Annotated in this window: 102 protein-coding genes, 3 pseudogenes, 1 riboswitch and 1 other annotated feature (1 of these 107 running past the window's edge); of the genes and pseudogenes, 73 read left to right on the top strand and 32 right to left on the bottom strand. The window is 48.6% G+C overall.

The annotated features are described in order from the left end of the window. Positions 1–906, bottom strand: the 5' end (the start) of a protein-coding gene (locus K331_RS0115520; protein WP_028591007.1) for a Na+/H+ antiporter subunit A. Its footprint begins 1,962 nt before the window's first position; 906 of the gene's 2,868 nt are visible here — the first part of the coding sequence; it begins with the start codon at positions 904–906; its stop codon lies beyond the left edge, outside the window. Positions 907–1,250: 344 nt separating this feature from the next. Between K331_RS0115520 and K331_RS0115515 the strand changes: the two genes are divergently transcribed. Then, positions 1,251–1,493 carry a hypothetical protein gene (locus K331_RS0115515; RefSeq protein ID WP_028591006.1) on the top strand — a complete coding sequence of 81 codons (243 nt, stop codon included), beginning with the start codon at positions 1,251–1,253 and terminating at the stop codon, positions 1,491–1,493. 196 nt (positions 1,494–1,689) lie between these two features. On the opposite strand, the gene K331_RS0115510 is transcribed toward K331_RS0115515, so the two are convergent. After that, positions 1,690–2,745 carry a M23 family metallopeptidase gene (locus K331_RS0115510; protein WP_028591005.1) on the bottom strand — a complete coding sequence of 352 codons (1,056 nt, stop codon included), beginning with the start codon at positions 2,743–2,745 and terminating at the stop codon, positions 1,690–1,692. Positions 2,746–2,954: 209 nt separating this feature from the next. Between K331_RS0115510 and lipA the strand changes: the two genes are divergently transcribed. Together lipA and K331_RS29695 are read left to right on the top strand one after the other, a co-directional pair. Further along, complete coding sequence (gene lipA, locus K331_RS0115505) at positions 2,955–3,854, top strand: lipoyl synthase (RefSeq protein WP_028591004.1); 900 nt, start codon at positions 2,955–2,957, stop codon at positions 3,852–3,854. Positions 3,855–3,887: 33 nt separating this feature from the next. Then, positions 3,888–4,802 carry a YutD-like domain-containing protein gene (locus K331_RS29695; protein ID WP_226383614.1) on the top strand — a complete coding sequence of 305 codons (915 nt, stop codon included), beginning with the start codon at positions 3,888–3,890 and terminating at the stop codon, positions 4,800–4,802. A gap of 62 nt (positions 4,803–4,864) precedes the next feature. Here the strand turns inward: K331_RS29695 and K331_RS0115495 are convergent, their stop codons facing one another. Continuing rightward, positions 4,865–5,668 (bottom strand): NAD kinase, encoded by an 804-nt coding sequence (locus K331_RS0115495; RefSeq protein ID WP_018885650.1) that lies wholly within the window; start codon positions 5,666–5,668, stop codon positions 4,865–4,867. Between the two features lie 116 nt (positions 5,669–5,784). After that, a complete protein-coding gene (locus tag K331_RS0115490) occupies positions 5,785–7,077 on the bottom strand; it encodes a nucleoside recognition domain-containing protein (RefSeq protein WP_028591003.1) in 1,293 nt (430 codons plus the stop codon). Positions 7,078–7,515: 438 nt separating this feature from the next. Here K331_RS0115490 and K331_RS0115480 point away from each other — a divergent pair, with 438 nt between their 5' ends. Both K331_RS0115480 and K331_RS0115475 read left to right on the top strand, forming a co-directional pair. Continuing rightward, the gene (locus K331_RS0115480) at positions 7,516–7,893 is read left to right on the top strand and encodes a globin domain-containing protein (protein ID WP_025680219.1); all 378 of its coding nucleotides are present in this window, start codon (positions 7,516–7,518) and stop codon (positions 7,891–7,893) included. Positions 7,894–7,929: 36 nt separating this feature from the next. After that, positions 7,930–8,631, top strand: coding sequence for a DUF2225 domain-containing protein (locus tag K331_RS0115475; RefSeq protein WP_028591001.1), 702 nt, complete (start codon positions 7,930–7,932; stop codon positions 8,629–8,631). A gap of 148 nt (positions 8,632–8,779) precedes the next feature. Here the strand turns inward: K331_RS0115475 and K331_RS0115470 are convergent, their stop codons facing one another. After that, a complete protein-coding gene (locus tag K331_RS0115470) occupies positions 8,780–9,010 on the bottom strand; it encodes a hypothetical protein (RefSeq protein WP_028591000.1) in 231 nt (76 codons plus the stop codon). After that, entirely contained in the window at positions 9,007–9,174 is a 168-nt protein-coding gene (locus K331_RS31540; protein WP_084165486.1) for a YycC family protein, read from the bottom strand. The genes K331_RS0115470 and K331_RS31540 overlap by 4 nt, the downstream gene beginning before the upstream one ends. A gap of 380 nt (positions 9,175–9,554) precedes the next feature. Between K331_RS31540 and K331_RS0115460 the strand changes: the two genes are divergently transcribed. From K331_RS0115460 to K331_RS0115415, 11 genes and pseudogenes are all read left to right on the top strand, one after another. Beyond that, entirely contained in the window at positions 9,555–10,322 is a 768-nt protein-coding gene (locus K331_RS0115460; RefSeq protein ID WP_028590999.1) for an RHS repeat domain-containing protein, read from the top strand. Positions 10,323–10,338: 16 nt separating this feature from the next. Continuing rightward, a complete protein-coding gene (locus K331_RS31935) occupies positions 10,339–19,446 on the top strand; it encodes a polymorphic toxin-type HINT domain-containing protein (protein ID WP_051289857.1) in 9,108 nt (3,035 codons plus the stop codon). 14 nt (positions 19,447–19,460) lie between these two features. Then, positions 19,461–19,724, top strand: coding sequence for a hypothetical protein (locus K331_RS29685; protein ID WP_036635033.1), 264 nt, complete (start codon positions 19,461–19,463; stop codon positions 19,722–19,724). 115 nt (positions 19,725–19,839) lie between these two features. After that, positions 19,840–20,268, top strand: a pseudogene (locus K331_RS33125) (polymorphic toxin-type HINT domain-containing protein); the annotation flags it as partial. Positions 20,269–20,584: 316 nt separating this feature from the next. Further along, positions 20,585–20,827 carry a hypothetical protein gene (locus K331_RS0115440; RefSeq protein WP_028590997.1) on the top strand — a complete coding sequence of 81 codons (243 nt, stop codon included), beginning with the start codon at positions 20,585–20,587 and terminating at the stop codon, positions 20,825–20,827. Between the two features lie 170 nt (positions 20,828–20,997). Next, positions 20,998–21,222: pseudogene (locus K331_RS32700) on the top strand (RHS repeat-associated core domain-containing protein); the annotation flags it as partial. Positions 21,223–21,255: 33 nt separating this feature from the next. Beyond that, positions 21,256–21,939, top strand: a complete 684-nt coding sequence (locus K331_RS0115435; RefSeq protein WP_226383613.1) for a pre-toxin TG domain-containing protein — start codon at positions 21,256–21,258, stop codon at positions 21,937–21,939. Next, the gene (locus tag K331_RS0115430; RefSeq protein ID WP_028590995.1) at positions 21,936–22,385 is read left to right on the top strand and encodes a hypothetical protein; all 450 of its coding nucleotides are present in this window, start codon (positions 21,936–21,938) and stop codon (positions 22,383–22,385) included. Before K331_RS0115435 ends, K331_RS0115430 begins: the two co-directional genes overlap by 4 nt. Before the next feature lie 176 nt (positions 22,386–22,561). Next, positions 22,562–23,455 carry a polymorphic toxin-type HINT domain-containing protein gene (locus K331_RS33040; protein WP_318842591.1) on the top strand — a complete coding sequence of 298 codons (894 nt, stop codon included), beginning with the start codon at positions 22,562–22,564 and terminating at the stop codon, positions 23,453–23,455. A gap of 28 nt (positions 23,456–23,483) precedes the next feature. After that, the gene (locus tag K331_RS0115420) at positions 23,484–24,278 is read left to right on the top strand and encodes a hypothetical protein (protein ID WP_036635028.1); all 795 of its coding nucleotides are present in this window, start codon (positions 23,484–23,486) and stop codon (positions 24,276–24,278) included. 486 nt (positions 24,279–24,764) lie between these two features. After that, complete coding sequence (locus tag K331_RS0115415) at positions 24,765–25,097, top strand: hypothetical protein (RefSeq protein WP_036635026.1); 333 nt, start codon at positions 24,765–24,767, stop codon at positions 25,095–25,097. A 277-nt stretch (positions 25,098–25,374) separates the two neighbouring features. Here the strand turns inward: K331_RS0115415 and K331_RS31920 are convergent, their stop codons facing one another. Then, a complete protein-coding gene (locus K331_RS31920) occupies positions 25,375–25,677 on the bottom strand; it encodes a hypothetical protein (protein ID WP_028590991.1) in 303 nt (100 codons plus the stop codon). Between the two features lie 205 nt (positions 25,678–25,882). Here K331_RS31920 and K331_RS0115405 point away from each other — a divergent pair, with 205 nt between their 5' ends. From K331_RS0115405 to K331_RS0115390, 4 genes are all read left to right on the top strand, one after another. Further along, positions 25,883–26,293, top strand: a complete 411-nt coding sequence (locus tag K331_RS0115405; RefSeq protein WP_028590990.1) for a hypothetical protein — start codon at positions 25,883–25,885, stop codon at positions 26,291–26,293. A 45-nt stretch (positions 26,294–26,338) separates the two neighbouring features. Then, the gene (locus K331_RS0115400) at positions 26,339–26,626 is read left to right on the top strand and encodes a hypothetical protein (RefSeq protein ID WP_028590989.1); all 288 of its coding nucleotides are present in this window, start codon (positions 26,339–26,341) and stop codon (positions 26,624–26,626) included. Between the two features lie 115 nt (positions 26,627–26,741). Next, the gene (locus K331_RS0115395) at positions 26,742–28,547 is read left to right on the top strand and encodes a M3 family oligoendopeptidase (protein ID WP_028590988.1); all 1,806 of its coding nucleotides are present in this window, start codon (positions 26,742–26,744) and stop codon (positions 28,545–28,547) included. 411 nt (positions 28,548–28,958) lie between these two features. Next, a complete protein-coding gene (locus K331_RS0115390) occupies positions 28,959–29,363 on the top strand; it encodes a hypothetical protein (protein WP_018885634.1) in 405 nt (134 codons plus the stop codon). A gap of 114 nt (positions 29,364–29,477) precedes the next feature. Here K331_RS0115390 and K331_RS0115385 read toward each other — a convergent pair whose 3' ends face one another. Next, complete coding sequence (locus tag K331_RS0115385; RefSeq protein WP_018885633.1) at positions 29,478–29,717, bottom strand: alpha/beta-type small acid-soluble spore protein; 240 nt, start codon at positions 29,715–29,717, stop codon at positions 29,478–29,480. An 88-nt stretch (positions 29,718–29,805) separates the two neighbouring features. After that, positions 29,806–30,771 carry an aldose 1-epimerase gene (locus K331_RS0115380; RefSeq protein ID WP_028590987.1) on the bottom strand — a complete coding sequence of 322 codons (966 nt, stop codon included), beginning with the start codon at positions 30,769–30,771 and terminating at the stop codon, positions 29,806–29,808. 144 nt (positions 30,772–30,915) lie between these two features. Continuing rightward, positions 30,916–31,196, top strand: a binding site (T-box leader). 79 nt (positions 31,197–31,275) lie between these two features. Between K331_RS0115380 and trpS the strand changes: the two genes are divergently transcribed. Then, on the top strand, positions 31,276–32,259 hold the full coding sequence (gene trpS / locus K331_RS0115370; RefSeq protein ID WP_028590986.1) for a tryptophan--tRNA ligase: 984 nt from the start codon (positions 31,276–31,278) through the stop codon (positions 32,257–32,259). Between the two features lie 243 nt (positions 32,260–32,502). Here the strand turns inward: trpS and K331_RS32230 are convergent, their stop codons facing one another. Beyond that, the gene (locus K331_RS32230; RefSeq protein ID WP_018885629.1) at positions 32,503–32,670 is read right to left on the bottom strand and encodes a hypothetical protein; all 168 of its coding nucleotides are present in this window, start codon (positions 32,668–32,670) and stop codon (positions 32,503–32,505) included. A 118-nt stretch (positions 32,671–32,788) separates the two neighbouring features. Here K331_RS32230 and K331_RS0115360 point away from each other — a divergent pair, with 118 nt between their 5' ends. Then, entirely contained in the window at positions 32,789–33,022 is a 234-nt protein-coding gene (locus tag K331_RS0115360; protein WP_025680214.1) for an alpha/beta-type small acid-soluble spore protein, read from the top strand. 351 nt (positions 33,023–33,373) lie between these two features. Here K331_RS0115360 and K331_RS0115355 read toward each other — a convergent pair whose 3' ends face one another. Next, the gene (locus tag K331_RS0115355; protein WP_025680213.1) at positions 33,374–34,357 is read right to left on the bottom strand and encodes a metal-dependent hydrolase; all 984 of its coding nucleotides are present in this window, start codon (positions 34,355–34,357) and stop codon (positions 33,374–33,376) included. Between the two features lie 146 nt (positions 34,358–34,503). Here K331_RS0115355 and cyoE point away from each other — a divergent pair, with 146 nt between their 5' ends. Then, a complete protein-coding gene (gene cyoE, locus K331_RS0115350) occupies positions 34,504–35,442 on the top strand; it encodes a heme o synthase (protein ID WP_028590985.1) in 939 nt (312 codons plus the stop codon). A 99-nt stretch (positions 35,443–35,541) separates the two neighbouring features. Here cyoE and K331_RS0115345 read toward each other — a convergent pair whose 3' ends face one another. Both K331_RS0115345 and K331_RS0115340 read right to left on the bottom strand, forming a co-directional pair. Continuing rightward, positions 35,542–35,886: a toprim domain-containing protein gene (locus tag K331_RS0115345; protein WP_025680211.1), complete on the bottom strand. Its 345-nt coding sequence runs from the start codon at positions 35,884–35,886 to the stop codon at positions 35,542–35,544. A gap of 567 nt (positions 35,887–36,453) precedes the next feature. Further along, a complete protein-coding gene (locus tag K331_RS0115340) occupies positions 36,454–37,587 on the bottom strand; it encodes an MFS transporter (RefSeq protein WP_028590984.1) in 1,134 nt (377 codons plus the stop codon). 262 nt (positions 37,588–37,849) lie between these two features. Between K331_RS0115340 and K331_RS0115335 the strand changes: the two genes are divergently transcribed. From K331_RS0115335 to K331_RS0115300, 9 genes and pseudogenes are all read left to right on the top strand, one after another. After that, on the top strand, positions 37,850–38,290 hold the full coding sequence (locus K331_RS0115335) for a hypothetical protein (RefSeq protein ID WP_025680209.1): 441 nt from the start codon (positions 37,850–37,852) through the stop codon (positions 38,288–38,290). 55 nt (positions 38,291–38,345) lie between these two features. Then, on the top strand, positions 38,346–39,524 hold the full coding sequence (locus K331_RS0115330; RefSeq protein WP_028590983.1) for a transglutaminase domain-containing protein: 1,179 nt from the start codon (positions 38,346–38,348) through the stop codon (positions 39,522–39,524). Between the two features lie 48 nt (positions 39,525–39,572). Continuing rightward, on the top strand, positions 39,573–41,666 hold the full coding sequence (locus tag K331_RS0115325; protein WP_025680207.1) for a peptidoglycan D,D-transpeptidase FtsI family protein: 2,094 nt from the start codon (positions 39,573–39,575) through the stop codon (positions 41,664–41,666). A gap of 237 nt (positions 41,667–41,903) precedes the next feature. Next, entirely contained in the window at positions 41,904–42,722 is an 819-nt protein-coding gene (locus K331_RS0115320; protein WP_018885620.1) for a DUF2935 domain-containing protein, read from the top strand. A gap of 58 nt (positions 42,723–42,780) precedes the next feature. Next, positions 42,781–43,032, top strand: a pseudogene (locus K331_RS31490) (YmaF family protein); the annotation flags it as partial. 305 nt (positions 43,033–43,337) lie between these two features. Next, the gene (locus tag K331_RS0115315) at positions 43,338–45,389 is read left to right on the top strand and encodes a peptidoglycan D,D-transpeptidase FtsI family protein (protein ID WP_051289855.1); all 2,052 of its coding nucleotides are present in this window, start codon (positions 43,338–43,340) and stop codon (positions 45,387–45,389) included. 271 nt (positions 45,390–45,660) lie between these two features. Then, on the top strand, positions 45,661–46,404 hold the full coding sequence (locus tag K331_RS0115310; RefSeq protein WP_018885617.1) for an HAD family hydrolase: 744 nt from the start codon (positions 45,661–45,663) through the stop codon (positions 46,402–46,404). A 79-nt stretch (positions 46,405–46,483) separates the two neighbouring features. Then, positions 46,484–46,963 (top strand): DUF456 domain-containing protein, encoded by a 480-nt coding sequence (locus K331_RS0115305; protein ID WP_018885616.1) that lies wholly within the window; start codon positions 46,484–46,486, stop codon positions 46,961–46,963. Between the two features lie 20 nt (positions 46,964–46,983). Continuing rightward, positions 46,984–48,621 (top strand): putative polysaccharide biosynthesis protein, encoded by a 1,638-nt coding sequence (locus K331_RS0115300; RefSeq protein WP_028590981.1) that lies wholly within the window; start codon positions 46,984–46,986, stop codon positions 48,619–48,621. 1 nt (position 48,622) lies between these two features. Here K331_RS0115300 and K331_RS0115295 read toward each other — a convergent pair whose 3' ends face one another. Beyond that, positions 48,623–49,918, bottom strand: a complete 1,296-nt coding sequence (locus K331_RS0115295) for a DUF2515 family protein (RefSeq protein ID WP_028590980.1) — start codon at positions 49,916–49,918, stop codon at positions 48,623–48,625. Between the two features lie 325 nt (positions 49,919–50,243). Between K331_RS0115295 and K331_RS0115290 the strand changes: the two genes are divergently transcribed. The 8 genes from K331_RS0115290 to K331_RS0115255 all read left to right on the top strand — a co-directional run bounded on the left by K331_RS0115290 (position 50,244) and on the right by K331_RS0115255 (position 58,389). Next, positions 50,244–50,588, top strand: coding sequence for a thioredoxin family protein (locus K331_RS0115290; protein WP_018885613.1), 345 nt, complete (start codon positions 50,244–50,246; stop codon positions 50,586–50,588). Positions 50,589–50,942: 354 nt separating this feature from the next. Further along, positions 50,943–51,806, top strand: a complete 864-nt coding sequence (locus tag K331_RS0115285; RefSeq protein ID WP_404821495.1) for a COX15/CtaA family protein — start codon at positions 50,943–50,945, stop codon at positions 51,804–51,806. A gap of 401 nt (positions 51,807–52,207) precedes the next feature. Beyond that, complete coding sequence (locus K331_RS0115280; RefSeq protein ID WP_018885611.1) at positions 52,208–52,933, top strand: Cthe_2314 family HEPN domain-containing protein; 726 nt, start codon at positions 52,208–52,210, stop codon at positions 52,931–52,933. 274 nt (positions 52,934–53,207) lie between these two features. After that, on the top strand, positions 53,208–54,314 hold the full coding sequence (locus K331_RS0115275) for a rhamnogalacturonan acetylesterase (RefSeq protein WP_051289861.1): 1,107 nt from the start codon (positions 53,208–53,210) through the stop codon (positions 54,312–54,314). Positions 54,315–54,565: 251 nt separating this feature from the next. Next, positions 54,566–54,704, top strand: a riboswitch (SAM riboswitch). 117 nt (positions 54,705–54,821) lie between these two features. Then, positions 54,822–55,838, top strand: a complete 1,017-nt coding sequence (locus K331_RS0115270) for a methionine ABC transporter ATP-binding protein (RefSeq protein ID WP_018885609.1) — start codon at positions 54,822–54,824, stop codon at positions 55,836–55,838. Further along, positions 55,838–56,506 carry a methionine ABC transporter permease gene (locus K331_RS0115265; protein ID WP_025680200.1) on the top strand — a complete coding sequence of 223 codons (669 nt, stop codon included), beginning with the start codon at positions 55,838–55,840 and terminating at the stop codon, positions 56,504–56,506. Before K331_RS0115270 ends, K331_RS0115265 begins: the two co-directional genes overlap by 1 nt. A gap of 61 nt (positions 56,507–56,567) precedes the next feature. Continuing rightward, positions 56,568–57,413 (top strand): MetQ/NlpA family ABC transporter substrate-binding protein, encoded by an 846-nt coding sequence (locus K331_RS0115260; RefSeq protein WP_018885607.1) that lies wholly within the window; start codon positions 56,568–56,570, stop codon positions 57,411–57,413. 169 nt (positions 57,414–57,582) lie between these two features. Then, entirely contained in the window at positions 57,583–58,389 is an 807-nt protein-coding gene (locus K331_RS0115255; protein ID WP_018885606.1) for an SDR family oxidoreductase, read from the top strand. 152 nt (positions 58,390–58,541) lie between these two features. Here the strand turns inward: K331_RS0115255 and K331_RS0115250 are convergent, their stop codons facing one another. Continuing rightward, positions 58,542–58,790, bottom strand: coding sequence for a NifU family protein (locus K331_RS0115250; protein WP_018885605.1), 249 nt, complete (start codon positions 58,788–58,790; stop codon positions 58,542–58,544). Between the two features lie 88 nt (positions 58,791–58,878). Between K331_RS0115250 and K331_RS0115245 the strand changes: the two genes are divergently transcribed. Beyond that, complete coding sequence (locus tag K331_RS0115245) at positions 58,879–59,133, top strand: YuzB family protein (RefSeq protein WP_028590977.1); 255 nt, start codon at positions 58,879–58,881, stop codon at positions 59,131–59,133. A 92-nt stretch (positions 59,134–59,225) separates the two neighbouring features. Here the strand turns inward: K331_RS0115245 and K331_RS0115240 are convergent, their stop codons facing one another. Together K331_RS0115240 and mqnE are read right to left on the bottom strand one after the other, a co-directional pair. After that, positions 59,226–60,293 (bottom strand): NAD(P)/FAD-dependent oxidoreductase, encoded by a 1,068-nt coding sequence (locus tag K331_RS0115240; RefSeq protein ID WP_018885603.1) that lies wholly within the window; start codon positions 60,291–60,293, stop codon positions 59,226–59,228. 204 nt (positions 60,294–60,497) lie between these two features. Beyond that, a complete protein-coding gene (gene mqnE / locus K331_RS0115235; RefSeq protein ID WP_025680197.1) occupies positions 60,498–61,604 on the bottom strand; it encodes an aminofutalosine synthase MqnE in 1,107 nt (368 codons plus the stop codon). A 347-nt stretch (positions 61,605–61,951) separates the two neighbouring features. Between mqnE and K331_RS0115230 the strand changes: the two genes are divergently transcribed. From K331_RS0115230 to K331_RS0115205, 6 genes are all read left to right on the top strand, one after another. Next, the gene (locus tag K331_RS0115230; RefSeq protein ID WP_028590976.1) at positions 61,952–62,308 is read left to right on the top strand and encodes a HesB/IscA family protein; all 357 of its coding nucleotides are present in this window, start codon (positions 61,952–61,954) and stop codon (positions 62,306–62,308) included. Between the two features lie 387 nt (positions 62,309–62,695). Then, positions 62,696–64,336, top strand: coding sequence for a GGDEF domain-containing response regulator (locus tag K331_RS0115225; RefSeq protein WP_028590975.1), 1,641 nt, complete (start codon positions 62,696–62,698; stop codon positions 64,334–64,336). A 25-nt stretch (positions 64,337–64,361) separates the two neighbouring features. Then, a complete protein-coding gene (locus tag K331_RS0115220) occupies positions 64,362–64,724 on the top strand; it encodes a response regulator transcription factor (RefSeq protein WP_028590974.1) in 363 nt (120 codons plus the stop codon). Further along, positions 64,721–67,600, top strand: coding sequence for an ATP-binding protein (locus K331_RS0115215; protein WP_028590973.1), 2,880 nt, complete (start codon positions 64,721–64,723; stop codon positions 67,598–67,600). The genes K331_RS0115220 and K331_RS0115215 overlap by 4 nt, the downstream gene beginning before the upstream one ends. Positions 67,601–67,696: 96 nt before the next feature. Continuing rightward, positions 67,697–67,978, top strand: a complete 282-nt coding sequence (locus tag K331_RS0115210) for a hypothetical protein (protein WP_226383612.1) — start codon at positions 67,697–67,699, stop codon at positions 67,976–67,978. A gap of 261 nt (positions 67,979–68,239) precedes the next feature. Further along, positions 68,240–68,551 (top strand): hypothetical protein, encoded by a 312-nt coding sequence (locus K331_RS0115205; protein WP_018885595.1) that lies wholly within the window; start codon positions 68,240–68,242, stop codon positions 68,549–68,551. A gap of 185 nt (positions 68,552–68,736) precedes the next feature. On the opposite strand, the gene K331_RS0115200 is transcribed toward K331_RS0115205, so the two are convergent. The 4 genes from K331_RS0115200 to K331_RS0115185 all read right to left on the bottom strand — a co-directional run bounded on the left by K331_RS0115200 (position 68,737) and on the right by K331_RS0115185 (position 71,697). Continuing rightward, on the bottom strand, positions 68,737–69,663 hold the full coding sequence (locus K331_RS0115200; protein WP_028590971.1) for a copper amine oxidase N-terminal domain-containing protein: 927 nt from the start codon (positions 69,661–69,663) through the stop codon (positions 68,737–68,739). 107 nt (positions 69,664–69,770) lie between these two features. Next, a complete protein-coding gene (locus tag K331_RS0115195) occupies positions 69,771–70,607 on the bottom strand; it encodes a 1,4-dihydroxy-6-naphthoate synthase (protein ID WP_028590970.1) in 837 nt (278 codons plus the stop codon). Beyond that, positions 70,607–71,284, bottom strand: a complete 678-nt coding sequence (locus tag K331_RS0115190; RefSeq protein WP_036635023.1) for a futalosine hydrolase — start codon at positions 71,282–71,284, stop codon at positions 70,607–70,609. Before K331_RS0115190 ends, K331_RS0115195 begins: the two co-directional genes overlap by 1 nt. Before the next feature lie 182 nt (positions 71,285–71,466). Then, positions 71,467–71,697 carry a hypothetical protein gene (locus tag K331_RS0115185; protein WP_028590968.1) on the bottom strand — a complete coding sequence of 77 codons (231 nt, stop codon included), beginning with the start codon at positions 71,695–71,697 and terminating at the stop codon, positions 71,467–71,469. 364 nt (positions 71,698–72,061) lie between these two features. On the opposite strand from K331_RS0115185, the gene ppk1 reads away from it, so the two are divergent. Beyond that, the gene (ppk1, locus tag K331_RS0115180; RefSeq protein ID WP_028590967.1) at positions 72,062–74,200 is read left to right on the top strand and encodes a polyphosphate kinase 1; all 2,139 of its coding nucleotides are present in this window, start codon (positions 72,062–72,064) and stop codon (positions 74,198–74,200) included. Here the strand turns inward: ppk1 and K331_RS0115175 are convergent. Then, positions 74,166–75,698: a Ppx/GppA family phosphatase gene (locus K331_RS0115175; protein ID WP_028590966.1), complete on the bottom strand. Its 1,533-nt coding sequence runs from the start codon at positions 75,696–75,698 to the stop codon at positions 74,166–74,168. The genes ppk1 and K331_RS0115175 overlap by 35 nt on opposite strands. 196 nt (positions 75,699–75,894) lie before the next feature. Here K331_RS0115175 and K331_RS0115170 point away from each other — a divergent pair, with 196 nt between their 5' ends. Together K331_RS0115170 and sda are read left to right on the top strand one after the other, a co-directional pair. Next, positions 75,895–76,554, top strand: a complete 660-nt coding sequence (locus K331_RS0115170) for a YheC/YheD family protein (protein ID WP_028590965.1) — start codon at positions 75,895–75,897, stop codon at positions 76,552–76,554. Between the two features lie 253 nt (positions 76,555–76,807). After that, positions 76,808–76,951, top strand: coding sequence for a sporulation histidine kinase inhibitor Sda (gene sda / locus K331_RS0115165; RefSeq protein ID WP_018885587.1), 144 nt, complete (start codon positions 76,808–76,810; stop codon positions 76,949–76,951). A gap of 184 nt (positions 76,952–77,135) precedes the next feature. On the opposite strand, the gene K331_RS0115160 is transcribed toward sda, so the two are convergent. Then, positions 77,136–78,140 carry an NAD(P)/FAD-dependent oxidoreductase gene (locus K331_RS0115160; protein WP_018885586.1) on the bottom strand — a complete coding sequence of 335 codons (1,005 nt, stop codon included), beginning with the start codon at positions 78,138–78,140 and terminating at the stop codon, positions 77,136–77,138. A gap of 207 nt (positions 78,141–78,347) precedes the next feature. Between K331_RS0115160 and K331_RS0115155 the strand changes: the two genes are divergently transcribed. Next, a complete protein-coding gene (locus K331_RS0115155; protein ID WP_018885585.1) occupies positions 78,348–79,541 on the top strand; it encodes an NAD(P)/FAD-dependent oxidoreductase in 1,194 nt (397 codons plus the stop codon). Positions 79,542–79,640: 99 nt separating this feature from the next. Here K331_RS0115155 and hemQ read toward each other — a convergent pair whose 3' ends face one another. Next, positions 79,641–80,408 (bottom strand): hydrogen peroxide-dependent heme synthase, encoded by a 768-nt coding sequence (gene hemQ, locus K331_RS0115150; RefSeq protein ID WP_025680185.1) that lies wholly within the window; start codon positions 80,406–80,408, stop codon positions 79,641–79,643. A 422-nt stretch (positions 80,409–80,830) separates the two neighbouring features. On the opposite strand from hemQ, the gene K331_RS0115145 reads away from it, so the two are divergent. The 4 genes from K331_RS0115145 (at position 80,831) to uvrC (ending at position 86,312) form a co-directional block, all read left to right on the top strand. After that, positions 80,831–82,345, top strand: coding sequence for a replication initiation and membrane attachment family protein (locus K331_RS0115145; protein ID WP_028590964.1), 1,515 nt, complete (start codon positions 80,831–80,833; stop codon positions 82,343–82,345). A gap of 81 nt (positions 82,346–82,426) precedes the next feature. Further along, positions 82,427–83,377: a primosomal protein DnaI gene (gene dnaI, locus K331_RS0115140; protein ID WP_028590963.1), complete on the top strand. Its 951-nt coding sequence runs from the start codon at positions 82,427–82,429 to the stop codon at positions 83,375–83,377. A gap of 110 nt (positions 83,378–83,487) precedes the next feature. Next, positions 83,488–83,802 (top strand): thioredoxin, encoded by a 315-nt coding sequence (gene trxA / locus K331_RS0115135; RefSeq protein ID WP_018885581.1) that lies wholly within the window; start codon positions 83,488–83,490, stop codon positions 83,800–83,802. 356 nt (positions 83,803–84,158) lie between these two features. Then, positions 84,159–86,312: an excinuclease ABC subunit UvrC gene (gene uvrC, locus K331_RS0115125; RefSeq protein WP_028590961.1), complete on the top strand. Its 2,154-nt coding sequence runs from the start codon at positions 84,159–84,161 to the stop codon at positions 86,310–86,312. Here uvrC and K331_RS0115120 read toward each other — a convergent pair. Further along, a complete protein-coding gene (locus tag K331_RS0115120; RefSeq protein ID WP_028590960.1) occupies positions 86,284–87,972 on the bottom strand; it encodes a CPBP family intramembrane glutamic endopeptidase in 1,689 nt (562 codons plus the stop codon). The genes uvrC and K331_RS0115120 overlap by 29 nt on opposite strands. A 669-nt stretch (positions 87,973–88,641) precedes the next feature. On the opposite strand from K331_RS0115120, the gene K331_RS0115115 reads away from it, so the two are divergent. After that, the gene (locus tag K331_RS0115115; protein WP_028590959.1) at positions 88,642–89,982 is read left to right on the top strand and encodes a TrkH family potassium uptake protein; all 1,341 of its coding nucleotides are present in this window, start codon (positions 88,642–88,644) and stop codon (positions 89,980–89,982) included. A 60-nt stretch (positions 89,983–90,042) separates the two neighbouring features. Next, complete coding sequence (locus K331_RS0115110) at positions 90,043–90,708, top strand: potassium channel family protein (protein WP_025680180.1); 666 nt, start codon at positions 90,043–90,045, stop codon at positions 90,706–90,708. 370 nt (positions 90,709–91,078) lie between these two features. Here K331_RS0115110 and K331_RS0115105 read toward each other — a convergent pair whose 3' ends face one another. Continuing rightward, complete coding sequence (locus tag K331_RS0115105; RefSeq protein ID WP_028590958.1) at positions 91,079–91,984, bottom strand: LysR family transcriptional regulator; 906 nt, start codon at positions 91,982–91,984, stop codon at positions 91,079–91,081. Between the two features lie 250 nt (positions 91,985–92,234). Here K331_RS0115105 and K331_RS0115100 point away from each other — a divergent pair, with 250 nt between their 5' ends. From K331_RS0115100 to K331_RS29680, 7 genes are all read left to right on the top strand, one after another. Then, positions 92,235–92,903 carry a succinate dehydrogenase cytochrome b558 subunit gene (locus K331_RS0115100; protein ID WP_028590957.1) on the top strand — a complete coding sequence of 223 codons (669 nt, stop codon included), beginning with the start codon at positions 92,235–92,237 and terminating at the stop codon, positions 92,901–92,903. A gap of 85 nt (positions 92,904–92,988) precedes the next feature. Continuing rightward, positions 92,989–94,734, top strand: a complete 1,746-nt coding sequence (sdhA, locus tag K331_RS0115095; RefSeq protein WP_028590956.1) for a succinate dehydrogenase flavoprotein subunit — start codon at positions 92,989–92,991, stop codon at positions 94,732–94,734. 83 nt (positions 94,735–94,817) lie between these two features. Next, entirely contained in the window at positions 94,818–95,573 is a 756-nt protein-coding gene (gene sdhB / locus K331_RS0115090; protein WP_025680173.1) for a succinate dehydrogenase iron-sulfur subunit, read from the top strand. Positions 95,574–95,825: 252 nt separating this feature from the next. Continuing rightward, on the top strand, positions 95,826–96,641 hold the full coding sequence (locus K331_RS0115085) for an aminoglycoside N(3)-acetyltransferase (RefSeq protein ID WP_028590955.1): 816 nt from the start codon (positions 95,826–95,828) through the stop codon (positions 96,639–96,641). A 19-nt stretch (positions 96,642–96,660) separates the two neighbouring features. Then, positions 96,661–97,623, top strand: coding sequence for a metallophosphoesterase (locus K331_RS0115080; RefSeq protein ID WP_028590954.1), 963 nt, complete (start codon positions 96,661–96,663; stop codon positions 97,621–97,623). A 61-nt stretch (positions 97,624–97,684) separates the two neighbouring features. Continuing rightward, complete coding sequence (locus K331_RS0115075; RefSeq protein ID WP_028590953.1) at positions 97,685–98,419, top strand: metallophosphoesterase family protein; 735 nt, start codon at positions 97,685–97,687, stop codon at positions 98,417–98,419. A 65-nt stretch (positions 98,420–98,484) separates the two neighbouring features. Then, positions 98,485–99,081: a GNAT family N-acetyltransferase gene (locus tag K331_RS29680; RefSeq protein WP_051289854.1), complete on the top strand. Its 597-nt coding sequence runs from the start codon at positions 98,485–98,487 to the stop codon at positions 99,079–99,081. 158 nt (positions 99,082–99,239) lie between these two features. On the opposite strand, the gene K331_RS31025 is transcribed toward K331_RS29680, so the two are convergent. The 4 genes from K331_RS31025 to K331_RS0115050 form a co-directional block, all read right to left on the bottom strand. Further along, positions 99,240–100,313: a DUF4179 domain-containing protein gene (locus K331_RS31025; protein WP_084165484.1), complete on the bottom strand. Its 1,074-nt coding sequence runs from the start codon at positions 100,311–100,313 to the stop codon at positions 99,240–99,242. Next, on the bottom strand, positions 100,282–100,830 hold the full coding sequence (locus K331_RS0115060; protein ID WP_036635018.1) for a sigma-70 family RNA polymerase sigma factor: 549 nt from the start codon (positions 100,828–100,830) through the stop codon (positions 100,282–100,284). Before K331_RS0115060 ends, K331_RS31025 begins: the two co-directional genes overlap by 32 nt. A gap of 363 nt (positions 100,831–101,193) precedes the next feature. Next, entirely contained in the window at positions 101,194–102,003 is an 810-nt protein-coding gene (locus K331_RS0115055) for a histidinol-phosphatase (protein WP_028590951.1), read from the bottom strand. Between the two features lie 18 nt (positions 102,004–102,021). Beyond that, complete coding sequence (locus tag K331_RS0115050) at positions 102,022–102,924, bottom strand: LysR family transcriptional regulator (RefSeq protein WP_018885561.1); 903 nt, start codon at positions 102,922–102,924, stop codon at positions 102,022–102,024. Positions 102,925–103,516: 592 nt separating this feature from the next. On the opposite strand from K331_RS0115050, the gene K331_RS0115045 reads away from it, so the two are divergent. The 6 genes from K331_RS0115045 to K331_RS0115020 all read left to right on the top strand — a co-directional run bounded on the left by K331_RS0115045 (position 103,517) and on the right by K331_RS0115020 (position 109,577). Beyond that, complete coding sequence (locus tag K331_RS0115045; protein WP_018885560.1) at positions 103,517–103,972, top strand: chemotaxis protein CheX; 456 nt, start codon at positions 103,517–103,519, stop codon at positions 103,970–103,972. A gap of 78 nt (positions 103,973–104,050) precedes the next feature. Then, positions 104,051–104,830, top strand: coding sequence for an SDR family NAD(P)-dependent oxidoreductase (locus K331_RS0115040; RefSeq protein WP_028590950.1), 780 nt, complete (start codon positions 104,051–104,053; stop codon positions 104,828–104,830). A 230-nt stretch (positions 104,831–105,060) separates the two neighbouring features. Beyond that, on the top strand, positions 105,061–106,581 hold the full coding sequence (locus K331_RS0115035) for a DEAD/DEAH box helicase (RefSeq protein ID WP_028590949.1): 1,521 nt from the start codon (positions 105,061–105,063) through the stop codon (positions 106,579–106,581). A gap of 71 nt (positions 106,582–106,652) precedes the next feature. Beyond that, positions 106,653–107,405, top strand: a complete 753-nt coding sequence (locus tag K331_RS0115030) for an ABC transporter ATP-binding protein (RefSeq protein WP_028590948.1) — start codon at positions 106,653–106,655, stop codon at positions 107,403–107,405. Positions 107,406–107,408: 3 nt separating this feature from the next. Further along, entirely contained in the window at positions 107,409–108,623 is a 1,215-nt protein-coding gene (locus K331_RS0115025) for an ABC transporter permease (RefSeq protein ID WP_028590947.1), read from the top strand. A 174-nt stretch (positions 108,624–108,797) separates the two neighbouring features. After that, positions 108,798–109,577, top strand: coding sequence for a hypothetical protein (locus tag K331_RS0115020; RefSeq protein ID WP_028590946.1), 780 nt, complete (start codon positions 108,798–108,800; stop codon positions 109,575–109,577). Between the two features lie 399 nt (positions 109,578–109,976). Here the strand turns inward: K331_RS0115020 and K331_RS0115015 are convergent, their stop codons facing one another. After that, positions 109,977–111,269, bottom strand: coding sequence for an aminotransferase class I/II-fold pyridoxal phosphate-dependent enzyme (locus tag K331_RS0115015; protein ID WP_028590945.1), 1,293 nt, complete (start codon positions 111,267–111,269; stop codon positions 109,977–109,979). A gap of 146 nt (positions 111,270–111,415) precedes the next feature. Further along, on the bottom strand, positions 111,416–112,033 hold the full coding sequence (locus K331_RS0115010) for a pyridoxamine 5'-phosphate oxidase family protein (protein ID WP_028590944.1): 618 nt from the start codon (positions 112,031–112,033) through the stop codon (positions 111,416–111,418). A gap of 135 nt (positions 112,034–112,168) precedes the next feature. Between K331_RS0115010 and pdxR the strand changes: the two genes are divergently transcribed. The 3 genes from pdxR to K331_RS0114990 all read left to right on the top strand — a co-directional run. After that, positions 112,169–113,755, top strand: coding sequence for a MocR-like pyridoxine biosynthesis transcription factor PdxR (gene pdxR, locus K331_RS0115005; protein WP_036635014.1), 1,587 nt, complete (start codon positions 112,169–112,171; stop codon positions 113,753–113,755). Positions 113,756–113,761: 6 nt separating this feature from the next. Continuing rightward, positions 113,762–114,547 (top strand): AraC family transcriptional regulator, encoded by a 786-nt coding sequence (locus tag K331_RS0115000; RefSeq protein WP_028590942.1) that lies wholly within the window; start codon positions 113,762–113,764, stop codon positions 114,545–114,547. Positions 114,548–115,140: 593 nt separating this feature from the next. Continuing rightward, on the top strand, positions 115,141–115,343 hold a 203-nt coding region (locus K331_RS0114990; RefSeq protein WP_028591041.1), incomplete at its 3' end, for an HTH domain-containing protein.

Here is a 115,343-nt window from a genome sequence, read left to right as displayed (position 1 = left end):
CAGTAAAGCTTTGAGATCCGTCTGCTTGATCGCCCGAAATGAGGCATAGATGAGAGTGATCAAGCCAAAGCCTGTGACAAGCCAAAACCACTCGCTCATGCCTGCAAATATGGGGCTGAACCGCGCTACCAGGTAAATGCCAGCTTTCACCATCGTAGCCGAGTGCAGATAGCTGCTGACTGGTGTTGGTGCCTCCATCGCGTCGGGAAGCCAGATATGAAACGGAAACTGTGCAGATTTGGTAAAGGCACCGAGCAGAAGCAGCAGCATGGCTGGAAGCATTAAGGTATGCCCGGACATCAGCTCCACCTGTGCCACCATGTCCCGGATGCTAAAGGTACCCGTAACGACATAGAGCAAAATAAAGCCGACGAACATACATAAGCCGCCGAAGACGGTAATGAGCATGGATTTAAGAGCACCATACAAGGAACGCTCACGCTTATGCCAGAAAGCAATCAGCAGGAAGGAGGATACACTCGTAAGCTCCCAGAATCCATAGAGCACCATGACATTGTCCGAGAGCACCACGCCCAGCATAGCTCCCATGAACATCAGGAGAAATACATAGAAACGCTGGACGGCTTCTTTGGCCTTATCCATGTAATAGATGGAATAGAGTACCACTAAGGCACCAATTCCACTAATCAACAGTGCGAACAGCAGTCCCAGACCGTCAGCATAGACGTTGAAATTGATGCCCAGTGAAGGGACCCAGACTAATTCTGATGAGAGTGGCTGTCCACTTCGGATGTCTGATATAAGCGTAAGGAAATAAATAAACAATGCGGACGGGAGAGGTAGTACCAGCCACCCCGCATGAATTCGCTGCGTCCAAGGCTTGATGATTGGAATGAGCACAGCGAGCAGAAAAGGTAATACGATGGCAAGATGCAGCAAAGACAAAGGTTCTCCTCCTTAATCGTCAATAGACTGAAGATGTAAGACCTGTAATACATCAAGATAAAGGCGATTCGCACATGGAATCAACCTAACCTGACGTTGGAAATATAAGAAGTATGTCCTAAAAAACGCAAAAAGAGCCCGTCTGTGACAGGCTCCTCCAGAAAAATGTCTCTCGCAATGATGGCTGCGAGCAAACACACTAATATTCAATTAAGTCATTATAAATATTACCTAGTGGACATCGTACTTAATATAACCTGATTAAGGACAGTTGTCAAAAGATATTACCAGCGGCATGAAATCGGTATGCATAGGGAATGACTCTCTACTGAAGGGAGGGAACGATGACAGAATATTATTACAAATGTACACTATGTCTCTCTATTTTTGTTCTTTTGCTGTTCCTCGGCATGAGGCTGGATTCCTATGCTCGTCTTGAGATGAGCCAGGCTCAGGTGTCTGTTGAACCAGGGCAACGAGCAGGTCCGCATGCCAAAAGGTTGGGTGAGTCTTCCTTGAAGGGCGATACTTCAGCGCGGAGCGAGGTCATCTTTATGTCGCGTGAATATGTCAAAGTGCTGAAGTAGGTTAGATGCTTTAAATGAACTTAGTACGGTAACGGTTACCACGAAATACACAAGCAGCGAGGCTCCACTTGTGGAGCCTCGCTGCTTGTGCGGACGGACATACTTGTCTGTAGTATTTTCCAAGATCGTTCACTGGACGAATCTTCATGTAACGACGGTTTGAAATTTCTGTTTCTTAAGAGAAGATAATGGTAGGCTACCGCTTTTTGAGCTGCTTGCGCTCCATTTGCTCCCAGTGCTTGAGCAGCGGGTAGGGATCGAAGGACCATTCACTCAATCCGCTATCACGGTATATTCCATAATGCAGATGTGGCGGGAATTTGCCTTGTGTTCCTGGCTTGCCGTAACCTGAGCTACCTACCCAACCGATAGTCTGCCCTGGGGTAACAAGATCCCCTGTGGATAGCTTCTTGTCAAAGCCGGATAGATGTGCGTAGTAGTGGTACCGGTTATCGATATCCCGAATGCCTATGCGCCAACCACCAAATGGGTTCCAGCCCTTCACCTCCACGACACCATGACAGGTGCTTCGGACAGGGACGCCATATCGGGCGAACAGATCTGTCCCTTCATGGATTCGATTGCCTCCCCAGCTTCGTCCGCTTCCCCAGGTGCTTCGATAAGAATAGTCGCTACTTAGCGGCAAAGGGAACGCATGCTGATTAAGCTTAAGAGTGCCATATGTCTGATACAGCCTGGTAAATTGCCGAATGCGCTGGACTGAACGGGAATTATGGTAATACTCCCACAGAGCAATATGGAATTTATCCTCGGCTTGACCGTAATTCGTCAGATAGGCTGCTACACTGAACAGCAGATCCATATCATCATCCGGGTTGGCTTGTCCATCGCCTGATCCGTCTCGACCAAATCCCTCAAAAAAAGCGATAGAGGCTGGATTCTGGTCCTCCTGATCCGGATTGAACTGACCAGACCAGACATGAGAGCTGACGAATATACCACTTACTCGTTCGGCATGCTGTCGATCCTTCGGATGCACCCTAGTTAACGTTCGCTCATACTGATCTATAGCAGCAAGGCGGTACCAGGGCACGCCTGTTTTTTTGCTGATCTGCTGATACAGCATGGCCCTAGAGCGAAAAATGTCGTCTTCGGTCTGTTGCTGCAGACCTTTCGCTTGTTCTGTGGGAGCAGCCGCGACGTGAGAACTGCAGGCGTGCTGAACTATAGCCATGACCAGAAGCAGCAGGCACCACCGGGCGGTACAGCGCAGCCTTATGCGAAGCAGCAAGGTGTAACCCCCTTCCGAAAATTATATATTCCGCTTCAATGGCAGATGGATTTGTTACCTCTCACCACGGAATAAAAGTTGTGATTATCATGAACAATAGCCTGTCATTTTATCCCGCCTGCAGAAAACAAAGAATGGAGGTATTCCCACCGCTTTCATGTTATAATATGTGGCATGATATAACCTGACTAGAAAGAAGGTTCATGACATTGTCTAAAAAAGTGAAAGAACCTAAGCCTGACTGGATACGCATTAAGCTGACAACAGGTGAGAACTACCAGGAAATCAAAAACATGATGCGTTCCAAAACACTTCATACCGTATGTGAGGAAGCACGTTGTCCAAATATCTATGAATGTTGGGCCAACCGTACAGCTACCTTCATGATTTTGGGGGATATTTGTACACGAGCTTGTCGTTTCTGCGCAGTTAATACCGGTATGCCTACAGAACTGGATCTACAAGAGCCTGAGCGTGTAGCAGAATCGGCAGCGCAGATGAATCTGAAGCATTGTGTAGTAACGAGTGTAGCCCGTGACGATCTGAAGGATGGTGGCGCTACGATTTTTGCCGAGACCATCCATGCGATTCGCCGCAAACTGCCACTGTGCACAGTCGAGGTGCTGATCCCAGACTTTATGGGAGATGAGGAATCGCTACGTATCGTAATGGATGCGAAGCCAGACATCTTGAATCACAATATTGAGACCGTAGAGCGAATGTCAGATACGGTGAGAGCGAAGGCCAAATATCGGCGCTCGCTGGAGCTGCTAAGAAGGGCCAAAGCAATGCAGCCTACTATTCCGACGAAGTCAAGTATAATGCTTGGTGTAGGCGAAGAATGGGATGAGCTTCTGCAGACCATGGATGATTTGCGTGAGGTGGATTGCAACATCATGACGATCGGCCAATATTTACAGCCATCTGATAAGCATTTGTATGTCAAGAAATACTATCCTCCAGAGGATTTTCTTAAATTAAAAGAAGAGGGCTTAAAGCGGGGCTTCAGCCATGTCGAGTCTGGCCCGATGGTCCGTAGCTCCTATCATGCGCATGAGCAGGTTCAATCCGCCACGCAGCATCAGCAGCACAAGGCCGTGAAAGCTTAACCCTAGGAAGGGCGGGAAGAAGCTTTGTTTCAAGTGGGCGGAAAGGTATACGAAGTTGTGAAAGACTACAGAAACGGCTGGAACCTGGAAATGTTCCGGGAGAGATACAGCGAGGTTCTGGACCGCTATGACTATATTATCGGTGATTGGGGCTATAATCAGCTTCGCCTGAAGGGATTGTTCCGTGATGGTCATCCCAAAGCACATAGGGATAGTACAATTGCGGTGGTCACAGATTATATTAACGAATATTGTAACTTCGGCTGTGCTTATTTTGTGTTGCGTCGTATCCATCAACCTCAGGGTCAGATTGACATTCCTGTGGAGCCAGAGGACACAGCTACCGAGCTGGGCAAGGAAGATCACTCTCCCAAGGATGATCGGACTGTAAGAGAGCAGCGCAATGAGAGTCAGGACTCGCGTAGTGAATCACGTAGCAGTAACGAATCACGTAACGAGTTCCGAAATGAGTCTCGCGCAGAGTCGCGGAAGGAAGCGCGAAGTGAATCGCGCAATGATGTCCGCAATGATTCACGGGAATCTCGCTCTGAAGGAAAGGAACGCAGAGAGTCGCGTGAAGCCCGTGAGCCTAGAGAGCCGCGAGATCGCAAAGAGATGCGGGAGCCTAAAGAGCCTCGTGAATCCAAGGATTCTCGTGAGCCAAGGGAGGCGCGAGAGCCTCGTGAGGTACGAGAAGGTCGTGAGTCCAGAGAGTCGAAGGAACCACGTCGTAACCGTGAGGGACGTGACGGCCGTCGCAATCGTTCAGAGCGAGACAGGTCGGAGCAGCGTTCATCCAAGGCGGAGGCCAAGCAGGGAAGAGGAGACGTGCGCTCAGGGCAGAAGGAACGTGCCCAGAGCAATAAAGAACGCCCTCAGCATAAGGAACGCAGAGATCAGGAGCAGACTCCTGTAGCAAGTGGAAATGAAGCCAAAAGCAGCTCCTGATATTCAGGAACTGCTTTTTTTAATGGCACCTAATGTATGAAGCTTTTTCACACAGATTCAGTTTAATTCAAGAAGGCATTGCGTACCCGGCTCCAGAATGGAAATGGGCGGTATCTGGCAAAGCTGATTTTTTGATGAGCTACCTGACAGCGAACGGAGATCAGATCATCAAGCGGAATATTAATATGGTCAACAGTAAGCAGCAGGCGCTGCTCCTTACGTGAAAAAATATCACAATGATGATGCTTGGGAAGAATCAGAGGTGAGCCCAGAGTACGATATACCCGGTTATTAATGGAAGCAATCTCACTTAATTGAAGCGCTTCAATCGTCGGATGGATCATAGCTCCGCCCAGTGCTTTGTTGTATGCGGTACTTCCCGAGGGCGTGGATACACAAATACCGTCACCGCGGAACATTTCAAATGTGAGATCATTAATGTCTACTTGGGCAACCACGGTCCCGTCTACACCCTTCAAGGTGAATTCATTAAGCGCGATATAGGAGGCACTTCCAGATTTCTTGTGAATTTGCAACTCAATGAGGGGGTATTTCACAATGCGTGGTCGCATGGCTTCCTCATTCTGAGCCTGACTCATCAATTCTACGAGCTGTTCCAACTCGTCCGCACGCCAGTCAGCGTAAAAGCCCAAATGCCCAGTGTGCACACCAACGAAGGCTATATCAGGAATACGGTCGATAAAGGTATGAAAAGCGTGCAGCATCGTACCGTCACCGCCAATAGATACGACGATCTCAGGGGATTCGGCATCAAGCTTGAAGCCCTTGGCTTTGGCAAGAAGGTGAAACTGCTGACTCAGATCAATGGAATGGCGATCCCCGCGATCCAGAACATAGTATCTCAAGATGAAAAGCTCCTTTGTCATTGGGTATACTACGATCATAATCAATTATCAGCAAGAACACAACGAATCCGCAGGAAACAACACGAAAAATGGACAGGGATAGAATGCAGCCTTTATCAAAGCGATGGTCTTTCACGTAGGAAGCTGCGTATGAAGGCAACCAGCAGAGCCAGCAACAGGACAACCGTGAGCAAGGATAGGAATAACAGAAACTGTAATATAGAGAATGCACTTATGGTGATGTACCAATCGGTGGTGTGCAGCATACTTAGCTTATAGAGTACCGTTGGCACTACTTGTGTAGAATCCTTCAGAGAGAGCCATACGGGAGTCAGAGTCTGAAGTGGCTGTACAACGTTCCATAGTAGCAGTACAAGTAAGCTGGCAATGATAGCATGTACACAACGTGCGATGAGGAAGGGCCAATACCGAATATTCGTATGATTCAAGATACTTGCAATCTGGGCATGAACAGATAATCCTCCCCAAGAAAGCACGAATGCTGCTGCTGCTGCCTTGAATACAAGCGGAGTTCCCTCCGTCTGGCCAGCCGCGCGGGCACCAAGGGTGACTTCGAAGATTCCTCCAGTGATCGCATCGGTCAATAATACCGGGAAGCCTGTAGTTCTGAGCAGAGTTGCCACGAAGCTATTCAATTGTGCCATCAGACCCGAGAGCATAAGACTCTGCAAAAAAACAGAGAAGAATACAACGAGCCCTCCTACGACCATAATAAGCTTAAGGGAAGAGATGATTGCCTGCCGCAGTATGGTACCAACTGAACGTCCATCCTCCATTCGTGCTTGCTGCATGGCAAGCAGCGCCTGCTTCAGCAGGCTTGTCTTGTGAGCTTCAGTCGATGCTGGCTGAGAGGGATGCGAGACGGTATGAGATGCTCCGTGATAACGCATAAGTAGAGCTATGCACAATGCTCCACCATAGTGACCAAGCATGAGAATGAGAGCCAGAGAAGGATTATGGAAGAAGCCGACACATACAGCTCCGATGAGAAAAATCGGGTCTGAAGAGGTCGTAAAGGCAACAAGGCGTTCACCTTCCTCGCGCGATACTTTGCCTTGCTCCCATAGCTGGGCCGTTAATTTGGCTCCTACAGGATAGCCAGAAGCGCAGCTAATCGCTGCGACGAAGCCCCCGCTTCCAGGGATACGAAATAGAGGTTTCATGATGGGATCGAGCAAAGCTCCCGCGCAGTGAACGATACCCAGCCCAAGCATAAGCTCGGACAGGACAAAAAAAGGAAATAAGGAGGGAAAGAGTACATCCCACCAGATGGACAGGCCGCGTATTCCCGCTTCCAGCGCAGGCCCGGGATGAGCAGCCAATATCATCATCACCGCAAGCAGGGATAAGGAGAGGGGAATGAAGCCCCATGTTCTCAGGAATGACATGATTGCCTCCTCATGAACGTATTGCTGGAAAGAATTATGAGCTTGGTTATCCTTATGATGACAAGTGGACAAAGAGTACCAAAAAAACGGGAAAACCTTTTCATACAAGGGTGTACATTTGTAACCGGTATGTTAAAATAATAAGACCAACGATAAAACTCTTAAGGATGGAGTGATAATCATGAGTGTCGTTGCTGGTATTCTGGTCTGTGTCTTCGTGTATGTCATCCGTGCTTCTCTCGTCCATCCCGGTGAAGAGGACTGGCGAAGCTACTAGCATGTCTCCTTGAATAACATGTGTTAGTGAGCTGATTAAAGTTTTTACAATCGTTGCAGGAAATTTAATGAAGTGTAACGGCGCTCACAGCGCCTTTTTTTATTATTAATGGTATAATGATTAGGTCTATCATTTCTGAATTATAGAAAGTGGGCGGGCATGTGAATCCTAACTTATCAATTTACGACAATCTTGGAGGAGCGCATGGAGTGCGTTCGTTAGTGGAGGCTTTTTATCCCAAAGTCCAGAAGAATCCCTTACTGGCTCCTTTGTTTCCGGAAGATATTACACCAGTCCTTGAGAAGCAGTATATGTTTTTGAGCCAGTTTTTCGGAGGGCCATCGCTGTATTCGGAAGCCGTCGGGCATCCGATGATGCGAGCACGTCACTTGCCGTTTGCTGTGACGGAAGAGCGAGCAGAGGCATGGCTGTCCTGTATGGCAGAGGCGCTTACAGAGGTTGGGGTTGAAGGTGAGCTTCACTCCTTTATCATCAAGCGGCTATCCGGACCAGCCTATCACTTCGTGAACACCCCTTAGCCCTGTGATGCTTTCCCAGAAAGGGTTGGAGCTATTTTGGAAATTGAACCGTTATTTAAGATCAAGGTAACCTGTCCCAATTGCGAGCATGAGTTTCAGACCTCTCGCGTACGTCCGAGCCTGAAGAAGGCGATCCGTACAGATTCTGATTTCTGCGGATATTACAAGAATGAGAATCCTGATTTCTATGTTATCCGGATCTGTCCGGAATGTGGGTTCGCTACAACGGAGAATTCAGAGACGAACCTTCGTGATCATCAGAAGAAGGCATTCATGGACAAGATCGGTACCCGCTGGACGAAGCGGGATTATGGTGGAGCCCGTACCTGGGAGGTTGCTCTTGAGACGTACAAGCTGGGTCTCCTGTGTGCTCAGACCGTAAAGGAAAAGGAACGTGTCGTGTCCAGCTTGCTTCATCACATAGCATGGCTCTACAGGTATAAAGGATTGCAGGAGGAAGAGATTCGCTTCCTGGGATTCTGTCTTGAATCCTACATCCGGGTCTATGAGCTGGAGGGTGTCGGGGCTAACAATGCCAAGCTGCTGTATCTGATTGGTGAATTGAATCGGCGAGTAGGTAACTTCCGTGAGGCCGTTCGCTGGTTCTCGCGGGTCATTAATGACAAGAGCATTACGGATGCGGCCATGATTCGGGCATCTCGTGAACAGTGGAGCGTATTGCGCGAGCAGATGCTGGCAAGCAATGAACAGCTACCTTCCGAGATGGAGCAGGCCTAAATAGAGGTATACATCAAGAGCTAGCCTGAGTACTGGAGTACTTATCAGGCTAGCTCTTGATGTATTTATGGGCTTAATCGGACATGAATTACTTCCGTGTACTAATCATAGGCAGCTTATTACGACAGTTACTACCCTGTGTCGATTGCTAACGAAGTGCTACGTCAGCCAGCAGATAATCATCATCACAATCCAGTAATGTAATCCGGTTGTGGCAGCAGGGGAAGACCAGCAGCTTCTTCTGACCGTCATGAATGGCGGACAGTTGCTTAGGCTTAAGTGGGAGGAGCACATGCTCCTGACTGCAGAAGGGGCATTGCTCTACATAAATATCACCCATAACGATCTCATAAGGCCAGGTATGGCTAAAAGGAATCATGACTCCGAAGCCTCACCATCATGTTTTTGGGACTCTTCTTTGGCCAGCTCGGCCAGCTTTTGCATTAAAATATGCTGTGGCATATGCATCAGCTGTTCCAATGGAACGCCCAGCTTCTCTGATAGCTTGATGGCCGTGTCTGGCGAAATTTGTAAAGGTCTCATCGAAGGATGCTCCTCTCCTGCAATATATTCTCACCCGCGATGGGTGTCTTCGTTATTCAAGTGTCCTCAAGCTTGTACCCACAATTTCAGTTATGCCCTCCATTGATAGCGGCTTGTCGTAATCCAATATAGCATGTTGTCGGGTTTCTGCCAAATTAGGGCTCTCAGTAATTACTCTCTAGTTCTTAATTCCCTCCTTTTTACAAAAACTTGGCTAAAACTATTGACCTAGAAAATGTTTCTAATCTAGTATAGGTAGAATAGGCTCATTTTCCCAAATGAAATCTATTTTTGAAAAATAGGAGAATGGAAAATAATTTGGGTTAATATGAGAATTAATACATATTGCTGAATGGGCGGCGAGAGGAGATCACTAACGAATGAGAAGAAAAGCCATAGCTGGATGGATTCGTGTTGTTGTTGTCATGGTTGTGTTACTTGGAGGATCGGCGCCAGAGCTATCTGCGCAACAATATGAGTATGATGATCTGAACCGACTGATTAGCGTAGAGCAGGAAAAGAAGACGACCCAATATACATATGATGCGGGAGGGAACCTGCTCACTGTCAAGGCAACGCCTCGGGATACAGGAACTGCCGCCGTGAAGGGGCAGGTGGCTCAAGACTGGAAGTCTTATGCGACTCGCGGAGTGGAGGCCAGCTTCAGCACCGTCACTGAAGACGCATATATGGAATCTTCAAGCGGCACGGGCACCGTAACTGGTGATGTATACACGGTAACAGACGATGTGTACCAGCAGTCTGTGCCAGAAGGTCAGGAGCGTGTCATTCAGTATATTGACGTCAGCTCTCCACAGATCGGAGGGGCGAATCTGTATCGTGATCTGGCAGTAACAGCAGGAGAGAGCTATACCGTCAAAGGACAAGCAAAGGTCCTTCAATTGGACAAGGCGGTCGTGAAGGTGGTAGTGAACTATTACGATACTGCAGGAAAGCTTCTCAGTTATCAGCATGTAGCGATTTACCAGCAGACCGACGCAGACTGGGAGACCTTTCAGGCGGGACTATCGGTACCAGCAGGTGCAGTGAAGGCTAGAGTTCATTTGCAGATTACTGTGCTGCAGCCGCAAGGCTCAGGTCAAGCGGGCTTTGTAGGGCTGTCCTTTGCGCCGGACGCTAGACTGTAGGGCTGGGGGAGCATAAATGATGAGGCAAAGATGGACACGGATACTACTGACGGTTGTACTTGCAGTTATTTTGGCTGGCGGTATGCGAGTATTCACTGCGAATGCCCTTGAAGCGACGGAATTTACATTGCCACCAGGGGCGAATGTGCAGATTACTACTGCATTTGATTCCGGGCAGGTCACTGTATATCACAAAGGCACAGCACCTTCCTTCGATTACGTTAAATTAAACAAGAATGGAACCCTGTCTACAAGTGCGCAATATGATCGCAATTTTAATGCGGTCATACTAGCAGGTCAGCAGATTAATCTCACAAATACATCTAATTATAATCTGGAACTGACGACAAGCAGCAAGACGAAAAAGCTGAAGTTCGTAACTACAAGTATACCGGCGTTCGAGAAGCGTATGCTGCCGCCTGGAACAAGTGTAGCGGTAACCAATTTGACGAGCGCGGCAGAATCATTTCTGATTAGTGGTCTCAATGATAATGTCAAATTTAACGGTAGTGGGGTACTAACGACCTTCCAGCGTGATGACAAGGGGGGGAGAACCCAACTGGCTTCTGGTAACCGTATGGTTGTGACGAATCGGGATACGCAGACGATTGAAGTCAGTGGTGCCAATGGCGTATTCTCCTTCTACAATTCGGGACCTGCATCGTTCCGGGAGCGTATTGGGGTAGGACAGACACTCGAAGCAATCAATACGGAGAATAAAACCTTCTATGTCTATTACGAGAGCGCAGGGACACGTTCCTATGAATATGTCGTCTACAATGAGGACGGCTCTGTAAGCTCGTCTGGTACAGACAAGAAGGTTTCTGATGCGATCGCCAAAGGCAAGAGACTGGTCGTAACGAATCGTGGAACAGGTTGGCTAGAGGTAATCGGAGCTTATGATGCTTTTACCGTTACTAACGAAAATGATCCATCCATGTTCCGGCAAATTCTGAATAATGGAGAGAGCTATAAATTCACCAATACACAGGCCAGAAGTCTCAACCTCAATATTCGAGGGAAATACGACATGGTTAAATATGAGGCTAATGGAAAGGAGGTTCACATTGCTGCAGATGCAGTAAGTGATAGCAGTATTGGCTATACGGTGTACTCTGGTCAGTATGTAGTCGTAACGAACCGTAATTCTAGCCCTGTAATCGTAAGTGGGGCAAGGGATGCCTATCAGGTGGATAGGAGTGCATATCCTGCGCTAATCCGGCGTGTAGTGCCTGTCGGGGGCAGCTTTGTAGCCTTGAATCAGACACAGTATGTCGGTTCGATTTTAATAAATGGTACCTTTGACTATGCGCGATATGATGAAAATGGGATCAAATCCTACACGCCATCGAATTATGTGAGTCGAATGGAGATTCTGGGCGGCGAACGTGTAGCCTTCACGAATACAGACACGGAGAGCAAGACGATTGCAGCTCCATACGAGATGTTCCGTTATCTGGATCGCTACAATCCGGTTACGCTGAATCGGACGCTGCAACCAGGAGATACGCTGAAGCTGGACAATATCTCGGCTCGTTCCTTCTCCGTCGATGTGAGTGGACAGCATCATTATGTGACGTATACGGAGGGGAACAGAGTCAGCCACTATGGCAACCCGATTGAGCGGGAGACTCACTCTGTGACAGCCAGTGAATGGCATATCGTAACGAATAGTGGCTTGTCTGCGATGACGGTCAAGGCTCCGTTTGATGCCTTCAGTGTCAATGCACGCCTGACACCTGCGCTATTTAAAGGCTATGTGAATTATGGAGAGAGCCTGAAGTTCAAGAGTGGCAGCAGTGCGTTATTCAATGTCGATCTGAACGGTACTTACGATCAGGCAAGCTACCGTCAAGACAATGGCCTGCGATCCATGGACCGCAAGACAACGAGCAGACTGCCACTATACCCTAATGAGCGGGCAACTGTGACGAACTCGGGTAACACGCAATTAGTCCTTCTGGCTCCGTATGATGTCATTAACGCGGAGGTAAGTCAGACACCTGCTTTGGTTATTCGCCATTTGCTGGCAGACAAAAGTGTAGAGTTCGTGAACAGAACGGCACAGTCCGAAATGATACGGATGACCGGGATTCATGATCTGATGGATTATACGGCGGATGGAAGTCCATTCTCTTATAACCGTGGACGCGTCACCGGGTACAATACCGTATCTGCGGGACAGCGTGTAGCAATCATGAACCGAGATATTCAACCGATTGATGTATATGGTGCTTATGAGATTTTTGAATTAAAGGATCGTGCGAACCCGGTTACGTTCAGTCGAACGCTTCAAACCGGACAGAGTGCAGATTTCCGCAACCATACGGGACGGCCTTTCAGCATCTATCCGGCAGGTACGTATGATTTTGCCAAATACGGCGCGGATCGAGATGTTGAGGATGTAGGGCTGCAGGAGACCCTGGCTTCGAGATTGATCAGCAGTCAGTCTCGAATAGCTCTTACAAATACAGCAGGAAGCTCCATGCTTGTAGAAGGTCCATATGATGCATTCGCTATAAGCGGCAGGCAGCACCCAGCCGTGTTCAAGTGGAGTTTGGGGCCACGGAAAAGTATGGAGGCCACCTATACCGGACCAGGAAAAGGTAAGGTATATGCGACAGGCACATTTGATCATGCCATGTTCGTAGACGGAGCATTGGATCTCTACTCCAGAAACGATACGCTTCCGAAGCTTGTACACAAGGGCGAAAGAATCGCCATGATGAATACTGCCGAGCAGCAGTCAATGACTGTATATGGCGGTTATGACGTATTTGAGACGAATTCGCGTGCCAATCCGGTAACGTTCCGTCATACGCTCGGAGCAGGAGAGCATGTGGATATTTTGAATAAGCATGCTAGCAAAGTTTTCTACACATATTTCACAGGCGTTTACGATATGGTGTTGCGCAATGCAGATGGTGAAATGTCCAGTCTGGATTACGCGACGCAATCAGGCACCAAGATCATTAGAAATGGTCAACGCATCGCTGTATCCAATTCCGGCGGAGCCACGGTCACCATCGAAGGCTCGTATGATGCGTTCCAGGTCCAGAAGCGGACAGTACCAGCTTTGGCCAAGATCCAGCTTCAGCCGGAGCGGAGCGCTACCGTGACGAGTATCGGCACAGCAGACTCAGTCCTTCGTGCTACAGGGATGTATGACGAAGCTGAATATGACAGTTCGGGGATGCTGGTCAGATACGCAATTAAGCAGACGACAGGACATACCTTCAAGCCAGGCAAGAAGCTGGCTGTACAGAATACAGATGAGAAGAGCATTGTATTCTACGGTGCTTATGAGGACTTCAGAATCGAGTCCAGAGAGCAGCCCGTAACTTTCGAGCAGGCGCTGTCGCCTAGCCGAATTGTGGAATTTACCAGAAAACCATCCAAAGGGCAATTAAGCTTGAAGATGAGCGGATTGTACCATTTCGCTGAATATAAGGATGATGGTTCAGTCCACGGTTTTGGGGCAGAGGAGTCCGCAGGAACGCAGGTCACTCAGGAAGGGAACCGTATTGTGCTGCAAGCAGCGAACAGCAGCCCGCTTACGGTGCGTGGACCTTATGATGGCTTCGAGATCAGAAATATCGCTATACCGCCTGTAACCATCAAGACTCTGCAGACGGGGGAAAGCTTCTCGATTATCAATGTATCTCCGGATACATTCAGTGCGAAGGTCAAAGGGAAACATCATGTGCGGACCTATCACGCCACAGGAGAATTGGCTTCATCGTTCGATAATACGGATTATACCTTCAAGTCCATGAAGGCAGGTCAGAGAATCGTCGTCATCAATCCAGGTGTGGAGCCCGTCATTGTCACTGCACCGACGGAGGCCATTCTTGTGAGCCAGGGCGAAGAGCTGGCTGTGAAACGTCTTGGACTGGATGAGACCGTCAAAGTTGCCAATACGTCGGCAGCTCCAGCCCGACTGGCACTGACCGGGATGTATGATATCGTCATGTACAATGCGGCTAATCAGCCAGTGAGCTACACTCGAGGGACAGGTGGAGCTTCTCAGTCCATCCCTGCCAATCACTATGCAATAGTGACCGGGAAGCAGGCGAGCCCGACGATTATTCAGGGCAACGCGGGAGTACTGGCATTCACCAGCCGCAAGGAGCCTGCGCTGAGAATCATTACAGCGAATGCCGAGAGTAGCCACGATATCAAGAACCTAGGCAACGTATCGCTGAAGCTGTCCGTGACAGGTACGGCAGATTGGGTGAGACTTGATTCCGCAGCGAATGTGATGGATTACAAGGCAGCCGATGCAGGACGCTCGTATACTCTGAATACAGGTGAGACATTGCGCATGAGTGCTGCGAGCAATGTTTCTCTGGAGCTATGGGGACCATATGACGTTCTTCAGGTAGAGAGCAAGCAGCATCCGGCCTTGACCAAAGCGACACTTCAGCCGGATGGGGCCTTGAAGATCACGAACGTGACAGATAAGAACCATACATTGAAGGCAGAAGGTGCTTTTGCCTACCGGGTAGGCAAGGGAGAGGAGCAGTCAGGACGGAGTCCGCTTACCGTATCCTCCGGTGCTCAAATTCTGGTGCGCAGCCTGGAAGCTGCACCTTATCTGATGTATAGCCCGTATGGCTTGCTCCGCTATGAGGATGGCACTGTCGAGCTGGAGGAAGTAATATCTGGCGAGGCTGCGGCTGAGCAGATTAGCAAGCTGGACCCAAGCCAATACGATCCAGCTACGCTATATGCCGATCCTGTAGATACAGCGACCGGGGCACAAATCATCAATCGCACATTACTGAGCGCAAATGGTGCTGTACCAGTACCTTTCCAGGCGCAATACTACTCGCTACTGGGTGGGGAAGGAGCACTTGGCAAAGGCTGGAGTCATAATTATGAGCTGAAGGTGCAGCCAGCCGCAGATGGTAGATCTGTCGAGGTATTCTGGAATGCTTTCCGAAAGAATACGTTCGTTCTAGGTGCAGATGGCACATATACCTCGCAGGACCCATCGGTTCGGCATGATGTGCTGAGCCGGCAAACGGATGGTACTTTCACACTGGTGCGTAATCAGGGTACGACACTGCGCTTCGCTGCAGACGGCTTGCTAATGTCGATTGCGGACCGCGGAGGAATGAAGCTGCAGCTCGATTATTCGACGGCACGTCAGCTCATCGCGGTGACAGAGCCAGTAACGGGGCAGGGCTTGTCCTTCGCCTATAATTCAGCAGGTGACATCGTCACTGTAGCAGATACGGCTGGAAGACAGGTAGGCTTCGCGTATGATCGTAGTGGGCGGCTGAATAGTATAACGGATGCTGCCGGAAGAGAGACAATCTATACGTATAATGCCGATCACCGTATTGATACGGCGGTTAGTGAGGGTGCCGAGCTCTTCACGAACATCTATGATGATAAAGGGCGGATTGTAACTCAAAGTGATGCTGAGGGAGCTACGACGACCTTTGCCTATGAAGAGAAAGATAAACAGCTAATTACCACGATCACCGATCGGAACGGACGCCAACAGCAGCGTACACATAGTGCGAAGTATGAGCTGTTACAGGTTCTGGATGCATTAGGACGGACGACCTCGTATGTCTATGATGACCTAGGTAATCGTTCTAGTGTAACCAATACACGAGGTCAGACGGTGACTTATACGTATGATGCCAAAGACAACCTCAAGAGTGCCGTAGATCATACGGGACAGACGATCACGCTATCCTATGATGAACGGGATAACCTCAAGACCGTCACGGGTCCTGACGGCAATCAGGTAAAATATACGTATGATGGACAGGATCGCTTGTTGTCTGTGACAGATAGCGAGAATCGTACAACGGCCTACGTTTATGACACGAACGGCTTCCTGCAATCGGCAACGGATGCGATGGGGAACAAGACGGCCTACACGTATACAGGTGGCCGATTGACCAAGCTTACGACGGCTGTCGGCGAGGAACTGACGTTCCTGTACGATGAAGCTGGCCGCATGAGTGGTATGAGGGACGAGGAAGGCAATGAGACCGCATCGGTCTATAACGCAGCCGATGAGCTGTTGTCGTATACAGATCCGTTGGGTCACACGTATCGCTTTGCCTATGATAGCCAAGGCTTCCTGAGTCAGGAGACAGATGGACGGGGGCTGAAGACGCAGTATACCTATGATGGCAACGGCAATCTGCTCCAAATGACAGATGCGGCCGGAGGAATAACAGCCTTTGCCTACGATCGTGAAGGACGAATGGTATCGGCGACGGATGCGCTGGGCAATAAGAGTACTTTTGCCTATGATGCTGTAGGTAATGTCGTTAGCGAGACCAACCCGCTGGGTGAGAAGGTCCGTTATGTCTATGATGATCTGAACCGTGTGACTGAGGCATACGATGCATTGAATCAACGAGCCTATGCGGTCACTTATGATGCGATAGGCAATCCTGTAGCGACTACGGACGCGCTGGGTCAGACCTATACGAGTCAATATGACAAGCTGAGCCGTCTAACTGGCAGCATTGATCCGCTTAGCAGACAGACGATCTTCACCTATGACGATCTGAATCGACTGACATCTGTGCAGGACCCGATGGAGGGCGTGGCTCGACAGAGCTTCGATGCGCTGAACCGACTGACACAGGTGACGGACCCGAATCAGAATACGGCTAGCTACACTTATGATGCGGTAGGACGCGTTACTCGTGAGACGGATGCAGCAGGCGGTGTGCATACGTACAAGTACAATTCCATTGGGCTGCTCGCTCAGGAGACCAATAAACGTGGTCAGAACGTAGACTATGCCTACGATGCTGCTGGACAGTTGACGAAGTTCACGGATCCAGATGGCAGCGTGGCCTACAGCTATGATGCCAACGGTAATGTCACGGCTGTGACCGATCAGGATGGACAGACGATTCGTCGTGAATATGACGCCCTGAATCGAGTGAAGCAATATACCGATGAGCATGGCAATACCATCAAATACACCTATGATGCTATAGGACAACTGACAGCCTTGACGTATCCAGATGGCAAACAAGTCAGCTATACGTATGACGCTGCAGGCCGGATGCGGGCCGTAACCGACTGGGCAGGTCGCAAGACAACCTATACGTATAACGCGAATGGACAAGTCGTCTCGACACAGCGTCCAGATGGCAGCGAGGAGACACGCACGTATGATGCGAACGGACAGCTGCTGAGCTCGGCGAATCGCGGAGCAGATGGCAATCTGCTGACGAGCTATGCGTTCAGCTATGATGCTGTAGGTAATGTTGTCTCCGAGACCGGTGGCGTGCAGGGCACTGTACCGTCTGAAGTGACCTTCGACGTGTACGGTCCAGGGCTCTCACCTGCACCGGAAGAGGGATTGGGAGCGGAATTGAACGGAACTGATCCGACTGCCGTCACTTCAGACGTGTACCCGCTGGAAATGACATATACGGCGGACAATCGTCTGGCAACGGTAAATGGTGAACCGGTCATCTATGATGCTGATGGCAACATGACGACAGGACCGTTGCAAGGGAATATGCAGTCCTACGTATACGATTCACGTAATCGTCTGCAGTCTGCGGGCGGTGTAAGCTACGGCTATAACGCAGAGAATATGCGGACCTCTGTCACAACAGATGGCAACACGATTCGTTATGTGATCAACCCGAATGTAGCCTTGTCTCAGGTGCTGATAGAGACGGATGCGGATGGCAATCCACTAGCTTACTATGTATACGGCCTGGGACTACTGGGTCGGGAGGATGCTAGCGGTGCATATCAGTCGTACCACTATGATCGTCGTGGCAGCACGGTAGCGCTGACCGCACTGGATGGTACAATTACGGATACGTATGAATACGGTCCATATGGAGAGCAGATCGGACACGAGGGCGAAACAGAGCAGCCGTTCCGCTATAATGGACGTGACGGAGTCATGACCGATGCGAATGGCCTGTATCATATGCGTGCCCGGTACTACAGCCCAGACATCAAGCGATTCATTAACCGCGATGTCGTGACAGGTACGATCTCGGATACACCGACCCTGAACCGTTATGCGTACGTGAACGGGAACCCGATTTCGTATATCGACCCATTCGGCTTGAGTCGTGATGGCGACTCCCTGATGTTGCGCGGCGGCGACGTGCTGCTGGATCTCGTGCCGGGAATTGGTGCACTGAAGGGCTTCCAGCAAGCCTTCACAGGTGTGAACCTTGTGACGGGAGAGAAGCTGTCTGTGGGACAACGCTGGATGGAAGGGATTGGATCGGCGATTGGTCTGATTCCGATTCCGGGTTCGAAGGCAATCGGGAAGTATGGCGTGGAAGGTGCCGTGACTCTGGGGAAAAAGGCTAAAGGATGGTTTAGCAGAGGAAGCACTCCTAAACTTGTGTCAGCATGTAATTGCTTTGCAGCAGGTACAAAGGTTCTTTCGGATGAAGGGGAGAAAAATATCGAAGACATTGAGGTCGGAGATATGGTTCTCGCTAAGGATGAGAACAACCCGGATGGAGAGTTGGCCTACAAAGAAGTAACTAACCTTTACCGCAACCAACGTGATGATATTATTAAACTGCATGTTGGGGAGCAAGTTATTGAGACGACAGATAATCATCCGTTCTGGGTTGAAGGAAAAGGGTGGGTCTTCGCAGATGAACTTCAGGTTGGCGACAAACTTCAAAAGGCTGATGGAAGCAACTTGACGATTGACAAGGTAGAGTTCGTGAAGCTGGATAAGCCTATAACGGTGTATAACTTCACGGTTTCGGACTACCACACGTATTATGTGACGGATTTGGGCATTTGGGTGCATAATACGAATTGCGATATACTCGACTGGTCAATTGTAAGTACTAGAACAGGTGAAACAAGGGTTCAGCATGTGGGAACACATCTTGTGGAAGATACATCGAAAGATCTACATGGGGTATTTATTGATGACCCAGTTTCTGTTTTGAATCAGGCGTGGAATAATAAAGCAAGTGGTACGGTTACAGTATCCGGTAATGTGGATATCTGGAGAATCCCTTATCCTGAAGCAGGGTTACAAGGTGGCTCAAATGGTTATGGTACAGTTTTAAATTCTGTGGAGATAATCGTACAGAGAAGTACAAATAAAATTATTACAGGCTATCCTGCTGATTAGAAAGGAGAAGTTCTATGGTTCTAAAAAAACATCCAATTGATACTTGTCACATTTGTCACCAAGGTTGGGTAGTAATTGTGAAGGAAGTCTCTTCAGAGAAACTTCTTGTTTATTGCAATGAATGTGAATCTGAATGGATTCATCCTGAAAACTACTTCAACAATGAGGAAAGCTCTCTTTTTAATAATGGAAGAATTGCTGAGCCTGGAGAAGAAGAGGTTATATCAGCAAAATGGGATAAATATGTAAGCAACGAATTGAAAAGCAGAATAAAATAATGGAAGATTGACCTTGAAGTGGATTTCCCTTCAAGGTTTTTTTCTTCTGACTGGTGTGGAGGTGCCGCAGCCCTGGTAAAAGACTAAAGGATGGTTTGGTAAAGGGAATATTCCTAAAGTAATTACAGAGTGCAACTGCTTCTCCGCAGGTACCAAGGTACTTACCGACGATGGTGAAAAACCAATCGAGGATATCCAGGTAGGGGACAAGGTACTTGCGAAGTCTGACGAAACCGGAGAAGTGGCGTATAAAGAGGTCGTTGGTCTGTTCCAAAAACAGGCTGATGAGATCTATTATGTCCACATCGGTGATGAGATCATTGAGGTCACGGGTGAGCATCCGTTTTGGTTGGATGGCAGGGGCTGGACTTATGTCAAAGACCTGAAGGTTGGCGATCTGCTTCTTTCAAGTGATGGTACCAAGCTGGCGATTGATAAGATCGAGAAAGAGTCACGAGAAGCGACCGTTTACAACTTTGAGGTAGAGGATTATCATTCGTACTTTGTATCTAACCTTGGAATTTGGGTGCATAATTGTGATATTAATCCTAAATTGTTGTCTGGTGTAGAAGGGACAGGGAAACTTGAAAGAAGTGAGCATGCTATACTAAGAAGTAAAGAGGGTAGACCTGTCGGTTCGGCAATTAATGATGTTCAAAAAGCCAGACAATCTGATATTCTTGTACAAGAAGACGGTAGATGGATTATCAAAGGAGATAATGGCAGAATTCATATTGTTGAAGCAGATGGAAGCCAAGTAGTAACTGCTATGCGGATTCAAGATGGAAGATGGAGTAGACCTTCAGAAGCTGAATTTCAACAATTTAAAGAGACATTCTCCGAGTATGTGAGGTGGTAAAATGGAACTCTTAAAACATGAGGAAATAGCTAGTGTCACTTTGTTTGACCTAAGATTATCAGAGGGCGAATTGATGGTTTATGAAAATTGCATTGAGTTTGTACTAAACAGTTGTTCAGAGGAAGAACTGTATGAACTAACTGGATGTGAAAATCGGGAAGAATTAGCTTCTTATCAGGATGATTTAAGATATTTAATTAAATCTGTCATCAATAATAAATATTTGCCGAAAAAATATAAATAGTGAACTCTCATAACCTTGATTGGCTATATGCCATTCAAGGTTTCTTTTTGTAAATATTGTGTATCCCGACAAACGGTTTCCTATGTCTCCAAATTGTATGTAGTGTCGCTCATAATGGTCGGAACAATAGGTTGGCGCGGTCATGTATGTATACATAATTCACTCCTTACGGAGAGCAGACCGGACACGAGGGCGCAACGGAGCAGCCGTTCCGCTATAATGGACGTGACGGAGTCATGACCGATGCGAATGGTCTGTACCATATGCGTGCCCGTTACTACAGTCCAGATATCAAGCTATTCATTAACCGCGATGTCGTGACAGGTACGATCTCAGATACACCGACCCTGAACCGCTATGCGTACGTGAATGGGAACCCGATTCCGTATATCGATCCATTTGGTCTGAGTCGTGATGGTGACTCCCTGATGCTGCGCGGCGGCGACATGCTGCTGGATCTCGTACCAGGAGTAGGCGCGCTGAAGGGCTTCCAGCAAGCCTTCACAGGTGTGAACCTGGTGACAGGCGAGAAGCTGTCTGTGGGACAACGCTGGATGGAGGGGATTGGATCGGCTATTGGTCTGATTCCGATTCCGGGCTCGAAGGCGATCGGGAAGTATGGCGTGGAAGGCGTCGTGACTCTGGGTAAGAAGGCTAAGGGATGGTTTGGTAAAGGGACAGGTAAAACAGAGGAGTTGATAACTGTCTATAGGGGAACTAATAACTACTTAGAGAATGCAATATATGATGAAACGGGACACTTGTTAAGTGATGCCACCCGAATAGCTTATCGTGAATCAGGTAACCTTGCTAATGCCTACAAAGCTTCTCAACCTATTCATGATGAGTGGCTCAAAATCTGGTATAACAGCATGGATGATTATGTCCAAGCTCATAGGGCATTCGGGACTGACTTGCCAAAAGCTTTTAGAATGGACAGAACATTAATGTCTGTTACTACAGACGAGAAGATTGCCAAGTATTTTGCAAATGGTGGCATGGTGTATAAAGCGAAAATACCTAAATCTCAACTAATACCTCAAACACTCCCAGGATCCACTGAGAGTGAGTACTTAATTAAATTTGGTATTGGAGGTTTTACACCAAAATGAACCTAAATAATGAATTAATTAGTCCTCATAAAATTGATGGTCAAATTGTATATACTGTAGATACAAAAGCTTTTGAGCTTCTGATCAACAATCCTATAATCGAGAATCAGCCAATAAATGCATTAGATACTGTTTGTAATATGATGGATTTCGTGAGAAAGTACAGTTCTTTTTCTCTTGCATTCTATCCTTTAGGGAGTCAAAAGAAGTGGATGTTTTGTTTGTTACTCAGCAAAAATGAGAAGCTGCAAAGGGTACAAATCGAGAATGTGCAGTGCAAAGTATGCAATTGGAAGGGGAGTATTGCAAATCCAACTATCCCAGAATTGTATTATGGTTGTCCTGATAGATGGGGGGCATTGGAAGAAGCTAGTAAAATACCAATTGTTCACTGCCCTAACTGCAATAGTACATTACCTAGACATTCAATCTGGGTGAGTAGCTAAAATAATCCCTAGTAGAAACCTTGACTGGCTTAAGTGCCTTTCAAGGTTTCTTTTTGTCTGTCATAAATGCGTATATGATTCACATAATCGTCTGCAGTCTGCAGGCGGCGTAAGCTACGGCTATAACGCGGAATATACGGACCTCCGTCACAACAGATGGCAACACGATTCGTTATGTGATTAATCCGAATGCAGCTTTGTCTCAGGTGCTGATGGAGACCGATGCAGACGGGAATCCGCTAGCCTACTATGTATATGGTTTGGGCTTGCTCGGTCGTGAGGATACTAGTGGTAAATACCAGAAGTACCATTATGATCGTCGCAACTGCTTCTTCTCAGGTACCAGGGTACCTACCGACTCTGGTGCTATCGAAGATATCCAGGTAGGAGACAAGGTACTTGCGAAGTCTGACGAAACCGGAGAAGTGGCGTATAAAGAGGTCGTTGGTCTGTTCCAAAAACAGGCTGATGAAATCTATTATGTCCACGTCGGTGATGAAATCATTGAGGTTACGGGTGAGCATCCGTTCTGGTTGGATGGTAGGGGATGGACCTATGTCAAAGACCTAAAAGTTGGCGATCTGCTTCTTTCGAGTGACGGCACCAAGTTGGCGATTGATAAGATTGAGAAAGAGTCACGAGAAGCGACCGTTTACAACTTTGAGGTAGAGGATTATCATTCGTACTTTGTATCTAACCTTGGGATTTGGGTGCATAATTGTGATATTAGCCCTTCGCCACAACAATTATTAGGAATTAAACTTGCTGGAAATATAAGATCTTCTCTTAATGAGAAAGTCCCTCGGGATATTAGATTGGGTCCAGGTTCGAAAAGGCATTTAACAGTAGATGAAAAGAAGATAGCTAATCAGCACATTAACGATTTAATGGTATCTAAGTATGGGGATAACGCAGCAGTTCAAAGACTATCTAATTACAGACCTCATCTTAGAGATGATGGTTGGTGGAGCCTTGATCTTGCAACAGACAATGGAGCTTCTAATATAATGAGACTGCTTTACCGTGAAGTTAATGGTGCTATAGAATGGAAGGTAATTCAAAATCACTAGTTATTAGTTATTGGAAAGGTGAGTGAACGTGTCTAAGGGATTAGCAGAGTTATTATTTAATGCTATGGTAAAGAGCGACCAAGATGAGATCATAATTGCATTATTAAAAACAATTAAGGAACAATATTCTGTAGTTGAGCTAGGTGAGGAGTTGTTTTTACAGTTACAAAAAGCAGTTCCTCATATTAAAGAAAAGAGAACTAGAGCAGCCATAATCGAAACAATGGTTGAATTTCCAGATTTCAATTTCAATTACGAAATATTAGACGAATATCTAACGCTGGTATTTGATTATCAAACCAACAATGAAGATGCTATAAGATGTCTAAAATCTTTTACTGTACAAGACTTATTTAAAGAAGTAATTTTCTTAAGGCTTGCTCAATTCACAGATAAACAAAGAGCGTTAGAGATTTTGGTTGGGGTCGGGGGATCTAATTGGGGAGAGATACCAGCAGAGTATCAACAATTTGGTGACCAAGTCCGTTCAGGAATAAGGATGAGAAATCGCACATTTATTATTTCCCAATTTTTATATTTTGTTCATCCTTTGTGTCGCGAATATTCTTATATTAATCATCTAGCTGCTCATTATCCTACGATGCAGTCAGCAAGAAACGATTGGGCTTGGAGATTGCCAGGCAGTACCGATCATATTATTAATTCGAAAATAGTGACTTCACGGGAAGCAGAGGTGTTTATCAAGTTAGGTCAATTACTACATGAGAAAGTTCATTTAACATCAGTGGTGAAGAAAGGACTCTACTCTGCATTTTTTGAAGGTAAAGACCCAATTGACGTTATTTTTAATTTGCCTCAATGAAATTAAAATGATAGTAAGCTGTGTTAAGACCTTGGGGGCTACAATCTTCAAGGTCTTTCTTTTACCCCTATTCAGTGCCGAATGAATAGGGCGGCTTCGTTCAAGAGAACTTAACCCTCATCACTCCCGTATAATATTCCTCTAATATGCTTCCAGATATTAAGCGATTCATTAACCGTGATGTCGTGACAGGTACGATCTTAGAGCTACTTTATCAAATATTGCGGCCCCAATAATTTAGGTGTTTATACTGCAACAATTACAATTAATGGTCAATCGAAATTTTCAACTTTCTTTCCGGATAACCGGATAGGGTTGATGTCTTAAAGGCTGTTAAGGAAGCATATTCCAGTATACCAAGTCTTAATGGCGCAGGATGGTATACTGGAACTACTGGAAACGGAATGCAAATAAAAATGTGGATTGATGGCCGTGGATTAATAGATACTGCACATCCCATTCGATAATTTACAGAGGATAGAAGATATGAAATATCCAGTTAAAATTAACGACAGTGAAGATGGATACAAGCAAATTAAATTACCTGAAGAAATATCGGCAGTAGAGTACTTGTTATATGACATGGAGTCTTTCAGATCGCCTATATTTTTATCCTACATTGAAAAAGTTCTAAATAAAGAGAGCGAACTCGAAGCAATAGGAGGCAACATTTGTAGCTTGGAAATAATGAAAGATACAACCAAGGTTATTAATAATTTTGTGACTGAGGGGATGCAAGTTGAATGTGAAATCGAAACGGCTGAATTAAAAGCAATAATCAAGTTATGGGTAGAAGAGAATAAAGATGTCCTAGATTAGCATGTTAGCCTAAGACTACACTTATTGAGAAGAGAAGAACTTTTATCGTGATATAGAGAATTCAGAGAAATACAGAAGAACAACACACATTTCCCATAACATGCATAGACTAATCAGAGAGCTAGACGCATTCACCATGCCCGGAGTGAAAGGAATGGGAAGGGAATCTATGGAATCTATCAACGAAGGAATGGTATTCACGAACCAGCTCCCGGCTTATGCTAGCTACAAAATCGTGGACTGGACCTACGGAACTCCACGCATTTGGAATGGGAATTCAGTCAAGGCTGGAGATTGGGAAGTTCTGTTCGATTGCCGATGGTGCCAACATCATGCTTGGTGGTGAGCATCGTGTGGATTGGGTGACACCTATCCTTTTAATGCGATCTTCAAGGATGCCAGTGGGTATACAGGTCATCCACCCGAGCAGATCAGGTAATTGCTTGCCATCCAGTGGTGGGATTGGGATATGGTTAAGATCAAAGACAACTGGAGCTTGCTGCTCGCCAATGACATCCAGGAATTTATAGAGCGACATATCGAATAACAAGAAACGGGCCAAGGTGCTCGTTTTTTTCATTAGACATGAACGCGATCCTACAAAAGACCATGAGTGCATGATCCTAAAAATCCGGTAAATCAACGCCAAACCCAGAGCTGTAGTGAGCAGGATGCATGGTTAAGGGTGTAGAATATGTGGTGTGAGGCTCATGAAGTAGAATATGTGAAGTTCGCTGTGGTGCGGTGTAGGATTAGAGCATGTTCAGTAAAAGGAGGTGAGTACTGTGGATGATCAGCTAATGAACCCTTATGAAGAACGCGTTCGACAGCTTCTTGATCACATCCTGCCCGGTGCGTATGACAGGCTTGAGACGATTGAAAACCTCCCGAGTCAGACCGGTCTGGGTCTACTGGAGATACTCATAGAATTCGCTTGTCAGAGCTCCAATATCAGCTCTATTCTAATTGCGCGTGATCGAATTAGACAGATCCCTGTTAAGTGGCTGTTGACCTATGCCCCTGATGTAATCCACAAGCGGGTATGCTTTGATGATGAATGGGAGTACCGCAGGTTGCTAGAGCTGGCCCGAGAGAGCCTGCCACAGCTCCTGGATGGCTTCATTAAGCGAGGATTGTCCTCAGACAATGATGAGGTTCAGGAGGCGGCGAACGATTTTCTGGTTACAGGGAGTTAGAATTGCTGTTGCGAGAAGGCGAGAGTGATCAGGAGGAATACGAGCTTGGATGATTGGTGTGAAGCAGTGGAGCGAGGCAAGGTGCGAGGATATGAGGAATACAAGTTGCTCCTTGGAGAGCGGTACATATATCAATATGCGATGAAGAAGGTAGGGAATATATACTTAACCTATTGCTTCCACATCCCGGAGTCCAAAATTCAGGTGATGGAGGATTATGACACGGAGGAGATTCAGGAATTCGAACAAATCGAGCAGGCCATTAGTCATCTGGAGTCCAGGGGCGCTGTCGTGAACCAGTTCACAGCCATAAAAGGAGTGCTGCCATTCTGAGAAAATAAGGATTGGAGATGACTCCGTTAAGTATGGTAACATATGGAGATGACAGCTGTTATTTGGCGTATATGGTTCAATAGATGATCATTTTATAATGAAAGGCTGGGGCATAATGAATACACCCTTAAATCAAACCTGGGATTTGGAGTCAATTTTCAAAGGAGGCTCTACCTCAGCGGACTTCACCGCTTACCTGGATACACTTGAAGCGGATGCCCGCAAGCTACTGCAGGATGTAAAGGTAGCTAAGGTGCCTCAGACCGTACTGGATACGGAGGAGCTTGATTCCATTCTGGAGCTGCTGCAGAATTGTGTTGCACGTGCCTCTGAAGCATCCTCCTTCGTCGGTTGCCTCTCGGCACAGGATCAGCATGACAAGGAGGCTGTTCGTCTTAGTGCGCGCATGAATGCACTCTTTGCCCTGCTCCAGACGGCTACCACCCTGTACCACAACATTCTCGGTCAGACTGGAGACAAGGTATGGGAACGCTGGATGCAGCGTGACAAGATCGCTCCCCTAAGCTTTGTATTAACTGAGAGTCGTGAGGCCTCCAGAGAGAAGATGAGCCCTGAGCTGGAGAGTCTGGCACTGGACCTGGCTATTGACGGTTACCATGGCTGGGGTAGCTTCTATGATACGATTGTGAGTAAGGTGAGCGTTCCGATTAAGGATGACAATGGTGAAATCGTAGCAATGTCAGCAGGTCAGGCGGCGAACAAGCTGCATCATCAGGACCGTGCAGTACGAGAAGAGGTATTCCAGAGCTGGGAGAAGGCTTGGGAGGATGTAGCCGATTACTGTGCGGATACGTTAAATCACCTCGGTGGCTTCCGTCTGAAGCTGTATGAGAATCGCGGCTGGGAGGATATTCTCAAGGAACCTCTCGATATTAACCGGATGTCACGTGAGACATTGGACATGATGTGGAGCGTAATTAACGAGACCAAGCCGGTCCTTGTAAAATATCTGGAGCGCAAGGCGAAGCTGCTTGGAGTCGAGCGCTTAAGCTGGCATGATGTCGAGGCTCCTGTAGGCGAAGCGAGCGACAAGATTAGCTATGACGAGGCTGCTGTAGACATCGTGCAACAATTCCGTAAATTCAGTCCGAAAATGGCTGATTTTGCTGAAATGGCATTCGACAAAAGCTGGATTGAAGCTGAGGATCGTCCTGGCAAGCGTCCGGGCGGATTCTGTACTTCGCTTCCTGTGAGCAAGGAGACAAGAATTTTCATGACCTATGCAGGTACAGCCTCGAACGTGTCTACGTTGGCTCATGAGCTGGGACATGGCTACCATCAGCACGTGATGGATGAGCTGCCTGTACTGAATCAAAATTATGCGATGAATGTGGCTGAGACAGCATCTACCCTGGCTGAACTGATTGTATCGGATGCTTTGGTGGAGAGTGCAACAGATGAACAGGCTCGCATAGCGCTGCTGGAGGACAAGATTCAACGGTCTGTGGCGTTCTTCATGAATATTCACGCTCGTTTCTTGTTCGAGACACGCTTCTACGAGCAACGCAAATCTGGTCTGCTGACCGCTCAACAGCTATCAGAGCTGATGAATGAAGCGCAGAAAGAAGCATTCTGCGACGTGCTTGCCGAGACACATCCGCATTTCTGGGCTTCGAAGCTACATTTCTATATTACAGACGTGCCGTTCTACAACTTCCCGTATACGTTCGGTTACATGTTCAGCGCCGGAATCTACGCTCATGCACAGCACACAGGTACTGGCTTTGCTGATCAGTACGATGAGCTGCTGCGTGATACAGGTCGGATGAAAGTGGAAGACCTTGCGAAGAAGCATTTGCAGACAGACCTGACACAGCCTGATTTCTGGCGTGGTGCAGCCGAATTGGCCGTTAAGGATATCGAGACGTTCCTGACTTTGACGGATTCCTCTGTATCCTGAGGACCTCTTAGGTCTCTTCTAAACATTACGTGCTGCGCTGCGGGCGAGGAGCATACGGTCCAGTGAAGAAAATGGTTGGATACGTGCTCCTTTCGTAGCTGAATGTGCATAGTAGTCTAACCTTCTACACCCGAATGATGCATCAAGTACGATGATTCGACAAAATGCTGATAGCCCATCCGAACAACGGATGGGCTTTTTGATATCGAGTTGACGCACAAATTGTCGATTTAAATGGTTATTAATTTTCCAGTAAGGCTGGAATGTATGAATGCGTTAACTTTGTAGGGATTTTAACCCATTTATGTTGGATATCGTTGAAAGAAGCTATATATTTTCATATAATTGAGCCGTAAGACCTAATTTTTACCATCGAATTAGGAATTAAATAAGCCGAAAGGAGGAGGTGGGATGAAAATAGAGCAACTGTCACTTCCTAGACAACTGGATATGGTGTTTAAAGAATTGGATGAGGAGCTGTCAGGATTGACATCTGGTATCGTGTTTGTGCAGATTCGCAATAATGTGATTGGCAAATTCGGAATCAAGCATCATCCAATTGGTTGTCGAACAGATGAGCTGGATGCTGCCTTGTCAGGATTAACAGCTCAGCAGCGTACAACGTTTCGGAGTCTGGCCCTTGATGCCTTAAAGCTGAAGCGTAGCTGGACCCATGGGGAGATCTCGTACGAGTTCGCAGTAATGCAAGGTAAGATTGTAGTAGACACAACGCTGGAGTCCAACTATAACATGGCTAATCTGATGATTCGTTATCCCAGAAATACATATTCAGGAGCGAATTCGGAATCATCTTAATCATAGGCAGCCATCCAGATCAGCATTGTGCAAGTATTAAAAGGTATTAAAGGTTATATTACTCAAAGAAGCGGCCTCCTTAGGAGACCGCTTAGCTGTATTTCTGCACTATTCTTATTTGCCTTGTCCTGACAATTGCTGCTCGGCGATTTGTACCAGCTTCTTGGTGATATAACCACCCAGGGAGCCTGCTTCACGGGAAGGCATGTTACCGTAATAGCCGTCTGCTGGAATCGTAATCCCCAGCTCTTGTGCAGCCTCGTATTTCAGCTGCTGCAGAGATGCATTGGCTTGAGGTACGATAAGATTATTACTACGGTTACGTCTGCCTTGTTGTTGTGTAGATCCGTACATCGTTGTCACCTCCTTCGGCTTTGGTAAGGATAGTATGTGACATCATTATGAATCTATTCGCCGAAGGAGAGGTTATTAGGAAGGTAATTTATGGTTGCAAAATCTGAATGCTGGAGGTCAGTCGAACAGTCTCACCAGGAGTAATACGAATGAGACCCGTGAAATCATCCGGCTTGCTCAGATTAGGAGCATCTGGTAGCCAGGTATAAGGCTCAATGCATAGATACTGCTCACATTCACCTTTGGTATACAGCACCCAGTGCTTGAAGTAGCTCTCATCCACCGTATAACGAACTGTATAACCATCATTCCGGACCAGATTCGCCACAGCAGGCCCCGGAGCAGCTCGAAGAGCTGTGTCCAGATTCGTACCTTGCAGCGGGAGTGCATCTGCGAGACAAGCCAGATTCCCGAGCTCCTGGAGCTCGCCGGTAGGAAGCAACTGCTCATCCAGACCGTAGAGACCGCTGACGGGTAGCTGGAGTTGCCAACGTTCAGGCTGACCGTCAAGCAAGAACCAGGTATGGTAACCTATGCCGAAAGGAGCGTTATGCTCCCCTAAGTTAGTGACCTCCAGTGTCTGAGTGAACATGTTCCCCTGTAGTCGATAGCTCATCTGCAGCCGCAGAGGAACCGGGAATTGCTCAAGCCAATGCGGATCATTTGCCGTCAGCAATTCCGACGTCAATGTACATCCATCTTCGTCTTCTTCAATGTCGGTTACGCACCAGGCTTGCTTGCGATGAAGCCCGTGAATATGATTGTGATTATCGGTATTTTGATCGAATTGATATGCAATTCCTTCATAAGTGAAGCGGCCTTGACGAATGCGTCCTGGAGGAACAAGCAGTGGAACGCCGAAATGGTAGGGCTTCTGTTGAAATAAGGACAAATCCTGTTCTTCAGGTCTACGTACAACCTCGCGTCCACTGAGGGTATCCAGAACAGAGATGGCCTGATTTCCCAGCCGCGGCAGTACCGTGACTTCCAGCTCTTCGCTATGTAAGACGTACGTGTCGTAACCATTCCAATGTCCTTTGGTCACTTGTTTCATATCCATGCTCCTTTGTTCACTTTTGATCGGATAATGATTGCAATATACATTCCTATGATAACATGTTATTTGACATTCAGGTGAACTGGAATTATCATACTGTTAAGTAAAAGAGACAGTCAAATGCTACTGTCCTGCATATTGCTGAATACGATGACAAGGAAGAGTAAGCAATCCAGACTCTCTACAGAAAGCCGATGGTTGATGTGAATCGGCGGGAGAGGAATGCCGAATGGACCTTGGAGTTTCCGACAGAACCCAAGCATACGATGCTTGTTAGTATGAAGGAACGGCTGTTCCCCGTTACAGGAACCTGAAGGCTGGTCTTCTATTCTTGGTGATTTCCGTGCTGTTCAACAGAACAGCTCTCGGGTCATGGTCAGAGACAGCGAATTAGGGTGGTACCACGGTTTCGCGTCCCTTGGGGATGTGGGGCCTTTTTTGCGTTCGCTAGAGAGACTCAGTGGAATTGCAGATCATATCGGAAATAGGAGGAATGTAATTATGAAAACAGTGCTCTCAGGTATTCAGCCCAGCGGTCAACTGACCCTTGGCAACTACATCGGCGCTATGAAGAATTTTGTGGCCTTACAGCATGAGCATCAGTGTTACTTCATGGTTGTGGACTTGCACGCCATTACTGTCCAGCAGGAGCCAGCCAAGCTGCGCGAGCAATCAGAGGCTGTAGCTGCGTTGTATCTGGCTGCTGGCATCGACCCAGTGAAATCCAGTGTGTTCATCCAATCCCATGTGCCACAGCATGCAGAGCTCGGATGGATTCTGACGACGTTAACTAATATGGGTGAGCTGGAGCGGATGACGCAGTTCAAGGACAAGTCGGAAGGGAAGGAATCCGTCGGTGCGGGACTCTTCGTATACCCTGCGCTGATGGCTGCCGATATTCTGATCTATAATGCGGATCTCGTACCCGTAGGCGAGGATCAAAAGCAGCACCTGGAGCTGACCCGTGATCTGGCAGGACGTTTTAATCACAGATTCGGGGAGTTCTTTACCATTCCAGAGCCTTATATTCCTGAGGTGGGGGCTAGAATCATGTCACTGGATGATGGCTCGAAGAAAATGAGTAAGAGCAATCCTAACCCAGGCAGCTATATTGCATTGCTGGATGAGCCGTCCGTCATTCGTAAGAAAATCAGTCGGGCAACTACAGATTCGGGAAGCGAAGTACGCTATGATCCTGCCAACAAGCCAGAGGTCAGCAATCTGATGAGTATTTATAGTCAATGCTCTGGATTGACGCTATCCGAGGTGGAGAGAAGATTCGAGGGGCAGATGTATGGTGCCTTCAAAAAAGAGCTTGCCGAGGCCGTGCTCAGCGTCATCGAGCCACTGCAACAGCGTTATCGAGACATTCGTGAATCCGGGGAGTTGACTCGTGTTCTCTCCCAATCCGCTGAAAGAGCGCAGGAGGCAGCTGAGCGTACTTTGACTGAGGTAAGGCATCGGATGGGCTTTTTGCCTAGATAAAGGTAGCTCGTCTCTGTGGACCAAGCTTATTTATACACTAAGCTTCTATGTATTAAGGTGCATAACTGCATCTTATGTATTGGATACACCAAAAAGAGGGGCCCTTATGGGCTCCTCTTGTTGGCTATGGATGCAGCATGGCTGAGCAAATAGATCTTGTACAAAAAAAGCGGTTACCCTAACCATATCACTCAAGCACACTATTAAAGCTTGCCGCGGCCTGCACCCATAGGAGGCGTGGTACTAGGCTCGATTGCGCTTGGCTTTGACGACGAAGCCCCAGCCAATATTTCCTACAGACAGCAACCCAAGCAGAAGAGCCAGCCAGATCGAATGGCTGATCGCAACAGCGGAAGCGGTCAATAGTACGATGGAAGAAGCTGCGAACCACATGGATAGAGACTTACTCATGGCAAAAACCTCCATAATTGAATATGATCATTTCAGGAATAAGCAACCGGGTCTGAGCCATACTAAGCTTGCAAGCTTGCAAGGAACTTCATTCACAAGACTGAAAGGAGATTCAAATATGGCAGGACGTAATCGTTCAAACAATCTGGTTGTTCAACAAGCTAACAGTGCCATTCAGCAATTGAAATATGAGGCTGCGCAGGAGCTTGGAATTACAATTCCAGCAGACGGCTACTATGGCAACATGCCATCTCGTGAAGCTGGCTCCCTGGGTGGATATATTACCAAAAAGCTGGTACAGCAGGCAGAAGCTTCGCTGGCAGGTACTTCAGCAGGCCAGACAGGACTGTAAGACTCGACTTTCAGCAATACCTGCATGAATGAAAGTCCGGAGCGTAAGTGCTCCGGCTTTTTCTCGTCATGGCTAGACGGAATTTAACCGTTTCCTTTATTTTTTAAGTATTCCTTCTTGTATTGTGAATCAAACGCTACTATTTCGTCAAGAGTACGCTTACATAATAACAACTGGAATTGGACGTTTGTGCCTCTGTCGAGCGGAAGTATTTCAAAAATTTAAGGCATGAGTGTCAGTTATCGTGTCACTCATGCCCATTATTCAGGTTGGAACTGTAACGGATGCTCTAATAGCGTTCCTTGCCAACTGCAATATTGTGGATTCGTTAGAGTATAACCAAAAGACTGTCTAGTTCATGTGAGGGGACAGTCTTTTTTGCATTTTCTCGTCACTTAGCCAGCCGACATAGGTGTGAAGTGTCTCGAAGTTGCGATCCATAGCAATGACTGCTACGAACGGATACTGCTTTCGGTGCCGATAACGAACATCGGTCCAACGAACAATATATCCCCAAGCAAATTCTTCTACATTAGCCACGGCATACGAGGAGAAATACAAGAAGGAACGAATGTCACTGTGCTGGGTGGAGACTTCCACAGCTGCGTGCGTAGAGGACTTGGCGCGTCGATTCCAGTTCAGCTCACCGTTCTCATAGATGCCGAGCTCATAGCTACCATTACGTGATGCCTTCACGACATGCCATTTGCTCCAGGACATCGTTGGAATTAGAGAATAGGTGTCTCCCTCCTTGTAACCAGCATCCAGCTGCTGTACTCGCTGCCTCCCCAGCCGATGACTCCACACTCTCCATATATAATAGAAGATGAGCAGTCCATATAGCGCCGTGAACAGAGGGGCAGGTGGCAATAATTGCAGTGCCCAAAGTACAATTGCGACGACATGACTTCCGAAGATGAATGGGTCAAAAATATGAATGATGTCCCAGGAAATCCATTTACGGCTGAAGGGACGCAGAGCCTGTGTACCATAGGTGTTGAATAAATCGGTGAAGACATGCACACATACGGCGATCCCAGTCCACAGGGCTACGTGCCATATGGCGGCTTCTCTGAACAGTAACATAATCAATGCCGTAATCAGGAACGTCCATATGGCCAGAAAGGGAAGAGAGTGAGATAATCCGCGGTGATTGCGTATATAGGCTGCATTCCCCCTCATTCTTAGTACGGTATCGAAATCGGGCGCCTGCGATCCGAGCACAGTAGCGAGCATAACAGCTCCAGCAGTGACGGGATCGGCTGCAACTACTGGATCAATATAGGCAAGACCTGCCAGACCGAAGCCAATGGCAAAATGTGTTGCTGTATCCACACGACAACAGCTCCTTTTCATGTCTCTAAAATTGGAAATGTACGATCTTTGTCAAACTCTTTGGCAAATAATTGTGATAAAATTTATATCGGAGGCAGAAAACCTCCGTTTTTTTCTGACTGATAATGAAGGGGGCATGATCCAACGTGAATAATATACAATATAAGACTCAATCGGACGCTGCCGCAGTTACAGTAGGTCGTAAGCCACCTGGTGCTGAGGCAGGTACCTGGAAGGATTTTATTACAGTTACCAAGCCTGGTATCCTTCGTACCAATATGGTTGCAGCCTTCGGTGGATTTTGGCTGGCTTCCGGCTGGAACGTCGACTACATGAAAATGCTTTTTACACTAATCGGAACCGCACTTATTATGGCTTCCTCCTGCGTGTTTAACAACTATTTTGACCGTGAGCTGGATATGAAGATGGAGCGCACACGCAAGCGTTCATTACCAACAGGCCGTCTCAAGCCGACTACCGTGCTGATCTACGCAATTACTTTGGGAATTGTAGGCCTATCCGTCTTGTTGTTGCTATCCGGGCCTCTGGCTGGTTTACTGGGTATGCTAGGTATGTTCGTGTACGTAGTAATCTATACCCTATGGCTTAAACGTACCTCGACATGGAGTACATCCATTGGAGGCATCTCTGGTGCTATGCCGCCAGTCATCGGTTACGTAGCTGCTTCTGGTCAGATTGACCTAGGTGCATGGTTGCTGTTTGCTCTGTTGTTCTTGTGGCAACCCCCTCACTTCTGGGCTCTTGCCATCCGAAGAGTGGAGGAGTACCGTGCCGCAGGCTTCCCGCTACTGCCAGTGGTCAAAGGCATTGAGCGCACCAAGTGGCAGACGCTTCCTTACATTATACTACTGATTCCTGTACCCATTCTGATGTATGTGTACAACTATACCGGCCTTGTATTCATGATTGCGACCTTGCTTTTATCCCTGCTATGGCTGTATTTTGCTCTGAAGGGCTTCAAAGCAAAGGACACGGATGCATGGGCCAAAAAAGTATTCTTCTTCTCCATTAACTACTTGACGATTAGCTTCCTGTTGATGATCTTCGATACTGTGCATAAGTAATTGTGAGCTGTCATCGTTATGACCGTCATTCATTTCTCATCATCAAATACGTGATATGAACTCCGCAGCCTTGCGGAGTTTTTTTGTATTTAGAAGAAATTAATCCAGCACCGCTGGATAGACGATAAATTCATCCAAGCCAGCTTTTTCAAGCTGTGCAATGACATACTCATCAGGTGTGCCTTCGACACCGGCATAGCCTCTTCGGGTATACATATGCATGGCATCGGGAAAAGAGTCGCTTAGCACACCACGGATTTTTTTGCCTGAGCTGTCATTATCCAGAAAGAGATAGACCTCGTCATGTCGTGCTTCCTTTCGAAGATGCTCCAGCTTGACCGTATTCAGTGTGCCAAATGTACAGAGAATGGTTACCTCGGGCGTTAGCAGGCGTCTAAGCTTGCTGCGGTCATTTTTGCCTTCCACAATGATGGTTACTGACAATGGATTCACCTCTAATCGCTAGGCGTAGGATATGAATTCCCCGGGAAATGATGAGGGCTCAGGTCTAGTGTAGCAATAATGACAAATAAGATGCAAAAAGCAGCAAAAGAAAAATATCTATCGACGTACTTTCACAGGAGACAAACCACGTTGGGATGAGGTTTTTCTTTGCGAACATCGAATTGTTCAGCTCCATTGAAAGCTAATAACGCTCAAACCTATATTGGATTATCTAAAAAAAGAACCGCGAACTCCACTGGAGCTCCCGGTCCCTTTTGCTATTGACTCAATTTGAATTCAATTCGAATCGGAGTAGATTAGATCCAGAAAGTACGCAGAATGATGACCAGCAACACATACAATACCAGAATTGTTCCTGTAGATGTCCAGACACCGCCGTACATTGGACCACAAGGGTTACAGTTACTCATGTGCTGTACCTCGCTTTCGTGGGGATTTCTTATGTTTTAAGTTGTTTGCTGACTACAATGTATGATATGTGCCCCAGGGACAGATCTCCTGTGCATTCGCCTTATATCGTATAAATAGGCGACTGGCTCAGATAGTTCAGGAGCCAGTCGTGGAGAGTGGAGGTACAGGGGTAGGGCGGCGCAAGGGCAGAAAGAGCAGGCCACAAGTCATGATCAGAAAGGCTAGGAAGAAAGGCGAGTGTTGATCACGAAGCTGACCCGCCACGACCGGTCCAATGAAGGAGCCAACAGATACAACAATGGAATGCAGGGCGAAGATTCTGCCAAGACGGTTGCCACCCAACCGAATGAACAAAGCAGCCATGGCTGGAAAGATGATTCCTTTGGCTGTGCCAAGTACGAACAAGACTGGAACCAACGAGCTATCGGGGAAGGCTGCCATATAAAAGAAACAAAGCGCCATCAGAAGCATGCCGCTAACTAATCTGAGCAAGGGAGAATAGTTATTCAGGAATAGCATGCTTAACGTAACCAGGCCGCCCAGACTAATGACCGAGAACAGAAGCCCTGTTGACAGGATGGATTCAGTCCCTGCATTACGGAGCGGAAGCTCATAGAATAAGATTCCTTGAGCACAGGCGATAACTAACGGCAGAAGAAAGTATCGCCAATTCGGTAGTGGGGTATCTGTGTCCTTCTCCTGCGCAAGTGTCGTATGTACCTGTGAGGATTTGGGCAGGGTGAAATAAGCCATGATCCCGGTAAGGATCAGAATGATGCCAAGCGAGCTGAAGGTGCTCTGAAAGCCAAGGCTGGCTACTATAAATGCTCCGGCAGCTGGTGAGATGACGGAAGCAAGGGTGTGTATGACACCGTGACCAGACATATATTTTCCTTGGGTGACAGGATCGTCAGATAGACGGGCCAATAGTGTCATACAGGCGGGAGACAAGAAAGCCAGTACAAAACCACTGCATGCACGGAGCACCAGCAGCTCCCAAGGGGAGTTGACAAATGCCTGTAGCACCAAAATAAAGCCTGCTGCTGTCAAGCTGAACATAATATATCTTCGGCTGCCGTGGCGATCGACACCTGGCCCTGCGAGCAGATTACCAGGAAGATGTGTCAGGGAGTAGATACCCATCATCCAGCCAATGAAGGTAGGGGCGGCTCCCAAGGAAATGGCAAAGGGAGTAAGAATCGGGTATTGGGCATGCAGATCGAAGAAGGCGATGAACAGGAACAGATACAACCACAAGGCAGTTTTCACTCAGGTTTCCACTCCTTTGTACGGGCTCTTTGTAGAGCCTACTCCACTTGGGACAGACATAGACCTTTTTTTGAAATATTACGGCACGTCTATCTTGTTATCGGGGGTGAAATGTCTACCATCTCCTCGTGCTATATTCCTTTGAAAGTGCCATGCGAGGGCAAGCTGACAGGGAAATAGTGAATCATGTATAATGATAGAGTGCATGAGGCTTGCTAGCCTTGTGGAATATTTGCTAAGCTGAAGCGGGAGTGTCATGAATATGGATATGAATGTATGGATTGAATTTATCAAGCAGAACTGGCTGGTGATTCTAATCGCGCTAGTGGTGCTGCTTGTTGTGCTGAATGTAGTCAAGACCGTCTTGAAATGGCTTATTGTTATTGTCATTGTAGCTGGTTTGTTAATCTACAGTGGTATCTCGATGGATCAGATTCAAGAGGCCGTCATGAGTGTAAAAGATGAGGCTGTGGAGACCATGAAATCGGAAGCGGTCAAGGTTATGGCGCAGGAAGCCAAGGAAGCGAAGTATACCTCCAATGGAGACGGGGGCTTTACGATTACGAGTCCAAATCTGGAGGTTACAGGGACAGCTGGCAGCGATAAAGTGAAGGTATCCTTCAAGGGTGTGCCACTCGGGGAGTGGAGTGTCAGTGATACCGTCGCTACCTTTATAGATCAGGCCAAGAGCAGCTCGCCCTAAGCTGGGTCGAGCTCTCACTGACTGAACGCTGGTAGCCTGAAGCAGGGAGGTAGAGATGGAGCAAGATTGGCTTGAGAATTTGACGTCATGGAATTGGAATGGGGTAACCGTTGCGCTAATCGTTGTGGTGGTAATATCCCTACTGCAGGGCTGGCGTAGAGGGGCATCCAGATCTGCTGGAGCACTCTTCAATCTGATCGTAGATGGTGTAATAACGGTTGCGGGTATTCTTGGCGCTTTCGGGCTTGCTGCTTGGCTATCTCCTATCGTGCAGAGCTGGCTCGCCGATTATATGACTGTGTTGATCGAACGCGACACGAGCACTAGCAGCTTCCGGGATATGCTGGAGGCTGTGCTTCAGGTGGTGGAGATGTTCCCGCTGCTGCGCTTTGCTCTGTTGTTCCTTCTCAGCTATATTATCGTTATGTCGCTGTTACGGGGGATCTATGCGTTAGTCATGGGGCGGGATAAGGATTCGACCTCTCATACAACAGGGGCATCCAGCTTTCTGGGGAGATTATCTGGTGCAGGCATTGGTGTAGTCATCGGTGCAGCGCGCGCCATGATGCTCATTGCAGTGCTGTTCATTGGCGTCAGTCTTTACCCAAGTAGTTCCTTCAGTAGCTACGTACAGGCCTCTCCAATCTACAGCAAGGGTGCCCAGACGGTAGTGGCTCCACTGACTGGAGGCTTCATCAAGGATAAGCTGCCGGTATTGACCCAGGCTGTAACGAAGGAATTCAGTGACATTCTACGACAAAAATATGAGATTATTGATCGTAGCATTCCTGCTGATATTGAAGGGGCTGCGGCTGAGCTTGTCCGTGGAGCTTCAGGGGATGAGGAGAAGGCCCGAAGGCTGTATGATTGGGTAGGCAGCAGAATTGCGTATGATTACGATAAAGTGGAGGCCTATGAGCAGCGAGGGGAATGGCGCGAGCAGACTCCACGCGATACTTTTGACACCCGAAGGGGTGTATGTATTGACTATGCCCGCCTGTACGCAGTGATGGCAAGATCACAGGGGCTGCAGGTGAAGGTTGTGACGGGGCTAGGTTATAATGGAGCAGGGGGCTATGGGCCTCATGCTTGGAATGAAGTGTACATTGCCGAGCAGGAAGCATGGATTCCACTGGATGCTACATGGGCACAGAGTGGCAACTGGTTCAATCCATCAGGCTTTGCACAGACACACATTCCAGATGAGTACGCAGACACTGCAATCACCAATTGAGTGCGAAAGGCATTCAGGTAGTTAGGAAGGAGAGAGACCGGACACATGATGAGAAAGACAGATCACGGGCAGAATCAGGACACGGCGGCAACGGCTCGTAAACGATTCAGCTTCCGGATCAACCTTTTCTTCTTTAGTGCATTTTTGATATTCACCGTAATTATTGTTAGATTGGCTATTTTGCAGTTCGTTGAGGGGCCGCAGTTAAGAGAGGAAGAGACAGGTAGTATTACGAAGAACGTGCCGCTACCTCCTGTTCGGGGAACCATCTATGATTCAACAGGCACGAATAAGCTGGCTTATTCGACACCCGTTCAGTCTCTCTATATCACGCTGGCCAAAAACTATAGTGATAGTGCGGAGAATATCCGTGATGATGACAAGAAGCTATTGCCTGAGCTAGAGCAGATGTCAGAGAAGCTGGCTGACAGCTTCGCTAAATATGGCGATTCCAAGGCACCTAAGTTGACTGCGGCCGAGATTCTGGATTTGATGGACCGGAATTATCGTAAATATAGCGGATTTACGCCTCGTCTAATCAAGGCGGAGCTGACGGAGCAGGAGACAGCTTACTTCATGCAGCACAAGGACGAGTTCCCGGGTGTGGAGGTCGTCGAGGAGAGTATTCGTCATTATGATCCAGATACCGTAGCTGTACAAGCGATCGGTTACATTAACAAGTACAAGGGCGCGCGAACCTCGCTTGATAAATATAAGGATATTGAAGCCAACATGTCGCAGCAGCAAAATCCAGGATTGGTCTATATGGACAATGAGACCGTTGGTTTTGATGGTCTGGAGCTGCAATATCAGGATGAGCTACGGGGAGAGAACGGCTATAAGACCGTCCCGGTGGATCTGCGAAATATGCCCCAGGGCGTAGAGTCAATCACGCCACCTAAGAAGGGGCACGACATCATCTCGACCATCAATAAGGAAATTCAGCTCAAGACAGAAGATGCTATTATGGATCAGCTTCGTTGGCTGCATTCTAATCGTGTGTCAGGCCGCACGCATCCGTACGCACAGACGGGCTTTGCTGTAGCGATGGAAGTCGATACCGGTAATGTCGTGGCGATGGCCAGTATGCCGGATTACGATACGAACTACTGGCAATCAGGCAGTATCTCGACAGAAAACTACAAGAAGGTACAGTATGTGTATCAGAACGGTACGATCCGCGCTTTCTTATCAGGCCAAAAGGGCTCTCACCCCGAATCCGTTGTATTGTTGGGTTCAACAGTGAAGCCACTGTCCGTGTTGATCGGCTTGCAGGAGGGACTGATCACGACCTCAACCTATTATCAGGACCGTGGTGCGGCTTATTTCGGTCGGAATGATTCCTCACGTGTACGTAACTCCTCAGGACACGTGTACGGGGGACTTTACCCAGATACGGCTATCAAGAACTCCTCCAACGCCTTTATGGTTGATCTGATCGGTGAGGGACTATATAACAAATACCGTAATGATGCCGAGAAGGATCAAGGGGTCAAGGTCTGGGATAATTACATGGAGCAATTCGGACTTGGAGTACCGACTGGAGTAGATTTGCCTCGTGAATATGCGGGTCGGAAGGAATATTACAGTCAGAGTAACGAGAGTAATCTGTCGAAGCTGGCCTATGCTTCCTTTGGCCAGCAAGGGAAGTATACGACGATGCAGCTGGCACAATACACAGTCATGCTGGCGAATCGTGGGAAACGCATGGAGCCGCATATGGTCAGTCAGATCAAGGACCATGAAGGCAATATCGTGAAGAAGTTCGAGCCTAAGGTACTCAATGAAGTCGATTTCCCGAAGGCTTATTGGGATGAGATTATTCGGGGGATGGCAACGAATGTGGCTGCATTTAACGACTTCCCCTATGATTATGCCCGTAAGACAGGAACCTCTGAGCAGAGCGTTGGCGGCAAGCTCGTGGACAACGGGGTATTTATCGCCTTTGCTCCACGTCAGAATCCGAAGCTTGCGGTCGCTGTGATGATTCCAGAGGGCGGCTTCGGAGCGACCAGTGCGGGACCGGTTGCACGCAAGATTTTCGACGCATACGATGAAGTGTACGGTCTGGATGGTGTTCCAAAGAAGCAAAAGAATGCGGAAGACGGCAATGCCAACAATAGTAGTGAAACTAATCCTTAATTTAGCTGTTGTATCGAGAGGTAGGACCTCCCCCTGTATTAACGGGTGGGGGGCTTTTTTCGTATGTTTAGGTAGGCTGGTTATTACTGTTAACCCATTTAATGTACACTGTTTCCGGGCAACAGAACTAATTTTTATTTTCCAATAGCATATTGAAACATGTCATGCCCATATACTTTGCTATCAAGCCAATACAAATGGTTGTCTTATTCATTGGCCCGAAAGGTGGAAAATGGTTTGTCGGATCCTTTTGTAGTCAGATCATTAGATGAGATACGTTTTTGGTCGCGCATAATGAAAGAACATTCCTTATTTCTTCGACTTGGGTTTCGGTGTGAGGACACGCAGTTAATTAATGAGGCTAATCAATTTCATACAATCTTTGAGGATATTGAAAGAAGAGCACATTCTTTTCAAGAAGATGCTGATCCCCAAGTAATTAGACAGTTTAATTCAGAAGTTCACAAAGCCGCTTCATATATTTGGGCATTTAAGAGAAAGGTACTTGGGCTTATACTAAGTTGCCAACTTCCTGGGGGAACCAACTTTCCTTTGCTTGTAGATCATGTTAGCCGAGAAGCAAATTATTTCAGAAATCGGTTAGAAGAGCTCAATAGCGGGAGACTTGAACCATTACCTGATGCGATTATTGATGAAAATGTCTTTTTCCTGAAAATCATGGCTGACCACGCAAAATTTATAGGTCATCTGCTTGATCCATCTGAGCGAAAATTAGTGGAACAAGCAAGGGAATTCAGCCAAGATTTTGATACGCTGATGTTTCAAGCCATTGACCTAAGTTCCATGCGCCCACAATCGCAGACCCATCCATTACTAAGTCAATTTGTTGATGAGAACCGCGTCTCGGTCAAATCATTGCGAGATTTTAAGAAGACTGCACGCGACTTAATTGAGGAGTGTCGAATCAAAAGTATCATTCATCCTCTATTAGCAGATCATGTTTTTCGTGAAGCTGAACGATTCTTATTTATTCTTGATATGTTCGATCGGTCATTGTCTGGCATGAAGGTAGACAAGAGAGAGATCATGATGTGAGGTAGGTATCTAGATGGATGCATCTATTTGATGGAATACAATTGGGCTAGAAGACTTCCACTACCATCATTACGCTGGAGTAACAGAGCCAGCTCCAAGTGGTGTTCCGCATGTTCATCATTATTATGCAGAAACATCATTTAACAATCAGCATTTACACACCATCAGAGGAACAACAGGGCCAGCCATTCGCTTGTCAGGCGGTGGACATTATCACCATTTCGAAGGGTATACAACGGTGAACGGTAGAATTCCCCACGCTCATAGGTACAGTGGAAATACTGGAGATGAGGAAGAGTACCGTAATTAATTTTCCAAACAACAACTGTAACACTGACGGGCAGCTACTGGCTCGTCTTTTCTTGTTGAAAGGGCCGGATACTTTGCTGCAACCTCTGAATTTGTTGTGCAAGGAGTCTGCAGAGCTTCGGTAGCGTATTCAAGCCGGTCCCATGACCGGTGGTCTGGATAGGCTCGTCCAAAGCATCGAGCCTTTGCTTCAGTTGAGATCGCTTAGCCTACTTGGTAAAAGAAGTGGTATCTGGATTGTCACCAGTTGACCGGTAAGCTGTGGTAACATTGGAATATCTCTGTGCTACAGGAGGATTTGGCATAATGAAGTTGAGTAAGATCGAGAAGTCCGGAGTGACCACAGCAGAGAGGAAGCGCTTTACCTTCCGGCTAAATGTGTTTTTCTTCTGCTCCTTCCTACTATTCACTGTCCTTATCGTTCGACTATCTGTGCTACAGTTTTTGGAGGCCGACGAGCTCAAGGAAGAAGTAGCTTATTCCAGTACCCGCAACGTTCCATTCTCGCCGATTAGAGGCGTAATCTATGATGCTACTGGCAAGAATAAGTTAGCTTATTCGACACCTATCCAATCACTCTATGTCACGCTCCAGAAGGATTATAGCGACAAGACCGAAGCCCTACGCGAAGAAGAGAACAGGCTCTTGCCTGAACTTGAGCAATTCACGGAGGAGCTGGCAGACAAATTTGCCGAATACGGTGATCCTGATGGAGAGAAGCTGGATGCGGCGGAGATCATGAACCGACTGGATCGTAATTATGTAGTAGAGCGTGGATTCACTCCACGGCTGGTGAAGGTGGGGTTAAGCTCGGAGGAGATTGCCTATTTTCTACAGCATAAGGATCAGTATCCGGGAATTGATATTATCGAGGAAAGCCAGCGTCAGTACGATCCCGATACTGTGGCGGTCCAGACCATTGGCTATATTCGTACCTATCAGAACGCACGCACGAATGTTGATAAATATAAGGAGATTCATGACAATCAGAATGCCCAGCTCAATCCTGGTCTGGTCTATCGGGAGAGTGAGACAGTCGGTTATGATGGCTTGGAGCTACAGTATCAGGATGAGCTGCGTGGCTTGAACGGATACAAGACAATCTCCATCAATCCACGCTACCTGCCTGATGGGGTCGTGTCTGTGACACCGCCCCGCAAGGGCTATGATGTCTACTCTACCATTCATAAGGATATCCAGATGGCCACAGAGCAGGCGATAACGGATCAGCTAAGAAAGCTTCAGTCTTCTCCGAAGACTCGGGAAGCTACTACTGGCTATGCCGTGGCAATGGAGGTCGATACCGGACACATCGTGGCGATGGCGAGCATGCCGGATTATGATGCCAACGTCTGGAAGACAGGCGGAACGTCGCCAGAGGATTGGAAGAAGATTCAATATACGTATCGCAACGGGACCATCTCCCCGGTCCGTCCGAATCGTCCGGGTCAGCATCCCGAGTCTGTCCTGCTGTTAGGCTCCACCATTAAGCCACTCACGGTGCTGATCGGGCTGAAGGAGAAGTTCTTCACTACAGGAGATCGTTATTTCGATAACGGTTCGGCTTTCTACGGACGCAACGACTCCTCCAGAGTTGGTAACTCGGGAGGAAGTGCCCATGGTTCTTTAAGTCCGGCACGAGCCATTCAAGTCTCATCCAATACGTTCATGGTGGATATGATCGGGAAGAGACTCAATAGTCGTTATGGAGCGGAAGCTATCGACATATGGGACCGTTATATGAAGCAATTTGGGCTAGGGGTCTCGACAGGTGTAGACCTGCCAAGGGAGTATCTGGGTAGACTTGAGTATAAAGAAGAAGAAACCAATGAAAGTGTATTGACACGTATGGTGCAAGGCTCTTTCGGTCAGCAGGGAAAATATACGACACTTCAGCTCGCGCAGTATACAGCAACACTTGCCAATAGGGGCAAGCGGATGGAGCCTCAGCTGGTCAGTCATATTAAAGACAGTGAGGGTAATATCGTGCGTGAGATCAAGCCCAAGGTGCTGAATGAGGTAGAATTCGAACAAGCCCACTGGGATGAGGTCATTCGGGGGATGGCGACCAATGTCTCTGCCTTTAGCGACTTCCCGTATGATTTTGCCCGTAAGACAGGTACCTCACAGCAAAGCGTAGGCGGGCGCATCAAGGATAACGGGGTATTCATCGCGTTTGCTCCCCGTAACAATCCAAAGCTGGCCGTGGCTGTAGTTGTACCCGAGGGTGGCTTTGGCTCGACGAGTGCAGCTCCGATTGCTCGCAAGATATTCGACGCATACGATCAGGTCTACGGACTTGACGGTGTGCCGAAAGGCAACAGGGCTGCCACCGATGAGGGTACTGGCAATAACTGAACCCGAAGAAATCACTCGTCTGGAATGGGGAGCGCAACCTCTATCTTTTCCAATGAGTGATTTTTTTATTTGCTGCATTGGAGCTGTGAAAAAGTGGCTACTCGCGGTAGCGTTTGAATCAAACAAGCTCGCTCAAGTCTCCATTTGGACATGATGCTGTAGCCCTTGCTGCGTGATAGTGGTAAAATGTCGTTGGGTAAATGCCCTGATAAAGTAGAGAAGAAGCATCACCACAAGCGTGTAGAATCGTGATGCACAGAGGAGGAGCTTCATGGGAGACTATAAGTATAAATTGCTGGCCTTGGATATGGATGGTACATTGCTGAACGACAATCATGAAATTTCACTGGAGACGACGAACTGGATTCACCGTGCGATCAAAGAGGGAATTCACGTCTGTCTGTCTACAGGACGGGCCGCCATGCATGCACTGCCTTATGCTCAGGAACTTGGCCTGGAGACGCCGATGGTTACTGTGAATGGCAGTGAGGTATGGAAATCTCCTCATGAGCTGTGGAGACGATCCTTGCTGGATGTAGAGCTGGTTCGCAAGATGCGAGAGATCGCACTTGAGCATGATTCCTGGTATTGGGCCTATAGCACGAAGGAGCTCTATAACGCCGAGCGTTGGCCAGAATCGCTGGACAGCTTGGAGTGGCTTAAATTCGGATACAATACAAGTGATGATGATAAGCGCCATAGCATCTTGATGAAGTTGCAGGATCTTGGTGGACTTCAAATTACGAATTCATCTCCTGTTAATCTGGAGATTAACCCTGGAGGAATTAGCAAGGCAACAGGCATTCAGGAGGTATGCGACCTACTGGGGATCACGATGCAGGAAGTTGTTGCTGTTGGTGATAGCCTTAATGATCTGGCTGTCATTCAGGCAGCTGGTCTGGGTGTGGCTATGGGCAATGCTCAGGAGACAGTGAAGCAGGCTGCTGATGTAGTGGTAGCGAGTAATAATGATGATGGCATTGTCGAGGTAATCCGCAAGTATATTCTCGTCTAATCGTTTTTGATCTTACATTGATCTTACAATACATCTATAAGTTATCTTATACATGAGCTGGGAGTAGAGGAGGTCTTGTATGGACGTATTGGGCTGGATTCTGATTATTGCTTTATTTGCCATAGGCATGCTGGGTGCGGTGTATCCGGTATTACCAGGGGCACTTGCCATTTATTTCGGTTTTTTTGTGTACGGCTGGTTCTTTACGTTCGAGCATTACACGATCTGGTTCTGGATCATCCAGACGTTAATCGTAGTCATTCTTTTTGTAGCTGACTATGTGGTGAATGCATGGGGTGTTAAGAAGTTCGGCGGTTCACGACTATCGACCATCCTAAGCACAGTGGGGGTTATTGTGGGTCCATTTGTCATCCCGGCATTCGGACTTGTATTGGGACCGTTCATTGGCGCCGTATTGGGTGAACTGCTGCAGCGTCAGTCGCTGGAGAAGGCCGTTCAGGTAGGAATCGGCTCGGTTGTAGGACTGTTTACTAGCACGGTCATGAAGATTGTTCTGCAACTGGCTATGATTATCCTGTTCCTGTTCTGGATATTTTAAGCGCGAGGAAGGTACGACTATTGTCTAAGAAGGAATCCTTTATAAGAGGAACATTGATTCTGGCTGCCGCAGCGCTGGTGGCCAGAGTCTTGGGCCTCGTGCAACGAGTGCCCTTGGAGCACATGTTCGGAGATGTCGGTAACGTGGCATTCACAGCCTCCAACACTGTATATTTGATGCTGCTTACCATGGCGACAGCGGGTATCCCCAGCACCTTAAGCAAAATGGTGTCGGAGCGCTATGCCTTGAATCGACCGCATGAGGCCGCAAGAATCTATCAGGCGGCTCTGCTCTTTGCTGTCGGCGCAGGTATAATCATGACGATACTGCTATATGTGGGAGCGCCCTATTATGCGACCAATGTCATCAAGCAGCCTGAGGCTGCACTTGCCATACGTGCGTTAGCACCTGCCCTGCTGCTGTTCCCGGCCATTGCCATGATGCGTGGCTATTTTCAGGGACGAGGCAACATGACGGCTGGCGGCATCTCGCAAATCGTCGAACAATTCGCCAGAGTTGGGGTAGCGATCCTGTTAGGGTACATGCTGGTGCAGGCAGGCTATAATGAAGAGTTTAGTGCTGCTGGTGCATCCTTCGGCGGGGTGATTGGCAGCATTGGAGCCTTCGCGGTTATGCTATACTTCACCTTCAAGCTGCGCCGTGAGGACCGAAAGAGCGGGACAGGTGAAGCATTGGGAGCACCCATTCCATTACTGCGGATATACAAGGACATTTTTACCCTGTCGATCCCGATTGTATTATCCTCACTCGCAGTACCTGCTGTATATTTTATTGATACATCGATCTTGAAGACGCTATTGGTGGACAAAATCGGCGAGGCCAGTGCAACTGGAGCACTCGCTGTACTCGGTGCCAAGGCTCAGAGTGTAGCTGGTATTCCGCCTATTCTTGCCATAGCCCTTAGCCAATCGTTGCTCCCAGTCGTGTCAGCAGCCTTTGCACGCAAGGATATGGATCATCTGCGCGGTCAGATGACCTTGGCATTGCGTATTTCTATTTTGAGCGGTCTGCCGATTGTTATTGCACTCACTACGGCAGCTTATTCCATTAATGGATTGCTATTCAAGGACCTGAGCGGGAGCGGAATTATTGCCGCCTTGACCTTGGGGACCATTTTCCAGATTACGATGATGACCAGTAATTCCATGCTCATCGGGATGGGCAAGCCCAATATCTCTACCATTCATGTCATGGTCGGCCTGGTAGTGAAGCTCGCTGCAAGCTGGATTCTGTCGATCTGGTTCGATGTGTACGGGATCATTGCCGCGACTGCACTGTGCTTCCTGGTCATTACGTTGCTTAACATCCGTGTGCTCAAGGGCATCGTTCCATTCTCTATTTTGGGACGCAAATGGCCAGGCCTGCTCGTGACGGTCGTCATATCAGCGGCTGCAGGCTATGGTATGAATGTATTAACACGGCTACCCTTCGGAGCAACGCCTTCGCGTCTGGTCTTCTTCTTGGCTTGCGGAGTGTCGGGTGCAACAGTTGCACTTGCCTTTGTTGTTCTGATGATTCTGCTGCGAGTGATTACCAGAGAAGAACTTGCAGGCTATCCACGGATTATCCAGAAGCTGCTCAGGCCGTTGATGCGACTGCAGCGTGGACAAGCTCAGTCCGAGGCTGGCAGGGAGTAGGCTATAAGCTTGTTGGCAAGGTGAGATTCGCTTCGGCATCATGAGCCCAAGCGAGCTTCTGAATTCCGAAGCGATGCTCATGGCTGATCTCGAACAAGAGTGGCCTGCGAGGCTTGGTTAAGTAACTCATGACCATCCGTTGTTGATACCAGTCATAATGCGGAATGGGCTCATAGGTGGTATCCGTCCACACCTCATGAAGCTTGGGACTATATAGTCTCTGCCCTTCTGGTAACCATTGCGAGGCAACAAGCGCTGCACTCTCTACAGGAGAGCGCAGCGCTTGTTGCCTATGCGGTGTGAATAATCCGGGCCAATATTCGCTTCGAGAGCCTTCATGTGGGACCTGATTAACAAAGGCAGTGACCTGTTCAAGTACTTGCTTGTAACCGAATAGCATGCCGTAGAGTTGCTTACCGAAAGCAATCCGTTTGCTAAGGCTACCGAATTGCTCCAGCACAAGCCCGGCGAGGTGACCATTTATCCCAAGGGGAAAGAGCACCTGGTTCAATTGCAGCCATTGATTCATTTTGAACCCTAGTGTACTGGTAACATGTTTCTGGAAATAGGGATGCTGGATAACTCGACCCTCGATATAATACTGCTCATTAATAATAAGAGCAACGCTTAGCATGACACTATCGCGCTTCGTCCAGAAGCGTTCCCAGAAAGGATGCATGAAGGCAGAGATATGGAAGTGAGGGAGCAGATGGAAGCAACTCCGTCCCAGTCGCCGGCTGTGTGCATACAACTGAAGCTGGGGATAGGCATCTTGGAAAATGAGCGCATTGCTGCGTTCCAACAATCGGTAGAGAGAACTTCGGTCCTGATCTGATAGCAGGTCCTGTAGCAGTCCGCCTTTCAGATCTGTCATGTTATACCCCCCGTTACGGGAGACAAGATGTGCTAGTAGTGCCCAATGCAGCTCAGGGTAGGCTTGATAACAGTCCAGGTAAGCAGCGGTGCGTGTAATATTGCTACGATTATGTTGCGCTGTATCATGTTGAATGAGCTCAAGCACCTCTTGATCCTGCTGGCACAAGGTATGCTCGGTAGAGCAATGGCGAATGTTACGGCCAAGGAAGGGAAGGAACAGCTCCAGCTCCTGCAAAGCGGCTTCGGCAGCTTCATGGTTCCAAGGGATAGGGCGGATGGGCAAGCGCAATCTGCGTGATGCGGACCAGGCCGCCTGAGTACCCGTCCACTTGTGTTCAAGAGCTTGGGGGATGGTCCGTGCAAGACGAAGCGTATCACGGAATCCGACAGCAATCTGGTGGAGCCAATCCGACATATTGATCCTTCCTTTCCTGCCTGGCCTGGATTGGAGTGGTTAACATCAGCCGGCACTGAGATCATGTTATTCTAAGTATGGCTTGTTTGACCCTGATTAACCCTGACAGCAAGAACCTGTATGAACTTTTAGATGAGAATGTGCGAGCGCTGTGCAAATTGTATAATTACGGGTACAATAATAATGAGGGTTATTGGTAGCTGATACCAGCAAGTAGGTAGCCACGCTACATGATGCATGCAGAAGGCAGAGCTATTGCCCGCAGGATTAATGTCCACAGAATTATTGTTCCCTAGGAAATGCTCAATTGAACTGAAAGGTGGAATATCTCATGCTAAAAGTAAGTAACAAGGACCAATTTGACGAATTAATTCAGAAGCCCGGTCTAACTGTAGCTGTATTCAAAGCCGACTGGTGCGGTGATTGTAAATTCATAGATCCCTTCATGCCTGAGGTGGAGGAAAAATATGCGAATCAGCTCACTTTGATTGAAGTGGATGTAGAGCATACGGAAGGAATCAGTGAAGCACATAATGTGCTGGGGATTCCAAGCTTCATCGCTTTTAGCAACGGCCAAGAGCTCGTTCGTCTGGTGAACAGGCTGCGCAAATCCAGAGAAGAAATTGAACAATTTCTGGATCGGGCATCAGAGGTGCATGGAGCGATGACTCTGTAATCCAACGAGTGCTTGTAGGACGGTAGCTTGTGAATTGATGGCAGACAAAAGGATAGATGGACCTCATCTGATGTATGAGGCAAATGCGAATGCGTATGCAAATGCAAATGCGTAGCAAATGACAGGAAGGCATCCTTGCTTAGCAAAGTGGGGATGGCCTTTTTGGTTTGGTCATCTCGTGATAGTCGTTCATGTTTTGTCACAATCTAACCATGTCTGTGATGAATCTATCAGTTATAATTATTTTAGTTAAGTTTTCATAACATTCACCAAAAAAAATATAAAGCTGTAGGTGAGAACAAATTGAAGGGTACTCAAATCTTGAAATGGTTGGCGCTAATAACTTGTTTATTTATGTTTTTGGCTACCTTTGGTGGCGGTGTCGTCACACGGACGGACTCAGGTCTGGGCTGCGGTCAGGAATGGCCGACCTGTAACGGCAAGCTGGTGCCTGCGCATACGGTCGCTTCGGTGATTGAATATTCACACCGCTTCGTTAGTGCAATGGCTGGATTGTTGTCATTATCGAGCTTTGCCGGATTTATGCTGGTATTCCGCAAGCGCCGTACGGATTTGCGAGTGTTCTCTGGCCTGACACTGGCTTTTGTCATCATACAGGGCATCATGGGAGCGTTCGCGGTCGTGTTCTCTCAGTCCACGGCAGTGATGGCGCTGCATTTCGGATTCGCGCTCATTGCTTTCGCAAGTGCCACGATGATGACGCTGGGAGTGTGGCAGGAGGCATCGGATTCGGCCAAGAGCAAGCGAACGCAAGGAGCTCCGGTCAAGAAAGGCTTCCGTTGGCTTGTATGGGGCTCTACGATCTACACGTACTTGGCTGTGTATACAGGAGCATTTCTGACCCATGCTACGACCAAGAACATCAATGATTTCCTCGGGATTGCACCGCTGTCGATTCATCAGATCTCAGGTGGATTACTGTTCGTTGTTATTCTGATTGTCGGCCACTTCGCGTATCACAAGCATCCTGATCATCGTGATCTTCGTATGCTGGGGGTCGCTTCAGCGCTCTTGCTGCTGCTGCAGGTCATCGTAGGTATGATTCTGCTGATTGTAGCGGGCAGACCGGAGATCTACATGTTCGTCGTGCTGTCCCACATGGTTATTATTGCGGCTGCCTTTGCCATTCTGTGCTATATGAGCTTCCGCGTATGGCAGCTCTCACCGGAACGGATGAAGAAAGCGGCACTGGAGTAGGGCTAGTAAGCTGTAGCCTTGCTGGAAAGTACTCGTTCAGAATTCGTTTTGCCTCTAAGTAACTGTGTAGCTATAATGAATATAGTACTGACAAAGTCCGCGAGTTTCTCGTGGACTTTGTCACAGGTATTTAAGGCATTGGGGGAATGAGCGGGGACGGATCAAGGACATGATATAAGGTAAGCTTGAGAACGGTATCTTAAGCTTTGTCGCTTGTATTCGCTGCCTTCCATCATTTCGCACCTAACGAGCTGATATAATTATACCAGTCTTACGTAGGCTATAAATCCACAAGGGTGATCTGTCGAGGTACGCCATGGAGACAGCATCAAGCTTATGGATAGCTGAGAGTAATCATTTTAATAATACTGACATGTGAGAGTGAGGAAGGGGCGAGTTGATTGCTGCGTACGTTAGTTGGGGAGGAGCCCCGTAAGGACGAAGGAGTCCTGCTGGAAGCCATGAACAGCATGAACGAGACGTTGCAGCTGTTGCAGCGGCGGATACACAAGCATGGTGATCCTTCCCATGAGGACCGTAAGACGGATATTCTGACCCGAGGCCTGATATCTTCCCTGGATGAGCTGGAGCAGAGCACCTTCGTCGCTGGTTACTTTCGTTCAAAGGTAAAGGCGGGAGCAGGAGATCAGATGTCTGCAAGTGATCAGCCCGATTATTCGAGGTATGTCTATTTTTACAAAGATGGATTCATACGGGTATTCTCCATGCTCGATAAACTTGGTAATCTGTTAAATGATCTGTACGATCTCAATACAACCCGTGTAAAAGCACATTATTCCTACTACACGGTGCTTCGCCAGTTCAAATATCTGAAGGTACACGGTACACTTGCTAACCGTTTGTTTGATCTGAAGGATGAGTACAGGGCGCCGATGGACCGATTGCGTAAGCGTCGAAATATCGAGGTCCATCATATGAGCCCTGAAATGCAGGATGATCTGTGGCAAAGGCATAGAGCCTTGTTCGGTCCAATCCGACTGGAGGATGTGGATGCACATCTGGAGGATCTGAGGCAGGGTCTGGAGATGGTGTGTCGGAGTGTAACAGTGGCATTCGACTACACCAATGATTTCTTGAGGAGAGCGCAGAAGAACAAAATCCACTAAGCTTAGCTTCAGTAGATGATAACAATGAATTGTTGCAGTCGATGATCGTAATGTAGAGTAGTGTAGTGTAAAGCGATGCAAAAGTGACAGAAGGACCATCGGTAAGATGGTCTTTTTTGGTGTAAAAAACAAATCATATATTGAAGGAAATGGAAATAAAGTGGCGAATTACTTTCTTAGGCTTGTATCCATATCTTGAAGGAGGAGAATAGCAATGCGTAGACGAAAGAGGCAAGGGAAGGTTGGTGTATTGATAATTGTAAGCGCTTTATTAATGTCTTTAGGAATGTTCTCTCCACAGACATCGGCTGCCGGGCTTGAATATCGTTTTGATTTTGGAGCGGGGGCAGTAGAGCCTGGATACGTGGGGGTCAGGGCAGAGGATGGCTATACTGCTAGCAAAGGATACGGCTTTCAGACACCCGAGCATATGCGTAATGTGACGGCCTCGGGTACAGGAGTCAAGTCGGACGCGGTGCAATTCAGACAATTCGGTATCAAGAGCAGCAATACCTTTAATGTGGATCTGCCAACAGGTCTCTATGAGGTAAAAGTTACACTTGGTAATACGAGCAGAGCCAGTGTCGCTGCAGAAGGGGTCTACCAGTTGATGAATCTGACCGGTAATGGAGCAGTCGATCGCTTCCAAATCCCGGTTACTGACGGGCAGTTGAACCTGCTAGTTACGGAGGGAAAAGAGGGGACAGCTTTTACACTGAGTGCGCTCGAAATCGTGCAGCTATCAAGTCAGCCGGCGACGAATCGTACAATCTACATTGGTGGTGATTCGACGGTGTGCAACTATTACCCGTTGGATAGCAGTGCACAGGGCGGCTGGGGACAATTACTGCCAGGATATGTAGATGGAGATGTGTTCCAGGTGCGTAACATGGCCACAGGTGGTCAGATTGCAAGGGGCTTCCGCGATGATGGACAGATGGAGAGTGTTCTACAATATATTAAGCCTGGCGACTACTTCATCCTGCAATTCGGCATTAATGATACGAATGCGAAGCATCAGGTCAGCGAGGCTCAATTCAAGGAAGCGATGCGGGATATGGTAATTCAGGCAAAGGCCAAAGGGGCCCATGTCATATTATCGACACCACAAGGTAGAGCCACAGATTTCAATGCGAATCAGGTACATTCATCCGTGAACAGATGGTACAGAGGGGCTACGCTAGCTTTGGCACAGGAGGAGAATGTAACGCTGGTCGATCTTAATGTGCTCAGCTCAGCCTACTTTACCTCTATTGGACCAGAGGCGACTCTGAATCTCTATATGCCAGGAGATACTCTGCATCCGAACCGTCAGGGAGCTGAGCAGCTAGCTAGACTTGTAGCCGAGGATCTGAGACGGCAGGGGCTGGAGGGGTGGTAAGCCTCTATATGTAACCTCATCATCAATTGGAAATGCATTCCATTACAAATTGAGAATCTATTACAAACAGGATTCATCCATAGCCTTCAGGCGTCACTTTGCTGACTGTCCGGGGGCTTTCATGCGTAACTACAAAAATTGACCTTTGACAAACGTGTGTAAACTATCTATACTGAAAGCTAGTTTCATATATTTTGATTATTTACATGTCGTATTCATTCAGATATTGAGATCTGATTATAATAGCATAATTCTTATCGAGAGTGGTGGAGGGACTGGCCCTTTGAAGCCCGGCAACCGGTTATCCCCGTCGTATAGACGAGCGGGGCGAACGTCATGGTGCTAATTCCAACAATACATCTATGAATAGATTGTATTGGCAGATGAGACAAGTGGTGCAGTTCATGCAAGAGCCCTTATCCTTCTGTGATAAGGGCTCTTCTATTTATGTATATTTCGGGGCAGTTACGGCAGGATAGGGTAAAGGTAAGAAAGGGGGGCACGTCTTTGATTGAAATCAAGCAATTAACGAAGTATTACGGTAAGGGAAATCAAAAAAATATCGCCTTGTCCAATCTGGACTTGACTATAGAAAAGGGTGAAATCTTCGGTGTCATCGGTCACTCCGGTGCAGGCAAGAGTACATTGATTCGATGTGTGAATCTTCTCGAACGCCCAAGCTCAGGAGAGGTATGGGTAGGGGGCGTGAATCTGACGGCGCTTCCCCGCAATCAGCTGCAATTGGCGAGACGTAAGATCAGCATGATCTTCCAGCATTTTAACCTGTTGTCCTCTGCGACGGTCTATGAGAATGTAGCCTTCCCCCTGCGACTGGTTCACACTCCTGCAGCTAAGCTGGATGCCAAAGTGAGAGAACTACTGGTGTTGGTAGGACTGGAGCAGCATAGCTCCAAATATCCAGCTCAGCTATCCGGGGGACAGAAGCAACGGGTAGGAATTGCACGAGCACTAGCAAGTGATCCAGATGTGCTCCTGTGTGACGAGGCAACCTCGGCACTTGACCCGCAGACGACGAATTCTATTCTGAAGCTCCTGCGAGATATTAATCAGCGCTTTAATCTAACTATTATGCTCATTACGCATGAGATGCACGTTATTCAGAGCATTTGCGATCGAGTAGGTGTTATCCATCAGGGTGGGATTGTTGAGCAAGGCCCTGTATCAGAGGTATTCTTGAAGCCGAAGCATCCGGTTACGAGAGATTTCATACTGAGAGAAGCCGATGAGCAGCAAGAGCTTAGTAAGATTCTCCAGGCGGCCCATCAGGATTCAGCCCAGATTGTGAAGATCTCGTTCCTTGGTAGCCAGACCTATGATCCGATCCTCTCTAAGGCTGTGCGTAATACGGGTGTGGACTTTGCGATCCTGCAGGGAACCATCTCTACCTTGAAGGATACGCCTTATGGCCAGCTTATCGTACGCTTTGAGGGTGCTGCTCCTGATATTAGCCGGACAATAGCCGAGCTCACTGCCCAGGGGCTGGATGTGGAGGTCATGCAATGATAGTGGATCTGGATTTTTCCCAGATAAATTGGGAAGAGGTTAGCAAGTCGACGATCGATACCCTGAGAATGTTGGGTGCCTCCGGGCTCTTCACCTTACTTCTAGGGCTTCCCCTGGGCGTAGTGCTATTTCTGACGAGCCGTTCGTCTAATGTCGTTTTGCAGATTGTCTATAATATATTATCCGTCATTGTAAATATTCTGCGCTCCGTACCATTCATCATTCTGATTGTGGCTCTGATTCCGCTGACGCGTCTTATCGTTGGCACGTCTATTGGTGTCGAGGGTACGATTCCACCACTTGTCATAGGAGCCGTGCCGTTCTTTGCCCGTTTGGTGGAGACGTCCTTGCGCGAGGTAGACCGAGGCGTCATTGAGGCGGCCCAATCAATGGGTGCCTCCACGACCCAGATTATTTTCCGAGTCCTGCTACGCGAGGCGCTCCCTGGTCTGGTGGCTGCGCTGACAATTACTATTGTTACGCTTGTATCCTACACCGCGATGTCGGGAATGATTGGTGGTGGCGGGCTGGGTGCCCTAGCCATCAACTATGGATATTACAGGTATAATCTGCCAGTCATGATTGTGGCTGTTGCACTGATGGTTGTCATTGTACAGGTGCTGCAGATGGTCGGTGACCGTCTGGTTCGGCATTACACACGGAAATAAGGAAAACATATATATAGATCCTTATGTCACTATTTTTATTAATCACATTGGAGGGGTACACATGAAAAAATGGTCTCTATTGTTACTGAGCATTACCTTGATGGCGGTTCTCGCAGCTTGCGGCAACAATTCCCAAGGTAATCAGGCGGCAGGCGAAGCTGAGCCGACACCAGGAGGCGCACCGCGTCAAGTTGAGCTGAAGGTAGGAGCAACAGCAGTTCCGCATGCGGAAATTCTGGAAGCTATTAAGCCAAGCCTGGAAGCACAAGGTGTTCGTTTGCAGGTAGTAACTTTTAATGATTATGTACAGCCGAACGTACAAGTATTCGACAAGCAATTGGATGCGAACTTCTTCCAGCACAAGCCTTACCTGGATAGCGAGAACGAGACACGCGGCATGGACCTCGTGCCTGTCGTATCTGTACACGTTGAACCTATGGGTGCCTACTCCCAGAAGCTTACATCCATCGACGAACTGAAGGATGGAGCAATTGTAGGTATTCCTAACGATGCAACGAATGGTGGACGTGCTCTGGTATTGCTTGCTAAACAAGGGCTGATTACGCTCAAAGATAACACGGATGTTGGTTCCACTATTGCTGACATTACGGCTAACCCTAAGAACCTTGATATCAAGGAAGCCGATGCAGCCATTCTGCCGCGTCAATTGCCGGATCTCGACCTGGCCGTTATCAATACGAACTATGCATTGGAAGCTCAATTGAATCCTACACAGGATGCACTGTTCATCGAGGACAAAGAATCTCCTTATGCGAACTTGCTTGTATCCCGTCCGGATAACAAGGATTCCGAGGGAATTCAAGCGCTGGCCAAAGCGCTGCAATCCGATGAAGTTAGAAAATTCATTGAAGACAAGTACCAAGGTGCGATCGTTCCAGCGTTCTAAGTTGGCATCATTGGTCCGAAATAACATCAGCTATTCGTTGTCAGAACAGCCAGCCTCCGCTTCGACGGATGCTGGCTTTTTTTGAGTTAACAGGTGCTCTTCTTGTGGGGAGGTGTTAAATCGAATATACTGTTGCTGTGACCGTTCTCTGTGCAGAGGAGGAAGGATGTTGAGACACAGAATAGCCCTTATAACTGGAAGCGCCAAAGGTCTTGGCCGAATGACGGCTCTTCAGCTGGCTGATCTGGGCTGCGACATCGCACTGAATTATGTACACAGTCAGGCGGAAGCGGAGGAGCTTCAGCAGCAGATCAGAATGAAGGGCGTGCGGTGTATTGCAGTACAGGCGGATATATCGAGGCCTGACCAGATTGAGGAACTTATTAGCCGGGTAGAGCAGGAGCTCGGCGGCGTGGATATCATGGTTAATAATGCAGGACCATTCATTCGTGAACGCCGTTTATTTGCCGAGTATACCCATGTGGAGATTCAATCCTTAATTCAGGGGAACCTGGTAGGAGCCATGCTCCTGGATCACTATGTGCTGCCCCACATGCGTAAGCAGCGTTGGGGAAGAATTATTCACTTTGGCTTCGGACATGCTGGAGAAGCAAGATCGTGGCCGCACAGAGCGGTATATGCGGCAGCCAAGGTAGGACTTGTATCCTTCACGAAGACACTGGCAGTGGAAGAGGCCCCATTTGGCATAACTGTAAATATGATCTGTCCTGGTGATATTCGGGGGGATAATAAAGAAAAGACGATCGCAGAGGTCAGCAGTCTGCCTGATCCAGAGACACCTAGAGGAAGACCCGGCAGCGGGGAGGATGTAGCCCGTGTCATCGCTTATTTGTGCGGGGATGATTCGGATTTTATTACTGGGAACATTATGGACATCTCAGGGGGGCTGGACCCAATCCGACCTTCCATCGGTAAATCTTCAGTGAAGCCGGAGCAAGCTAATATAGTGGATTGATGACTAAGGGTAATAAGGGTCCGTGCTTCGTATGAGAAGCCGAGAGCAACAAAACCAATAGCCCGGGTGGATACATGAACATGCGCAAAAAAAAGAGTCTTGGCTTCAGCTGAAGCCAGGACTCTCTGTCATAAAATATGCAGGGGCATATCTTAGAATACTTGTACCACTTCTTGAACGCCTTCCACTTCTTCGAGAAGGGCACGTTCAATACCTGCTTTCAACGTGATCGTTGAACTCGGGCAGCTGCCGCATGCACCCATCAGCTTCAGCTTCACGATGCCGTCTTCAACATCTACCAGTTCCACGTCACCGCCGTCGCGCTGCAAGAAAGGACGCAATTTGTCCAACACTTCCAGTACTTCATCATACAAGGTGATGCTTTGCGTGTTATCGCTCATTTAGAATTCAACTCCTTTCCTGATACCTATTATTATAGTACAATTCAGGTTAAATTAAAATGGCCTTACGAAAAGCAGGTGAAATGAATTGAGACCAATTATCGAATTTTGCAGCAGTAATATGCATCTGGGTACAGAGGAGGTCATGACTCGTCTGGAAGAGAATCCAGACTATGATGTGATCGAATATGGATGCCTGACCAATTGCGGGCAATGTTATATGGAGCCTTATGCCATGGTCAATGGCGAGATCGTGGCAGCAGATTCGGCTGATGCGCTGTATGAGGCGGTTATTGCCAAGATCAAGGAAGCTGAAGCATGGCTGGAGATTGATTTGGATTAAAAATAAGGGTTCCCGCGCTTGAGCACATCCAAGCGGGGAACCCTTTACTGTGTTAACGAATGTTGTACACCGACCTGATTGTCCCCTAGATGCTATCCGAAATGACGCTTGGATTTCCATAGGACACCGCTCTTGAGCAGACGCGGAATACGTCCGCGGAGAGAAGCTGCTCCCATGAAGCCGTAGCCGAAGCCGGCCTTTTTGCCAAGAGAGCCCAGAGTGCCACGTAATCTAATCGGATGTGGATGCGGAGTGTCTCCCTTCCATAGTGCTCTCACAATATGGGCAATACGCTCACCCTGAGCTTCAGCTGCCTGAGCACTTGGAGAGAAAGGAAGGCTCGCACAATCCCCAACCACGTATACCTCCGGGTGCTGTGGAATCTGATATAGCTCATTCAGCAATATACGCCCTTGCGCATCCTTGGCTACTTGCAGGTCCTGTACAGCCTTGACGGGCTGAATCCCTGCTGTCCACACTACGGCATCGGTTAGCATTTCCGCATCCCGATTGTAGATGGCAGATGGTTCTACGCGGGATACGGCTACATGGGACATGGTATCCACCTGATGCTCTTTGAACCAGGCATGGACATACGTTGACAATCGCTGTGGAAAGGCGGTTAAGACGCGCTCTCCACGGTCCAGGATAGCAATGTTAAGATCAGGGCGACTCTCGCGAAGCTCAGCAGCCAATTCGACGCCACTTAATCCCCCGCCAACAATATGCACCTGACCGTATGGCTTGATTTCGTTCAGGCGTAGATAGGTCTGGCGAGTACTGTTGAAGGATTGGATTGTGGAGGCATAGTCCTTGGCACCGGGTGTGTTGTGGAACCGATCTGTACAGCCTAGCCCAATCACAAGCTGGTCATACTCCAGAGGATCACCGATCATGAAGTGCACGGTCTTGTTCTCCAGGTCAATCGAGGTAACCTCACCGTAGCGGCGAGTAAGCTCGGCATGTGCCGGAAAGGAGACTCTGAGCTCCAGATCAGAGACAGTCCCCGCAGCCAGTGCATAATACTCGGTCTTCAGACCCTGAAAGGGCATGCGATCGACGAGGATGATCTCGATGTCTTTGGGAACGTGCTTATCCAGCAATTCTTTGGCAATGGTGAGGCCGCCGTAGCCGCCCCCCAGAATGACGAATTTCTTCATATCAGGTCAGCCCTTTCTGTGTTGTGCTGTTACTAGGCTTTATCCTTTAGCTCATGTTGGCTCGTGCCTGTTATGGCTTGTGAGTCGATTCATTGCATTCTGTTTATTCTTGCTGTATGTTAATTCAGATTACCCGTGCCAAGCTTTATGATCTCTCCAGTGAACAATGCCTGTTTAACCTGTTAGAAGGTATCTGCTTCAGGCTTATTCGTACACTTCGATCTCGTTGTAGAAGGTATCCCGTTCAACGGGAATGCGTCCTGCACCCTTCACTAGCCAGATCAGCTCTTTGCGAGTCAAGCCTTCAGGAGTCAGTGCGCCAGCAGCGTGACTGATCTTCTCACGAACGATCGTGCCATGCACGTCGGATGCGCCGAAGGATAGAGCCACTTGTGTCAGCTGAGGTCCAATGTTAATGAAGTAAGCCTTGATATGATCGATGTTATCCAGCATCAGACGGCTGATGGCAATTGTCTTAAGATCTTCGTAAGCCGAGTTGCGGCGCATAATGCTGGCATTCTTGCTCTTAGGCTGCATGGACAGCGGTATGAACACCATGAACCCGTTCGTCTCATCCTGTAGCTGGCGAACCTGCAGCATGTGGTTGATGCGATCCTCATAGGATTCTACTGAGCCGTACAGCATCGTCGTATGCGTGCGCATACCCATGTTATGGGCTGTACGGTGTACTTCAAGATAGCGGTCCACATTTGCTTTGTCGACACGCATTTTTTGGCGATACTCATCGCTGAGGATTTCGGCACCACCGCCAGTCAGGGAACGCAGTCCAGCACCTCGCAGCTCATGCAGCACCTCGGAGATGCTGAGTCCACTGATACGTGTGAAGAAGTCAATCTCCGCAGCCGTGTAGGCCTTGAGAGTGACATTCGGATATTTCTCGTGCAGAGCCTTCAGGGAGTCTACATAGTATTGAAAAGGAACATGCGGATTATGTCCACCTACAATGTGGAATTCCCGAACGCCAGGATGGATATGCTGCTCTACATATTCAATCATTTCAGAGCCAGAGAGGGTGTAGGCACCATCATCGCCCTGATCCTTCCGGAAATTACAAAAGGCACAGCGTGCCTCGCATACATTCGTGAAGTATAGACTCATATTCTCAATGAAGTATACTTTCTTGCCGTTCTTGCGCAGGTTAGCTTCATTCGCAAGCTGCCCAAGCGTCAGCAGATCATCCGTTTCATATAAATAAATGCCGTCCTCTAGAGACAGGCGCTGACCCTGCTGTACCTTCTCTACGATCTCCGCCATGCGTTTATCTGTAAAAGGTGTTGTTAATGTGGACATACCAATTTCCTCCTTCAAGTTGCTGGGTGATGCGTGAAGGAATAGCTGGCTTCACGATGCACACAGGATGCCCGCTTTCGTCGGTTAGTCCCGGCTTCACGGTCTCACACAATAAGTGAAAAATGTTACAATGATAAATGTGTCGATTGAGCGACTTCTTGTTGACAAAATTCCGACAGTTCATCTACTGCGTCGTTTCTATTATAAACCTGACGTTGCAGGTGTTCAATACAATTGCTGTGAAAAAGGGTGTTCGGGAGGCAGCTTGCGTTGTGAATGATGACTTGAGGACCTTCTGTATGTGGAGTATACTGAAATAGAACTGAAGAAATAAAGGAGGAAATAGCATGATTACCATTTCAGAATCTGCGGCAGATCGGCTGAAGGAGATGCTGTCTCAGCAGGAGACGCCTAATATGTTCTTGCGTCTTGGTGTGACTCCAGGCGGCTGCACGGGATTTTCTTATGCGATGGGCTTTGACGATCAAGAATCTGATCAGGATATATATATGAATGTACAGGATATGAAGGTTGTTGTAGAGAAGGAGAACCTACGTTACCTGGACGGCCTTGAGATTGACTTCGAGGAATCTGGTATGACGGGCGGATTCACCATCCACAATCCGAATGCTATTGCCACTTGCGGCTGCGGCTCCAGCTTCCGTACTCGTGAAGAAGCCGGTGTCCCTGACAAGGAATGCTAAGGCTCTGAAGCATATGGTTCGGGGTGCAGAACTTAAGACCTTTTTAGCAGACAGTTGTGACTGTTGAGCTATTAAGGTCTTTTTACTATATTCAGGGCCAGAGCCAGCCATACCGCTCCAGAAAAGCTATCAAATTTCAAAGCAGCTTATGGTATAATCAAATCATCTATTCGACAAAACTCTCCAATTTAGAACAGGTGAACCCCTTCCTGCCGCTTTTTTGCTGGTGGTCTTTTTTATTTAAATCTAGCGAAAAGGACAGTGCTCTTCTCTGGAATGACTAACTAGTCAGATCTTGAGTATCTCTGCTAGGGAAGATTCGACCAGGCTTGTCACTTCGGTAAGAGGAACTTGTCGTAAGCAGCAGACCGAGAAGGGGAAATAAACTTGAGAAAATACATAGATCTCTTGCTGGCTAACATACGTACTCAAATGGATGACTGGTTCGATCTCTCTCAAGCTATCGAGCATGAAGAAGTGCGTCGATTCCTTCATTCGGTCAAGGGCACCGCAGGCACATTGCAGATGTCAGATCTATCCGAGCTGTCCAGCTCGTTGCTGGAGCAACTAGAGCCCATCTCCGATTATGTATGGACGCCTCACGAGCTACGTACCTTCCTAATGCCTATCATTAAGACTACCTACACCACTGGACATAGCCAGGAGCTTGAGATGAAGCATCCGATGCCTACAAGAGCAGAGATTCCCTCCGAGCAGCCGCTCGTCCTCATTTTGGATGATGACGCTGCTCTGCTTCAATTTTTGAAGGAAGAATTGGAGTCGAGGGGGTTCTTTGTCATCGCTACGGTCAATCCAAATCAAGCGATTCACTACTTCCATGATTTATGGCCAGACTGTCTGATTCTGGACCTGATTATTCCCGAAAAAAACGGATTCGAGGTTATTGCTACCCTGAAGGATCGGATCAGCAAGGGCTTCATTCCGACAACGATCATCAGCACAGATACCAGAAAAGAGAGCCGACTTAGGGCGTTTGAGATGGGAGCAGATGATTTTCTCAATAAACCACTAGATATGGATGAGCTGCTGGCGCGCTTGAATCGGCAAATGCGGAAGAAGAAGCAAATCGACAACCTGTTATTTATGGACGAACTAACAGGAGTTATGAACAGGAAATACCTGGATGAAGCATATATGCGGTTATGCCGTGAACGCAATCGTCTGAATTCCAACTTCTCTTTAGCGGTCATTGATCTGGACTATTTCAAAAAGGTGAATGATCAGCATGGACATCTTGTTGGCGACAAGGTGCTGCTTGGATTCACCTCGTACATGAAGGAGAATATCCGCACGGCAGATATTTTGATACGGTTTGGTGGTGAGGAATTCGTACTATTATTGCCGCAGACCAGTGCTGACGAAGCCAAGCAGGTTCTTGAACGACTGCTCAGTGAATTCTCGACTCTGGAGCTGGGGGCGCCTGATGCAAGTCTGCGGATGACGTTCTCGGCTGGCGTAGTGGAAGTGCTGGATGCTGATCCACAGCAGTGTCGCGAGTGGCTGAGCATCGCTGATCTGGCATTGTACGAAGCCAAGGAGCGTGGTCGCAATAGGGTGGAGGTTGGCTATACGGGTATGGTCAAGGAGACATACTCCCGTAAATTGAACATTGCGATTATTGATGACGATGCCATCATTCGCGCGCTGCTGCTGGAATCCCTGCAGGAGTCGATGGGTGGGATCATGCCGGTAGAGGTGAGGGCTTATCGCGATGGCGAAATGTTTTTTGCGGACCCTTGGCATGCTCAATCGTCTCCGTTCCTGGTCGTCCTGGATGGTGTCATGCCGAAGATGGATGGTCTGGAGGTGCTGGAGCGTATTCGAATGTTGCCGAGGTCCAGTATGTATTCTGTCATTATGCTTACGGGTCGCAAAGAGGAGAACGATATTGTACGTGCCTTGCAGCTTGGTGCAGATGATTATCTGACTAAGCCATTTCATATCGGCGAGCTAGAGGCCCGGATGAAGCGGCTGCTTGCCCGCATGAATCTGGCCATCAAAAGTTAAACATAAGTCTGAGGGGGAACAAATGTTGAAAAGGTTATTGCTTGCAGAGGATGAACCTGTGCTGCGTATGCTAGTGGCGGATACGCTTGAAGATGAAGGATACGAGCTGGATGTCGCGTGTGATGGAGAGGAAGCTTTGGAGCGGATTACTTCGACAAGCTACGATCTGGTCATTTTGGATTATATGATGCCTAAATTAACAGGGCTGGATGTCATCACGAAAGTCCGAGCTATGCCAGACAGACAGCATACTCGAATTCTGATGCTATCAGCCAAGAACCAGCATCGGGAGCAGGACCGGGTAAAGATGGCGGGAGCCAATGATTTCATGTCCAAGCCCTTCAGTCCACTGGAATTGGTTCGCAAGGTGGAGGAAATGCTTGTATGAGCAAGTGGGTCATTCCATTCCGCAGAAATTTAATGATGCGCTTCATGGGTATGATGCTGACTGTTCTGGTGCTATTTTTTATCGGTGCAGGGGCTCTGTACTTGAACGAGCAGCGGGAGCAAGAAGAATTTCGGAAGACCGATGAGGTGCTGGTAGCCAAGCAGGAGATTCTGGATGAGCTGTCGCATCATTTTACTGGTGTTTTTTTTCGTGCTCGCGGGTACTTTATGCTTCAGAATGAAGAAGAGTATAAGAAGATGTTTGAAGAAAAGGCTGCAGTGGAACGAAATATAGCTGATTATAAGAAATACCAGGCTAGCGCAAGGGAAATTCAGGTGATGGATAATCTGGATTCGCTATTGAAGGATTTCTTTACCCGGGCTTTGCCTATGGCTACGGAGCTATCTCAGAACGGGGATTATGGGGAGTTGCGCAATTTATCCCAGCAAGGTGCCACGATGCAAATGAATCATCTTCTTGAGGAGCTAAGCTCATTAAATGCTGAATATCGCACTCGTGGACAAGAAAAACAGACACAGGTTATGGAGCGTCTTCAAGCTCAAAATGTCCAATACATCGTATATGTGCTCTTCATCATGTTCTTGTTGTTCCTGATGATGATCAAGACCGCTCGGGATTTGGGCATGCCTATGATTCGGCTGGCGGGCAGTGCCAAAGCCTTCACGCTTGGTGGTGTGGATAAGGTCAACTACACAGATCGCCCAGATGAGATTGGCGTGCTGGCCCGCTCTTTGCAATCCATGATGATCCAGATTCAAGCGAAGGAAGAGGAGCTTGTCGCCCAGAATGAGGAGCTGCAGGCACAGCAGGATGAGCTTCAGATGCAGCAGGAGGAGCTTACCGAGGCCCTCGTCAAAATGGAGGAAAAGGAGCATAGCCTTCAAAAGCATAATCAATTCATACGCTCCATCTCGACAACACTCGACCGACAAGAGCTGCTTCAGAGCATTATTACACATATGGCAGCCATCATGAAAGCTGATAAAGGCATATTGCTGCTCCCGGGTGCACAGACAGATTATGCCTCATTTGGTCTGTCCGAGCACTCGATTATCCAGTTTGTAACAAATTATAGAGAGGGTATCTTGCCACGACTGGAAGAGACCAAGGTCCCTTATAGCATTCATCGTCAAGCAAGCGACGCAGAGAAAGGATACCATCTGGGTCAACTGTCGGCGAGCGATATTTTTGTGCCCGTTCTCCATTCAAATGGTGAAATTATTGCGATATTGGCATTGACACGCTTTTCACGAGAATTTACCTCCAAAGAGGAGGAGGAGACGCAGTCCTTTGCCCAGCAAATTTCACTCTCCTTGGAGAAATTGGCTATCTATGAGGATGCCGAGAGTCATCGGAAGCTGACCCAGGATATTCTGGATACAATTGATGTTGGGGTCCAGCTTCTGGATCGGCATGGAACGACTATTCAAGTGAATTCAAGCTGGAAGCGAATGATGAAGCTCGAACACGATGATAATCCCGAGGTTCATTTGACATTGGAGGAAATGGAGACCAAGCTGTCCCCACTGTTAGCGGATGCTACTCCTCTTCGCCAGTACCTAACAGATCTTATGGATGGTCGCTCTGCTGAGCAGCAACGGATCATATATGAAATGGCTATGCCGGATCGGAGAATGATCGAGATGTACAGCAAGCCGCTATTCACGGGAAGTAATCATGCAGGGACGCTGCTGGTACACCGTGATATTACGAAGGAGTACGAGGCGGATGAAATGAAATCCGAATTCGTCAGCACCGTCAGCCATGAGTTGAGAACCCCGCTGGCTAGTGTGCTCGGCTTTGCTGAGCTTCTGCTGCACAAGGAGTTGACCGCTGAGCGTCAGAAGAAATATATCCGAACCATTCATCAGGAGGCTCACCGACTGACGTCGTTAATCAATGATTTTCTGGATCTGCAGCGAATGGAATCGGGCGGACAGACCTACCATTTCAGCCGGGTCAGCTTGGCCGAATTGATTGAAGAGACGATAGATATGCAGCGGGTGCAGGCAACCAAGCATACCTTCGTCTTCGATAACTTGGCTGGAGAGGTGACGGTGAAGGCTGATTCGGATAAAATCAAACAGGTGCTCATGAACGTAGTCGGAAATGCGGTCAAGTATTCACCTTCAGGTGGCAAGGTGGGTATTACTTTAGGTATCGAGGACTCGTATCTGCGAGTAGATATTTCGGATGAAGGGCTTGGCATCCCAGCAGAAGCTATTCCACAGCTGTTCCAAAAATTTTATCGTGTAGACAATACAGATCGCCGTCAGATTGGTGGGACTGGATTGGGCCTCGCCATTGTAAAAGAGATTATGCAGCATCATGGTGGCGACGTACAAGTAACATCCACTTATGGCCAAGGCAGTACCTTCTCGCTGCTGCTGCCTTTTGTGAATGAGGGCTATAGGGAATCAGAGTTGCAGACTGGCCAAGCATCCAGAACCATCTTTATTGTCGAGGATGATGCGAGTCTGTCCAACCTGCTGGCTGAGGAGCTGACCGGAAGCGGCTACCAGGTCGTACAATTCACAAGTGGAGAGAAAGCATTTGAGGCTATGCTGAAACAGCCTCCTACTGCGGTAGTACTGGATCTTGTTCTTACTCATGGTATGAGTGGCTGGACAGTGATTGAGAAGATGAAGCAAACGGATGCGCTCAAGCATGTGCCGATTCTAATCTCTAGCGCATTTGAGGAAAAAGAGCGTGCCCTGGATATTGGAGCCCGGGGGTATCTTGTGAAGCCCTACTTACCCCACAAGCTGTCTATGGCGCTTCTGCAGATCATTAATGATCATCAGCATGCCAGAGGCTCGATTTTTGTTCCGGGTCCCATTCCCAATAACGAATAACCTGGACACTGGACATGGTACGCTAGCTTGTCATCCGGGGCTTTCAGGAGCGTTGACTCACAGACATCCACACAGGAGGATCAAAAATTGAACATTGTGATTTCTCAGCAAATTAAGGCTACAGGTGTGAATGAGTATACGAAGGTCTTACGCACGTTTGAATCAGAAGCCATTCCTCATATCGGACATAAAATTATGGATGCCGCCTTTGGTGATATGCTGTATTACGAAGTAGAAGACGTCATGCTTGATTACTCCGTCGCTGAATGCTGGGTTGTGCTTCCATCGGTTACGATCCATACTAGTGATGTGGAGGATTTACGTGATGCTGCTCGTGAGTACGAGTCCCATGGCTGGGCCTGCACTAAGCGTGTGTAGCCAATTTGGCATCAGAAATGTAATAATTGTCTAAATATTTTCCCGCATGATTGAAAATTATGAAAATTTTACAGGATGCGTGGAAACAGTTGATCACAAGCAGTAGATATAAATAAGAAAGAAGGATATACTGTAGTATAGATAACACGTGCCAGCATTCTGCAATATTCGATCCCAGTCGCCTGACTGACTGTGTCCGAACAACCTTTCACAGCGCCATAGAAAATGTCACGCAGGATCTGATGAAAAGGGGGCATTACATTGAAAGTGAAATTGCATTTTACGAACAAAGGGAAATCAGCGGTTGAGAAATTCACTAACGATGAATTGCTTGAAATTTTCGCAAGATACAGCAATACGCTGACGAAAAAGTATGATGTCTCGGTAGTGGTGCCCGAGGAGGACAACCCCAACATTGTTGAGGAAGGGGCCATTCAGCTGCAGCTGGAGCAGGTTCAATGTGATCCTGACGTCTTCCTGAAGGAGCTCGGAAGAGATATCAAGGTTCCGCTGGTGAAGCGACTAGGTGCAAAGCTGGATCAAGTCTTCAAGCCGGAGTTTATTGAGCAGTAGTAAAGTACTGAAGCACTCCGCACAAGCTCTATAGAACGTACGAAATAGCCCTGTTGACGGTGATCGTCAGCAGGGCTATTTCTGTGTGTGCTCTTGCACTATTTTGTGCGCGCATCTTGCGCTATGTAGTATCACAGATTTTAGCAAGGTAATCATGCTTCATCATTCATCTGCTATACTCTGATTCAGTTCGCTCGCTGCTCGCCAGGAATGGCTAGCTCCATCGTAGTCGTCTCCCCGACCTTGGCCATTCCACTCGCAGTGGCATAGCCATATTCAAGGCCTCCTCCAGGCAAGGCACGGAAGTATACCATCCGTCCAGACATCTCCGGGCGTTCTGCGCCAATGTAGGAGCTAGTCAAGCTGTATGGAATTGAAGCAAAGGGAGCGGCCCCAGACTGTCCGGCACGTACTTGGGCCGTGCCTTTTTTGTACTTCACTCCATTGATAACCTGATAATAGCTCATGACATCATTTTGTATTGAAATGAAGCGGTCGGATCGTCCTTCTTGGAAAAATACCAGCGAGCGATTACCAGTAGGTGCCTTCTCCAGCTCAATGAGCGTATCAACCAATGGCAGGGACAGCGCGGTTGCTCGGGCAGTGGCCAGCGAAGGCAAGGCCAGATTAGCAAGCTCCTGCTCTGTAGCTGAGGCGACGTAGACCACCTGGTTCGATGAGCTGTAGCCAACAGAGGCTCCTGAGGATTCTGCGATAAAGCGTAGTGGTACCATCACGTAGTTGTTGCGCAGCATCACAGGCTGACTAAGCGTCACCTGCTTGCCGTTCAGTGTAGCTGATGTTGCACCAAGCCGGAGCGTAATGCTTCCCTTTGATGTTGTTAACGATGCGGTCTTACTGCTGTTATCCCAACTCACCTCATGTCCAAGGGAGCGAACAACGTTCAGGGGAACCAGAGTTGTACCTTCATAAATGATTACGGATGCTCCGGAGGGGAGCTCTACAATCTTGTTGTTCACTGATACCTGTAATGCACCAGTATGGATCGGGGATGGTCCTGTGACCTGCAGCGCGGATGCTGCATGAGATACCGAAACGAACAGTGCGCCGGATAATGCGGCCGCCAGAACCAGTGATACCCATTTCTTCATCAATTCTCATCCCTCCTCTGGATGGTCGAACCAGTCGTGTATTGTGGTGACTTCTCAGACTTTCTTACTACATACCCGGATGGTGAGGCTTATGAATCAGAACTAGCTTACAAGCTACGCAGCTTTGCCAGATCGAAGGCGGGTACAAGTCCTTCAGCGGAAGCTCGTCCAAGCAATGCTTCAATAGCAGCGTATCCATCTTCTCCAAGCTCGGCCGTGAACTCGTTCACGTATAGAGCAATATGGGATTCTGCTACGTCTGGAGACATCTCCTGTGCGTGGGAGAGAATATAGTCCCGCGAGGCTTCCGGGTGCTTCCAGGCGTAGTCTACAGATTGACGAATCCATTGTGAGATCTGAGCGAGTGGAAGCGTTCGACGAGCTATAATGGCTCCAAGCGGAATGGGCAATCCTGTATCCGCTTCCCACCAATTCCCGAGGTCTACCAGCATATGCAGTCCATAATTGGTGTAGGTGAATCTGGCTTCATGAATGACCAGCCCAGCATCAATACTGCCTTCCTGAACGGCTGGCATAATTCGATCGAAAGGCATCACAATGATCTCTCCCACGCCCCCTGGAACATGCTTGGCCGCCCAGAGTCGGAAGAGCAGATAGGCTGTGGAGCGTTCGCTGGGAACAGCCACTCGCTTGCCGGACAATTCTTCTGGTGAAATGGCTCCCGTACGTGTGAGTACCAGGGGGCCACAGCCACGTCCCAATGCGCCGCCACAAGGCAGCAAAGCGTATTCATCCAGCACCCAGGGCAGGGCAGCATAGGAAATCTTCATGACCTCCAGTCCATCTGGTGTAACTGCAAGGTTGTTGGTAATATCAATATCGGCGTATGTAACTTCCAACGGCGGTGCGTCTGGCAGTAGGCCATGAGCCCAGGCGTGGAAGACAAAGGTATCATTTGGACAAGGTGAAAAAGCAATCTGCATTACATGACCTCCGTTAATGTGCGGAATGCGAGCTCCAGCGAGTGAAGTGCCTCCTGAATTCGCCATGCTTCGCGGTTACGCGGTCCTACGGCGTTGGAAATGCTGCGTATTTCATAGCAGGGTAGCCCAAAGGTTCGAGCGGCTATGCCGACCCCGTATCCCTCCATAGCCTCGGCAGCGGCGCCTGGCACTCGCTTGCGCAGCTCGCATGCCTGCTTCTCACTACCTGTGGCTGTATTGACGGTGAGTATGGGGCCCCCGCAAGCCGGAATGGTAGCAGCCTGGAGTAAGTCCACCCATTGCTGAGCAATGGCAGGGTCTACCTCTAGCCTGCTGTTTCCGAAGCCTAGCTCCTCCACACTACTGAACCCATCCGGTGTCTCAGCTCCTAGGTCGGCAGCAATGATCTCGGTTGCTACCACGATAGATTCGATCGTTGCAACCTCACTGAACCCACCTCCGATTCCAGCACTGATCACCATCGCATAGGACTCCTTCGCAAGTAGGGCAGCAGTGAGTGCTGCGGCTGAGGCGGTACCTACCCCAGCAAGCGACACGACAAAGCGAGGGTCATCTCCGACACCTCTAAGCACAGCGGCACGCTCAGCCTCCACTGCGGTCATGATCAACACACGGCCTGCTGTGTCAGACCTCGTATGTATTCTGGCTTTTGTCATTTGTATCTTCCCTTCCGTGTAAACCAATACAAGCATTCTACACCTTTTCAGAAGAAGGTTCAAAAAATCATATAATGAAATGACAAAAAGCGCCATAATTGGCGCCGGGAGTATGCATACATATAATGGCTAATTCATTGAGAGATAATGGCTAATTCATCGAGAGCTTAGATGGGCTTGTCTTACATGACAGCCTGGAACATCGTGGAGCCTCGCTCGTAATGACTCGTTGTATGATCAGGATTGGCGATGCGAATGACTTGATCCGAGAACATCTCGATGCAGCCACGGCCAATCTCGCAATATACGCCTGTTGCATCCTCCTGCCAGACCGAGACGGGTGTCTGTGAGAGGGCTGCAGTGAAGAAGTCGAGATTCTTTTGCAGTATGAACGTTTTCCTTTTGGAATCCATTTTGATTTATCCTCCTGATTTTAGCAGACTTGCATCGAGCATTGTGCCTGAAATTAGGTATAATAAAGGTAATATTTCTGTTGTGTCTTCCAGCGTGTTATCACGTATCCAAGCCTCCTGATCAGTTGACCGAAGAAATGGTACGATACATGGATGGAAGGTATGCCGACGGACGTAATGACTTTACCTTATCGTACAGCAGATGTAAAGATTAAATCTTATTTTACATGGATTTTACATTCCCATAACATTCGGCAGATGCTTGACCAGTTCAGCGGGTAGTACAATAGTAATGTACAAAGTTTCAACATTATTAGACACTTTTTGATTGTACACAGGAGGCCCTATGCTTAATGAATCGATGATGCTTAATGAACGTCAGCTTATAGACAAATCCGGCTCCTCTCGGTACTTTAACCGTGATCTGAGCTGGATTGAATTTAATCGCCGGGTGCTTCAGGAGGCACAGGATGAGGAGACCCCACTGCTCGAACGGGCCAAGTTCCTTGCCATCGTCTCCAGCAATCTGGATGAATTTATGGGTGTTCGCGTCGCTGAGACGTTAGAAAAGATTAAGGCCGGCTTCATGCAAAAGGATTTTACCGGTTATGCCCCACAAGGCCTATATAAACGACTGATGAAGAGAGCCAGTTCCATGGTCTCTGACCAATACAAGACCTACCGTGAGGTGTCACGTCAACTGGTCAAAAAAGGGCTGCGTTTTCTGGAATATGAGGATCTGAGCCCGACCCAACGCAAGGCACTGGATGCTTACTATCATGATATTGTATTTCCGGTCCTGACGCCGATGGCTGTCGATCAGAGCCGTCCTTTCCCGCTCGTTCATAATAAATACGTGTATCTGGCGGTAGTTCTGAAGCGTAACGTTGCCATGCCCAAGGGCAAGCTCAAAAAATCCGAGCCCAAAGAGGCTGCTACGGATGATAATCTCTATTTTGCCATCGTTCAGGTACCCTCCAATATACCGCGACTAGTGCCGATTCCTGGGCGGGCGAATAGCAAACGCAAGTCATTCATTTTCCTTGAGGAACTCATTAAGAATCATATCCATACGTTATTCGGGGGTTACACGCCAGAGGCAGTTCATGGGTTCAGGGTTACACGGAATGCTGATCTGTTCATTAATGAAGAGGAAGCTGAAGATTTGCTGGAGGAGATCGAGAAGGAGCTTCGTCGCCGTCGCCGCGGGGCGCCTGTACGTCTGGAGGTGGAGCAAGGAATCCATCCTTATGCGCTTGAGGAGCTTCAATATGCCTTCCAGCTGAATGATCATGTCTTTGAGATTGACGGCCCGCTGGATTTGAGCTTCCTGTCCTCGTTCGCTGAAGGCTTGGAAGGTCATTCACACCTGCGCTTTCCACCTATCAAGCCTGTCTATCCTCAAGAGCTTGAGCTCAGGGAGGAGTTCTTCGAGATTCTGCGGAACCGGGATGTGCTGTTGTACCATCCATATGAATCCTTCGATGCTGTGACGGATTTTGTCATTGAAGCCTCGGAGGACCCGAATGTCATGGCGATCAAGATGACCTTATATCGGGTAAATGGGGAATCCAAGCTTATTCCGGCCTTGGCACATGCCGCTGAGTCCGGCAAGCAGGTGACTGTAGTGGTCGAGCTGAAGGCGAGATTCGATGAGGAACGTAACATTGCCTGGGCCCGCAAGCTGGAGAAGGCTGGCTGTCATGTCGTCTATGGACTGGTTGGACTCAAGACCCATGCGAAGATCATCCTCGTCGTACGACATGAGCAGAACGCCCTCAAGCGATATGTGCATGTCGGTACAGGCAATTACAACGCGAGCACGGCTCGTCTGTATACAGATATTGGACTATTCACCTCAGAGGAATCTGTCGGGGAGGATGCGTCTACACTGTTCAATGAGATCACGGGCTTCTCAACCCCGAATGAGCTTAAGGCCTTTACGGTAGCTCCGACAGGCATGAAGGACCGACTATTCGAGCTGATTCGTCGTGAGGCGCGTCATGCGGCAGCTGGCAAATCCGCCTACATCCAGGCGAAGGTCAATTCCTTATCCAATCAGGAAATGATTGATGAGCTGTATGCAGCTTCTCAGGCTGGAGTGAAGATTGAGCTGATCGTACGCGGAGTATGCTGCCTGCGTCCAGGTATTCCGGGGCTTAGCGAGAATATTCGCGTCATTAGCATCGTAGATCGATTCCTGGAGCACTCACGGCTGTTCTTCTTCGAGAATGGGGGGGAGCAGGAGGTGTATCTCTCTAGCGCGGACTGGATGACCCGCAACCTGACCAGACGGATCGAGCTCATGTGTCCAGTTAACGATAATACATTGAAGCAATCGGTCATTCGAATATTGCAGCTGCAGCTAAAAGACAATGTCAAAGCGAGGGAACTGCTGCCGAATGGAAGCTACGCTTATGTACCTCATAGCGAGCCATCCATTCGCAGCCAGTTCGAATCCATGAATATTAAGAGTTGGAAACGGACTGTACGGACCAAGTAATTTGCAGGTTCCATACCTTCTGCACATCTTTGGCCTTATTCTCCAGTTCGTTGAGCTCAAGTACGGGGGTGCCTTTGCAGAGTAGTGCTAAATGCAGCGTCTGTTCTTGCAGGGAGGCCTCCATCTGCTGAATCGTTCCACTCTCACTGCAATCGAGGGCAATGGCAAGCTGTAGAAGCGAGCCTGTCCTATGGACCCATGCTGTATCGGTATGCCGCACGATATCACGATGGTTATCAAGCAGCTGCTCTGTGCGGAGCTTCGGATGATAATCCGCAAGTGCTGCGGCTAGCACCGTCTCCCGATGTGAGAGACCACCAAGTCCGCCGCGCATGATATGGTAGGCGCTATGCTGGCTGTACTGGTAATAGTTCAGTGTAGCGCCGCTCTTGTACAGCATGGCTGCTGTACGAAGAATACGTTCATCGGATGGAAGGTTATCAACCTGTAGTAGTCTACATAGTTGCCGAGTATGGCTGAGTACCCGATCCAGATGCTCCTTTCTAGCCGGACTGCTGGAAGCCAGCGCATTCTGAATACTAGCATCAAGTGGATCTGCTACAAGTGGCTGCTGTGGATTTCTCATCTGATGAAACAGACCATCTCGTAGTCCAGCCCCGCTGATCATAAAGGATGCTCCCTTGGCAGCGGAGAAGATGGTGTACAAAATAATAAGTCCCGATACAATGATGTCGGCTCTGTCCTTGGACAGGCCGGCTATTTTTTTGCGCTGACTGTAGCTCATCTTTGGCAGCCGTTGGTACATCTCATTAATCTCTTCGACGCTCATCTCATAATGATGCAGGATTGGCAGGGAATAGTTCCGTTGCTTCTGACTGATCTTGGCCAACGTTCGTGCCGTACCTCCCAGGCCAACGAAGGGGAGTCCTAGATTCTCGGTAATCCAGGGATGCTCGGCTAACGCTGAACGGACAACGGCCTGAAGTGCTTCAATACGCGTATCGTCCCAGCTATCCTGTTCGCTATTTGTTCCGAAGCGGCTGTTCATATTCACAGCTCCAAAAGGAAAAGACACCGTCTGCAGACGCTCACGTCTGCTGAACAAGGTAATTTCCGTACTGCCTCCCCCAATGTCAATGAGGATTCCATCCAGCACATTCATCGTATTGGCTACACCAAGAAAACCCATGGTTCCTTCTTCCTCGCCAGACAGAACCTCCAGCTCCAGACCCGTCTCCTCAGCAATCCACGAGATGATCTCCTCTGTGTTCGCGGCATTGCGGATCGCTGCGGTAGCTGTAGCACGGATTCGCGTAGCATTGAATACCTCGCACACCTGCCGGAATTGCCGAAGAATGGGTGCTATGCCCGCAATCGCTTCTCGCTCCATTCTACCTTCCGGCCCAATCTTGGCACTGAGGCGTGCCGATTCCTTGCATTCTTGTATTACACGGTATTCACCGTTTGTAGTGAATTCATATATCACCAGTCTGATAGAGTTGGATCCGATGTCCATAATGCCTACAGTCTCATACATTAGAGCTAATCTCCTTAGTCAGTGGTATTCTCCCAATCCAAATATATAGAGATATTGTATCAATGATGAGAGTGACACGCTACCCACTCATGAATTCCACGGTAAAACAGGCCCTCGCCTCGGACAAACATCCAAGAGGTGAGGCTACCATTTGAGTACAGTGTTAATATATCCGTCCGAGAAAGGAGACATCAATGTGCCAAGACAATTAGCTAGCAAACTGCTAAAAACGGAAGCGCTGCTGCGAAGTGCCGAGGTAGCAGCCCATATACCGGAGACCAGCGAATACTCTGCTACTAATCTTCGATTCATGCTGGACCGCTATCAGATGGTGTTCATCAAGCCTGTAAGAGGTGGAGGCGGGAGTGGTGTTATTCGGGTACTTCGTACAGCTGAAGGGTATGCCTTTAACCGAATGGAGCGTACGCACAGATTCAGAGATTTTGAGAAGATGATAGCGAAGCTTGAGGGCGTCAAGTTGAAGCGTCCTTACTTGATTCAGCAAGGCATTCGACTGGCGACGATCGGAAGTAGACCTGTGGACTACCGATTGAAGATGGTCAAGAATGGTGACCTCTGGGAGCTACGGGCCCTAGTTGGCCGGGTAGCTAAGCCAGGCCTTGTCGTAACCAACCTTTGCAAGGGAGGAACGATGCTACAGGGACGCGATGCATTGAAGCGTTCGCTAGGTGCGAAGGCTGTATCTCCGAAACGTAAGGAAATGAGAGCCTTGACTGCATTATGTATTTCCATTCTGGAAGAGCAGTTCCCTGGTATTGGTGAGCTTGGCTTCGACTACGGCATTGACCGTGACAAGCGCATCTGGCTACTTGAGGTTAACACTAGGCCACAATAAATCACCTTTCGCGGTGTGTCTCCCAACCTACTAGTAGAGTGCAAATTTATTTTTTGGAGGCTTTATATAGAGTAGGAGCCTGTGCATAAATATTATCCACATTATCCACTGCAATGCATAAGGGATCTAGACACTTACCAACAAATTACACACAGGATTTCCACAGGTGGTTGTGGATATCAGGAACACTTGTTCTGTCGATGTTAATTTGCTAGAATGGTCATAAGGAAAAAAAAGGAAAGGTGTGTCTTGGATGGGAATGCTGACGGATGAAATGCTGCTGGAATCCTATCACATGGCAATTAAGCTGAAGCTGGATCGTGATTTTATCACATTGCTTCTGGCAGAGATTCAGAAGAGAAAGCTGGTTGTGGATGACACGACTCTTCTGCATTAATTACCATCCAGGCAGACGCTGCCTCGGAGTTGTACATCTGGGCCGGATGCTGGTATAGGAGCCTTCCAAAGCCGTTCTTCTGCCGTTGCCAACAAGATATGATTCCTGACACAAAAGGGTGCTTTACTTCCGTGAAAAAATACGGGAGTAAAGCACCCTTTATTCTCATATGCTACATGGAGAGCTATAGCTTCATATTACTGCTGTGTCCCGGAGACAATTTAGCTTCGGGATCAATATATACCTTCGCATTGTTGACGGCTGTAGGCGCTTCTCCAAAGCCTACGGCAATCAGCTTCAGCTTGCCAGGGTAGGTAGTAATATCGCCGGCTGCGAAGATGCCAGGGATATTTGTCTGCTGTCTTGAATCGACTACGATCGAATTGTTCTCAATCTCGATTCCCCATTCCGAAATAGGCCCCAGTGAAGATACAAAGCCGAAGTTCACGATCACATCATCTACTTCAATCGTCTGCGTCTCCTTGGTCTTGACGTGAGCCAGTGTGACAGAGGTGATCTGATCTTCCCCTTCCAGGCTAACAATCTCAGTAGGAGTAATGACCTTCACCTTGGATGCCATCAGATTCTCGACACTGTGCTCATGAGCACGGAACTTGTCACGGCGATGAATGAGAGTGACTTCCTCTGCGATTGGCTCCAGCATCAGGGCCCAGTCTACAGCAGAGTCGCCGCCGCCGCTGATCAGTACCTTTTTGCCAGCGAATTTGCTCAGATCGCTTACGAAATAATGCAGATTCGTCTTCTCGAATTTGGCTGCCTCTGGAAGCTCCAGACGACGAGGCTCGAATGCACCAACACCTGCTGTGATGATGACGGCTCGTCCTTCATATTCTGCGGTATCAGTCGTCACTACGAAATGACGCTCATCCTTCTTCACGACAGAGACGACCTTCTCCTCTAGTCGTACATTGGGGTTGAAATGATTCATCTGCTGCACCAGATTGTTCACGAGCTCCTGGGCGGTAACTTTCGGGAAGCCTGCTACATCATATATATATTTTTCTGGATAAAGTGCTGCAAGCTGTCCCCCGAGTTGGGGCATACTTTCAATGAGAGTAACAGAGGCCTGCCGCATTCCACCATAGAATGCAGCAAAAATCCCTGCTGGACCGCCTCCGATAATAATTAGATCACTTATATGTTCACCTGTTGGTGTAGCCAAATTCATAACACCTCCGCTGTAATTATGAACCATTCATGGACAGGGAATCAGGCCACAATCCGTATGATTCAACTGACTATCATTATAAACGCACGAACTCTGATTGGGAAGTTCATCCCCCGTAAGTTAATAGAACCTTCATTTTTGTTGCAAGCTATGTGTATGCTCAGATTCAGGACAGGGAAGATTAGGAATACGGAAGGAGTAGGTCTCATGGGCGATCAACCTAAAATTGTAATCCTGGGCGCAGGCTACGGCGGTATCCTGACAGCACAGCGCCTGCAAAAGGAATTAAGGCATAAGGAAGCGGATGTGACACTCGTCAATCGGCATGATTATCACTATATTACGACTCACCTTCATATGCCGGCGGCAGGAACAGATAGCATTGAGCACTCAAGAATCCCGATCGGAGATTTGATTGATGGTCTGAAGGTGAAGCTGATCAAGTCTTCCGTTCAGGCGATTCAGCCAGCTGAGCGCACTGTCGTTCTGGATAGCGGGTCTATTCCGTATGATTATCTGGTACTGGGGTTAGGCGGCGAGCCAGAGACCTTCGGTATTCCAGGTATGCTGGAGCATGCATTGACAATCCGCAGCATTAATTCCGTGCGTCTCATTCGTGAGCACATCGAATATCAGCTGGCTCTATACAAGAACGACGGACTCGAATCGCGATTGTGCTTCGTCATTGGGGGAGCCGGATTTAGCGGGATTGAGTTCGCGGGAGAACTGGCTGACCGTCTGCCGCAGCTGTGTCGTCAATATGATATCCATCCGAGTCAGGTGTCGATTATTAACGTCGAGGCTGCCCCAACGGCTCTCCCAGGCTTCGATCCTGAGCTTGTCGAATATGCGATGGATGTGCTGAAGCGCAAAGGGGTCACCTTCCGTATTGGCGTTCCAATTAAGGAGTGTCTGGCTGATGGCGTCATTATTGGCGAAGGAGAAAAAATAGAAGCCTCCACGGTAGTCTGGACTGGCGGGATTCGCGGAAATCATCTGCTTGAAAAGGCGGGCTTCGAGGTCATGCGCGGCCGGGTGAAGGCGGATGAATTCCTGCGAATCCCGGGCTACGATCATATTTTCGTAATCGGGGACAACTCCTTAATGCTGAATCCGGCTGGAAAGCCATATCCCCCAACAGCGCAAATTGCCATGCAGCAGGGTGTGACGTGCGCCAGGAACATAGTTGCTTCCATTCGCGGACGAGAGCTTAACAAATTCGTATTCAGCAACAAGGGAACAGTAGCTTCGCTTGGTAAAGGAGAGGCGGTAGCTGTCGTGGGCGGAAAGAAGATCAAGGGCTGGGTTGCAGCCCAGCTTAAGAAGGTCGTAGATATGCGCTACTTGTTCATTATTGGTGGCATTCCACTGGTCATGAAGAAGGGACGATTCTTCGGATAATCACAACTGAAGCGAAAATAAAGAAACAAGCCATACGAAATTTCGATGGCTTGTTTTTTGTTTATATGTGAGCCGTGACTTGGGATTACTCCACGCTGTTTACAGCTTCAGCATCTCTTCAATGGACTCGGCATTAAGCACGCTGCCAACATAGAAGGAACCGAATTCGCCATAGCGCGCACTTACCTCATCAAAGCGCATTTCATAGATCAGCTTCTTGAACTGAAGAGCATCATCGGAGAACAGCGTAACGCCCCATTCCCAATCGTCAAAGCCGACAGAGCCAGTAATGATCTGCTTCACCTTGCCAGCATAGCTGCGGCCGATTAATCCATGACTGCGCATCATTGTGCGGCGCTCTTCCATGGACAGCATGTACCAGTTGTCAGCAAGCTCGCGCTTCTTGTTCATCGGATAGAAGCAGATGTAGCGATTTTTCGGCAGAATTGGCTTCAGTCTGGCTACAACCTGAGGGTTCTGCATCGGGTCCTCGTCCTTGCCGCCAAGGTAATTGCTCAGCTCTACGACACTGACATAGGAATAAGCCTTGGTCGTGTATTTGGCGAAGGTAGTCTTGTTGAATTCATTTTCCAGCGTCTTCAGATCCTCTAGCGTCTCGCGCAGATGCATCATTACGAAGTCTGCCTTCTGTCCAACGATGGTGTACAATGCGGAGCTGCCCAGTCCATCGGCCTCCGTCGTTCCCCATTCCTCCATGAATTCACGCAGCTCGTCCAGTGCTCCAGCGCGCTCCTCGTCATCGGCAGCTTTCCAGGCCGTCCAGTCGATGGATCGAAAATCATGAAGGGCGTACCAGCCCTCCAGCGTTGCAGCGGCCTCATTCGTATGTGCTACAGGTTGATTCATTCTACGTACACTCCTTTGCTGAATCAGCAAGAGCCGAAGGAAGAGTCGGTGATCGCTACGGATAGGATACCCGGCTGTTCTGATTGCGGCCCTGTGCTGTCGTTTGACGTTTGCAGGATCATTTCCTGCCTATGTAATCTGTATGGATAAGCATGTGGATTGACCTACCAGCACCCTGCAAGGAATGACTGGCTTCATCTTATTGTAGCGCAAAAGAAACGAAACGAGCAAATGACGATGCCAGTAAAATTCGTGCCGATGATCAAATCCTCCGATTTTGCGCCTAAGGGCGAAGGAGGTTGAAGATGATCGTGAAATCCTCGTATATATCCGTATATTTTCCGTCTTTATCAGCGGCCCAAGTATGATAGAATAGTAAGGCATCTTGGAGATTGGTGATGCAAGGAAAGGAAGAGCACACTATGCGCATGAAGAATCTGCTGCATTTTACGGAGCACCACCGATACTGCGTATACCGCGAGTTCGGGCTTGGACATGTCGATGAGATCATGCTGAGCAAGGTATATCAGCCGATGGTAGGAGCGTTTGCTGTCAGTCTATATCAATTGCTGTCCCAGCAAATTCCGGCTGGACAGATCGGTTACTCGCCTGTAGAGCAGCAGCGCGGTCTTTTTCTGACGCTAGGCCTGGAGCCGAGCGAGAAGGGACGCAAATATCTGATTGAACAGACATCCAAGCTGGAAGCTGTCGGACTGTTGCAGACGTCCAGAATGTATGCTCCGGATACGGATGATTATATGTATGAATATGAGCTACAGCAGCCATTATCCCCTTCGGAATTTTTCCGTACACAGCATCTGACCTTGCTCCTGCGAGACAAGATTGGCAAGTTCGCCGTCCTGTCACTGCGTGCATCGCTATGGAGTCAGGAGACGGCCGACTGGCAGCAGATGCTTCATAATAAAGAGAACATTTCAGTCCCCTTTTACGATATATTCGAGCTGAATACCCATGTCATTGATTATGAGCTGGAGCAGGCCTTGTCTGAGGTATCGGTGTCTCGCCATAAGGGGGCTTCGGCGGAAGAGGCCGGAGAACTCAATTATGCAGACATGATTTTGCGTTTTCCACGAGAGTCGGTGAACCGCAAGCATGTTGAGCGCCTGCGCTTTGATTATGAGCAATTCGGTGTGGTACAATATGTGGCCCACAAATATGATCTGAGCGCTCAGGATGTAAGCCGCCTGCTGGATGAAGAGGATGTCTTCACGGAGCAGGGGGAGGTTGTGCTGGATCGGCTGCAGTATCATGCACAGCTTCAGTTCAGACAAGCCAAGAAGCGGATGGAGGACCAGCAGGTGAAGGCTGCTAAGGTCATCGCATTGCGGCAAGGCGTGGAAGAGGAGACCGCACAGCCGCCTGCCGAGCAAGCGGTCGAGATGGAATATTATGTAGAGGTGCCTCCGCAATTCGAGGGCAAATGTGATATCCATCAATATAATATGATGCTCCGTAATGAGCCTTATTATCGCTTATTACAGACTTTTTTTCCGGGGACAGTTCCGGGGAATCTGCTGGATATATTCGAGAAGATTGATCTGAGCTACAAGCTTCCTGGTGAAGTGATCAATGTACTTATTCATTATCTGATGACCATGCTGGTATCCGGAAGTGATCAGCGTATCAACCGGAACTTCGTCGAGACGGTAGCCTCCAATATGCTCGTCAAGCAGGTGAACTCTTATGAGAAGGCCGTTCAGTATATTCGAGACCAATCCAAAGTCAAAGGACGTAAGTCAGCTGGGGGCAGTAGTGGTGGTGGACAGCGTCCGCGGTCCGTGAAGGGGGCTTCAGGCAAGCCCTCGATTCCAATTGTTCAGGATCAGGTGGCAGAGACACCTGTATCCGAGGAAGAGCTGGAGGAGTTGCTACGCATGGCAGAGCAGATGCAGTCTGGCAAAAAGTCAAATTTATAAGGCAAGTGAATCTACGTGAACGTACTTTAACGTAATAAGTTCAATGAATATAGAAGTAATGATTGCAAGGGAGGTCGAGGTATGGAATCATTAGGTGATTTGCTGCAGAACATGCAGAATCCATCGTTCCGGCAGCGGTCACGAAATATTACCGAGCAGGTGATGAACCACCCGCTGGTGCAGGAATTCCGTGCTGCGCATCCAGAACTGGATGATGAGCTACTGCGTCTGAATATGAGTAGACTGTACCAATACATGCGAGATCGTAGTAACTGTGCCCAATGTCCTGGACTTGAGCATTGTCCGAATGATTTTCAAGGCCATTATTGCAATCTCATGGTAGAGCAGGCTCAAGGGCGCACCCAGATTGTAGACAGCCGTACACCCTGCAACCTCCAGTTGGCCCGTGAGCATGAGCAGCAGGTTAAGCAGCGTATTCGTAGCTTCTACGTGGATGAGCGAGCGCTGCGTGAGGGCTATGATGCGGTGGAGATCTCGCGTAAGGATCTGCAGCGAGTGCCGGCAGTGAGTCGGGTGTTTACTTACATTAATGAGGTCAAGACGCAAGGACTAACTCCGCGCGGACTTTATCTGGAGGGTACCTTCGGGACAGGCAAGACCTTCCTCGCAGGCTATATGCTGCATGAGCTGGCCAAGTCAGGCTATAATGGAGTCATTGTGTACATGCCTGATTTTGTGGAGGATCTCAAGTCGATGTTCCAGGATGGTCAGAAGCTGAAGGAGACAACAGATATCCTCAAAAATTGCGATCTGCTCGTCTTCGACGACATCGGCGCCGAGAATCTGAGTCCGTGGGTACGTGATCATGTGCTTGGCTCCATCTTGAATTATCGGATGAATCGCAAGCCGACCTTCTTTACCTCCAACTATTCATTAGCTGGACTGGAGCAGCATCTCAGCTTCACGAGCAAGGATGGCGAGGAAGTGTACAAGGGACAGCGGCTGATGGATCGTATCCGGCCATTCGTAGATGTCATCACAGTCAAGGGTACGAATCAACGTGGGTCTTAGTCGCCACAGTTTACTTACATTTGAATTAGTGATATGCTATAATCGTAAGGTGTCGCCACAGACATTCGAGGTTATAATATATATGACTTTCCTATAAGGAGGAATTTCCAATGGCTATAGTTAACGTGTCCGATCAATCCTTCAATACTGAGGTGGAAGGACAAGGAACCGTTTTGGTTGATTTTTGGGCGCCATGGTGCGGACCTTGTAAAATGCTGGCACCCATCTTGGAGGAACTGTCCTCTGAAGTGTCGGATGTAAAGATTGCGAAAGTGAACGTCGATGATAATCCGGAGTCTGCTTCCCGTTTTGGCGTGATGAGTATTCCTACTCTGATCGTGTTCAAGGACGGACAGCCTGTCGATAAAGTGGTAGGCCTGAACTCCAAGGAAGCACTCAAGAACATGCTGTCCAAACACCAGTAATAACATGATTCGGTTGTCCGATTCGGACGCACCGTTTCTTGCCAAGATTACTGACGAATGCCTCCGGTATATGCCGGGGGCGTTTTTGATTTGAATCTTTCTTTACTGAAGAAGACGGAAGAAATAGCCGAGCATATAAGCATGAGAAGAAGCTATAAGAAGAGCCATGAGAAGCAGCGGATCATGATATACTATGAAGTACGGTATAAGATTTTATATAGATTGAACTGTAAGATTGATAAGGGGAGCAAGCAACGGACGGGAAGTTTGGAACTGGAGCGGACCCGAAATCTTAACATGTTCAGTTCAATCTATATTCATATAGTGAATCAGCTTGGAAGGAGAGACCCTGCGCTATGGAACATCATGCAGAGCGAATACGGGAACAGGAAAAGGCATTAGAACGCATCAACCATAAGCTGGCGCTGCTGCCGGATCAGCCGGGGTGCTACCTGATGAAGAATGAGGAAGGCACCATCATCTATGTCGGTAAGGCCAAGATTTTGAAGAACCGGGTGCGTTCTTATTTCCGTGGGAGCCATAATGGCAAGACCCAGCGCCTGGTAGCCGACATTCGTGATTTTGAATACATCGTGACGGCGAGCAACATGGAGGCACTGATTCTGGAGTGCAACCTGATCAAGAAGCATCAGCCTCGCTATAATGTCCTGCTGAAGGATGACAAGACGTTCCCTTATCTCAAAATAACCAACGAGCGTCATCCCAAGCTGGAGGTCACACGTCGTGTCCTGAAGGACAAAGCTAAATATTTTGGCCCTTATCCTAATTCCTATGCGGCCCATCAGACGAAGAAGCTGCTGGACCGAATGTATCCTTTACGCAAATGTGGCGTGCTGCCAAAGGAAGTATGCCTCTACTACCATATGCATCAATGTCTTGGCCCTTGTGTACAGGAGGTCTCCGAAGAGACCTATGAGGATATCTCCAAAGAGATTGCTTCATTTCTGAGTGGCGGTCATGAGGAGATCAAGAAGGAGCTTCAGCGCAAGATGGAGGAAGCAGCCGAGGAGCTTTATTTTGAACGGGCGAAGGAGCTGCGCGACCAGATTATCAGCATTGATGCGATTATGGAGAAGCAAAAGATTACGACGGCTGACACCAAGGATCGTGACGTCTTCGGCTATGCTGTGGATAAAGGCTGGATGAGCGTGCAGATTCTGTATGTTCGCAAAGGAAAAATGATTGGGCGTCACATGTCCTCCTTTCCTTTCTACGGAGAGGCGTACAGCGATTTTGTGTCCTTCGTGACTCAATATTATAGTGACAATCCGGCTCTGCCGCAGGAGATTCTGCTGCCCGCCTTGAGCGAGCATACGGCAAAGACTGAGCAGGAGCAGACCGAGCCGTCCGAGGTCGAAGTGAGAGGAGAGACCGCAGCAGAGGGAGAGGCTGAAGCAAGAGGGGAGGCGTTATCACAGGAGGGAACGCCTGTCCAAGGTGATGACGAGGATTCGGCTGTATTGCAGACGAGGGTTGCACCAGCAACGGATAACACAACGGCGCTGGAATCAGTGAGCCCATCTGCTGATCCGGACGGTTCATCTATCCATGAGGCAGCTGTATCCTATGAATTGAATTCGTCAGAGGATTTGGAGGCAATTGAAGAAGCCCCCGCACTGACCGGAGGACTCGATGATCCAAGTACAGCTGCCTCGGCTCTGGAACAATGGCTCGGCGTCAAGGTGCACATTCCCCAGCGCGGCCTGAAGAAGCAGATGACAGGCATGGCTTCAGATAATGCGCGAGTCGCGCTGGACGAGAAGTTCCGCCTCATTGAACGCAATGAGGAGCGAACCTCCAAGGCTGCTGATAATCTGGGACGAGCGATCGGACTGGAGACGCTGTACCGGATTGAGGCGTTTGATAACTCCAACATTCAGGGAGCGAACCCGGTATCAGCGATGGTTGTCTTTGTGGACGGCAAGCCAGAGAAGAAGGAATACCGCAAATACAAAATCCGTTCTGTACAGGGACCAGACGATTATGAGACGATGCGTGAGGTTGTTCGAAGACGGTATGAGCGTGTGCTGAAGGAGAATCTGCCGCAGCCAGACCTGATCATTGTCGATGGCGGTAAGGGACAGATATCTGCAGCGATTGATGTGCTACACCATGAGCTTGGCTTGTTCATCCCGGTGAGTGGACTCGTCAAGGACTCCAAACACAAGACAGCTCAGCTACTGCTCGGTGATCCACCACAGCCAGTCGTGCTGCCACGCAACAGCGAGGAATTCTACCTGCTGCAGCGGATTCAGGAGGAGGTCCACCGCTTTGCCATTACCTTCCACCGTGAGCAACGAGGCAAATCTATGGTCACCTCGCGACTCGATTCGATTCCGGGGATTGGAGAGAAGCGTCGGAAGATGCTGCTCAAGCATTTTGGCTCGATCAAAAAAATAAGAGAGGCCAGCGTCGAAGACTTCCGGCCTCTCTCTATAGGGGATAAGCTGGCAGCTACGATTATAGCTGCCCTTCAGGAGGAGTCGTAGGATACGACTTCTCTTTTTGTGTAGGATTATATTTGTACACGATATACCCGACAATGGCAGGCAATATGATGCCGACCACGCCAGCGGTTACATTGGACACCTGCCCCATCGTCATCAGGCTGATCCCCATGAGTATGCTGTTGAACACCACATGGCTGAACATGACAGTAATAAAGCCATAACGCAGGAAAATGAAGCTGAACAACAGTCCGATGAATAACAGCTCAATCGGTCTTGTAATGACCGGATAGATTGGATACAGCGTATGGCCGAAGGCCCAGATCAGTGATGTGATGATGCTGGCGACCAAGGTGCTGCGGACCATTCTTTTTACCATGGCAATTCCGAAGAAACGATAGACCGCTTCCTCACCAATGCCGGCCATCCAGGCCATAATGGGCAGTACCCACGCATAGGTCATATTAAAAGGCGACTGAGTCTCGTCCGTCGTCGACCAGGTTCCGATCGTCATGCCGAGAATCACAAAGATGATGGACTGTACACCCAGTAATATGAACGCCCACAAGTAACCTGCCCACATACTACGCAGGACGTAGAGCCCGTAACCAGGCTCTTTTGCTCTTGGCCATGGATTCCAGCCATGCTCCCGCCACAGTGCATTGCCCCCGACTAATGAGAAGTAGACCGACCCAGCCATAACGATCGTAATGATCGTCTGGAAGATAATCAGAAATGCCAGCATGAAGGAGCTTGTGCTCTCACTCTGGAAGACGGGAAGCATGTTGAAGAAGCTGATCATGGAAGCCAGGAAATAGACGATGCTCAGCACGATTCCTCTGCCAAAAGAGGTAAAGCTGCGCTTCACAATACTATACACAATGGCCAAAACGCCTAATACAAAGGTGAATAGGGCAAATCCGATATAATACATCCAATTCGCTTGCGTTGTCTGCTGCTTCACATAATCTGTGTGCAGCTTCGGTGCCACGAACATGGGCTCGAAGGATCGAATCTTCCCGTTCTCGAACAAGAACTTCAACTCCAGCGGGGCTTCGCCAATCTGATGATTAGCAAGCCGATAGAGCAGCCCAGTATCACCATCGCTCGTGAGCAGCTCCAGCGTAGCAGGATCATAGCCCATATCGGTGAGGACGGCTTTTGCCTCAGCCTGTTTGTCTGCCAGGGAAATGCTACCTTCAGCAAAACGCAGCATCGTATCACTGGTCTCATCCTCCAGTACGCCTTCGGCCATAAATGAAGGGGTACCACGATCGACGACAAAGCCTACAGGCTTACCCGTGACCATATCCAGGTCGACACGAAACGTAGCATTGATATCATCATATGGGATATGAACACGGAACAGATCGTAAGGATATTCGGACACCCAAGTACGGTTGTACTCCGCCAACAACTCATTTTTCATAAGATACCCATATAGATCGGAATGAGCACGGTAGGTGACGAGAGGATTCGCCGGGGGCTCTACCTGATAACCGAGTGTCTCTTTGATGAATGCAGTAGCTGAAGAGACAGCCTCTTGATCACTTATGGTCTTCTTCGGGACGAGCTCTTGATTGCCAGCCAGTGTCGGCAGGATGACCTGCAGCAGCAAAAATATGAACAGGCCAATGGCGCCAAGCAGGCTAAGGAGCTTGAAATTAGCCTTGAGCACGGCTGGTTTCCCAACAGGATTCATCTAATACCTCCTTTATGTACACCATTCTAAGATAACATAAGATGAAATTGAATCGCTAGTAAGGCAAGTGTTACTACAATAAATGAGCTTGAAATTGTCCCGTCATCAACAAGTGTATCTCATCATCAACAAATGTGCCTTGTCATCAATAGAAGCTCCCGCAAAAAGTTGTGAAAAACACAATAATCAGCAGTGAATACGCAAAAAGGTCAGGGTTTTACCGTGATTTGCAGAAATTTTGCAGTATTTCACTGAAAATCGCTTTGTGAAGTGCAGGAGGAACGATTATAATTTGTATGCTAATCCAAGTGTGCATCCGAATAGAAGCTCAATACGTAAAGAATGTATGTGTCTGTGCCAACAAGAAAAACCACTGCTAAATGCGGTCTGTCTTCTGTGAAAGTACAACGATAGATGTTTTTATTAAGATTACAGAATTTAGAAGTTTTCAGCAGAGCTGAACAATTCAGTAATCGCAATAAAAACCACTGCAAAATGCGGTCTGTCTTCTGTGAAGTACAACGATAAATGTTTTTATTATGTTTTACGTTGAAAGAAGAAATGCTATGAGTAGTTCTGCTCCTTGCTCATCATTATGCACATCTCGGCAGCTTAAGAGGGCGAGCATGGGCTTGGGAAATGGGATTAATTGTGCTTGAGGAGGACGGCATGCAGCAATACATTTCAAAAATCAGATTATCGCCGCCCCGTATTCTGGCTGGGGGCTTTGCGCTCATTATATTCATGGGCACGCTGCTCCTGATGCTGCCCGTTGCGAATACATCGGGAGAGCCGCTGCCATTTCTGGACGCTCTGTTCACGGCTACCTCAGCTACCTGTGTTACAGGCTTGGTCGTTGTGGATACAGGCACTCATTTTACCATATTCGGTCAGATCGTCATCGCAGTACTCATTCAGATTGGTGGATTAGGCTTTATGACGATGGCCACGCTGGTGGCATTGGTGTTCAAGCGCAGAATTACCTATAAGGAGAGATTGATTCTGCAGGAAGCGATGAACCAGACCTCAGTCGAGGGGATTGTCGCTCTGATTCGCAAGGTAATCTTCTACTCATTGACGATCGAGACGGTGTGCGCTGTGCTGTTCGCCATCCGGTGGGCGTTTGACATGCCCTTGGGGCAAGCCTTGTATTTTGGTATCTGGCATTCGATATCCCTGTTTAATAATGCAGGGTTTGATATTTTCGGGGATTTCCGAAGCCTGACGGGCTATGTGGCAGATCCCTTCACCAATCTCATCTCGATCTTTCTGATTGTGACTGGTGGACTGGGCTTCGTCGTCCTGTCTGATCTGGCGGAGTATCGGAGCAAGCGTCGTCTGTCCCTCCATTCCAAAGTAGTGCTGACAGCGACCCCGGCTCTAATTCTGGTGGGGATGCTAGTTATTCTGATCTTTGAATTCTCGAATCCAGCGACTCTTGGCCATCTTAACGGAGAAGGCAAGCTGCTCGCTTCTCTGTTCCAGTCTGTAACGACACGGACAGCAGGTGCGAATACACTTGATATAGCCAATATGGAGCAGGCGACACAGTTTTTCATGATTTTATTAATGTTCATTGGCGCTTCACCCGGATCAACTGGAGGTGGAATCAAGACGACCACGTTTGTGCTGCTGCTGGGTGCCGTATGGGCTATGATCAAAGGTAGGGATGATATCGTGTTCTTCCGTTACAGGCTCGAACAGGAGCGTGTTCTCAAGGCTCTATCCATAGTGCTGCTGGCCCTGTTCATAGTCATTGGAGCGACGATGATCCTGTCTACGACGGAGGACCATCATTTTCTGATGATCCTGTTCGAGGCTACATCGGCCTTCGGGACCGTAGGGCTTAGTATGGGATTGACCCAGGATCTCACGGATGTTGGCAAATCGCTGATCATTATGCTGATGTTTATTGGCCGGGTCGGACTGATTACGATGGCGTATGCATTAGGTCGCCGCGAGGGTAAAGAACTGTATAGACATCCTGAAGGCAAGATGATTATCGGTTGATTCGTTACGTTAAGGAAGACATTCATCATGAGTTAAGAATAGGAGAGTTACGGAGAGGTCATGAAAACAGGGCAGTATGTCATCATTGGACTGGGACGGTTCGGCGCAAATCTGGGAATACAGCTTATGGAGATGGGCTGTGAGGTACTGGGCATTGATAAGGATGAGGAAGCAGTAGATGAGATGAGTGAACTGCTGACACATACGGTTGTGGCTGATGCCACCGATGAGCAGACGCTTCGTTCCCTCGGGGTACGGAACTTTGACTGCGGGATTGTAGCGATCGGCAACGATATCCAGATGAGCATTCTGGCTACGATCCTGCTCAAGGAAATGGGAGTCAAGACAGTCATAGCCAAAGCCATCTCCAAGCTGCACGGACGGGCACTGGAGAAGCTGGGCGTGGATCGTATTGTATACCCGGAACGCGACATGGCCATACGGGTGGCTCATCAGCTCGTTACTCCGCATCTGCTGGATTACCTGGAACTATCAGGTGAATACTCCATTGTGGAGCTCAAGGTACCCGCTTGTCTTCATGACATGACACTGGCAGACCTGAATTCTCGCACCCGTTTCGGCTGCACAGTCGTAGCCCTTCATACCTCTGCTGGGGTGCGCATTGCGCCTACGGCCATGGATCGACTGCATAAGGATGATATCATGGTCGTCATCGGAAGCAATGATAATCTGGAACGCTTCGAGGATGAGGTCGTTAATGAGTAAGAGCTTGTGGTATGAAATCAGATTCGGCCAAATTGCTAGTTGATGATTTTACGTATTTTTATAACGGATAACGGTATATTGTAGTGAATCATAGAGACTGTGGTAATGCTGCTGATGACAGTGACATTGTCGCAGTTTCTATTTTTTGAGCTATATTTGGTAGACAAAGGATTCATGCGATTATTATCTTGATGAAGTGGAAAAGAATAAGAGAGCCGAACGGGTGAGTAGTCACTTGAAGAGGTGTTCTGGCAAGTTTCTCGGCTCCCGTTTAGGTGAGTTGTTGGAGTAAAATTATTTCTATGAAAAGAAAGCTGTGTCTGTATTTTTCTCAGATTCAGCTTTCTTTTCGGATAGTTACAATCGTGCTTCAGATCATCCGGTATCCAGCAAAGGAAGCGCGTGTCTCGCTAATCCACTGTCTAGCAGTCGGTCCATGCTCGACGGTCTCGGCGTAGATGAGACAGGTCGTTCGCCGAGTCTCCTTCAGCTCGGGCATGAACACGGCTACGAGGCCGCTATCCCGTACCAGCTCCTTACGCAGATAGGATTTGGGCAGCAAAGCGGCTGCCTTGCAGGTAGGCAGTAGGCGGACGATCGCTTCGAAGGAATCAATCTCCATGCGAATGTCCGGCATAATGCCGTTCTGCTGGAACAGCTCGTCCGTGAGGCGACGATACCAAGTTCCCTTGGAGAAGAAAATCATCGGTAATCCTTGCAGCTCAGCCATTCCAGTTGGTCCCGGCTGTGCGGCCAGTGGGTGCCCGACAGGGACGACCAGCATCAGATGATCATCGAAGAGCGGGACACAACTCAGTCCAGGCTCTTCAATGGATGAGCCGACGATGCCGGCATCTGCCTTCTTGTCCCGCACAAAGCCGACGATCTCATGCGTCTTGCCAGTCAGCAGCTTCAGCTCAGTCTGGGGGTGCTTGCTCATGAAAGCCTCCATCAGCGTAGGCAGGGTTGTCTGAATCGTCGTCAGACTTGCGCCCAGTGTCAATTCGCTCTGGCCCTCATGCTTGTATTGCGACAGCTTGTTCAAGAAGCGAAGCTGCCGCTGTCTTTGCTCCAGCGCGAAGGTGTAGACAAAGCGCCCAGTAGAAGTTAATTCCAGCCGCTTACCACGCCTGTCGAACAGTTTGACTCCCAGTTCCTCCTCCAGCTTGGCTATTTTTCGTGAAAGGGCAGGCTGTGATAAATTTAATAGCTTTGAAGCCTTATTCAGGCTCGATTGCTCTACAACGATGGCAAACGCACTCATATCCTCAAACAGGGCTAACAGCTCCTTTTCGTCTAAATCAACCAACCACAGCTTAGTTTTAACAGGTATATGCTTAAATGTTATAACAATTAATAAATATATTGCAATTCCATTATAAGATGAAAAGGAGTAACATAAAAAGTGACACAAGTTGTTCACAGTTAATCAGTCAGGTTTAGGAACAATTTGTCGAAACTCCTCTTAGGAGATATGATAAATATAGAATTTGAAAACGCTATTTTTGGGAAGGGGAACAATGCATATGAAAGGGTTTTACTCCCGCAAGATTCACTCTTTGCTTGGTATCATTCCACTGGGCCTGTTTTTTGTGAATCACCTGCTCGCGAATTTCAGCGCAGTAGAGAACGGCAAGGAAGGCTTTGACAAGAGCGTGGCTTTCATTAATGGACTACCACTTGTGCTCGTTCTGGAGTTCGTAATGATCTATTTACCGATGCTGTTCCACGGTGTATATGGTCTATACATTGCCTACCAGGCGAAGCCGAATGTGAATCGCTACGGGTATGAGCGCAACTGGCGCTATTTGGTACAGCGGATTACAGGCGTCATTGCCTTCGTCTTCATTATCTGGCACGTGTATGATACGCGTGTGCAGGTGGCATTGGGCAACATTACGCATGAGCAGCTTGGCGGCCAGATGTATGCTATTCTGAGCAATCCTGTATCCTTCGTCCTCTACACAATCAGTGTAGTGGCCGTATCCTTCCACTTTGCCAACGGACTATGGTCCTTCCTGGTTAGCTGGGGGATTACAGTAGGTGCACGTGCTCAACGTGTCTCCTCTTTCATTTGCATGGGAGTATTTGCAGTGATGTCCGTCATGTTCATTGCGACACTCTTTGCGTTCCGTGGGGCTGAATTCAGTGAGGCAACCTCTCTGCTGAACACCATTTCCGCTCTGTACAGCTAAGAATGGATTATAGAGGTTTACATCATAAGTAGATGATCATAACAAGATTCATCGGCAAGTATTACTGAAGAGGAAGTGAGAATTCATGGCAGCATCCAATATTATTGTCGTGGGCGGCGGTCTCGCTGGCTTGATGGCGACCATCAAGGCGGCAGAAGCAGGCGTTCACGTAGACCTATTCTCGCTGGTACCAGTCAAGCGCTCACACTCGGTCTGTGCGCAGGGCGGTATTAACGGAGCAGTAAATACCAAAGGTGAGGGCGACTCCCCGTGGATTCACTTCGATGATTCCGTCTATGGAGGAGATTTCCTGGCTAATCAGCCACCAGTTAAGGCGATGTGCGAAGCGGCACCGGGCATTATCCACCTTATGGATCGTATGGGTGTTATGTTCAACCGTACCCCAGAGGGTCTGCTTGATTTCCGCCGTTTTGGTGGTACTCAGCATCACCGTACTGCATTTGCAGGTGCTACGACAGGGCAGCAGCTCTTGTATGCATTGGATGAGCAGGTACGTCGCTGGGAAGCAGCGGGTCTTGTCACCAAGCACGAGAACTCTGAATTCCTGCAGGCTGTTATTGATGATGAGGGGATCTGCCGTGGTATTGTGGCTCAGGAGCTGAAGACGATGGAGATCGCGACAATTGTAGCCGATGCCGTCATTCTTGCCTCCGGTGGTCCTGGCATTATTTTCGGTAAAACGACGAATTCCGTCATTAATACCGGAACTGCTGCCGGCGCGGTATATCAGCAGGGTGTACGCTATGCAAATGGTGAGTTCATCCAGATTCACCCAACAGCCATTCCTGGTGATGACAAGCTGCGTCTGATGTCCGAGTCGGCTCGCGGTGAAGGTGGGCGGATCTGGACCTATAAGGACGGTAAGCCTTGGTACTTCCTGGAGGAAAAATATCCGGCTTACGGCAACCTGGTTCCGCGTGATATCGCAACTCGTGAAATCTTCAGTGTCTGCGTGGATCAGGGACTCGGAATTAACGGCGAGAACATGGTCTATCTGGACTTATCGCATAAGGACCCCAAAGAGCTGGACGTCAAGCTCGGCGGAATTATTGAAATCTATGAGAAATTCGTCGGTGACGATCCACGCAAGCTGCCCATGCGCATCTTCCCTGCGGTTCACTACTCCATGGGTGGGATGTGGGTAGATTACAATCAAATGACGAACATTCCTGGTCTGTTCGCTGCTGGTGAATGTGAGTTCCAGTATCATGGTGCGAACCGTCTCGGCGCGAACTCCTTGCTATCTGCTATCTATGGCGGTATGGTTGCTGGTCCGAAAGCAGTAGAGTACATCAAGGGGCTTAAGAAATCGGCTCGCGATGTGGCCTCCTCTGTATTCGAGGGGCAACGCAAGCAGCAGCTGGATAAATATGAAGGCATCCTGACCAATGATGGTAACGAGAACGCTTATGTCATTCATAAAGAGCTTGGCGAGTGGATGACCAACAATATGACAGTGGTGCGCTACAACGATAAGCTCGAAGCGACGATCAACAAAATCAAGGAGCTCAAGCAGCGCTATCGCAAGATTAACATCAATGACGCATCACGCTGGAACAATACGGGCGCAGCCTTCACACGTCAGCTGTGGAACATGCTGGAGCTGGCAGAGGCGATGACCAAGGGAGCACTGCTGCGTGATGAGAGTCGTGGTGCACACTATAAGCCGGAATTCCCGGATCGGAATGATGAAGGGTTCCTGAAGACGACCATTGCGGATTGGACTCCGGAAGGACCACAAATCTCGTACGAGCCTGTGGACGTATCTCTCATTCCACCGCGTGTACGTGACTATTCCAAGAGCAAATAATTCGGCCGAGATGGCTGAAGTGACGACTACCCGGTCTGTCTGCGCCTATATTAACGGGCAGCCGGAGGAAAGGATGAAATAGGATGGCCGATGTGAAAAAAACGGTTAAGCTAGTCATTACCCGTCAGGATCAGCCGGAGTCGGCACCGTATAAGGAAGAGTTCGAGATTCCTTACCGCTCTGGCATGAATGTCATCAGTGCACTGATGGAGATTCAGCGGAATCCAGTCACCAGTTCAGGGGGCGATACAGCACCAGTATGCTGGGAATCCAACTGTCTGGAGGAGGTATGTGGTGCCTGCTCCATGGTGATTAACGGCAAGCCGCGTCAGGCTTGTGCGGCATTGATCGATCAACTGGAGCAGCCGGTACAGGTGGCACCGATGAGCACCTTCCCTGTAGTACGGGATCTGGTCATTGACCGTGGACGGATGTTCAATGCATTGAAGAAAGTAAAAGCATGGATTCCAATCGACGGTACTTATGACCTGGGTGCCGGGCCGAGAATGAATGAGAAGAAGCGACAATGGGCTTATGAGTTGTCCAAATGTATGACCTGCGGCGTCTGCCTGGAGGCGTGTCCGAATGTGAACGAGAAGACGGACTTCATTGGACCTGCGGCGATCTCTCAGGTGCGTCTCTTCAACAGTCATCCTACAGGTGAGATGAACAAGGATGAGCGTCTGGAGGCACTCATGGAGGCTGGTGGAATCGAAGGCTGCGGCAACTCACAGAACTGTGTGCGCGCTTGTCCGAAAGGCATTCCATTGACAACTTCGATTGCTGAAATGAACAAGGAAACAACCAAGCACATGTTCAAGCGTTGGCTGACGGTGTAACGGTATAGCATCCTTGAAATGCTCCCTGTCATGAGAACTGCGCAGCAGTTGTCTGGCGGGGAGCGTTTTTTTTCAATACACTTCCGGCTTATGATATACTACGTGTAATAAAAACGACCCAGTACTTTAATCAGATTACAGCTGAGTATAGAGTCGTCGCAAGCGGTGATCCTTGTCGACCGCTCTTAAGCCTGTTGTTCCATGATCTAAGGTGAAATCGAATTGAATAGCAAGCTGAAAGGAATTGAGCGTATGACTCATAACATGATCATTGAGCAGCCCCTTACGCAGACGGAGCTTGTGCGTTCCCTGTATAATCTGGGTGTTCGTGAAGGCATGACACTGCTCGTACATACTTCGCTGCGCAGCTTCGGACGATATATTCCAGGCGACGCGAGCACTGTCATTACGGCGCTCCGACTCGCATTGGGACCGCAAGGGACGCTGGTCATGCCGACCCAATCAAGTGACCTGACAGATCCTGCAACATGGCAGGCTCCCCCAGCAGATCCGAAATGGTGGAATCTGATCCGCGAGGAGATGCCAGCTTATGATCCATACTTGACGGTTACAAATGGCATGGGGCGAGTCGCCGAGCTGTTTCGGCTGTTGCCTGGAGTGATACGTAGCATGCATCCCCAGCTCTCCTTTGCTGCTCAAGGTCCACTTGCAGAGGCCTTGCTGGCTGAGCACAGTCTTGATTTTGCTCTTGGTGAGGCTTCTCCACTGGCAAGAATGTATGAGAACGATGCCTACGTGTTACTGTTAGGCTGCGGACATGAGAGCAATACCTCGTTGCATCTTGCAGAGTACAGGACGGATTATGCAGGAAAGGAAGAGCAGGAGCTTCTGGCGCCTGTGCTACAGCAGGGGAGCAAGCAATGGGTTAAGCGTCGGGATATCAATATTACGTCAGATGATTTTGACCGCCTGGGTGCAGATTTTGAGCGGGAGTACCCAGGTGAGGCTCGGCGTGTGGAGATCGGTCAGGCATCCTGTTTCTTGGGCCGACAGCGGGTGTTAGTCGATTATGCTCAAGCATGGCTACCGGTCAACCGAACTTTATAAATAAGGAGGCCTGATGCATATGGTGGATAAGCCGCATGCAGGGAGGCCTGAGTCGGATAGGGAGAAGGAAGCTACAGATACTAGGCAGGGTCTGGATGAGGTGACATCTGGGCAGACAGTAACCTCTGGAGAGCTCAAAATGACACGGCGAAGCTTTCTGAAGAAGGGGGCTGTTGCGGCGGTAGGCATGGCCCTGCTGACGGGCGGATATGCCAGTGTCTGGGAGCCACACAGGCTGGAGATTACCCGATTGTCGCTCAGCTTCCCGGGGCTGCCGAGTAGCTTTGACGGTATGCGTATCGTGCATTTCAGCGATATGCATTTGGGCTTCTTTACGAATGATGATCATATTGACCATATGGCAGAGGCTATTCGACAGCTTCAGCCAGATTTGCTGTGCTTCACGGGTGACATTGTCGATGATTATGCAGATTCCATGCAGGACTACCTTCCCTTGTTGACTGCAATGGAGGCCCCGCTGGGGAAGTACGCTGTGCTAGGTAATCATGATTATCGGGGCATCCCCGAAGGAGTGCAGGCATTATATAAACATACTGGATTTCGCTTGCTCAAAAATGAACATGAGATCCTTGAGCGTCACGGGGAGCGATTAGCTATTGTTGGCCTGGAGGATTTGCTGCTTAGCAAGCCGGATCTGTCTAGAGCCACAGCAGGGATTCCAGCCACCATGTTCAAGCTGCTGCTCATGCATGCGCCTGATTTTGCAGATCAGGCTGCAGAAGCCGGCATTCATTTGCAGCTGTCGGGGCATAGCCATGGAGGGCAGATTCGGGCCCCGTTCCTTGGCGCGCTCAAGACTCCACCTGGTGGCCGCAAGTATGTGCAGGGGCTATATAGCGTAGGAGAGCGTAAGATGCCAGTATACGTAAATCGAGGTATCGGGATGACCCAGTTGCCTGTCCGGGTATTGTGTCCTCCTGAGCTTACGGTGCTTACACTCCGAAGAGGACAGGATGTGTAGCGTCTGGAGTGCTCCAGGGTGCAATTCGTTCAGCGAGGTTAGAGATGAAGGAGGAATCAGGATGCAACGAATTGCTATAGTCTCGGATTTGCACGGTAATCTGGCTGCATGGAATGCAGTACTGGAGGATATATCTGTACGAGGGGTAACGGAAATCTACTGCCTCGGAGATTTGGTCGGTAAAGGGCCGAACCCAGTAGAGGTATTTGAAAGTGCACGTAAGCACTGCAAGATTATAATTAGAGGGAACTGGGATGAGCTGGTCGGACGAGAACCGGACGAGAACTTCAGTTGGCATGCGAAGCTATTGGGGCCACAGCGAGTTCGTGAGCTAGGGGAGTTGCCATTCCATTATGATTTTCTAATGAGCGGGCGCCGTATTCGGCTTGTCCATGCTTCTCCGCAGAGTGTCTACCACCGGGTACAACCTTGGGATTCCGCTGAAAGTCGAATGGGGATGTTCGATCCAACACCCGACGAGAAGGAAGACAGCCGTTTCGAACCTGATACCGTGGGGTATGGAGATGTACATAATGCTTTTCTGCAACACCTGCACGGCAGAACTTTATTCAATGTAGGCAGTGTGGGCAATCCGCTGGATATGACGGAGGCTTCGTATTGTATCCTGGAGGGGCATATCGGAGACACTACACGGAAAGGCTTCTCGATCCAGTTCATTCGAGTCCCGTACGATATTGAACTGGCTGTAAGACAGGCTGAAGAGGCCAAGGTGCCATCATTGAATTATTACATCAGAGAATTACGGACTGCCATATACAGAGGCTTGCAGGATTAGGCTTCCGGTCCCGCGATATAAATGTCAGGCTGTGGACGCCCACCGGAGGTACCCAAGGAGGTAATATGGTGCTGACGAAACAGACAATTCGTGCTTCACTTCCCGAGCTATATTCGGCAAGGACCAGAATGCGCAAGCTGCGTCCAGAGGATGGAGGCAGGCTGAGGCAGCTGCTGTCTGACCCGCTCGTAGTCCAATATGTCAATCGTAATAACAAGCCGCATGAGGAACGGGCTCTTCGACTTGTACAGCAAATCCATACCAGCTCAGCCGCTCTGGAGGCCTTACATTATGTAATCACACTCCGTGAGCATGAGACGGTGATCGGGCTGATCTCATATCAGCACTGGAATGAGCGGAATGGTCAGGTGCAGATTGGCTATATTCTGGAGCGAGACTATTGGGGCCAGGGGCTGGCAAGTGAGATCGTGAAGGAATGGCTAGCTCTGGGCTTTAACAATCTGGGCTTCAAACGAGTCGAGGGCAGATGCCATGAGCAGAACGGAGCTTCGGCACGTGTGCTGCTGAAGAACGGAATGAGGCTGGATCGTAAGCTAGGCTATCACGGTATCGGAAACGAAGGCACGATCGTAGAGGTTTATGGCATCGATGCGGAGGAGTTCATCACTTCGAATGAGGGGACTCACCAACCGCAATATTGAGCTCTGATTTCTTATCGTTATGTTTTGTTACACAATTGAAATATAGATGCAAAAAGACTCTAACAGACAGCGGGTACAATGATGACATGACCCCCTTTTGAATATTATAAATGTTGGGACCCGAAGCTTCGGGTCCACTTTTTTTGTTAGGGTAGTTGTTAGGGGAGTACAACCGTGAAGCTGTCTAACTCTGTAGCTTGTACTTGACTTGATGCAGGCCCAGATTCGGGCAGGGCTTCCTTACGATCTTGATCAACAGCAACGCCTCCAGTAGTGGTAGAAAAAGAAAGGTAAGGCGTGATTGTCAGTGCTGTGACGTCTTCACCAAGTGGTGCAAACAATTTTGTGCTGGACGAGTAACGGATACCATCACGAACCTGAACGCTGGTTCCTCCTGAAGATGTTAACAACCTTCTACCTTCCTGATCCTCCACTTTAAAGGTTATCCTATAATCGGAATGATCATCTTCGCTCGTTATTGTATTATAGGTCAACAGCATGCCAGCCGCACTGCTTTTGATGCTAGCCACGTTTAATTCGATATCTGCTACCCGCTGCATATTGTTTACTGTAATGAGTTGTGTGTCAGTCTGCATGCTTACAGGAATATTGAACTGCCATTGCCTGTTCTCTCCCTCATGGAAGAGAAGGCCTAGCTCGAACTGAGCCGGCAGATCAGCAGGTGGGCTGATGTCAATAATTCCGACATGATAGGTTGGTGTTATTTCAGTTCGGGTCTGGCCTCTGTTGAAGAAAGTTTCTTTGCCGTTCACGGTAATGTCAGTCCTTAGCTGAGCATCCCAGTCCAGTGGCTGCTGGGATACCAAGGAATAGGCCACGGATAGTCTTATTCCGTCGTAAAATACCTCGTTAATGGTCATCGAAGTACCGTCGCTGGTTTGGGTCTCTCCAATGGCCGTAGTTAAGCCCTGCTCGCTGGCATTCCTCAGCCCGGGATCTCCTTGCTGAACAAATATTGAACCGATTACGGGAATCTGCGCCATGATGCTGGCCATAGCCGGAGAGACGAAGCCTGAGCCCAGCAGCAGACCCAGTGTTGCCACGGCGGCGGTTGCACGGTACAGCACTTTTTTTCGTAGTCGGATGGGAGAAGGTCTTCTCGGATGATCCTCTTGTATTGTAGCTGAGATGATCTGATCGAGTCGATCTATTGGCACGGGGATGCTGTCGATCTCGTTTTTAAAGGAAGGAATCTGTTCTGTCTTCATCATAGGCTCCTTTCAGTTGTTGGCGAAGGATGAACAAGCCGCGATGGATATGGGTCTTGACCGTGCCTTCAGGAATATCAAGTATCCCGGCTATCTGCACGATCGTGAAATCTTTATAGAAGCGTAGCAGTAGCACCGACTTATATTTCTCTTCCAGCGTGTCCAGTGCTTGCAGCAGATCAATCTGCTCTTCGAGCTGTCCATGGTCCGTGATGGCGTGATTTTCAAGCATTTCTGGACTAAAAGGGATCACTTTTTGCTTTCCTTTTAGAAAAGCTAGGGCTGTATTAATCAGAATCCGGGTCATCCATGTGGAGTAGTAGTGGGTGTTCTGAAGCGTGGAGATCGCCTTGAAAGCCTTGTATATCGTTTCCTGAAAAACCTCCAGCGCATCCTCTTCATTCCCCATATAAATAAAGGCCATTCTGTAGAGCTTTTCTTTGTCAGCGTGGACCAGCTCCTGAAATGCTTTCGCATCCCCCTGCTTGGCTCGGACAATCAGTTCTGAATATGTACTCAAGGCTAATTTACCTCCTTCTTCTCTGATTAGAGAGATTAGGTTGGCAAAACGTTTCAAATTTCTTTGAAATGGACTGTCATAGGCATCAAATAGAACCCAATACTGGATTAGGAGGAGGCAGGGTATACAGGAAGAGGAATACGAAGGGAGAAGGGCATGAGGTGAGAAGGATACGAAGAGGCATAGGAATGATTAGAGAGTTCCTGAAAAGCAGGATAAAATAGCAGGACAAAGTAAGGTAAAAACGACAAGAAAGCAAGCAAAACAAGAATGCAAAACAAGAATGGGCCTTCACACCAGAGTGCCGTAGCGGCTGCCCGTGACGATCAGATCCATTTCTAATGAGAGATTGCTTGAGCTAGCTTATAGTGGAACCGTCACCTTCTGCTGTTGCTTGTAATACACCCAGGATGTATAGCCAATCTCCTTCAGCAGGCTGCGCACTTCCTCCCAGTCATCACCGACACGGGATGGTACATGAGCGTCCGAACCAAAGGTGACCTCGACTCCATAATGATGAGCACGCTCCAAAATGCTATTCGACGGATACCATCCACCGACTCGCTTGGTCTTCCCGGAGGTATTAATCTCAATGGCTATGCCGCAGGAAGCAATCGTCTGCAGGGTATCGTCTATAGCTGCTTTGGCTTCGATATCCGAGAATGCAGGATAGTTGCCCTTCATGGCGTCAATATGCCCTAGAATCTGGAACATACCACTCCGTGCAGAATCCTTGATCATTCGGTAATAGGTGCTCTTGATCTCCTGCTGCTTCTCCGTGCGAAGACCCTTCCAGCGGCGCTCATTGAAAATGCTGACACCTTCCACATGATGTACAGAGCCAATCAGGTAATCAAATGGATATGCAGCGAGCGTCGTCCGATACAATTCGAAGTGCTCCGGAAAATAGTCCGTCTCCAGACCGAGCAGCACATCAATTCGTCCTGCATATTCGCGCTGCAGCTTCAGAACCTCTTCAACGTAGCCACTTAGCTGTGACTTCGCCATGTAGATTTGTGGGAATGCCTGATCCTTGTCACTGCCCAAGTAGGGGGAATGATCAGATATACCGATCACCTGTAATCCTGCTGCTATGCCAGCTTCTATGTAGTCCCTTATGTTGCCGTCTGCATGTCCGCAGCGGAAATGGTGAGTATGCAGGTCAAACTTCATGTTGTCTGTTCCTCCTTGTCACTCGGAGCTGATAAAATGCGTCTCCGGCATTCCCTTCAGGTCGCTTAAAAATTGTTGCATGGCAGAGTTCAGATAACGGGTGGATTTATAGATGACTCCTACAGGATGACTAACCTCCAGCTCACGAACAGGGATTAGCTTGAGCGTCCCGGCACGCATCTCGGCTGTTACGGATTGCTTGGAAATGATGGCAGCTCCAAGATTAATCTCAACCATCCGCTTCACCTCTTCACTGCTGGACAACTCCATGACTACATGAGGCTCAATATTGAATTTCTTAAATACATCATCAACGAAGCGGCGTCCTACCGTATCAGGTGACAAGAGAATCAGGGGAATCTCGCGCAAAGCTTCCATCGTCGCCTGTGGCCTGGATGCCAAGGGGTGATGGGGCGAGACAACAAGCTCGAAGGTATCGTAATACAAAATCGAAGTACTGAGGTTCGGATTGCGCTCAATCAAATACCCGATTCCTACATCAATCAGTCCACTCTCCACCTGCTGATAAATGGCTGATGAGGGCATCGATTGAATGGAGGTCTTGATCAGAGGGAATTGGTCCTGAAAGTAGGAGAGTACTCGCGGTAAAATCTGAATGGCTATGGATGTGGTTGTACCCATAATGATCTGACCTTGAGGTACCTCTTTCAGATCGGTTAGCTTCTGGCGTAGCTCCTCCACGACATCCAGAATTCGTTCGGCATGCTCTAAAAATACCTTTCCCGGGTCCGTTAGGGTCACCGGCTGGTTCCGATCGACGAGCACGGTCTTGAACTCATCCTCCAGGCTCTTGATCTGGGCGGATACCGCAGGCTGAGTCAGATTTAGCAGCTCTCCCGCCTTGCGAAAGCTCATGGTTTTGGAGATGGTAAGCAGGGTCTCCAATTGGCTGATATTCATGGAATCCCTCCTAATCTGTTGTTCACACTGCCGGAATTCTTTTTTCTATCCCTAAATTATAGGTGAATCCAGGCGCTAGGGCAATGAGAGAGGCGTCGGAACGTGATAAAAGCAGCTATTTTTTTGTATGTGCAAGCTGGAATCACTGTACGGGTTCCTCACATATTGTTGTGTTCCTTCATTAAATAAGCGGAAAATCATTAGATAAGTGAACTATTTCCCCCAATGCCCCTGTCTCTTACCGTTTTTTCATTTATGTAGCACTCGTACCGTTTTAGTATGTGAATAGTATGTGAGAAAGCTATATGCCCTCATTCATTTACCCGAAAAAACACATAAGACTAAAGTCCTTTAGAAATAAATTTGGTACAGGCTACCAATATCACTGGTGAAATTTTCGTATAGGACAAAGTTCGTATAAATTGTACTTTTTGCTATAAAAAATGGCTTTCCTTTTGACGATAAGGAAGAAGTGACGTGTTATTTTAATTTATAATGAATTGTTTTTGATCTTACAGTATAATACAAATAATGATAAATGGGACTTTTGTTGTGTGACTAAAAACCCATAAGCGAAGGGGTGTAAGGTAACGTGAAGGCGGAAGTAATTAATCCTTTTCTGGAATCGGCTCGTAATGTCATTGAGCAGTTGATTCAAATTTCTCCCTCGACAGGAGCCCTCGGTATCAAGGACATCGAGGTGATTGACGGGCATATCTGGATCATGATCGGGATGACCGGCCAATTGAGTGGTAATGTGATGTTCGGTATTCAGGAGCAGGTGGCCCTCAAGATCGTGTCAGCGATGATGGGTGGCTTTGTGATTACAGAAATGGATGAAATGAGCAAAAGTGCCATCTCCGAGCTGGGTAACATGATTAGCGGTAACGCAAGCACGATTCTGTCCAATCAAGGGGTCGCAGTAGACATTACTCCTCCGCAGGTTGTGAATTCCTCAAGTCTCAACATCAGTCCACAGCGTGCGCTGTGCATACCTCTTGTCATGGATGGAATCGGTGAACTGGATATTCAGGTGATGATCTCCTAATATAGAAGATATCATTCTTCTAATCAGACATGTTGTATGGACGATGCAGGATGCTGATAGGTCAAAGGAGCACCGATCATGAATAGGCTGAAGGACAAGGTTGTATGGATTACAGGAGCATCCAGCGGCATAGGAGCCATGTGTGCGGAGCTGCTTGAGCAGCGAGGTGCCATTCCCGTTCTGACGGCCCGATCAGCAGAGAAGCTACAAGAGATTTCCACTCGTCTGCAAGGCCGACACCAGTGGATGAGCATGGACGTCACAAGTGATGAAGAGGTCGCCCAGACCGCGGCCCGTATTCAGCAAGAGTTCGGAGCGGTAGATATTGTGCTCAATAATGCAGGATATGGAAAATTTGAGGCGATCACGGATATGCCCATTGAGGAATATGGACGTATGATGGACGTGAATTATATGGGAGCGGTGCGGTGCATTCAGGCTGTATTGCCAGCGATGCTTGCACGGAGGGACGGTCAAATCGTCAATGTCGCCTCTATGGCAGGAAAGATCGGGACAGCCAAATCCACTTCGTATACGGCCACGAAGCATGCTTTGCTTGGATTCAGCAATGCATTGCGTCAGGAGATACGTGGGACGGGGATCACTGTAACAACGATTAATCCTGGACCGATAGACACGCCCTTCTTCGATATCGCCGATCCCAATGGAAGATATGTCAGCAACGTCAGATGGATGATGCTCAAGCCGGAGCAGGTCGCAGAACAGATTGTACGTGCGATGGAGAAGCGTAAGGAAGAAGTCAACTTGCCGAGACTGGCCTCCGCGGCTATCCGGCTGTATCAGCTATTTCCCAGGCTGGCCGATCGGCTTACCCATGGGATTATGAATCAGAAATAGACTGGCTGTGTACTGACAGCCGGTTTTTTTGCGTGTGAAGGACTGTCTGCATGTAGGCTTCCTGGACCTATAAAGAACGTAATTTGGTCAGGAAGCTCTTTTCGCATATAATGGAAGATGATGATGAATCAGAGCTTTCACCTGCAAATAGTGCAGCTAGGATGTAAGACTGAACTTCAGGAAAGCTGTTGATGAACAACGGTGAAAATATGTATAGGGGTTGGACGATCTTGGCAGAATTGAATTTTACAGCATTGAATATACAACAATCACTTACGGACAAGCTTGCAGAGCATGGCATTACGCAGCCATCGCCAGTGCAACAGGAGGCCATCCCGCTGATTCTGGAGGGACGGGATGTGCTCGCCAGATCACAGACGGGTACAGGGAAGACTTTGGCATACTTGCTACCACTCCTTCAATCTATTAATCCTGCTGAGAAGAGTACCCAGAAGCTGGTGCTGGCTCCTAGTCAGGAGCTTGCCATGCAGATCGTCCGTGAGGCGCAGCGTTACGGTGAGAGTCTGGGCATTGGGGTGCTTGGTCTGATCGGCGGAGCGGCAGTCAAGCGACAGATCGACAAGCTGCGTGAGCATCCAGCCTTGGTAGTCGGTACCCCTGGACGGGTGCGGGAGCTGCTTGCATTGCGCAAGCTGAAGATGCACAAGGTATCTACAGTCGTCGTGGATGAAGTGGATCAGATGTTCAAGCTCGGAGACTCTGGCGAGGTACGCAATATTCTGAAGAGCGCTCTTCGGGACCGGCAGCTGGTCTTCCTGTCTGCTACGCTGAATGATGAGATTCGGGGACTGGCCCGTCAGGAGATGAGAGAGCCAGCCGAGGTAGGTATTGATCCGAGCCGAGTGACGGCAGAAGGGCTCCAGCATCTTTATTTTGTGTGCGAGGAGCGTGACAAGGCGGATATGCTTCGCCGGATCGTAAGGCAATATAACCCGCGCAAGGCCATTGTCTTTGTTAACGTCACGGATGATCTAGGCGAAGTCGAAGCGAAGATGAACTATGTGGGCTTAAGCGCTGCGGCTCTCTACGGGGATGCAGATAAAGTCACGCGGGCTCGCGTTATGTCGCAATTCCGCAATGACAAGCTGAAGCTGCTGATCGCTTCCGATGTGGCGGCTCGCGGGCTGGATGTCGAGGGGCTGGACATGGTCATTCACTATGACCCGGCTACCGATGCCGAGCACTATGTGCACCGGGCAGGCCGCACAGGTCGGATGGGTAAAAAGGGAACGGTGGTCTCCATTGTTACCGAGCGCGAAGAATTCATTATGCGCAAATTCTCACGGGAGATCGGGGAGAGCATTCAGCAGCGTGTGCTTCAGGACGGCAAGGTGCTCAGTCTGGATGAGCAGAAGGCCTACTCCGCCCCACGACATGCCAGAACGGGCAGCGCCAGTCACAATATGAGTAATGGCAATAAGCAAGATAGCCACAAGCAGGATAGCAGCAAACGTAGTAGCAGTATCAGGAGCAACAGCAGCAACACCAGTAACGGAAGTAATAGCGGTAATAGCGGTAAGACCACCAGCACCACGAATAGCGGTCGTAATAGCACCAGTCGTACAGCTCCGTCCTCTGAGCGATCAGAACGTGCAGGGAGAAGTGCCAACACATCTGGTCGCAGTCCGCTGAAGAGTCAGCGAGATCGGGATCGGGATCGCAAGAATAAAGGAGCACCGAAGTGGCTCAAGGAAAAAGCATCCCGCTCAGATGAATCAACCCGTGAATAAATAGATCAATACGCAGGCGCTGCCGAGAGTCATGTGTCGCGGCGCGCCCGGAACGGAAAAGAGGGGAAGCCATGCAACAGGAACAGAAGCCTGTATTGGAGATTAGCGGACTGACGGGCGGCTACAGCGCCAAGCGTCCTGTACTGCACGATATCTCACTGGAGGTACGTCCCGGGGAGATGATCGGTCTGATCGGCCTGAACGGAGCAGGCAAGAGCACGACCATGAAGCATATTCTGGGACTCATGACGCCGCATAGCGGAGTAATTCGGGTACAGGGCTCGACCAGAGAACAGCAGCCAGAGCAATATCAGGCTGGAATCGCTTTTGTCCCGGAGGCACCTGAGTTATATCCAGAGCTTACAGTGATGGAGCATCTGGAGTTCACAGCTCGTGCTTATGGTGTGAGTGAGGAGGATTTTCGTACGAGATCAGCGATGCTGTTGGATTTGTTCCGGATGAAGGAGAAGAGCAGCAGTCTGTCGATCCATTTGTCCAAGGGGATGCGCCAGAAGGTGATGATTATGTGCGCCTTTTTGGCAAGGCCGCCGCTGTATATTATTGATGAGCCTTTTCTGGGATTAGATCCTTTAGGGATACGCTCCTTGCTGGATTTCATGCTAGAGATTCGGAATTCAGGCTCGTCCATTCTGCTTAGCTCACATATTCTGTCTACCATTGAGAATTATTGTGATCGGTTCGTGGTGCTGCATCATGGCTCCATCATTGCCAAGGGCACTTTGGATGAGGTTAGGGCACAGGCAGGGAAACCGGGCGTCCCGCTGGAGGAAGTATTCTATTCTCTAGTACAGGACAGGGACTAAGCCATGGACTTGAACAAGCTTCTGCAAGACAGAAGAGCGTCGTTCTGGAAGCAGGTCCTGCCTTATCTTGGTTATGTGCTGCAGAGTGGACTTGCTGCTGTGTTTGCCTTTATCATGATTGCATTCGCAGCATGGTACACCTCGCTGCTGCAGAACGTTCCGGCGGATCTGCCCATCCGTTGGATCATGCTGCTCGTGCTGATTCCAGTTGCCTATAGCAGCTACCGGACCTATCTGACAGATGCGGATATCGTCTTCCTGCGTCCGCAAGAGCATCGAATGCAGGTTTATTTTCGGAGTGTACATACAAGAGGAGTCACCTACAAGGCAGTAGGCATGCTGTTGTTATTGATGATCCTATGGCCATTGTACGTGCGCAGTGAGGTGGAGCCGAGAGCACTGATTTTGTCAGTCGTCCTGCTCCTGTTGGTCAAGGGCTTATCAGGCTATGGCGGATGGCAGGAGCTGAGAATAGTCTCTCCATCGCTGCGAAGGGTGTTTGCAGTAGGTAGATGGGTGCTTGTCGTGCTTATTCTGGGAGCCTGGTGGTGGTATCCGCCGTTGCGGAGCCTTCCATTCATTGTGCTCATTGCTGTGCTGTATCTGATCCTGTTGAGACTTCCCATCAAGCATCCGGTGTCATGGGAGCTGTTGATCGCTCAAGAGAAGAGCAACGGCGGCAGGCTGATGCGTGTGTTAAGCTGGTTCGTAGATGTGCCCGCATTGGGACAGCAGATTACATCACGCAGTTGGCTCTCCTGGCTAGGAGCCGGGATGGGCTGGAACCGAACCAATGCTTATCGTTATCTGTTAACCAAGACCTTTATTCGCACCGAGCCTGCGGGGATTGTCATCCGCCTATTGGTGCTTGGTCTCTTGCTCGTTGGCTTTACGGCATCTGGATGGCTTGGCAGTCTGCTGTATCTGCTATTTCTGTTGCTCATTGGCCTTCAGATCACCTCCCTGCGACGCAGTCATCAGGAATCCCTGTGGCTACAGCTATATCCGATTACGTCGGAGCAGCGCAAGCAGGCTTTCCTTGGCTTCATCACACGCATGATCGTGCCAATCGTCATCTTGCTCTGGCTCCCTTTGCTTAGCGGGGGAATGGAGCGATTGGGGATGAGCGTATTGACCTTGGCTGGCGGTGGAGTTGTGCTGCTGTTGATGAGAGCCTCTCAAGCCAGACGCTGGGCCAAGGCGGAAGAGGATGAGTAGCAGAGCTTGTCTGACGAGGTTAGTTGGGAGTTGGGATAGCGAGGTAAATATAGAATTTATAAAGTGAGAGGGAGCCGAAGTCAGGCTCCCTTGTTTTATTTTGGAAGTACCATGAACAATTCTACAGTGGGTTTACTGAACAGACACACAATAGATTAGGTAGGGAGTTTGTTTATGAAATTGTGTATGATGATCATCTTCGTGTGTATCCTGACTTCTTGTGGAATAAGTAACAATGGATTGCCGACTAGCGAGAACGAAACATCTACTAACTTATCAAGAGATTTTAAGGATGTAGAGACTAAGAAAGAAAGCGTTGACCAAAGTGAGAATAAACAATACTTCCAGAAGGCAATTTATACTCACGGTAATGTAAAGAGTCTATACCCTGTGCTTGTTCATTTAGAAGATTCAGAAAAACAAAATAGAATAAACAAAATACTGAAAAATGATGTTTTGAGAGCCTTGGAAAGTTATGTAGAGGATAATCCAGACATGGAAATTCAACTGGACTTCACTCCACGTCGCATCGGAAAAGAATTGCTGAGTATTCAATACCTGGGTACTAGTTACACTACAACTGGCGCTTACCCTGTTAATATTTCTTTTACAACTAATGTTGATTTAATCACTGAGAAGAGGATCGGAATTACAGACTTGTTAATTATAAACGATACTTTTTTGGAACTGCTGAGAAAAGCAAAATATGTAACATATGATCCAGATTTAGAAGTTGAATCAGAAGCTAAGGATTATTTTAATAGTTATACTAATCATGAGTTAATTTCCTATTTGGAACATTCTGATGAGTTTAGCGAGCAGAACGAATTAGGTATCTACACATATATTACGAATGACTCATTGGGCATCTCCTTTGGAGTACCCCATGCGATTGGAGACCATGCGGAGTTCGAGATTAGTCTTAGTGAGTTACAGGATGGTACTTTTAAATAGAAGGGGTGGATTGAGCCAATATTCCAGTAAGTACCTCACTTGTCAGGAGAGAACTGAATCAAGGGAAAAGTTATAGAAAAAATATCCGTAAGAATTTGTGGGGGATTTTCCTGATTATTCAACTGCTTTCTTAGAAATGAAAATCCAATCATTGTCCATAATATATTCAAATTATCCGCATTTCAACTATAATCATGTAGCTGTATCTATCCCGATAAGGTACCGTGGTAAAAATATAGGACTACACAGAGTGTTATTTAACTTTGATGGGGAAATAGAGGACGACTTTTATTTTATGGATTAATTCCTTCTAGACTTTAATATATCTTGTATAAACAGAGCAAAAACAAGGGCGATCACAGCGTACATACGCGTGGTCGCCCTCTTCTGATTTCTAATCTACGCCAAATCCTGATAGGCCTGGTACACGAGGTTGTACAAGTCCTCCAGATATTCCTCTGCAATACAGGAGAAAGCAATACGCAGATCATGCTCACCGAGAGCGATGGTGCCTACGCCATATTGCTGCAGCAGGTGTGTACGCAATTCCTCAGCATGCACCTTCTTCAGCTTCAGACACATGAAGTAGCCGGAGTTGAACGGATAGTATTCCCATGCATCATCATACTTGCCTGTGTCCAGCAATGCCTTGACCTTGTTCGCCCGGCCCTTCATCACTGCGAATTTCTCAGCCTTTTGGGCTTCGAATTCCGGTGACTGCAGCGCATCCAGTACGAAGGTCTGGGACGGGTGTGGACCACTGGAGATCGTGGCACGAATGATCCCCAGTGTCTTTTGCTCCAGAGCGGAGAGGACCTCGCTGCTGTCAGAAGCATAGGTGATGAAGCCGACGCGGAAGCCCCATACATACTCTTCCTTGGTGGCACCGTCAATTTTGACAGCCAGCACCCGTGGGTGGATATTTGCAAGTTTGCCAAAAAGAGATTCCTGCAAAGATTCCTCAAAGAAGAGTCCAAAGTAGGCATCGTCGGTAACGACTACAACGTTGATCCCGGCTTCAGCAGCATCGCGGATGGCCGCAACAATCTCGTTACCTTCCTCAAGCCCTGGGGTGTAGCCAGTCGGATTGTTCGGGAAGTTGAGCAGCACGATCGCTTTACCTTGCTCCTTCTGAGCCATGAGCGCTTCGCGCAAGCCTTGACTGTTGAAGCGCATGTCCTCTGTGAACAGCGGATAATTGACGAGCCGAGCATGACGACGGACACCGAAGGTCAGCTCGTAGTTCTCCCAGTTCTTGTCTGGATAAATGACAGCATCGCCTTCGTCAGCGAACAGATCAGCCACGATACTGAGACCGTGGGTCAATGCATTCGTCACGATGGGATTGCCGAAGGATTTATGTTGTAAGGATGGGTTCTCCACCAGCATTTTGCTACGCCAAGCTGTACGCAGCTCAGGCTTGCCCGCAGGAGGGGCATAAGGATACAGATCCTTCGGTTGGAAAGCTGACAGCTTCTCCTGAATGACACTCAGGTGCATTGGGCCGCCTTCTTCAGTAGCGATACCAATGGTGGCATTGTATTTTTGGGCCAGCTTCCCTGCTTCGGCAGATTGACTCAGAATACCTTCCTTCGGAAAGTAGATTTCTTTGCCGAGGGTGGAGAGCATTTCGTATACATGCACTTGCTCGGTGTGAAGCGTGTGATTCAATTGCTCAGCCAATGAATTCATTCGGTTCATCCTTCCAGTCGATGGAAATGCATGACCCTGTACCGCAGGGCAGCATGGCACCATCTAGTTCTAATTACTAATTGCCATACATTATAGCATTTCACCGCGGCACAGTCACCCGAAAAAGCGCATCGTCACAGGGAAAATCAAGAAGAATGGAAGGGACAATATTTGCGCATGAGTTCCGCAGTCTGAATGTCCTTACCTTGAGCACGTTCCTCCAGTCTTTCAGTCATCTCATTCCGAGCCCCTGCACTCAGGTTTTGCCCAAATTTGAACTTGGCTGTCAGCGAGGAAGGCACGATCCGGGTGACGGACACGCCCTTGAGTGCAACACGGTAGCGTTCATCATTGGCCTGGATAGGGGCATATCCGCCCTCTGGCTGGAGCTTGCGCATGAATGCGCCGAGTACGGCTGCCTTCTCATCCAGATCCGTGACAGCCTCCGCATGTCCGAGTAGGGTGACACTTTTAAAATACGCGGTTGCTGGGCAGGCAAGCTCCGCATCTGTGTAGTATGAGGGGATGAGCGAATATTCCTCAGCCACGGTGAAGCTGACCTGAGCATGAGCCTTTATATTCTTCATTTTCTCTCCGGCGTAGCTACCATGAAAATAAATAATCCCGTTCTCATACACAAAATTAAGTGGAGTCACGCGTGGCTCTCCCTCTTGGGTCACGGTTCCCAGAAAGCCAAACGTCATATAATTCAGAAATTCCTGAATATCCTGCTCCTCTTGTACGCTGAATTCTTTTCTTCGCATGCTCAAATAGCCTCCTTCATCGTATGCTCTAGCCGGCCGGTTCGAGATATGTAACTAGCATAAAACGAAAATTGACATGAAAATAGATCCACTTTAAAGTAATTTGTATAGGCCACTCTTATGGAGATGAAGATCATGGACTTTATGCTGCCGCTGGAATCTTATGTAGAGCGGTATCGATATAAATATGCTGCGCTTTACCATGCGCTCAAGGATGCTATTTGGGAGGGGAGATTGGAGGAGGGTATGCGTCTGCCGTCTTCGCGTTGGATGGCCAAGCATTATGGACTTTCGCGTGGTTCGGTAGCCGAGGCTTACGAAATGCTACAGGCGGATGGCTATGTGCATACCGAGATCGGAAGCGGTACCTACGTAGCCTTTGCAGCGGGCTCCGTCTCCAGTCCGACAGAGGAAGCGCCGATCCTCCTTTCTCCATGGGCCAGACGAGTCATGGGTACGGAGCAGCCCCATCGTCAGCAGGATGAAGGTAGGCTGTGCTCTTCCATTTCGTCGTCTAACCGTTTACCTGAGACAAAGGCGTCACAGTATTTCTTTGGGGCTGCCATACACACGCCAGGCACTGCGGATGCTCCGAGCCCGAGCGACATCAGCTTTGTGCCGCGCCGCATGCCAGAGGACCATTTTCCTGAAGCAGAATGGCGAAGGTCGCTTTCAGCAGCTGCAGCGGCTAACGCAGTGAATAGAGGGGTGGCTGATGCGAAAGGAAGTCTAGAATTGCGGGAAGCTATCGCTGCCCACCTGCGTCTGACACGAGGTATCCGTACATTGGCAGAGCGAATTATTTTGTTCAATGGCTCAATGCACGGTATTGCACTGCTGACGCAGCTGCTTATACAGGGGCAGGATGAGGTGGTGCTGGAGCAGCTTTGCTATCCGGGAATTCGCAGAGCAGTCGAGGTCTGTGATGGGCGGATTGTAGCCGCAGAGCTCGACGGGGAAGGGATCATCCCGGACGACTGGAAGGCCCGGCTGCTATTCGTGACACCAGCCCGCCAATTTCCGACTGGAGCGGTGCTAAGTCTGCAGCGCAGAAGAGAGCTGTTAAGCTGGGCTTCGCGAACGGGGGCCGTCATTGTGGAGGATGACTACGACAGCGAATTCCGCTGGGGAGGCAGGCCGATCGAGCCCTTAAAGGCACTGGACACAGAGGAACGCGTGATCTATGTAGGGTCCTTCTCCAAGACGATGCCGGAGGATTTCCGTGTAGGCTTCGCTGTAGTACCTCCCTCACTAGTGGAACCCTTGCTATCGGCCAAGCAGCTGTATGATCCGATCCCTTCTGGACAGCTGGAGCAGCGGGCTATGGCTTATTTCATGACGAGAGGTAGCTATGCTCGCCATCTGCGTCGTCTTACACGCTTATATGAGGTGCGATATTCCGTCTTCACTACATGGATGAAGTATTATACAGATTCATTATTTGACCTGGAGCCAACAGATGCAGGGCTACATGTCTTCGGACGCTGGCGGCAGGACCCGGCGAGCTACGAGGTGTTCAGGCGAGCTGCAGCTGCGCGTGGTGTCTGGATGAGGGACATGAAGGACTATAGCTTGTCCCCCTCGGTTCCAGCGGTGAGCTTCGGCTTCTCGCATCTGGATGAACAGCAGCTGGAGGAAGGGGCCCGGCGTATGCAACTGGCATGGCAGGATGTGCTGGATTTGCAGAAGCAAAGCGAACAACAGGATTTGGACAGGAGGTAGAAAGAAGTGCTTCATATGCAACCATCGCAGCTTGTGCTGCTCCCGGCTTTTGCCAAAATCGTATGTGAACCAGGCTGGAGATGGCAGCCGCGTGAGAAGCCGATGCCTAATTACGATCTGTTCTATGTATGGAGTGGGGAAGGCACGGTTACGGTCAATCAGGACAATTATGAGGTGGGAGCCGGCAGCTGCTTCCTGTTCAGGCCTGGAGATTATACAAGTGCCGTGCACAATCCGCAGCGCCCACTTGTTCTTACGTATATTCATTTTGATGTCGAGGCTTCCCCCGAGCTTGTGCCTGAGCGTTATCGGGTGCTGGAGGAGACAGTGGACTTCGAGCATATGTTGTCCAGGTATGTACGACTGTCTTTGGAGCAAGCCTATGGCGCTATTGAGGAAGGGCGGCTCTTGCTGCAGCAATTGCTAATTCATCTGCTGCGGGCAGATCGGCAGGAGAAGGTAGTCCGTACCGTCAGCCATCATCTGGAGGAAGGGATCTATGAGATCGCCAACTTTGTTCGTCAGCATCCAGGTATGCAGCATCGCGTGGAGGAGCTGGCAGCCCGGGTCGGATTGTCTCCGAGATACTTCTCCATCAAGTTCAAAGAGATGACCGGGATATCGGTGCAAGCTCATATCATCCGTATGCGAATTGAGCGTGCGCAGCATCTGCTCCTGCATGCAGGTATGAATGTTACGGAAGTAGCGGAGGCGCTAGGCTACAGGGACATCTTTTTCTTCAGCCGACAGTTCAAGCAATATACGGGGAAAAGCCCATCGGAGATACGTTAACCATGATCTTCATTCAAAAAACAGCGGGTTGAACCGTGGTTGACGGAGCTTTCCACTCACAGCAGCTCTACACGTACATTTGACTGCCTCAAAGGACTATTTGGCTGCTGGATCATCCGAATTGAACGCGCCCATCTAGCAGGGAGCTTCACTTCTTGCTCGTCGTTTCAAGTCAGGAGCTGCTGGGTAATCCTCTCTAAGAGCACCCGGCAAGGTCTGGGATACATAGAGAAGGGAGACATCGGATATGAACAGACGACGCAGAATGCTGACACGCAGAGGCAACGGCTCCGGGCTGGTGAAGTCTCGTTTTCGGCAGCGCAGAATTAGGGTAGCAGAGCCACAAAGTGTATGGTTCTGATCTGCGTAAGGCGCACACAATGAGACGCTAATCGAACACGTTATGCATACGACAGCCCGAAGGGGCATGTCATACATACAGTATTGGGTAACACGTATTGTCGCAATGCCAGACGTACAAAAAGGTCGAGTACAGGAGTAAACTGTACCCTATAAGATGGACACTTTAAAAAAGGTCATCTTGTAGGGTGTTTTTTGTGTCAATCAATTAAAACGAGCGGTGGTCGAATCGAATGTCTAAAAAATTATTTTCCACTCAAGAACAAACGCAATTAAGAACAAATCCCTATGTGAAAAATGTCAGTGCCAAAGCCATTACATATACGGATGCGTTTAAAGAACGATTTATTCAAGAATACAATCAAGGTAAGTTTCCAAGTGAGATTTTTCAGGGGGCCGGCTTTGACTTGGACGTTTTGGGTACAACCAGAATTAT

Origin of the sequence: Paenibacillus massiliensis subsp. panacisoli DSM 21345 (assembly GCF_000426545.1) — a bacterium.
GTDB lineage: Bacteria > Bacillota > Bacilli > Paenibacillales > Paenibacillaceae > Paenibacillus > Paenibacillus panacisoli.
The sequence above is the reverse complement of the archived record's forward strand: the minus strand, read 5'-3'. Positions and strand labels throughout refer to the sequence as shown.

Bases quoted from the DNA above. Each gene is read 5' to 3' on its own strand.
- K331_RS0115075 (WP_028590953.1), top strand. From the start codon at position 97,685: ATGCAACGAATTGCTATAGTCTCGGATTTGCACGGTAATCTGGCTGCA.
- K331_RS0115380 (WP_028590987.1), bottom strand. From the start codon at position 30,771: ATGAAACAAGTGACCAAAGGACATTGGAATGGTTACGACACGTACGTC.
- K331_RS0115470 (WP_028591000.1), bottom strand. From the start codon at position 9,010: ATGATTCCTTTTAGCCATACCTGGCCTTATGAGATCGTTATGGGTGAT.
- K331_RS0115435 (WP_226383613.1), top strand. From the start codon at position 21,256: ATGCTGCGCGGCGGCGACATGCTGCTGGATCTCGTACCAGGAGTAGGC.
- K331_RS0115430 (WP_028590995.1), top strand. From the start codon at position 21,936: ATGAACCTAAATAATGAATTAATTAGTCCTCATAAAATTGATGGTCAA.
- K331_RS0115325 (WP_025680207.1), top strand. From the start codon at position 39,573: ATGAGAAAGACAGATCACGGGCAGAATCAGGACACGGCGGCAACGGCT.
- K331_RS31935 (WP_051289857.1), top strand. From the start codon at position 10,339: ATGATGAGGCAAAGATGGACACGGATACTACTGACGGTTGTACTTGCA.
- K331_RS0115100 (WP_028590957.1), top strand. From the start codon at position 92,235: ATGAAAGGGTTTTACTCCCGCAAGATTCACTCTTTGCTTGGTATCATT.
- trpS (WP_028590986.1), top strand. From the start codon at position 31,276: ATGAAAACAGTGCTCTCAGGTATTCAGCCCAGCGGTCAACTGACCCTT.
- K331_RS0115010 (WP_028590944.1), bottom strand. From the start codon at position 112,033: ATGCGAAGAAAAGAATTCAGCGTACAAGAGGAGCAGGATATTCAGGAA.
- K331_RS0115115 (WP_028590959.1), top strand. From the start codon at position 88,642: ATGCAGCAATACATTTCAAAAATCAGATTATCGCCGCCCCGTATTCTG.
- K331_RS0115155 (WP_018885585.1), top strand. From the start codon at position 78,348: ATGGGCGATCAACCTAAAATTGTAATCCTGGGCGCAGGCTACGGCGGT.
- trxA (WP_018885581.1), top strand. From the start codon at position 83,488: ATGGCTATAGTTAACGTGTCCGATCAATCCTTCAATACTGAGGTGGAA.
- K331_RS0115025 (WP_028590947.1), top strand. From the start codon at position 107,409: ATGGACTTGAACAAGCTTCTGCAAGACAGAAGAGCGTCGTTCTGGAAG.
- K331_RS0115390 (WP_018885634.1), top strand. From the start codon at position 28,959: ATGAAAATAGAGCAACTGTCACTTCCTAGACAACTGGATATGGTGTTT.
- K331_RS0115460 (WP_028590999.1), top strand. From the start codon at position 9,555: ATGAGAAGAAAAGCCATAGCTGGATGGATTCGTGTTGTTGTTGTCATG.
- K331_RS32230 (WP_018885629.1), bottom strand. From the start codon at position 32,670: ATGAGTAAGTCTCTATCCATGTGGTTCGCAGCTTCTTCCATCGTACTA.
- K331_RS0115275 (WP_051289861.1), top strand. From the start codon at position 53,208: ATGTCTTTAGGAATGTTCTCTCCACAGACATCGGCTGCCGGGCTTGAA.
- K331_RS0115040 (WP_028590950.1), top strand. From the start codon at position 104,051: ATGAATAGGCTGAAGGACAAGGTTGTATGGATTACAGGAGCATCCAGC.
- sda (WP_018885587.1), top strand. From the start codon at position 76,808: ATGGGAATGCTGACGGATGAAATGCTGCTGGAATCCTATCACATGGCA.
- K331_RS0115195 (WP_028590970.1), bottom strand. From the start codon at position 70,607: ATGCAGATTGCTTTTTCACCTTGTCCAAATGATACCTTTGTCTTCCAC.
- K331_RS0115515 (WP_028591006.1), top strand. From the start codon at position 1,251: ATGACAGAATATTATTACAAATGTACACTATGTCTCTCTATTTTTGTT.
- K331_RS0115490 (WP_028591003.1), bottom strand. From the start codon at position 7,077: ATGTCATTCCTGAGAACATGGGGCTTCATTCCCCTCTCCTTATCCCTG.
- K331_RS0115015 (WP_028590945.1), bottom strand. From the start codon at position 111,269: ATGAATTCATTGGCTGAGCAATTGAATCACACGCTTCACACCGAGCAA.
- K331_RS31025 (WP_084165484.1), bottom strand. From the start codon at position 100,313: ATGATGAAGACAGAACAGATTCCTTCCTTTAAAAACGAGATCGACAGC.
- K331_RS0115020 (WP_028590946.1), top strand. From the start codon at position 108,798: ATGAAATTGTGTATGATGATCATCTTCGTGTGTATCCTGACTTCTTGT.
- K331_RS0115030 (WP_028590948.1), top strand. From the start codon at position 106,653: ATGCAACAGGAACAGAAGCCTGTATTGGAGATTAGCGGACTGACGGGC.
- K331_RS0115120 (WP_028590960.1), bottom strand. From the start codon at position 87,972: ATGAATCCTGTTGGGAAACCAGCCGTGCTCAAGGCTAATTTCAAGCTC.
- K331_RS0115440 (WP_028590997.1), top strand. From the start codon at position 20,585: ATGGAACTCTTAAAACATGAGGAAATAGCTAGTGTCACTTTGTTTGAC.
- K331_RS0115250 (WP_018885605.1), bottom strand. From the start codon at position 58,790: ATGAGCGATAACACGCAAAGCATCACCTTGTATGATGAAGTACTGGAA.
- K331_RS0115085 (WP_028590955.1), top strand. From the start codon at position 95,826: ATGACTCATAACATGATCATTGAGCAGCCCCTTACGCAGACGGAGCTT.
- K331_RS0115190 (WP_036635023.1), bottom strand. From the start codon at position 71,284: ATGACAAAAGCCAGAATACATACGAGGTCTGACACAGCAGGCCGTGTG.
- K331_RS0115305 (WP_018885616.1), top strand. From the start codon at position 46,484: ATGGACGTATTGGGCTGGATTCTGATTATTGCTTTATTTGCCATAGGC.
- K331_RS0115080 (WP_028590954.1), top strand. From the start codon at position 96,661: ATGGTGGATAAGCCGCATGCAGGGAGGCCTGAGTCGGATAGGGAGAAG.
- K331_RS0115230 (WP_028590976.1), top strand. From the start codon at position 61,952: ATGATTACCATTTCAGAATCTGCGGCAGATCGGCTGAAGGAGATGCTG.
- K331_RS0115160 (WP_018885586.1), bottom strand. From the start codon at position 78,140: ATGAATTTGGCTACACCAACAGGTGAACATATAAGTGATCTAATTATT.
- K331_RS0115050 (WP_018885561.1), bottom strand. From the start codon at position 102,924: ATGAATATCAGCCAATTGGAGACCCTGCTTACCATCTCCAAAACCATG.
- K331_RS0115285 (WP_404821495.1), top strand. From the start codon at position 50,943: ATGTTTTTGGCTACCTTTGGTGGCGGTGTCGTCACACGGACGGACTCA.
- K331_RS0115335 (WP_025680209.1), top strand. From the start codon at position 37,850: ATGGATATGAATGTATGGATTGAATTTATCAAGCAGAACTGGCTGGTG.
- K331_RS0115395 (WP_028590988.1), top strand. From the start codon at position 26,742: ATGAATACACCCTTAAATCAAACCTGGGATTTGGAGTCAATTTTCAAA.
- K331_RS0115315 (WP_051289855.1), top strand. From the start codon at position 43,338: ATGAAGTTGAGTAAGATCGAGAAGTCCGGAGTGACCACAGCAGAGAGG.
- K331_RS31920 (WP_028590991.1), bottom strand. From the start codon at position 25,677: ATGAAAAAAACGAGCACCTTGGCCCGTTTCTTGTTATTCGATATGTCG.
- K331_RS0115330 (WP_028590983.1), top strand. From the start codon at position 38,346: ATGGAGCAAGATTGGCTTGAGAATTTGACGTCATGGAATTGGAATGGG.
- K331_RS31540 (WP_084165486.1), bottom strand. From the start codon at position 9,174: ATGAGACCTTTACAAATTTCGCCAGACACGGCCATCAAGCTATCAGAG.
- K331_RS0115240 (WP_018885603.1), bottom strand. From the start codon at position 60,293: ATGAAGAAATTCGTCATTCTGGGGGGCGGCTACGGCGGCCTCACCATT.
- K331_RS0115215 (WP_028590973.1), top strand. From the start codon at position 64,721: ATGAGCAAGTGGGTCATTCCATTCCGCAGAAATTTAATGATGCGCTTC.
- K331_RS0115290 (WP_018885613.1), top strand. From the start codon at position 50,244: ATGCTAAAAGTAAGTAACAAGGACCAATTTGACGAATTAATTCAGAAG.
- K331_RS0115385 (WP_018885633.1), bottom strand. From the start codon at position 29,717: ATGTACGGATCTACACAACAACAAGGCAGACGTAACCGTAGTAATAAT.
- K331_RS0115200 (WP_028590971.1), bottom strand. From the start codon at position 69,663: ATGAAGAAATGGGTATCACTGGTTCTGGCGGCCGCATTATCCGGCGCA.
- dnaI (WP_028590963.1), top strand. From the start codon at position 82,427: ATGGAATCATTAGGTGATTTGCTGCAGAACATGCAGAATCCATCGTTC.
- K331_RS0115415 (WP_036635026.1), top strand. From the start codon at position 24,765: ATGAAATATCCAGTTAAAATTAACGACAGTGAAGATGGATACAAGCAA.
- K331_RS0115310 (WP_018885617.1), top strand. From the start codon at position 45,661: ATGGGAGACTATAAGTATAAATTGCTGGCCTTGGATATGGATGGTACA.
- K331_RS0115185 (WP_028590968.1), bottom strand. From the start codon at position 71,697: ATGGATTCCAAAAGGAAAACGTTCATACTGCAAAAGAATCTCGACTTC.
- pdxR (WP_036635014.1), top strand. From the start codon at position 112,169: ATGGACTTTATGCTGCCGCTGGAATCTTATGTAGAGCGGTATCGATAT.
- K331_RS29680 (WP_051289854.1), top strand. From the start codon at position 98,485: ATGGTGCTGACGAAACAGACAATTCGTGCTTCACTTCCCGAGCTATAT.
- sdhA (WP_028590956.1), top strand. From the start codon at position 92,989: ATGGCAGCATCCAATATTATTGTCGTGGGCGGCGGTCTCGCTGGCTTG.
- K331_RS0115145 (WP_028590964.1), top strand. From the start codon at position 80,831: ATGCGCATGAAGAATCTGCTGCATTTTACGGAGCACCACCGATACTGC.
- K331_RS29685 (WP_036635033.1), top strand. From the start codon at position 19,461: ATGGTTCTAAAAAAACATCCAATTGATACTTGTCACATTTGTCACCAA.
- K331_RS0115360 (WP_025680214.1), top strand. From the start codon at position 32,789: ATGGCAGGACGTAATCGTTCAAACAATCTGGTTGTTCAACAAGCTAAC.
- ppk1 (WP_028590967.1), top strand. From the start codon at position 72,062: ATGCTTAATGAACGTCAGCTTATAGACAAATCCGGCTCCTCTCGGTAC.
- K331_RS0115110 (WP_025680180.1), top strand. From the start codon at position 90,043: ATGAAAACAGGGCAGTATGTCATCATTGGACTGGGACGGTTCGGCGCA.
- uvrC (WP_028590961.1), top strand. From the start codon at position 84,159: ATGGAACATCATGCAGAGCGAATACGGGAACAGGAAAAGGCATTAGAA.
- K331_RS0115260 (WP_018885607.1), top strand. From the start codon at position 56,568: ATGAAAAAATGGTCTCTATTGTTACTGAGCATTACCTTGATGGCGGTT.
- mqnE (WP_025680197.1), bottom strand. From the start codon at position 61,604: ATGTCCACATTAACAACACCTTTTACAGATAAACGCATGGCGGAGATC.
- hemQ (WP_025680185.1), bottom strand. From the start codon at position 80,408: ATGAATCAACCTGTAGCACATACGAATGAGGCCGCTGCAACGCTGGAG.
- sdhB (WP_025680173.1), top strand. From the start codon at position 94,818: ATGGCCGATGTGAAAAAAACGGTTAAGCTAGTCATTACCCGTCAGGAT.
- K331_RS0115175 (WP_028590966.1), bottom strand. From the start codon at position 75,698: ATGTATGAGACTGTAGGCATTATGGACATCGGATCCAACTCTATCAGA.
- K331_RS0115055 (WP_028590951.1), bottom strand. From the start codon at position 102,003: ATGAAGTTTGACCTGCATACTCACCATTTCCGCTGCGGACATGCAGAC.